This window comes from Pseudomonas sp. NPDC088429 (genome assembly GCF_044753305.1).
In the GTDB taxonomy this organism is placed as follows: Bacteria; Pseudomonadota; Gammaproteobacteria; order Pseudomonadales; family Pseudomonadaceae; genus Aquipseudomonas; species Aquipseudomonas rustica.
In genome coordinates, this window is record NZ_JBIVMX010000002.1 from 115,344 (window position 1) to 229,007 (window position 113,664).

Here is a 113,664-nt window from a genome sequence, read left to right on the forward strand (position 1 = left end):
GCCTCGATTCGAGTACTTACTTTGATAAACAGCGCGCCGCGTCCAACGCTGACTCCTATGCCGTGGCGGCTGCACTGCTCAGTCAACTCGTCACCCATGAAGCGCAGGCCAAAGATAATATTCACCTCATGGTTGAGGTGATTGGCAAATACGAAGGTCGGGCTATTGATACCCCAGTGCTGATAAACCTGAACATCGATTGAATCAACCCAAGCCGCTGCAGTACAGCGGTGGAAGATTGATCTGTCGAATGTCACTCGGCCAATTCAGGGCAATTGCGAAACTGCGCAAGGGCTTCGGGATTGGCCAGAGCGTCAGTATTTTTCACCGGTCGGCCGTGCACGACGTTCCGCACAGCCAACTCGACAATCTTGCCGCTGATGGTGCGCGGAATGTCGGTGACGGCGATGATTTTTGCCGGCACATGCCGAGGCGTAGTGTTGCCACGAATGACTTCGCGGATCTGCCGTTGTAATGCCTCATCAAGGGCAACGCCATCTTGCAACCGGACAAACAACACCACGCGAACATCGTCCTGCCATTGCTGGCCGATGACCACGCTGTCGAGTATTTGCGCGACTTTCTCCACCTGACGGTAGATCTCGGCCGTGCCGATACGCACGCCGCCAGGATTGAGCACGGCGTCGGAGCGGCCGTGAATCAGCATCGCGCCATGGGCCAGTTCTTCGGCGTAATCGCCCTGTGCCCACACGCCGGGAAACAGCTCAAAATACGATTGCCGGAGCTTTTCGCCATTCGCATCATTCCACAGACCAATGGGCATCGCCGGGAAATGGCGGGTACACACCAGCTCACCTTTCTCACCGATGACCGCTTGGCCATCGTCATTCCACACCTCGACCGCCATCCCCAGACTTTTGCCCATCATTTCGCCACGGCGCACCGGTGACATCGGATTGCCGTTGACGAAGCATGAAACGATGTCGGTGCCACCGGACATCGAACTCAGGCACACATCGGCTTTGACGTCGCGGTAGACGAAGTCGTAACTGCGCGGCGCCAACGCCGAGCCGGTACACAGCAGCGTTTTCAGGCTGCTCAAGTCGTGACTTTCGCGGGGTTTGACGCCGCCGCTTTCCAGCGTGGCAAGAAATTTCGGGCTGGTGCCGAACACGCTGATGCGCTCATCGTCGATCAGATCCAGCAAGCGTTCGTTGTCGGGCTGAAACGGTGAGCCGTCGTACAACACCACCGCGCTACCGACGGCCAGTGCAGACACCAGCCAGTTCCACATCATCCAGCCGCAGGTCGTGTAATAGAACAACCGGTCGCCGGAACCTAGATCGACATGCAGGCCATGTTCTTTAACGTGTTGCAGCAAAACGCCGCCGGTACCGTGGATGATGCATTTCGGCACACCGGTGGTGCCGCTGGAATACAACACGTAGAGCGGATGGGCGAAAGGCACCGGTATAAAGAACGGCTCGCCGCCAGTCACGTAAAAGTCATCCCATAGCGTGACGTTTGCCTGGGTGTGGTAATCCTCGGCGCGGGTATGTGGTCGCGCGTACGGTACGACAATCAACTGTTGCAACGTCGGCAACTGTTCGAGAATTTCATTGAGCTTGGTGGTCTGGTCGATTTCTTTACCGGCATATCGGTAGCCCGCGCAGCTGATCAATACTTTCGGTTCAATCTGCCCAAAACGATCAATCACGCCGTGGGTGCCGAAATCGGGCGACGAGCACGACCAGATGGCACCGAGACTGGTGGTGGCCAACATCGCCACCAGCGTCTGCCAGGTGTTGGGCATACACGCGGCAACACGATCGCCGCTGACGACCCCGGCGGCTTGCAGGCTGGCTTGAAATCCGGCGACCTGTTGCGCCAGTTCGGCCCAGGTCAGTTGTTCACGCTGGCCATTTTCAGCCACCGCAACAACGGCGACGGCATCGTCGCGACGGCGCAGCAGGTGCTCGGCGAAATTCAATGTGGCGCCCGGAAACCATTCCGCGGCGGGCATTTTTGTGCCTTCACGCAGCACCGCATCAGGTTGCGTATGGAAGCGGATATCGAAGAAATCAACGATGGCTTGCCAGAATTCTGCGCGCTGCTCGACGCTCCATTGGTGCAGGTCGGCGTAGCTGTCGAGGTGCAAGCCATGACGCTGATTGATCGAGCGGCGGAAGGTGTCCATCCGCGATTGGGCAATACGGGTAGCGTCGGGTTGCCAGAGGATGTCGGACATGGATTGCCTCTTGTTTTGGTGTTCGCAAACGATGTTCAGGTAATAGACCGCTAACTGTAGGAGTGAGCCTGCTCGCGATGGCTCAATCGCAGTCACACATTTGTCGACTGAGACACTGCCATCGCGAGCAGGCTCACTCCTGCAGGGTCACTGCGCTAGCCAGCCACCATCAATATTCCATGCCGCCCCACGTACTTGGCTGCCTGCCTCACTGCACAAAAACAGCACCAACTCACCCAGATGCTGCGGCGTCACAAACTCCAGCGACGGTTGCTTTTCGGCCAGCAAATCGTGCTGTGCTTGCTGCGGTTCAACACCCTTGGCCGCGCGATCATCGATCTGCTTCTGCACCAGCGGCGTCAACACCCAGCCCGGGCAGATCGCGTTGCAGGTGACGTTACTGGTCGCGGTTTCCAGGCCGACCACTTTGGTCAAACCAATCACGCCATGCTTGGCCGCAACATACGCCGCTTTGCCCGTCGAGCCGACCTGGCCGTGCACGGATGCAATGTTGATGATCCGGCCCCAACCCTTGGTGCGCATGCCCGGCAAACTCAGGCGAGTGCTGTGAAATACCGACGACAGATTGATCGCAATAATCGAATCCCAGCGCTCCACCGGAAACTCTTCTACCGGCGCGACATGCTGGATGCCGGCATTGTTGACCAGAATGTCCACGCCACCGAACTCGCGCTCGGCGTAGGCGATCATGTCGGCGATCTGCGTCGGGTCGCTGACATCGGCGGGGTGATGGCCGACCTTGCCGCCGAACTGGCCGACTTCGGCAATCACGGCGGAAGCATCACCGAAGCCGTTGAGAATCAGATTGGCGCCGGCCTTGGCCAGGCTCAGCGCGATGCCCAGCCCGATGCCGCTGGTGGAACCGGTAACCAGTGCGGTTTTGCCCGTAAGAGTGGTCATGAATACCTCACACAATGCCAGTGGCGTAGAAAGTGCCGATCACTACGAAAACCGCCAGGGTCTTGATCAGCGTAATACAGAAAATGTCTTTATAGGCTTCACGGTGGGTCAGGCCGGTGACCGCGAGCAGCGTGATCACCGCGCCGTTGTGCGGCAGCGTGTCCATGCCGCCACTCGCCATCGCGGCCACGCGGTGCAGCACTTCCAGCGGAATATTCGCCGCATGCGCCGCTGCGATAAATTGCTCGGACATGGCCGCCAACGCAATGCTCATGCCGCCGGAAGCAGAGCCGGTGATACCGGCCAGCAGGGTCACGGTAATCGCTTCATTGACCAGCGGATTGGGAATGCCTTTGAGCCAGTCTGCCAGCACCAGAAAACCAGGCAGGGACGCGATCACGGCACCAAAGCCGTATTCCGAAGCAGTGTTCATCGCCGCCAGTAACGCACCGCTGACCGCACTTTTGCTGCCTTCGGCAAGTTTGCTGCGAATCGCTTTAAAGCCGAAGGCGAGCACCATCAGAATGCCAACCAGCAATGCGGCCTGAACCGCCCAGATCGCCGTCAATTTGGCGATTTCGGTGGTGACCGGCGTGGCCATCCCCGGCAACGCGAGGCTGTGGGTTTTGCCGTACCACTGCGGAATCCACTGGGTGAACAGCAGGTTCATGATGCCCACCGCGAGCAGCGGCGACAGCGCGATCCACGGATTAGGCAGCTTCAGATCTTCAGCAGTCTCCGGTTCGTTACGCAGTTCGGTGCCGTAACCTTCGCCAGCCCGTTGCGCCTTGTTGCGCTGACGTTGCAGAAACAGCATGCCGGCGCAGAACACGAAAATCGTACCGATCAGACCCAGCCAGGGCGCGGCCCACGCGGTGGTGTTGAAGAAGGTGCTGGGGATGATGTTCTGAATTTGCGGGGTGCCAGGCAGGGCGTCCATGGTGAAGGAAAACGCGCCGAGGGCGATGGTCGCCGGAATCAGCCGTTTGGGAATATTGCTCTGGCGGAACATCTCCGCCGCAAACGGGTAAACGGCAAACACCACCACGAACAGCGACACGCCGCCGTAAGTGAGCAGGGCGCAGACCAGTACGATGACCAGCATTGCCTGTTTGGTGCCGAGGAGCTTGATCGCGGCGGCGACGATCGAACGTGAGAAACCGGACAGTTCGATCAGCTTGCCGAACACAGCGCCGAGCAGAAATACAGGAAAGTAGAGTTTGATGAACCCGACCATTTTCTCCATGAACACCCCGGTGAACGCAGGGGCGACGGCGGACGGGTCGGTGAGGAGGACGGCGCCGAGCGCGGCGATCGGGGCAAAAAGGATAACGCTGTAGCCACGGTAAGCGGCGAGCATCAGCAGCGCGAGGGCTGCCAAGGCAATGATCACACTCATGGTGTGTCTCTCCGGAGTTGTTATTTTTGTGGGTGGTGCGGTGTGGGAGAGGGTATAGCTAGATGCGTGCCAGATAACTAAGTCTTTGAAATATATGGATTAAATCTAAGTTGTTTTGAATTTTGCAGATTATCAGTCTCGATATTGAGAACTCTAGATCGAAAAAGATCGCAGCCTTCGGCAGCTCCTACAGAGAAAACCCATCTTCTACTGTAGGAGCTGCCGAAGGCTGCGATCTTTTTGATCTTAAAATAACGAATCCAAAAAAAGAGACGGTGTCTCTATTGAGAGACTAAGCAACTCCTAGTGCCACCATTTTCTTATACAACGTTGATCGCCCAAGCCCGAGCCGAGCCGCCGCTTCCGGTACTTTCCCCGCACATTGCGCGAGTGCAGCCTCAATCAGTTGCCGGTCAAACCGCTCCCGCGCTTGAGCGAATGTCTCCTCACTTGGCGCTTCAAGTGTGGGCGCCGACGCACGCTCAACCGGGCTCAGCGGCCCGATCGCCGCACGAATGTCACTCTCCGTCAGCATCAAGTCATCACTGAGCAACGCCGCGCGCTCGAGCACGTTGCGCAACTCGCGAATATTCCCCGGCCAGGCATGCTGCCCAAGCAGATCCAGCGCATCGCGGTGCAGCTCATGCTGACTGCGCAACTCCTCCAGAATCGCCTCACTGAGCGCCGGCAAATCATCAAGACGCTCACGCAACGGCGGCACCTGAATCGGCAGGACATTGAGGCGGTAATACAAATCGGCACGGAACTCGCCGCGTTTGATCGCCGCTTGCAAATCGGTCGAAGTGGCAGCTATCACCCGCACATCACTCTGAATCACCTCGTTCGAGCCTACCGGTTCAAATTCCTTTTCCTGCAAAACCCGCAGCAGTTTGCTTTGCAGCGGCAGCGGCATGTCGCCGATCTCGTCAAGAAACAACGTGCCGCCCTGGGCGATTTGCAATTTGCCGGTGCGGCCCTTGCGGTCGGCGCCGGTGAACGCGCCCGGCGCTGTGCCGAAGAATTCCGCTTCCAGCAGCGCTTCAGGAATCGCCGCGCTGTTGATGCTGACGAACGCCTTGTGCGCACGCGGCGAAGCACTGTGAATGGCCTGCGCCAACAGCTCTTTGCCGGTACCGGTTTCACCGAGCAGCAACACCGGCGACTCGGCACTGGCGCTGCGTCGGGCGCGGCGTTTGACTTCAAGGCTGGCGGCGCTGGTACCGATGAAGTGGGCGAAGTTGTATTTGGTCTGTCGTGCGCGCAGCAGTGAACGGGTCGAGGCCAATTCTTCCTGCATGCTCAGGTAGCGCTTGAGCATCGGCGATAGCGTGCGCAACTCGTCGAACAGGGCGAAACCGATGGCGCCTATGACGGTGCCGGCGTCGTCATGGATCGGCAGGCGCATCACCACCAACGGTTCTTTTGGCGTGTCTTGCATGTCGAGCAGGATCGGCCGCCCGGTGCGCACCACTTCACGCAGCAGGCTGCCGGGGATCACGCTTTCGCAGGGCTTGCCGATGGCGCCTTCAGCGGAGTCGAGGCCAAATCGGCGCGCGTAACGCTCATTCATCCAGACGATATTGGCATCACGATCGACGATCACCGTGCCTTCGCTGGACTGCTCGATGATCTCGAACAACGAGCGGATCGCCAGCGTGCGCACGCGTTGGTAGTCCTTGAGGCTTTCGGTGGTGTTCATGGGGTGGATCCTGGATGTTCTGGTTTTCTGTGCTGGCCTCTTCGCGGGCAAGCCTTGCTCCTACAGAATTCGCGTTGTCTGTAGGAGCAAAGCTTGCTCGCGATGGCCGCGACGCGGTTTTTTAAGCTAAAACGCCTACCCCGGATGCGCCGCCGCCAACAGCTCTTTGGTATACGGATGCTGCGGTGAATCAAACACATCATGACTGGCGCCACGCTCGACCACTTTGCCGTCCTTGATCACGATCATGTCGTGCGCCAAGGCGCGCACCACCGCCAGATCATGGCTGATGAACAGATAGGTCAAGCCGTGCTTTTCCTGTAAATCGCGAAGGAGGGCGACCACTTGTTTCTGCACGGTTCGATCCAGCGCAGAGGTGGGCTCATCCAGCAAAATCAGCGCCGGTTTCAGCACCAGCGCCCGCGCGATGGCAATACGCTGACGCTGACCACCGGAAAACTCATGAGGGTAACGATGACGGCTTTCCGGGTCGAGACCGACTTCCTTTAGCACACGGATCACTTGCGCATCGCATTCATCGGCGGTGGATTCGCAATGCACCTCCAGACCTTCGCTGATGATCTGCGCCACGGACATGCGCGGGCTGAGGCTGCCAAACGGATCCTGAAACACCACCTGCATCTGCCGCCGCCATGGCCGCAGTTGTTTCTGGTTGGGCCCGTCGAGCGCTTCGCCCTGAAAACGGATGCTGCCTTCGGAGTCGAGCAAACGCAGAATCGCCTGACCCAGCGTTGATTTGCCCGAACCGGACTCGCCGACGATGCCCAGGGTTTTGCCGCGCTGAATGGTCAGGCTGATACCGTCCACCGCGCGCAAATACTGCTTGCGCTGAAACAGACCGCCGCCCAAGGCAAAATCGACCCGAAGATCCTCGACTTCCAGCACGTTCTCGCGCTCATCGCGGGGCAGCGCTTCGCCCTCGGGCTCGGCGTTGAGCAAGACGCAGCTGTACGGATGCTTCGGTTCGGTAAACAAAATCTCGCACGGCGCCTGCTCGACAATTTCCCCGGCCTTCATCACGCAAACCCGCTGGGCGATGCTGCGCACCAGATTGAGGTCATGGCTGATCAGCAGCAGCGACATGCCGAGGCGTTGTTGCAGGGATTTGAGCAGCAGCAGGATCTTGCGCTGCACCGTCACGTCCAGCGCTGTCGTCGGTTCGTCGGCGATCAGCAATTCTGGTTCGCACGCCAGCGCCATGGCGATCATCACCCGCTGGCGTTGCCCGCCAGATAATTGATGCGGATAAGCCTTGAGGCGTTCTTCAGGCTTTTTGATGCCAACCAGTTGCAGCAATTCCAGAATGCGCGACTGCGCCGCTTTGCCGCCGAGGCCACGGTGCAGCAACAGGGTTTCGCCGATCTGTTTTTCGATGGTGTGCAGTGGATTGAGCGAAGTCATCGGCTCTTGGAAGATCATCGCAATCCGATTGCCGCGCAGTTCGCGCAAGACCTTGGGATCCGCGCCGACCAGTTCCTGGCCGCGATAGCGAATGCTGCCAGTGGTGCGGGCATCGCATTCGGGGAGCAATTGCAGGATCGAATGCGCGGTCACCGATTTGCCTGAGCCCGACTCACCGACCAACGCCAGACACTCGCCGGGGCGAATGTCCAGACACAGGTTGCGCACCACGGTCTGGTCATTGAAGGCGACGCTGAGGTCGCGGATTTCGATCAGGTTGTCAGTCATCGTCAATCTCTGCTTCAAGAGCGTGGGTCGAAGGCGTCTCGCAACGCTTCGCCGATAAACACCAGCAACGACAGAATCAGTGCCAAGGTGAAAAACGCCGTCAACCCTAACCATGGCGCCTGCAGATTCTGTTTGCCCTGACCGATCAGTTCACCCAGCGAAGCGCTGCCGGCAGGCATGCCAAAACCGAGAAAATCCAGCGCGGTGAGGGTGGAAATTGCACCGGTCAGAATAAACGGCAGATAACTCAACGTGGCGTTCATCGCGTTGGGCAGGATGTGCCGGACAATCACTTTGCGATCAGTCAGCCCCAAGGCCCGCGCGGCTTTGACGTATTCCAGATTGCGCCCACGCAGGAACTCGGCGCGCACTACATCGACCAGCGCCAACCAGGAAAACAGCGCCATGATCCCCAGCAGCCACCAGAAATTCGGCTCGACGAAACCGGAGAGGATGATCAGCAGATACAGCACCGGCAACCCCGACCAGACTTCCAGCAGGCGTTGCCCGATCAAGTCGACCCAGCCGCCGTAATAGCCTTGCAGCGCACCGGCCGCAATGCCGATTAGCGCACTGACAAACGTCAGCATCAACGCAAAAAGAATCGACACGCGGGCGCCGAAAATCACTCGGGCCAGTACGTCCCGCGCCTGATCGTCGGTGCCCAGCCAGTTCACCGTTGTCGGTGGGCTCGGCGCCGGTTTGTTGAGGTCGTAATTGGGCGTGTCATCGCTGAACGGAATCGGCGGGAATAGCAGCCAGCCACCGTCCTTGCGGATCAGATTCTGCACATACTCGCTACGATAATCGGCCTGAAACGGTAGTTGCCCGCCAAATTCCTGCTCGGTGTGACGCTTGAACACCGGGAAGTACCATTCACCCTGATAGCTGACCATCAGCGGTTTGTCGTTGGCGATCAACTCGCCGCCCAACGTCAGCGCAAACAGACCGATAAACAACCACAACGACCACCAGCCGCGACGGTTTTTTTTGAAGCGCTCGAAGCGGCGACGGCCCAACGGCGAAAACTTGAACATCAGGCGTTCCTCGCGGCGAAGTCGATGCGCGGATCCACCAGCGTGTAGCAGAGGTCGCCAATCAGTTTTATCAGGAGGCCAAACAGGGTGAAGATGAACAGCGAACCGAATACCACCGGATAGTCACGAGAGACTGCCGCTTCGTAGCTCATGCGCCCGAGACCGTCGAGGGAGAAGATCACTTCGATCAACAACGAACCGGCAAAGAACACGCTGATGAACGCTTGAGGAATGCCTGACACCACCAGCAGCATCGCGTTACGAAACACATGCCCATAGAGCACGCGTCGCTCGCTCAAGCCTTTGGCCCGGGCAGTCACCACGTACTGGCGAGTGATTTCGTTGAGGAACGAGTTTTTGGTCAGAATCGTCAGCGTGGCGAATCCGCCGATCACCAGCGCCGTCACTGGCAACACAAGATGCCAGAAGTAGTCAGTGATCTTGCCGAGTGTCGACAGCGATTCGAAGTTGTCCGAGACCAGACCGCGCACGGGGAACCAGTTCAGCGAAGTGCCGCCGGCAAACACCACGATCAGGAACATCGCAAAGAGGAACGCCGGCATCGCGTAACCAATGATGATTGCAGTGCTGCTCCAGATATCGAAATGACTGCCGTGGTGCACGGCTTTGCGGATGCCCAGCGGAATCGATACCAGATAGGTGATGAGCGTCGCCCAAAGCCCTAGGGAAATGGTCACCGGCATTTTTTCGAGGATGAGGTCGGTCACCGTGGCGCCGCGAAAGAAGCTCTTGCCGAAGTCCAGTTGCGCGTAATTCTTCAGCATCAGCCACAGCCGTTCATGCGCGGGTTTGTCGAAGCCGTACTGTTTTTCGATGTCCTTGATCAGTTGCGGGTCGAGGCCGCGACTGGCGCGCGATGTACTGCTAATGGCTTCACTGGCACCACCACCGACATTGCCGCCGCCGATGCCTTGCAGGTGAGCGATGGCCTGTTCCACCGGACCACCGGGCGCGGCCTGAATGATCACGAAATTGACCAGCAGAATGATCACCAGTGTCGGAATGATCAGCAGCAGACGCCGCAGTATGTAACCCCACATCAGTGCGGCCCTCCGGGTTTGCCACGTCCGATTTTCTCGGCCGTCATCTGTTGGTTGGTCAGCGGTGTGCTGCTGATTTCCCACCAACTCTCGATCGCTTCGTCATTGCTCGCTTGCACCGCCGGCATGCCGAAGCGGTTCCACCAGACCGTCGAGGTGCCAGGCGGGTAATAGTTGGGAATCCAGTAGTAATTCCATTGCAGCACCCGATCCAGTGCGTGGGCGTAATGCAGCATGTCGGATTGTGTCGAGGCGCGGATCAGGCCGTTGATCAGCGTATCGACGGCCGGGTTTTTCAGCACCATGTAATTGTTGGCGCCGGGGTCGTTGGCCGAGGCCGAGCCGAAATAGTTGAGCAGCTCGCCGCCGGGGGAGGTGCTGACCGGGTAGCCTGTGACGATCATGTCGTAGTCGCGGCTCATCAGGCGATTGACGTATTGCGAGGAATCGATGCGCCGGATGTTGAGGTCGATGCCGATTTGTTTCAGCGTGCGTTTATAAGGCAGCAGCAAGCGATCCATGCCGTTCTGGCTGACCAGAAACGTGAAGCTTAGTGGCTCGCCCTCGGCATTGACCAACTGATCGCCATCCGGTTTCCAGCCAGCCTGTTCTAGCAGTTGCAAGGCTTGCAGCTGTTTATCGCGGATCATCCCGCTGCCGTCGGTTTTCGGCGCCTCGAACACTTGATTGAAGACTTCGTCAGGCACCTGGCCACGCAGCGGCTCCAGGATCTGCAGTTCCTGCGCATCGGGCAGTTTTGACGCCGCGAGCTCAGTGTTGGAAAAGTAGCTTTGCTGGCGGATGTACAGGTTGCGCATCATCTGCCGGTTGCTCCACTCGAAATCCCAGAGCATGGCCAGTGCTTGACGCACACGACGATCCTGGAACATCGGCTTTTGCAGGTTGAACACAAAACCTTGCGCGGATTGCGGCGCCTCAGTGGCCAAATGAGCCTTTTGCAGGCGCCCGTCACTCAATGCCGGGCTGTCGTAACCGATCGAGTAACCGGTGGCCGAGAACTCGCGGTTATAGTCATAAGCGCCACCGCGCAGCACCTGGCGGGCGACGTCGGTGTCGCCGAAATACTCGATGCTGAAGTGATCGAAGTTGTACAAGCCGCGGCTGACCGGCAGATCCTTGCCCCACCAGTTGGCATTGCGTTCAAAAGTGATACTGCGTCCGGAGTCGACCTTGCCGACGCGATACGGGCCGCTGCCCAATGGCGCTTCATAGCCGCCACCGCCAGCGAAGTCACGGGTCTTCCACCAATGCTCGGGAAACACCGGCAGGGTAGCGATATCCAGTGGCAGAGTGCGGTTTTCATTGCTCTTGAAATCGAAGCGTACCGTCAGCGGCGCTTCGATTTCGACACCTTTGACGTCGGCGAATTGCGTGCGATAGCGCAGGCTGCCTTGGGTCATCAACAAATCGTAGGTGTAGCGCACGTCCTCGGCGGTGATCGGCGTACCGTCGGCGAAACGCGCTTTCGGATTGATGAAAAAGCGCAGGGACAACCCATCGTCAGCGCGCTCGATTTTTTGCGCGACGAGGCCGTAGACGGTGTAAGGCTCATCCATCGAGCGCTGCGCCAGCGGCGAATAGAGCATGCCGTCGATCTGGGTGACGCCGATGCCTTTGTCTATATAAGGAAGGACATGGTCGAAGTGGCCGATCTCGATCGCCGAGCGGCGCATCGTTCCGCCCTTGGGCGCCTGCGGATTGGCGTAGTCGAAGTGGCTGAAACCAGCGGGGTATTTCGCCGGTTCGCCATAAACAGTCAATGCATGTTGCGGTGCCGCGCTCACACCAACGGCGCTCAACAGCAGCGTCACGGCAGTGAACATCAATGTGGGGAAAGCCAGTCGCATTGTCAGCCTTAGAGCCGGGTGATCGATAAGCGTAATTTGTACGCGAGCGGCGAGCGGCTCGCCAGCCGTATCGTGTAACTGAAACACAACGGCCCACCAAAAGGCGGGCCGTTATGTTTCATTCAATGCGAAGGATCAGTCCTGACGGCTGGTCACTTCCAGCAGGTGATAACCGAACTGGGTTTTCACCGGGCCTTGCACGGTGTTGACCGGTGCGCTGAATACTACGGTGTCGAATTCCTTGACCATCTGGCCAGGACCGAACGAACCGAGGTCGCCGCCCTGACGGCTGGAAGGGCAGGTGGAGTTGGCCTTGGCCACTTCGGCGAAATCAGCACCGGCTTCGATCTGGGCTTTGAGTTCGTTGCACTTGTCTTCGCTGGCAACAAGGATGTGACGGGCAGTGGCTTTAGCCATGGGGAAAATCTCCAATCAATATCAGTAAAGTGCGGAGCCTACCGGATTCGGTGGGCGATTTCTCGGCAAAGTTCCGTTTGCGTGACGCGGCAACTTCACAGGTTAGCTGCCTGCAGGCGGCGGGCATGCGCCACGTAGAGTTCGATCGGATCCGGTGATACTGCGCGCAAGGCGCTTGCGCTACGCAGAATGGACAGATGGTCAAACGGGTAGTCCGAACGGATCACTTTCCCCAGGTGAGAACTGAAGCGGCCGACAAATCCGTCGTTTTGCCCAGCGTCTTTTTTGAAGTATCTGGCCAGGTTTCGGCAGATGTGCTCCACCGGATCGAGCGTTGGCTGACTGTGATCCGGCAACGTGCCGCTCCAGGAATAGTAACGAACATCATTGACCGACTCTTGCCCTTGGCCGCCCCAACTGTCGGGCAGGCCCTGAGGATATTTTTCGTTGAAGCGGCCAACGCCTTGCGTCGTCAAGGCGCCAAGCGCCGCGATCGCATTCTGCGGCATGGCTATGCGGCCACTGAGCACCGACAAAAAATCGGCAAACAAGGTGACGACGGTCTGCGCGACTTTTTCTGGCAGTTGTCCGGGAATCAGTGCTTCACGCAGCACATCGGCCAATTCTGAACCCTGGTTGGGGCCACTCACCGACGTCACGGAAGCGACGGCGTGTGGGGCAAGCGCCGCAGCGTATCGGCCGGCCAGTGCGCCCTGACTGTGGCCGATCAGATTGACTTTGCTCGAATCGGTACCCCTGAGCACCCGGTCGATTTGCTGCAACAATTGTTCACCGCGCATTTCGTTGTCATGGGTGGCTGAAAGATGCGGCACAAACACTCGGCAGCCGACAGCCTGAAGTGCTTTCTTGACGTCGTGGAAGAGTTCGAAGGAGCCAATACGCTCGAATCCGAACAGGCCGTGTACCAGCAGGATCGGGTACTGAGTTGTAGCATTCCGTTGCATGTTGACTACCTTTTCGCAGAGGTTCTGGGTGAAATCTGCGTGCCACTCTAAAACAGTCATTCCGTTAGCGAAGTACGAATAAGCCTCGGTTGTCATTGGAATCTGGACTAGAAGCTGTACGAAACTTCGGAAAGTGCTGAAATCCAGCTCCTATTCTTTGGACGTCTATCGGACGGCGTGTTGGTTTTTTTTGCGGCTTGCCTACTTTGCGTGATGCCTTTGCCTCCGTGCTTAAAGGCAATCGGCTGATATCCATTGAATGATTGAGCGCGTTAAATAGGGGCAGTCAACGCAGTCATTGACGACAGCGTTTAATCCAAGGAATGGAGGCACCCATGACTACGCATGAAGCACATCTGTCAGTCGCGTCAGCGCAGAACCCCGGCACTTTTCAGCAGCGCTGGGTTGCACTGGATAAACAGGGCGCGCTGAGTTTCAAAGCGGATGAAACGTCGCTGGAGTTCTGCTTTCGAGCGGTCAATACCCTGGATGCCGAGGCAGTGCTTGCATTGCCCGCACCGAATCTTGATTCGATGACACAAGCCGTACTTGACCCTTCGCTGAAGAGGGCCATCGTCCGGATCCCGCCTTACCCGGACATGGCGTGCGGCGATAAAGTGCTGTTGCGGTGGGAAGGGCTCGATATCGATGGGTTCACCTATCAGCATGAATGTGCTCGTTTCGTCAGCGAAGCACAGGTCGGCAAGGAAATCGTATTCGTCATCAAAGGCGTGCATGTCGCGGCGCTGGATGGTGGCTCGCTGGAAATCTACTGGACGCTTTACAGTGCCAAACAAGCGCAACCGGTCACGTCGGCAAGGTTGCAACTGGACGTCGGCGATGTTCGCCCGAGATTGCTTGCGCCCTATGTCGAAGAAGCGGTTGGCGCAATCCTTGATCCTGAGCGACTCAGCGAAGGCACCTGCATCAGCCTTCGACCGTATTCACGGATGGCCGAAGGCGACAGAGTGTTGTTGACCTGGCAAGGCGCTGTTCTGACGGAGGTGTTTAACGATGCATTGACCCTGCAGTCGTTGGCGGTAGGCAATACGCTGTCTTTCTGGATTGGTGCTGATCTTATTGCGGGACATCTTGGCGGCGAAGTGACAGTGCGTTATCGGGTTGAGCCGAAAACTGGCGAGGCGCGAGATTCCGACATCGCAACCTTTGTCATCGCACCTTTGATTCGTGGTTTGCTCGAGGCGCCGGATGTCCTCGAAGCTCAGGACGACGTGCTTGATGTGGTGGACTCAACGGATGGCATCACCGTTGTGATCGGCAATGCCCAAGCTCAGGAGGGTGAGTTGGTCTATCTCAAGTGTGATGGTGATTACTTCAACCATCGTGACGAGCGTGAGATTACCCGCGAGTCAGCGGGGCAGCCGTTGGTGTTTATCGTGCCCCACCGGTTCTGGCGTGAGCATCAGGGCTCGACAGTGCGCATCGCCTATTCAGTGGAGCGTTCGGATGATGACAGCCAGGCCTCTGCGATAACGCTGCTACGGGTTGAGTAACACGATTGCCCTCCGGTGCGAAAAGTCCCGGAGGGCGTTGTCATCAGGTGCGCGGCTGAGCACTCAAGCGCTTTGCAGCATCCAGAAGCAGGTGCTCCGTCGCGTTGAAACCCAGGCAACCATCGGTGATGGATACGCCGTAGCGCATCGTAGGACTCAGCGGCTGGCAACCTTCGAAAAGATGCGACTCAATCATCATGCCGATCAGTGAGTGGTCACCTTGCAGGCGCTGTTCGAGTACGTCATTGAAAACAGCGGGCTGACGCGAAGGATCCTTGCCGCTGTTCGCGTGACTGCAATCGACCATGATCCGGCCGGGGATTTTCAGTCGGGTCAGTTCGGCATTGATGGCGGTTACGCTGTTGCGGTCGTAGTTCGGCCCCTTGTGGCCGCCGCGCAGTACCAAGTGGGTATCTGCATTGCCCGGCGTTTGAATGATTGCCGGATGCCCTTGGCTGTCGACACCGAAATGCCGATGCGGGTGTGCGGCTGAGCGCATGGCGTCAACGGCCACTGCGGCGCCACCGTCGGTGCCGTTTTTGAAGCCGACCGGCATGCCCAGACCGCTGGCCATTTCGCGATGGATCTGCGATTCGGTGGTGCGCGCGCCAATGGCGACCCAGCTCAGCAGGTCATCGAAGTAACCGGCGGCCATGGGTTGCAGCAGTTCGGTAGCGACTGGCAAACCGAGGCGAATCATTTCCAGCATCAGTTCGCGCGACAGGCTCAGGCCTGCCGCCATGTCATCGCTGCCATCGAGGTGCGGATCATAAGCGAGACCTTTCCAGCCCACTGTAGTACGGGGTTTTTCCACGTAAGCGCGCATCACCAGGAGCATTTCGTTGCTGACTTGATCGGCAAGACGGGCGAGTTTGCCGGCGTATTCGAGGGCAGACTGAGGATCATGGATTGAGCAAGGGCCGACGATGACCAGTAAACGTTGGTCTTCACCGTTGAGAATGGCGCGTACCGCCTGGCGGTGCGTGGCGACTTGCTGGCTCAAGGCAGTGCTCAGGGGCAATTGCTGCTTGAGTTGCAACGAGCTGGGCAGACGCAGGGTCAGCGCTTCGTTGGCAGAGTTGAGGCTGGACAGTGGCAGAGCAGAAACGGACGAGTTCATATTCACAATTCCTGGGCTGGCGGCGGGTGCTTCCCGCTCGCTCGGCCCTACTGGGGTGTTCGACAATTGGCCGTATTGGCTACGTGTGTGCGTTTGCCACCGGTGGGTGACCGATCGGAGGCGGCAGGCTGTCCCGAGCGGAGGCTGGTAAATCGCCAGGCGGTAAAAGTGTCGTAACGGTAATAAGTGGCGTAGTTCATGGGTAAATCCTCAAAAGTGTCTGGTGTGTTGCTGAAAAAGCAGGGGCCAGAAAAAACAAAACCCCCGGTCGGGAGGCCGACCGGGGGTTGAGAAATCTCTGGTAGGCGACCCGTTTTACATGGGCGCCGTTTGGGTATCAGGCGCGCTAGTGGCTAAACCAATACCCAAAATAAAAGCTGACCGGAGCACAAACGTCTTTCGCCCACGCAGCCGCCATCGAGCGCAGGGCGCTGACGATACGAAGCTGTGGAAGGGCGTTGAACATGGTCTGTCTCCAATGAATGCGCCGAGCTTACTAGAGGCCGATGCGCCTCAGCAATCATAAAATGCTATGGCGTGAAGAACAATTTGCCTATCGCTTGAGCGTAGCAACAGTTGTGACAAACTCAGCGTTTCGCCTGAACCCAAGGATGAACCATGTCGACGCTGACCATTGCTGCCGCCCAATCCATCTCCATTGCGGGGGATCTTGCGGCGAATATCCAACGCCATTTGTGCTTTATCGAAGTGGCGGCGGAGCAGGGCGTCGAGTTGCTGGTCTTTCCGGAGTTGTCGCTGACCGGTTATGAAGGTGAGACGGCAGCAGCGTTGGCCATTGATCCGCACGATGCGGTCATTGAACCGTTACGCGATCTGGCGCGAACGCTGGGCGTCACCGCTGTCGTCGGAATGCCGATCCGGGCAGATAAAGCGTCTGCGGTATGGATTGGCGCGTTGGTCTTGGGGGCGGATGGTTCGCTAGGTGTTTACAGCAAACAACATTTGCACACGGGAGAGGAGCTGATTTTCGCTCCCGGCATTGGCGGTGCAACACTGCGAATCGGTGACGATAAGGTTGCGCTGGCGGTTTGCGCTGATTTCAATCACGCCAGCCACGCGGCCGCTGCCGCTGACCAGGGTGCCAATCTGTACGCGGCGGGTGTATTGATCAGCGAGAAAGGCTACGAGCCAGATTCTGCGTTGCTGCACGGCTATGCTCGTCACCATTCAATGGCCGTATTGATGGCCAATCACGGAGGTCTCACCGGCGGCTGGCAGTCTGCGGGGCGCAGTGCGATCTGGTCCGAAACTGGCGATCTTGTGGCTTCGGCAGCAGGAGCGGGCGATTGTCTGGTAGTCGCACAGCGTCGTGATGGCGAATGGAGCGGGCGGGTCGTTGCAGTGGATGTGCCACGATGACGTTCCGGTTACGTCGTGCAACGCCTGAGGACTTGGCGTTCGCCCGCGATCTCACCTGCAGGAACATGTTGCCGTACTACATTCAACATGAGCTGCTTTGGCAGGATGAAGCCTTTGACGTCGCCTGGACGGGCCGGGAAAACTGGCTGGTCACCCGCAATGATATAGCGCTGGGGTTTCTCAGCCTGAGCCGCGATGCGCGCGCACTGTATATACGTGAATTGCAGCTGGCTGAAGCGTTTCAGGGGCAGGGCGCGGGATCCTGGGCCATCGATCAGGTTATTGCGATGGCTCTGGGCGAAAAGCGTTCGGCTTTGCGGCTGACGGTATTCGAAAACAATCCGGCAAAAAATTTGTATCAGCGAAAAGGACTACAGCTTCATGGAAAGGACGAGTGTTTCCTGCGCATGCAGCTCGATTTGAGCACGCCTGTGCTCTGAAAGCCACGGCTGGCAAGACCTCAAAGATGAATTGAAACTTTTTAAATGCGGCTTTCCGCTAGGTCTGTCTGGCTCTTTTTGCTAAGGTGTCGGGCATCCCAATAAGACCATATCGCGAGGTGTCTGCTTGATTAGGGTGCTAGTGGTCGATGACCATGATCTCGTTCGTACAGGCATTACACGGATGCTGGCCGATATCGATGGCCTGCAAGTGGTCGGCCAGGCCGAGTCCGGGGAAGAGTCCCTGATCAAGGCGCGTGAGTTGAAGCCCGACGTGGTGCTGATGGACGTCAAGATGCCCGGCATCGGCGGCCTTGAAGCCACCCGCAAGCTGCTGCGCAGTCATCCGGATATCAAGGTGGTTGCCGTCACTGTGTGCGAAGAAGATCCCTTTCCGACTCGGTTGCTGCAAGCAGGTGCCGCCGGTTACCTGACCAAGGGCGCGGGATTGCCGGAGATGGTTCAGGCCATTCGCCTGGTCTTTGCCGGTCAGCGCTACATCAGCCCGCAGATCGCTCAACAGTTGGCGATCAAGTCTTTCCAGCCGACCAACGATTCGCCGTTCGATGCCTTGTCCGAGCGCGAAATCCAGATTGCGTTGATGATTGTCGGTTGTCAGAAAGTGCAGATCATTTCCGACAAGTTGTGCCTGTCGCCAAAAACCGTGAACACCTACCGTTACCGTATTTTCGAGAAGCTCTCGATCAGCAGCGATGTTGAGTTGACCCTTCTGGCAGTCCGACACGGCATGGTCGATGCCAGCGCCTGACCATGACTGAAGTATTCGATTCCGGCGCCTTTCTCTCCACCGTCAGTGGGCGCCCCGGCGTTTATCGCATGTTCGACAGCGATGCGCGCCTGCTCTATGTCGGCAAGGCCAAGAACCTCAAGAAGCGTTTGGCCAGTTATTTCCGCAAGACCGGGCTGGCGCCGAAAACTGCTGCGCTGGTCGGGCGTATCGCTCAGGTCGAAACGACCATCACCGCCAACGAAACCGAGGCGCTGCTACTCGAGCAGACGCTGATCAAGGAATGGCGGCCGCCGTACAACATTCTGTTGCGCGACGATAAATCCTATCCCTACGTGTTTTTGTCGGACGGCCAGTTCCCGCGTCTGAGCATTCATCGCGGCGCGAAAAAGGCCAAAGGTAAATACTTCGGGCCATATCCGAGCGCCGGGGCGATTCGCGAAAGTCTCAGCCTGTTGCAAAAGACCTTTTTCGTCCGTCAGTGCGAAGACAGCTATTACAAGAACCGCACCCGTCCGTGCCTGCAATATCAGATCAAACGCTGCAAAGCGCCGTGCGTCGGCCTGGTCGAGCCTGAGGTCTACGCCGAAGACGTGCGTCACTCGGTGATGTTCCTTGAAGGGCGTAGCCACGCGCTGACCAATGAACTCTCGACGGCGATGGAGGAGGCAGCGATCAACCTCGAATTCGAGCGCGCCGCCGAATTGCGCGATCAGATCGCCTTGCTGCGCCGGGTTCAGGATCAGCAGAGCATGGAAGGCGGTACGGGCGATATCGACGTCATTGCTGCGTTCGTCAATCCGGGCGGTGCCTGCGTGCATCTGATCAGTGTCCGTGGCGGGCGCGTGCTCGGCAGCAAGAATTTCTTCCCGCAAGTCGGGATTGAAGAAGATGTCTCTGAGGTCATGGCGGCGTTTCTCGGACAGTATTTCATCAGCAGCCCGGAACGCGATCTACCGAGCGAGTTGATCGTCAACGTCGTCCACGAAGATTTCCCGACGCTGATCGAAGCCATTCACAAGTTGCGCGGTCGTGAGTTGGCCATCAGCCATCGGGTGCGTGGCACGCGAGCGCGCTGGCAACAGTTGGCGGTCACCAACGCCGAACAGGCACTGAGTGCGCGTCTGGCCAACCGTCAACACACCGCTGCGCGTTTCGAAGCATTGGCCGAAGTGCTCAATCTGGACGAGCCTCCGCAGCGTCTGGAGTGCTACGACATCAGTCACTCCAGTGGTGAAGCGACCGTCGCATCATGTGTAGTGTTCGGCCCGGAAGGCGCAATTAAATCCGATTACCGTCGCTACAACATCGAAGGTGTGACAGCGGGCGACGATTACGCCGCCATGCACCAGGCCTTGACCCGACGCTTCAGCAAGCTGAAGGAAGGCGAGGGCAAGCTGCCGGACATTCTGCTGGTCGACGGTGGCAAAGGTCAGTTGTCGATGGCGCGTGACGTGCTCAACGAATTGGCGGTGCCGGATCTGATCTTGCTTGGCGTTGCAAAAGGCGCAACGCGCAAGGCTGGTTTCGAAACTCTGTATCTGAATGATGCGGCGCACGAGTTCACGCTGCGCGGCGACTCGCCGGCGCTGCATCTGATCCAGCAGATCCGCGACGAAGCGCACCGTTTTGCAATTACCGGGCACCGCGCACGTCGAGGCAAAACCCGGCGTACCTCAACGCTGGAAGGCGTTGCCGGTGTCGGGCCTACCCGGCGTCGAGATTTGCTCAAACATTTTGGTGGATTGCAGGAGCTGACTCGTGCCAGCATCGAAGAGATCGCCAAAGCCCCGGGGATCAGTAAAAAGCTCGCAGAGTCGATTTATGCGAACCTGCATAGCGAGTAGAATGCCCCCTCACCTCGTAGCCAGTTGTGCCGATGAATATCCCTAATCTGATTACCGTTCTACGCGTCCTGCTTATCCCGATCTTCATTTTGCTGTTCTATTTGCCGTACCAGTGGAGCTACATGGCGTCCGCTTCGGTGTTTGCCTTTGCGGCTGCAACGGACTGGCTGGATGGTTATCTGGCCCGTCGCCTGGAGCAAAGCACGCCATTCGGCGCCTTCCTCGACCCGGTTGCCGACAAACTGATGGTCGCCGTCGCATTGGTGTTGTTGGTGCAAGAACACGGCAACCTGTGGTTGACTCTGCCAGCCGCCGTTATCATCGGTCGCGAGATTGTCGTGTCGGCACTGCGTGAGTGGATGGCCGAGCTGGGTGCCCGCGCGCATGTCGCCGTGTCCAATCTCGGCAAATGGAAAACCGCCGCACAAATGCTCGCACTGGTGATCCTGTTGGCCAATCCGAAGGACTTTACCTTTTGGGTCATTCTGGGTTATTCGCTGTTGATGATCTCCGCAGGCCTGACGTTGTGGTCGATGGTTCAATACCTTCGCGCTGCCTGGCCGCATCTGAAGACCGATGTTGAAAAGAAATAAAACTTTTTTGAATCAAGGGGTTGACGGAGCTTCTTAATTCTATAGAATGCGCATCACCAAGCGGGAATAGCTCAGTTGGTAGAGCACGACCTTGCCAAGGTCGGGGTCGCGAGTTCGAGTCTCGTTTCCCGCTCCAAGTTTAAAACGCGTTTGTTGTTGTGCTACTGATAGCAAACGTTTTGAGGCCGAGTAGCAAAATGGTTATGCAGTGGATTGCAAATCCACCTACGCCGGTTCGATTCCGACCTCGGCCTCCACTATAAACAAGCTCCGTAGATCCATGATTTACGGAGCTTTTTTATTTGCATTGCGCTGTAAGATTTAGTCTTTAAAACAGCCAATGCGAACTTGCTTCACCGGGGAGTGATGTATATATTTCCCGCTCGGCTGTTCAAGCCTGCATCCTGTCAGGATCGCGACTGAACAGTCGGAGACAGCAACACCGCGCTACCGCCCGAATGGCGAAACTGGTAGACGCATGGGACTTAAAATCCCCCGCTCGTAAGGGCGTGCCGGTTCGATTCCGGCTTCGGGCACCATGAATATCAAGGGCTTGCATGACATATCTCATGCAAGCCCTTTTTTGTGCCCAGAAAAACCCCGCCCGCATTCAGATCAACAATTCCAGCGTATCGAACAACTCAACATCTTCTCTGCGCGCCGAACGCGCGCGACGCCGGATAACCTGCGTCAGGCACTCAACAAAACACTGAGCCGCCACACCCAGCTGCACATTGCGCGTAGTGACGATGCCTATCGTGTCAGTCGCAAAAGCTTCCTTCAGCGGCAGTCGCGCCACGCGTTCGCCATACATCGGCACGGTTAACATCGGCTCGGGGAAGTAACTGAGCATGTCAGTTTGCTCAATCATCGATAACGTCAGCTGAGGCGAGTGGGCGCGGTGGATGTGTTGCATATCGATCTGCGCACCGTGTTGCCAGAACAGTTCGGTCATCAGGCCTTCGTGACTGGCATCCGGGTAGTTCACCACCCAATCCATATCGAGCAATTCATGAATGGATTGGCTGTGCCGCCGTGGATGCTCGCGGCGGGCAACGACCGCCATCTGATAGGTGAACAATGGGTCGCTGACGAACTCCGGTCGCGGCAGCAGCGAAGAGACCAGGCCGACCGCAAATTCCATCGTGCCGTCGCGCAATCTGGGCAGCGCCACGGCCATCAACCCCTCGAAAATCTCCAGACGCACTTTCGGCATGCGTTGACGAAACAGCATCACCACTTCCGGCAATAACGTCATGCCCATCCAAGGCGAGATCCCCAACCTTAACTGGCCTTGCGCCTCGTGGCTCAGATGCGCGAGTTCCAGTTGCGCGCGCTCCAGTTGACTGAGCATCTGCCGCGCATGTTGCAGCAGAGACTGTCCGTATTGGGTCAACACTACGCCGTTGGCATTGCGCACCAGCAGTGGCAAATGCAGGTGTTCTTCAAGCTCACGCAACGCTTTGGCGACTGAGGTCTGCGAGACACCCAGTTGCCGTGCGGCGGCGCGAATGCTCCCGCAGTCGGCGGTCATCACCAGCGCGCGCAATTGATGCAGCTTCATCACTTCTCCTAGTCAAAGGTGTAAACCAGCGGGTTTCAGCCCCCGCTTTTTGCGACTGCCACGGCCATCGCCAACTGATTAGCATCGCAGCCTATCAGCGGAACACCCGAAAACAAGACTTTAAAAAATGAGGAGTACGTGATGATCGACCTGCCTGCGCTGCCCGGTATCCGCGCGATCGAGGAAGAAATGATTGCGCTGCGGCAACACATTCATGCCCATCCAGAATTGAGCTTTGAGGAGTTCGCCACTGCCGACCTCGTTGCCGGAAAACTTGAAGAATGGGGCTATCAGGTGCATCGCGGTATGGCGGGCACCGGCGTCGTTGGACTGTTGCGCAACGGCAGCGGTGGCAAAATGATCGGCCTGCGTGCCGACATGGACGCCTTGCCGATTGTTGAGCAAACGGGCCTGGCGTATTCCAGCCGACACGATGGCGTGATGCATGCCTGCGGGCACGACGGTCATACTGCGATGCTGCTCGCTGCTGCCAGACATCTGGCCGACAGTCGCGAATTCGATGGCGCGCTGGTAGTGATTTTCCAGCCCGCAGAAGAGGGCGATGGCGGCGCGCAACGCATGTTGGATGACGGTTTGTTCGAGTTGTTTCCCTGCGATGCAGTGTTTGCGATGCACAACATGCCGGGCCTGCCGGTCGGCAAGCTCGGTTTTTTACCGGGGCCGTTCATGGCCTCCACCGATACCGTGACCATTCGAGTCGACGGTATTGGCGGACATGGCGCGATGCCGCACAAAGCCATTGATCCGTTGTTTGTCGGCGCTGCGATTGTCATGGCGCTGCAAAGCATCGTCTCGCGCAACGTTAATCCGCTCGACACTGCCGTGGTCACCGTCGGCTCCTTCCACGCCGGCATCGCCCCGAACGTCATTGCCGATCACGCCGAACTGCAACTGAGCGTGCGCGCACTGAAACCTGAAGTCCGCGACGAATTGATCTTACGAATCACCGACCTGGCCGAAGCGCAGGCAACAAGCTTCGGCGCGAGTGCCACAGTCGTCGTCGATCAGGCCCAGCGTTTTCCGCCGTTGATCAACCATGCCGAAAGCACCGAATTTGCCCGACAAGTTGCCGTGGACTGGCTGGGTGAGGAGGGGCTGATCCGCGATCTGCAACCGCTGACCGGCAGCGAAGATTTCGCGGTCATGTTGCAGCGCTGCCCCGGCTGCTACCTGCTGATCGGCAACGGGGACGGCGAGGGTGGCTGCATGGTGCACAACCCGGGTTACGACTTCAACGATCAATGCCTCGCGACAGGGGCCAGCTATTGGGTGCGCCTGGTTGAAACCTTTCTGCGCTGATTCGTGATCGATCTATGAGGAGTTCACCCAATGTCTGCATCTGTATCCAGCGCAATACCTGCGACTTCTTCAGTTCGAAAACCGCTTGGCGCGCGTGCCATTGCCGCGATCACCATCGGCTCCGGGCTGGAGTTTTACGATTTTTCTGTTTACAGCTTCTTTGCCACGCTCATTGGTCGGCAGTTTTTCCCGGTCGAAAGCACGTTAGGACAATTGCTGCTGTCACTGGCAACCTTTGGTGTCGGCTTCGGCATGCGCCCGATTGGTGGTCTGGTGCTGGGCGCCTACGCCGACCGCGTTGGGCGTAAACCGGCAATGATGGTGACGTTATGGCTGATGGCGCTAGGTTCGTTGATGTTTGCGATTGCGCCGACGTACGCGCAGATCGGCATCGCGGCGCCGGTGATCATCGTGCTGGCGCGGCTGGTTCAGGGCTTTGCGATCGGTGGCGAAGTGGGCGCCTCCACAGCGATGTTGATGGAATACGCTGACGATCGCAGTCGTGGCTTTTATGGCAGTTGGCAGCTGTTCAGTCAGGGGTTGAGCTTCATGCTCGGCGCGCTGGTGGCACTGGCGCTCAGTTCTTCCTTGAGCGCCGAGGCACTGGAAAGCTGGGGCTGGCGTCTGCCGTTTGTGTTGGGGATGTTGGTGATCCCGGTCGGCATCTACATCCGCCGTCACTTGAAGGAAACCGCCGCTGAAACGCCAGAGGGCAGTGAGGCGACGTCCAGTCTGCGAGTCATTTTCCGGGACTATCGGCGCACTGTCGTCAGCGGTGTGTTGCTGGTGATCGGGAGCACGGCATCCAGCTATATCGTGCTCGACTACATGACCAACTACACCGTGACTGTCCTGCATCTGCCGATGACCATGGGCACGACGGCTGCCTGTCTTGGCGCGCTGGTGCAGATCAGCCTGTCGATCTGGGCGGGGCGGTTGAGTGATCGCATCGGTCGGCGGCGCACGATTGCGCTGGGCTGCGTTCCGATGCTGCTGCTGATTTATCCGGCTTTTATGTTGATGAATCTGTATCCGACGCTGATAACACTGTTGGCCGTTTCATTGGTCACCACGTTTCTGTTGGTGCTGATTACCGTGCCGACACTGGTGCTGGTGACCGAGCTGTTTCCACGGGCGATTCGTGCGACCGGGTTGTCGATCATTTATTGCCTGGGCGTCTCTGTTTTCGGCGGCTTCGCGCAGTTCTTCGCCACCGGGCTTATCGGGCTGACGGGCAATAACAACGCGCCAGCCCTGTACATGATGTTCTGCGTCGGTCTGACCTTGATCGGTTTGATGAGGGTCAAGGAGACCGCCGGCAAGCCGCTGGATTAGTGTTCGGCTGTTTGTTTCAGCGTTTCATATGCCTTGGCCGTCGCTCTTTCAATTCAGCATCTATAGTCAAATTCCCAAGTCCAAACAGGTGGAGTTCGTCATGAAACGATTAGGTCTGTTCGTTGTGTCCTTGGTTGTTGCGACACCGCTTTTTGCAGCAGGTGACTTGTGTGCCGTCAACTTGCAGAAGTTAAAAGAATTAAGGGAGACGGCGGTAATGGGACAGCCTGCTTTAGGCAATATCCAGCAAGACCGTAAAGATGCCGAGGCCGCGCAAAAGGCAGGCGACAACCAGAAATGTATTGATTTAACGAACCGGGCTTTGAAGACCGTGAAGGATGTTCAGGGCAACAACTAGTAAGCAATGGGCCGGCACTCGCCGGCCCATTTTTTATTTGCGGACTAAACGAAGATTTGTCCGGCAAAGCCGCGAGGAAGGCGTTGACGCCCCGGCATCGCAGCCAAACGCTCTACCCATGAGGAGCGCCAGTTGACGGCGTGGTGTGTGGTTTTGGCCTGGCGTGTTGCGCGTCGAGCCGCGTTACGCTGATCTTTTCTGGCTTGCTTGTACGCATCGGTATTACGGCAGCTGCGGCACTTCACGCGATTGAGTTCGCGGCTGGCAGTGAGATGTTTGCCTTTATGCCCGCAGGCTAAATGACCATCGACGTTGAAATGGATAACCATGAATCGTCTCCTTTGTGACGTGTACTAAATTGTGACCACTGATAGTCGCGGGTGTTCGCCGAGCCAAATTTCAGGCAAAAAAACACCCGCATGCGGGCGGGCGTTAAGTGTGATCTCCAAAGGAGTGATTTCACTGTAGGCGCGCAGATGTGATGATTTTGTGAAAATAAACAAATCAACGAGGAAAATATAAACTCCGGACAGATAATCCCTCGGTAACACAGCCGTCGCCGCTCTCGAGCCCCGATCGAAAGTCGCAGCGGGGCGTTCGTGCTATTCGCGTTTGTTATCTAAACCGTGGCAGAGGCCGGTCAATGGGTCTGAGCGCCGACAGCGTGTTGCGAATCAACGGCGCGTCTTTCTCGATGTCATTCAGACGATCGCGAATACGCAGGGCGGTGGGGTGACCGCCTTGATGATCAACCCAGTCGGCGATCTCTTTGCAAGCGGCCGCGAGGCGCGCCTGCCGGGCGTCGAGCAAGGTGAGGAGGGTGGTGATGGACTCTTTTTCGGACATGGAACACCTCCGTTCGGTGAAACCGCTGAGCGGCAGCAAAAAGCCCGCGAACTGCGAGCTTTATGCCGTTGGGGCGCTGCTCCTTCAGCTGGTTTCAGTATAGACCCGCAAATGATCAGCATCAGGCTGACGATTCGCGAGCCGGCAATATCGAACTCGCTGCGTTGAGACGCAGGCATTCGCGCCGTGCGTCTTCCTCCCGGTCGTAGCCATCGCCGATGAAACCGCCTGTGCGTGTATCGCAAATGCGAAACCAGCCGATGGCTTCGGCGGGTTCGTGCTGGCTGTCCTCGGCGCGCCGACCATGAATGATGATCTTGTTGCAACGCTTCACAACGAAAATGTCTTCCATGGCGTCACCGCAGCTGATTCGTGTCAGATCAACTATAGAAGCCTGTGGCAATCGTGCAAAAAATAGTCAGCTCAACTCGTCGGTTGCAGCAGCCAACCGCTTGGCTGCCACGTTAGCCGATGGCTTGGATTCAACGCTTGTAGAAACGTCTGGTCGTGGGAAACCGCGACAATGGCGCCGGGAAAACTCTGTAATGACTGTTCGAAAGCTTCCACCGAGGCCAGATCCAGATGATTGGTCGGTTCATCTAGCAAGAGCAATTGCGCCGGAATCTGGCGCCACAACGCCAATGCCAGTGCAGCCTTCAGGCGTTCGCCGCCGCTGAGCAAAGCGCAGGGCTGCGTCGCACGCTGGGCATTTAGTTGAAGGTGCGCCAGATAACTGCGCAGGTTGCCTTCGCTCAACGGTGTTTGCTGAGCCAGCAACTGGTCAACAATGGAGTTTGCGTCATCAAGCAGACGCAGTTGTTGATCAAGAAACGCCAGCGGTACGTGAGTCGTGCAGGTACCGCTGGCCGGTTCCAGTTCATCGGCGAGCATGTTCAGAAGGGTCGATTTACCGCAGCCGTTAGGGCCACTGACGGCGATGCGCATCGGTCCCCGGATCGTGAGACTCAGTCGGCTCGCCGGCGATAACCACGGCAGGCACGCGTCCACGAGCGTGCAGACTTGGCGGCTGTTCGGCACCACGCTGCCCGGGAGATTGATCAGCACACTGTCTTCGGGCAACACCTTTGTAAATGCCTCACGCACGCGGTTATCCAGCTCGAATTTACGCGCCTGATGGCCAACCCGCACATGTCCCATGATGTCTCGCGCCGCGCCTTTCATCCCGGCGCGTTCGATGCTGGAAACGTTCGCGGTTTGCGCATTGCGACGGCTGTTGGCGGCATGGCGCTGGATCGTGTCGTGCTCGCGTTGCAGGCGTGAACGCTCGCGCTGGCGTTCGGTTCTGGCTTGATCGAGTTGCGCCTGAGCGGCTGCGTGTTGCAGGCTTCGTTGTTCGGTAAAGGCTGAGTAAGAGCCGCTGAAAATATTTACGCCCAACGGCGTCAGTTCGACGATCCGCTGCATCCGCTCGAGCAACTGTCGATCGTGACTGATGACGATCAGACCGCCGCGCCAGTGATTGAGTGTATTCAGCAGCCAGTGGCGACCGGCGCTGTCCAGATGATTGGTCGGCTCATCCAGCACCAGCAATTGCGCCTGGCTCAACAGTGCTTTGATCAGGGCGATTCTGACTTGTTGGCCGCCGCTGAGGTTTTCGGTGAGGTCGGTATCAGCGATATCGGTGAGTCCGCACTCATCAAGCATCTGCCGTAAGCGTTCCGGCAAATCCCAGCGATCGCCGATGATGTCGAAATCATCGGCGCTGGCATTGCCCTGGTCGAGGCGCTGCAGTGCTTCAAGTACTTGGGCTGTACCCGTCGCGCCCGCCACCGTTTGGCCGGGTGCACCGACAAATATTTGGGAAACGTACATCACAGGCACTGCGCTTGAAACGCTCCCGGAGGTGGGCTGTAGCTGCCCGGCAATCAGCCGCGCGAGCAGGCTTTTACCGACACCGTTGCGACCGACAATCGCGGTCGGGACATGATCGAACTGCAGATTCAGTGCGTTGAAAATCGTCTCGCCATTGGCGAATTGGAAACTCAGCTGATTGAGCGAGACGAGGGCAGGCGTACGCGAGACGTGAGTCATCGGCACCTCCAAAAAATGTCGTGAAGACTGACAAACGCCAAGCGGCGACTGTCGCGATTACATTTTTAGAAGGTCTGATTGTTCACTTCTGCGGTCATCCTGAAGAGGGGAAGGTGGCTAGCCTAGACGACGATGCGCGGACGATCAAGGTGCGACGGCCATCTCGCTCATCCGTTCGAGAAACATCGCCAAGGCCACTTCTTCACTGCGCAGCCCCTTGCGTACGCGAGGTCGCGGCAATTCGGCGAGGGCACCGAGCATGAATTTTTCTACCACGGCGGGGTGGATGTAGCACTTGCGGCACACCGCTGGCGTGTTGCCCAACTGTTTGGCGACGCCTTTGACCATGTCGACCACATGCCGTTTGGCTTCGGTTTCCGACTCCCATTGCAGTTCGCGCAACACCGCCAAGGCCAAGGCGCTGCCGGCCCAGGTGCGGTAATCCTTGGCGGTGAAATCGGCGCCGGTCAGGGTTTGCAGGTAACTGTTGACGTCGGAAGAACTGACGGTGTGGCGCTCGCCGTGTTCGTCCAGGTACTGAAACAGATTCTGTCCGGGGAGCTCCAGGCAGCGTTTGATAATCCGCGCGAGGCGTCGATCCTTGACGGTGATCTGGTGTTCGATGCCGCTCTTGCCGCGAAACTGAAACAGGATCGCGCTGCCATTCACTTCGACATGGCGACTGCGCAGGGTGGTCAGCCCGTAAGAGCGATTGTCGCGGGCGTATTGCGTGTTGCCGACGCGAATCAGCGTGGCGTCGAGCAGAGTGATCACCGTGGCCATGACCTTGTCGCGGCTAAAGCCGGGCGCGGCCAGTAGTGTTTCCAGTTGTTTGCGCAGTTTTGGCAGCGCCAGACCGAACTCGCGTAGCCGCGAATATTTGTCGGCATCGCGCACTTCGCGCCAGCGAGCGTGATAGCGATATTGCTTGCGACCCCGGGCATCGCGGCCTGTAGCTTGCAGATGACCGCGCGGGTCGGCGCAGATCCACACATCGACATAGGCCGGCGGAACCGCGAGGGCGTTGATGCGTTTGATTTCGTCCGGGTCGGTAATGCGCTGACCGGACGGCTCGAAATAGGCGAACTTGCCGCGCAGTTTTTTGCGGGTGATGCCGGGCTGCGTGTCATCGACGTAGTGCAGGTCGGATGGCAGTGCATCGGTCAGCTCGGTTTCGGACATGGCGACTTCCTTAAGTGGCGCGGCGGTCTGTAAAACGATTGACCGCGCGCTCTCGCCGTGGTGCCGAATGATTTATGCGAGCACTGCAACTGCCTTGATTTGCGCCCAGAGTTGCTGGCCCGGATGGATCGCCAAGTGATCGCGCGAGTAGCGGGTGATGCGCGCGAGCAACGGGGTGCCCCCGGCATCGAGACGAATCAGCACATGGGCAGCATTGTCCGCCGCTTGTTCGCTGACCACCGTGACCGGCAGTCGATTGAGGATGCTGCTGGAAGCGTCATTGTGCAGCGCCAGACTGATGTCCCGCGCGTGCACCTTGCAGCGCAGGGCCTGGCCGACAGTCATCGGTTCGTGAGTGACACGAATGTTCATTTCGGTGGCCGGCAGTTGCAGGCTCAGCAGTTGGTACTGCGCATCGTAAGCGCTGACCTGACCTTCGATGATTACCCCGGCGTCATCACCCATTGCCATCGGCAGATCCAGACGCGCGAGGGTTTCGCCAATCGGGCCACTGGCCAGCGCTTTGCCGTCGCTGAGCAACACCAGATGGTCGGCCAGTCGCGCGACTTCGTCCTGCGCGTGGCTGACGTACAGCACCGGAATATCCAGTTCGTCATGCAACCGTTGCAGATAAGGCAGGATTTCGCTTTTGCGTTGGCTGTCGAGGGCGGCGAGGGGTTCGTCCATCAGCAACAGTTTCGGGCTGGTCAGCAGTGCACGGGCGATGCCGACACGCTGGCGTTCACCGCCGGACAAATGCTGCGGATGGCGTTCGAGCAAGTGGCCGATGCCGAGCAGTTCGGTGGCTTGTGCCAGATCAACCCGGCGCTGCGATTTGGCGATACGTTTGAGGCCGAATTGCAGGTTGGCCAGCACCGACAGATGCGGAAACAGACTGGCTTCCTGAAACACATAACCCAACGCGCGTTTATGCGGCGGGACGAAAATGCCGTTGTCGCTGTCCTGCCAGATTTCGTCGTTGATTTGCACGAAGCCTTGCTCGGCGCGCTCCAGGCCGGCAATGCAGCGCAGGCAGGTGGTTTTACCCGAGCCGGAATGTCCGTACAAAGCGGAAACGCCGCGCCCCGGCAAGTGCAGATCGACATCCAGGCTGAAGCCCGAATAAGCGATTTTCAGACGTGCATCGATCATCGATCAGCTCCAGCCTGCGCGGGTTTTGCGGCTGGAGTAGAGCGCCAGCAACACGAGGAACGAAAACACCAGCATGGCACCGGCGAGCCAATGGGCCTGCGCGTATTCCATGGCTTCGACATGGTCGTAGATTTGCACCGAGACCACACGGGTCTTGTCGGGAATATTGCCGCCGATCATCAGCACGACGCCGAATTCACCGACGGTATGCGCGAAACCGAGGATCGCCGCCGTGATAAAACCGGGACGGGCCAGCGGCAGAATCACGCTGAAAAAAGTGTCCCAAGGATTGGCGCGCAAGGTCGCCGCCACTTCCAATGGGCGGGTGCCGATCGCCGAGAACGCGTTTTGCAACGGTTGCACCACGAACGGCATGGAATAGATCACCGAGCCAATCACCAGCCCGGTGAAACTGAACGTCAACGTGCCAAGCCCAAGCCATTGGGTGAACTGGCCGAGGAAACCGTGCGGCCCCATCATCAGCAACAGATAAAAACCAATGACGGTCGGCGGCAGCACGAGGGGCAGGGCGACGATCGCCCCGATCGGGCCGCGCAACCACGATTGGGTGCGCGACAACCACAGGGCAATCGGAGTGCCGACAACCAGCAGGATCGCGGTGGTCAGGGACGCCAGTTTCAGGGTCAGCCAGATCGCCGCGAAATCGGCACTCGTCAGCGACATTTAGAGCTGGTAGCCGTAAGACTTGATCACCGCAGCGGCTTTCGGGCCTTTGAGGTATTCAACCAGTGCTTTGGCGGCGGCGTTGTCTTTGCCTTTGTTGAGGATTACAGCGTCCTGTTTGATCGGGTCGTGCATGCTGGCTGGAACGATCCACGCCGAACCGCTACTGACTTTGCCGTCCTTGTAGATCTGCGACAGCGCTACAAAGCCTAGCTCAGCGTTGCCGGTGGAAACGAACTGGTAGGCCTGAGTGATGTTCTGGCCTTCAACGATCTTGGCTTTGGTGGCTTCGGTGAGTTTCAGTTTTTCCAGCACCTGGGTGGCGGCCAGGCCGTAAGGCGCAGCTTTCGGGTTGGCGATGGAGAGGTGCTGGTATTCGTTCTTCTTCAGCACGTCGCCTTTGGCATCGACATAGCCTTCTTTTGCCGACCACAGCGCCAGGGTGCCGATGGCGTAGGTGAAGCGCGAGCCTTTAACGGTATCGCCTTCTTTCTCGAGTTTTTCCGGGGTAGTGTCGTCGGCCGAGAGGAACACTTCGAACGGCGCGCCGTTCTTGATCTGGGTATAGAACTGGCCAGTGGCGCCGTAGGCTGCGATCAGTTTGTGCCCGGTGTCTTTTTCGAAATCTGCCGCGATCGCCTGAATCGGTGCGGTGAAGTTGGCGGCAACTGCCACTTGCACTTCATCAGCCTGAGCGGCGCCGATGGCGAAGGTCGCCAGCAAAGCGGCCAGGCAAGTTGGGGCAAAACGTGAGGCACGAGTGGTCATGTAACAGCTCCGTTGTTGGCAAGTGCAGAGGGCAGTTATTGTTGGAGGTAGACTGCGCCGATGCGAGGGGGTGAATTCGCTATATAGCGAAATATATAGCGAAACACTCCCCTGTGGCGAGGGTATTTATCCCCGTTGGCGCGCGCAGCAGGCCCTCTTTCCAATTGCTGCGAAATCCGTCCGCTACCTCACAAGTTTCGCCAACGCCCCCTCAGCCAACTGCCTCGTCAATTCCGCACTACTGACGTCCCGCCCCAGCGTAAACGCCTGACCCGCCCAAAGATTGGCAAACTGCGCATCATCCTTCGCTCGCAGCGGCATCAGCGCGCCACCGGCTAACGGAAAGGCCGGCGCCTTCGCTGACATCGGCCCGAGTTCGCGCATCACACGGTTGAGAATCCCCCGCGCCGGGCGCCCGGTAAAAATGTTGGTGACGGCCGTTTCACTTTCCTTGGCTGTACGCAAAGCCTTGTGATGCGAGGCACTGACTTTCGCTTCCGGGGTGAACAGATACGCCGTGCCGACTTGCACCGCTGACGCACCGAGCATGAACGCCGCCGCCACCCCTCGAGCATCGGCAATCGCACCGGCCGCAATCACCGGAACCTTCACCGCGTCAACCACCTGCGGTACCAAAGCAAAAGTGCCGACCTGACTGCTCAGGTCATCGCTGAGAAACATCCCGCGATGGCCGCCGGCTTCATAGCCCATGGCAATGATCGCGTCGCAGCCATTTTGCTCCAGCCACACGGCTTCATCGACGGTGGTGGCCGAGGAGATGATTTTCGCGCCTGTGGCCTTGACCCGATCCAACAGAGATTTTTCCGGCAGACCGAAGTGGAAACTCACCACCTCAGGGCGGAACTCTTCCAGCACCTCGCAAGCGGCCGCATCAAACGGCGCCCGATTGGACACCGGCGTCGGTGCATCAAAGTCGACGCCCAGTTCGCGGTAATAAGGCTCCAGCAAATTCTTCCAATCACGCGCGCGCTGTTCATCGGCTGCCGGTGGCTGATGGCAGAAGAAATTCACGTTGAAAGGTTTGTCGGTGTGCTCGCGGATCGTTTTCAGTTCTTCACGTAACTGCTCAATGCTCAACATCGCGGCGGGCATCGAACCCAAGCCACCAGCGTTGCACACGGCAATCACCATCGACGAGTTCGTGGCGCCGGCCATCGGGGCCTGGATGATCGGCAACTCGATGCCGAACAGGTCAAGAATGCGGGTGTCTGGCCATTGGCTCATGAAAGCGGTACTCCGAACGTTGAAACGGGCAGGGACGGCTGAGCCGGTTTTTTAACAGCAAAACCGGACTCAGGGCCAGTCCGAAATTCACAAGCCGTTAACGTCGATGGAATCCGCCGCCTCCACCACCACCGAAGGAGTGATTCATGAATTGCGAGGAGTTGTGGAAGTTGTTGGTGCGCTGGTTGCCGAAATTACGCGCAGCGGAATCGCGATTGAGATTTTGCAGCTGTGGGTTGTTGTTCAGCGGCGCCGCGCGTGTGCTGCCACCACCGCCTACCATCGACTGCCAGCCACTGTCGGTTTTTTTGTAGACGTTGCCGTCGCGCCCGGCATAAACGTTGTTGCCGACCTGCGCGGCGCCACCGTTGCGGCCGTGGATAGCGCCATATTGGGTGGTCTTGCCGGTATTAGGGTTGTACACCGCGCCGCGATTGGCAGTGACCTGCGTACCGGTGCGCGTATTACCCTCTGTCAGGCGCGCGCCGGCGATAGCGCCGCCATTCGGCCCGACGACTGCACCGCTGCGGCCGGCCGCGTAATTGCCGTTGTAGACGTTGTGTACCGCGCCGCGTTGACCTGCGGCCGCCACACCGGTGCGCGAGTTGTAAGAAGAGCCGACCTGACCTGCCCAGCGATTGCCGGTCCAGGCGTTGTAACCGGCTCCATAACGGCTGACCGTCGCGCGGTCACCCCACTGGTGATAGATATTGCCGGTGGTGCCGGCCCATCCGCCCGGGCCCCACGCCACTGCGCCGCCACGATAACCATAAGCAGCGCCGCCCCAGGCCAGTGGCGCTGGATACAAGCGCGGGCCCCAGGCGTAACCCCAGCCGTAATTTCCCCACCACGGATAAGCGCCCCAGCCCCAGCCCATCGCCACGGTGCTGCCGCCCCAACTCCAGCCGAAACCGTATCCGAATGTCCATCCAGTCCACGGGGTGTAGCGGATCGCGACGCCAAAACCGTAAGTCACCGGCGGCCCGTACCAGACGCTACCGACCCACGGCGTGTACGGATAACCGGTGCCGTAAACCACGACATTAGTCACCGGATCAATATTGGAGCCCTGATAACCCGGGGTATAACCGACCACCACGGTATCACCGCTGGACTCATAGACTTTCACGTAAGTCAGGTAATGCATCGGCGAACTCGGCGGAATCGAATAGATCACCGCCGGCACCGAGCTGGCCACGACCCACGGGCCGTTCACCGACGTGGCGGTAAACCAGATGCCGTTTTCCACGGAGTACCAACTGTTGTTGTCGACCCGGATGATCGGTGTGGCGCTGTTGACTACATATTGCAACGGCGTGGTGTTGATCGCTTTGAGCTGCGGCTCGCCATCGAACTGCGGTGCGGTCATTTTCACTGCGCTTTTCTTGATCGCCGAGGTCTGCGGAATGGTCGCGGCAATCGCCGCTTCTTTCGCCTGGGGAGTACCGGCGACCGAGGCTTTGACGTTCTCTTTCGGGCTGTCGTCGGGAATGTTGGCGAAGTCTGCCGGCAGTTTGTCCGCCGGGGTAAACGTCCATGGGCCCTTCATGTCGCTGGCACGGAACCAGCGTCCGGAGATCAACACGTAACTGTTCTGATCACCGATTTCCTTGAAGATATGCCCGGTGGTGTTGCTGACGTAGAGCAGGCCGGTGCCCTGAATCGGCAGCCATTGCGGCGCGCCGTCAGTTACCAGTAACTCGGTAGGCGTGGTCGCAATGAAGATCTTTGGCTGCGGCGGTTTGGCCAGGCTGGGGATCTTGTCTTTCGGATCACTTTGCCCGGTCAGCAGATCGACCTGACGGCTTTTGATGGCGGCCTGTTTGGCTTTTTCCAGATCGGCGGGCGGTTTTGCCAGACGTGTGTAATCACCGTTGATCTGGTCTGCGACCATCCAGCCATCAAACACGTGCAGATAATGTTTGCCTTGTTCGTCCTTGAGCAGCAGCGGGCGAGTATTGATCACTCGTTGCAGCGACGTGCCTTCCACCGGCCGATACGCCGCATCACCGTCGATGTACACCAGCATCGCCGGGACGTCGGAACTGATGATGGTCGGCGGGGTGTTCTCCAGCGGGGCGCTGTCCGCCTTCTGTTCTGCCGACAGTACGCCGACAGCGGCTTCGAGCTGATCAAGGGAAATGGTTTTCTTGCGCTTGTCGGCGTCTTTTTGCAGCGCTGCCGCCCAAGTGTCTGCTTGACTGGCATCGGCCGGGAAATCGGCTTTGATGATTTTGTATTGATCGAGCGCGACCCAACGGGTGGCCTTGTCGACCAGGGTGTGGGCGCTGAACTCGACGATGCCGTAAGTGGATTTGCCATCAGCGCCGGTAGCTTCGACAGCCGCGCGAGCGTTGAGCGTGTAACCGTCCCAACTGTCGAGTTGCGGTTGGTACACAGTCAATTTCGATTTGCCGCTGGTAATGACTTGTGGCCACGCCGGCTCACTCGGTGCTGCAGATGTTGCCGCATCAGCAGCCGGGGCAGGCGCCGCCCACGCATTGCCAAATGCCAGCAGACTGAGCATCAGCATCACTACAAGAGAACGCGGGTGAGACATCGTCAACTCCATCGACAAGGTGATTCTAGAGGGCTTGGCCAAGATCAGCAGGGTAGTCGAAAAAGCATAGACGCCGACAATGAAATTACCCGATGAAATTTAAGCCAGACACAAAGTCGAGTGTGGCAACGTGTTGCGATGTGGTATTTCAAGGCACGACATTTCAACATCCAGCCATGCGAGGGCACTCATGTTCAACGCCATTGTGATCAACAAAGACGACAGCGGTTACCGCGCCGACCTGCAGCAACTCAATGAAGATCAACTGCCCGACGGCGATGTCACGGTGCAGGTGGCCTACAGCACGCTGAACTTCAAGGACGGTCTGGCGATTACCGGCAGCAGCCCGGTGGTGCGCAAGTTTCCGATGGTGCCGGGGATTGATCTGGCGGGCACCGTCGAAGCCAGTTCGCATCCCGACTACAAGGTCGGCGACAAGGTGTTGCTCAACGGCTGGGGCGTCGGCGAATCCCATTGGGGTGGTCTGGCGCATAAAGCGCGACTCAATGGCGATTGGCTGATTCCGTTGCCCGAAGCCTTCACCGCTGCACAAGCCATGGCCATTGGCACGGCGGGTTACACGGCGATGCTGTGCATTCTCGCGCTCGAGCATAACGGCGTGACCCCGGAGCAAGGCGAGGTGCTGGTGACTGGCGCCAATGGTGGCGTCGGCAGCTTTGCCATTGCTCTACTCAACACGCTGGGTTATCGCGTGGTGGCGTCTACGGGCCGGGCTTCTGAGCACAAATATTTAAAGCAACTCGGCGCAAGCGAAATCATCGATCGTGCAACCCTGTCCGAGCCGGGTAAGCCATTGGCGAAGGAGCGCTGGGCGGCGGTGATCGATTCGGTCGGCAGCCATACATTGGCCAACGCCTGCGCCAGTACGCGTTCCGAAGGCACCGTTGCCGCGTGTGGATTGGCGCAGGGCATGGACTTCCCGGGCTCGGTTGCACCGTTCATTTTGCGCGGGGTGACCCTCGCGGGCGTCAACAGCGTGACTCAACCCAAGGCCCGGCGTGTGCAGGCCTGGGAGCGTCTGGTCAAGGATCTGGATTTCGCCTTGTTGCCCCTGATCAGCCATGAAATCGCTTTAAGCGAGGCGATTAATACTGCGCCTGAGTTGCTTGCCGGGCGCATTCGTGGCCGGGTTGTGGTCGACGTCAATCGCTGAGAATCAGCCGACGCTAGGCCTGCGTTTCGCGATCCAGTAACAGGCGCTTACGTTCGACGCCCCAACGGTAACCGGAGAGGTTGCCGTCGCTGCGCACCACACGGTGACAGGGGATCGCTACCGCCAACCGGTTCGCACCACAGGCCTGAGCCACCGCGCGCATCGAGGTTGGCGCGCCGATACGTTGAGCAATCTCGGAATAGCTGGCAGTGCTGCCCGCAGGGATTTCCCGCAGCGCTTGCCAGACGCGCTCCTGAAACGCCGTGCCTCTGACGTCCAGCGGCAAGTCGAGGCCAATGGCCGGCGCTTCAATAAACCCCACGACTTTTGCGATCAACTGCTCAAAATCGCTATCGGCACCAATCAGATTGGCGCGGCGAAACTGATCCTGCAAATCACACACCAATTGGTGCGGATCGTCCCCCAGCAGAATCGCGCAAACCCCACGATCACTTTGCGCCACCAGAATCGCCCCGAGCGAGCATTCGCCGACAGCGAAGCGGATATCGTTGTTCTGCCCGGCCGCGCGGTAATCACCGGGCTTCATGCCTAAAACCTGATCGGCTGATTCATAGAAACGACTATTGGAATTAAAGCCCGCGTCATACAGCGCATCGGTCACCGAGCCGCCGTCCGCCAAGCGTTCACGCACCCTGCGCGAGCGATGCGCGGCGGCATAACCTTTCGGGGTGAGTCCGGTAGAAGCTTTGAACACGCGGTGGAAATGAAACGGACTCAAGCCTGCTGTTTCCGCGAGGTCATTCAGCGTCGGTAACGCTTCAGACGACTCAATCTGCCGACAGGCTTGCGCCACCGTCTTCGCGTGTTGAGCGTTGACCTCCGTCTGATCTTTACCGGCGCGCTTACTCGGCCGATAACCCGCCGCTTCAGCCTCGGCAGCGCTGTCGAAAAACTCCACATTCTGTGGTTTTGGAAGGCGCGCCAGGCTACTCGGGCGGCAATAGATGCCGGTGGTTTTCACTGCGTAGACAAACTGTCCGTCCGCCCGTGGGTCGCGGGCAACGACGGCAGCCCAGCGTGGATCGGTTTCGATGTCGAGGTGGGGCGAAAGCGTTTTCATGAAGGTTAATCCGTTGGCCTGTTTGATTCAGGTTATCCAGCGCCGGCGAGGACAACACTCCGGGCCTTGCGGTCAAACTCTTAAGCTTATCCGGCTACGCGAAAGGTCAGGTTGATCCGCTGCTCACCGAGTTGTGGATGTCGACCCTGTTTGATCGGTAACACGCCATGAAAGCGCAGCCGATCGACGCCGCCCCAAATCACCATGTCGCCGTGCAGCAACGGAACACGTTGGGTCTTGTCGCTGCGGGCAAAACCGCCGAACAGAAACATCGCCGGTAAACCCAGTGACAGAGAAACGATCGGCGCGGCGTAGGCATTTTCGTCTTTGTCCTGATGCAAAGACATCTTGGCGCCGGGGATATAGCGATTGATCAGGCAGGAATCTGCCACAAAATCAGGAAAACCGGCTTGGGTGGCGGCTGAATGGGCCAATTCAGCGAAGGCCTCTGGCATTGCTGGCCATGGCGCTCCACTGAGCGGGTCGATGCTGGAGTAACGGTAGCCACTGCGGTCGGTGATCCAGCCCAAAGCGCCACAACTGCTGGTGCCGACGGACATGCTGAATCCGCCCGGCGTCATCATGCTGCGCAATGGCGCGGCTTCAAGTACGTTTTGAAGTGCCGGTAGAAGTTGATCGACAACAGGCAGCGCGAAACCCCTCAGCACCCACGATTGTTCACCGATCTGGTCTGCGCGAGGCTGTTGTTGCGGTTCGTTGTCAGCTAACAGGTCGAAGTTGCTCGGTTGCATGGTGTTCACAATGCGTCGTGAAAGATGATGCCTAGGGTATGCCGATTTCCACTGTGCAGGCGACTGACGCCGTGACGCATGGTCACCCGATAGTCGCCGCGTACGCCTTTGACCGGTCGTTGGTTCACCGCGAAGATCAAGGCGTCGCCTTTTTTCAGATCCATGACGTGAACGCGTGATTGCATGCGTGGGCGCTGTTCGGTCAAAACCAACTCGCCGCCGGTGAAATCTTCGCCAGGTTCTGACAGAAGAATCGCCACTTGCAGCGGAAATAACCGTTCGCCGTACACGTCCTGATGCAGACAATTGTAGTCCTGCGGGCCATAGCGCAGTAACAGCGGAGTAGGGCGCGTCTGTTCGGCGGCGTGACATTGCTGAATAAATTCAGCGTGCGTCGTCGGAAAACGCTCGGGCATATTCATGCGCGCCTGCCAGCGATTCGCTAGCGGCGCGAGATACGGATACAACGCTGTGCGCAGCCGCTCTACGGCCGTGGGCAATGGATAGCGGAAGTATTTATATTCGCCGCGACCGAAGCCGTGGCGGGCCATGATGACCTGCGAACGGAACGGTTCGGTCTGCGGGTACAAGTCACTCAAACGATCACACGTCTGGCCAAGCAGCAGGGAGCGGATGATGACAAAACCATCCTGATCCAGTTGCTGCTCCAGCGCTGACCAGTCGAGCGAATTCAGTCGGGCAGGGGACATTGGCATGCTGATTCCTGGACGCAAAGTCGAGGTGATCAGGCTAGACACATCCCTGCGGCAGAACACTCCGCCGCTTGCGGTCGAATTCGCAGCGGCGCCTTACAACGCTTTGCTGACGCTGATTTCGCTGATCACATCTTCGCTGTCATGCAGGACATCGAGTGCAGCCTTTGCTTCTTCGGCGGTGCCGTTTTCCAACTGCGCGAACTCAAAGCGGCGTTCGCCATTGAGTTTGTACTTGATGACGTATTTGGTCGTTTGGGCCACGTTCATGCTTACCTGTGTGCGTTGGCGGGATCGGCTCAGCTCAGTTTGGTGCTGGAGCGGCGGATGATCTTGATCGAGTGCGTCAGGGTCGGCTTGCGGGTCACGCTGATCGGCCGACGGTTGACGGTGTCGATGGTGATGTTCCAGAAACCGGTGCTCGGTGCGGTGATGCGGGCCGGAAACGTGTCGAAAGCGCCGCCGTGGTAGGTGTGACGGCCGCCGTTCTTGAAGCTGCGGAAGTTGGCGTCGTTCATCAGACGGATGTTGCAGGTTTGCGAGCACTGGATGACGACGATGTCGTCTTCGTTGAGGTGCTCGCGCTGGTGAATAAATTTCATGGGCGCCTCCAGAAGGGCTTTTTCTACAAAATCAAAACGATAGCTTGTCGATTGGGCGCAGTTTATCAGCCCGCACGGGTTATTATCTGGCCGTCGGGCGTTGGTTTGACAATTTTGAACAGATATTCGCGATTGGATGCAGGTTAAATGCAGAAGACCTCGGAGAAAAACGGCATTTGTGCTGTCGGACGGTCTTTAAAGGAGGATTTGTATGAAGTGGGGTGTGGTGTGTCTGCCGTTGGTTTTGGCTTTGGGTGGTTGCGCGAATGTTTCTGAAATCAACGAAACGCTGCCGACCATGAGCGTGATCTCTGGCAAGAAGCCCCATGAGTATGCGCAGTGCCTGGCGGAAAAACTGGCTGACAGCCGTGGTGCGCTGCAGGTGCAGCCGAAGAAGGACGGCGTCCAGGTGATCGTTCCGGGCAAATTGTCGACGGGTGCAGCAGCGGTGTTTGACATCGAAGACCGCTCCGGCGGCAGCAGCATCAAGCTGCACGAGCGCATGTCCAATGTGCCGGTACGCCCTCGCGATGTGCGTAACGCGGCCAACGCCTGCATCTCTGGCTGATAGACTAACCGTCATCAGCATCAATGCCGCCACAGTCATGCTGTGGCGGCATTTTCATTTCTGGAGTCGCGATGAAGCGAGAGCAAGTGCGGGAGCGCCATGCAGAGGGCCTTATCTCTGCCACCCATGTCATCCAGAACCCGGCGAACTCGGGTGAATGGATTGTCTTTTTCAAGAAAAGCGCCGGTCGCAGCTATTTTCTGGTCGACGATAACGACGAAGTCGAATCGTTCAGCAAACTCGATGACTTGATCGAAGTCGTGCGTGGCCTCGGGATCAAGTTCGCCGAAATTCACATGTAACGCTTATTTGCAGACCACCACGACGCTGCGGGTTTTGTAGTTGCCGACGTCAACGCCCAGCGTTTTGTCGCTCTCTTTTGGCTGCGGTGTGCCGTCGGTGCCAACGATGCGGTAGCCGGTGCCGGCGCAGGAGGCGTCAGCCTTCTCATAGCAAGTGGCCCAGGAATTGGCTTCGCCGGAGCAATCGATGGTCAAGCCTTGTTCACCGGTTTTCAGGTACGTCGGCTCAGAGGTGGCGCAGCCGGCCAATGCCAGTAGTGCGATCAATGGCAAAAAATTGTTTATGTTCATAGATGTCGTCTTCAGCGAGTAGGGGGACTAGACGCTCTGACAGCGCGGGCGTGAAAAGGTTATAGCGATTGGCCACTTGTTTGCACGTGGACACAAAAAAGCCCTGCGTATTGGCAGGGCTTACGGCGTAACGCGGTCAATCAATCTTGATTTTTGCCGCGACGCTTAGGCGCGGGAGGGGTGTAGTCGAGCACCGAGGCCACCTCCATCGCCATTGCTTCGGTAGGTAGCGGCCCGGAAACATCCTCGCCATTGGTGGCAGTAATGTGCCATTGGCCATCTTTGCCCTTGCCGACGGTGTACCCGTTGATGATTTTTGGTTCGGCCATCTATCTGTCTCGTTCGCTGTTTCAAAGTCGCCATGATACCGGCAAATGCTGGCGCTGGGTGATGATGCGCGTATGGTGGTAGATTCTTTGAGCTACGCTGATTTCGCTGCTCGATGATGCCAGCGGAACTATCCGCCAGAATATTTCTCTATGATGGCATCGGTTAGCCAGCGCGGGGCATTGTAAGGTGCACGCCGCCTGATTAGACTGCGCCGAAACTCGTACACACAGCCTTTTCAAGGACTTATATGATCAAGAAATGCTTGTTCCCAGCAGCCGGTTACGGTACTCGCTTCCTGCCAGCGACTAAAGCCATGCCTAAAGAAATGCTGCCGGTGGTAAACAAGCCACTGATCCAGTACGGCGTTGAAGAAGCTCTGGACGCTGGTCTGACGGAAATCTCCATCGTCACCGGTCGTGGCAAACGCGCTCTGGAAGACCACTTCGACATCAGCTACGAGCTGGAAAACCAGATCAAAGGCACCGACAAAGAGAAATACCTGGTCGGTATCCGCAAGCTGCTCGACGAGTGCTCGTTCTCCTACACCCGTCAAACCGAAATGAAAGGTCTGGGCCACGCGATCCTGACTGGCCGTCCGCTGATCGGTGACGAACCGTTCGCCGTGGTACTGGCGGACGACCTGTGCGTCAACCTCGATGGCGACGGCGTCCTGACCCAGATGGTCAAGCTGTACAAGCAGTTCCGCTGCTCGATCATCGCGATCCAGGAAGTCGACCCGCAGGAAACCAGCAAATACGGCGTAATCGCTGGCGAGATGATTCGCGACGACATTTACCGCGTTCACAGCATGGTCGAGAAGCCAAAGCCGGAAGACGCTCCGTCGAACCTGGCGATCATCGGTCGTTACATCCTGACCCCGGACATCTTCGACCTGATCGAACAAACCGAGCCAGGCAAAGGCGGCGAGATCCAGATCACCGACGCCCTGATGAAACAAGCCCAGAACGGCTGCGTCATGGCCTACAAGTTCAAAGGCAAGCGTTTCGACTGCGGTGGTGCTGAAGGCTACATCGAAGCGACCAACTTCTGCTTCGAGAACTTCTACAAGACTGGCAAGGCTTACTAAGAGCGCTTGATCCGTTTGTAGCACCTTCGCACGATGTCATTTGTGTGAAGGCCAAAAAACGCCCCGACCGGTTCGGGGCGTTTTTTTTGTGCCGAAAAAAGACACGGTCTCTGACCTTGTTCTTGGGATGCAAACTGAAACAAATGAGCGTTTGTCAGAAGGTGTATTCACTGCTGAACTGACGGGCTCTTGCCAGGGATGAGTGCAGGAGAGGCGTTTCACGGCATTGCCGTGGAATCATTTTTGGCAATAAGGAGAATTGCCCGTGGTGTTGATAGCAAAGCCTGCAAGTAAAACGCGCTGGATGAGTCTTGCCGTTCTGATGCTGCCAGTGTTGCTGGTGACCGTTGACAACACGGTGTTGGGATTCGCACTGCCAAAAATCGCAGAAGCGTTGCACCCAACCGCTAGTCAGCAACTGTGGATGATCGATGCCTACTCGTTGGTGCTGGCAGGTTTGCTGGTGTCGATGGGCAGCTTGGGTGACCGGATCGGGCATCGAAAATTACTGCTCGCGGGATCCTTCGGTTTTGCTGTCGTTTCTGTTTTGACTGCCTATTCCGAAACAGCCATGCAACTGATCATCGGGCGTGCCTGTATGGGTATTTTCGGCGCAATGCTGATGCCCTCGACTTTAGCGTTGATACGCTGGGTGTTTGAAGATCGCGACGAGCGCCGACTGGCCGTGGCGATCTGGGCGACAACGTTGACGGTGGGTTCGGCGTTAGGGCCTTTGGTCGGCGGGGTGCTGCTGGAGTTCTTTGATTGGGGCGCCATTTTTCTATTGGCGGTGCCTGTGCTGATACCGCTATTGGTTTTTGGGCCGCTGTTTCTGCCTGAGTCGGAGCGGGATGCGTCAGGATCGCTGGATCCAGTGAGCATTGTGCAATCGATGGTCGCGTTGGGAGCTATTGTTTACAGCGTCAAGCACGGCGCCAGTGACGGTATCGACGAGGTAGTGTTGATCACGTTTCTGATTGGATTGTTTGCAGGCTGGATATTCGTGCGGCGTCAGTCGCGCCTTGCTGAGCCGTTGATGGACTTGAGCCTGTTTCGCAATGGCGCTTTCAGCAGCTCAATTCTGATCAATCTGATGAGCCTCGCTTTTCTTGTAGGTTTTGTTTTCTTCACCACTCAGTTCTTGCAGATCGTTCTGCAGATGTCGCCGCTGAGTGCGAGTCTGGCGCTCGTGCCCGGGCAAATCATGGCGATCATCGTCGGGATGGCTGTCGTGCCGATTGCGAAACGTATGCCCGTGCATGTCCTGATTCCGATTCTGACTGGATTCGTCGGCTCGGCGTTTCTGCTGGTGGCGAGCATGGGCGGCAGTCTGGCGGTATGGGTGGCAGCGTTCGCCTTGCTAAATATCGGGGTGGGCGCGATTACGACAGTGACCAACGATGTGATTTTGTCTACCGCGCCGCCGGAGAAGGCGGGCGCAGCCTCTGCAATCAGTGAGACGGCGTATGAAGTGGGCGTGGTGCTGGGCACTACTCTGCTTGGTGGTCTGGTCACGGCGTACTATCGAGGCGCTTTGCAACTGCCGGCCTTCTTGAACGACATTCAGTTTATGTTGGCGAGCGAGACGCTCTCCGGCGCACTTTCTGTCGCCGCCGGGTTATCCGCTGAGCAAGCGCAGACGCTGATGTCGCAAGCGGCGTTGGCGTTTGAGGGTGGTGTGGGGCTGGTGTCATGGGCCGCTTTCGGCCTGGCGCTCGTTGCGATGCTGATCACCTGGCGCACCTTGCGGATACCTGAAGCTAAGGCGGTGGAGGAGTCTTGGCGTTGCTAATGCAGGGCAAATCCGTTGGAGACTTGCTCAATGAGCGTCGGCAGGTATGCTGGTCGCCTGCCGAGGAGATAGAAATGGCCTACGATTTTGACCTTTATGTGATTGGTGCCGGTTCCGGCGGTGTGCGCGCTGCGCGTTTTGCAGCCGGTTTCGGCGCGAAAGTGGCGGTGGCCGAGAGCCGTTATCTGGGCGGTACCTGCGTCAACGTCGGCTGTGTGCCGAAAAAGCTGTTGGTGTACGGCGCGCATTTCGCTGAAGACTTTGAGCAAGCATCCGGTTTTGGCTGGAGCCTTGGCGAAGCGAACTTCGATTGGGCGACGCTGATCGCCAACAAGGATCGCGAGATCAATCGCCTCAATGGCATTTATCGTAACTTGCTGGTCAACAGCGGTGTGACCTTGCATGAGGCGCACGCCAAGATCGTTGGGCCTCATGAAGTCGAGGTCAATGGTGAACGCTTTACCGCGAAAAACATTCTGATCGCCACCGGCGGCTGGCCGCAGATTCCGCAAATTCCGGGGCACGAACACGCGATTGGTTCCAACGAGGCGTTCTTTCTCAAAGAGCTGCCTAAGCGTGTACTAGTGGTGGGTGGTGGTTACATCGCGGTCGAGTTCGCCGGGATTTTCCACGGACTCGGCGCGAACACCACGCTGCTGTATCGCGGTGATCTGTTCCTGCGCGGTTTCGATGGTTCGGTGCGCAAACATTTGCAGGAAGAGCTGACCAAGCGCGGTCTGGATCTGCAATTCAATGCCGACATCGCGCGCATCGATAAACAGGGCGATGGCAGCCTCAAAGCCACTCTCAAGGATGGTCGCGAGCTGGAGGCGGATTGCATTTTCTATGCGACCGGTCGCCGTCCGATGCTCGACAATCTCGGACTGGAAAACACCGATGTGCAGCTCACCGACAAAGGCTTCATCAAGGTCGATGATCAGTACCAGACTACTGAGCCGTCAATTCTGGCCCTCGGCGACGTTATTGGTCGAGTGCAACTGACGCCAGTGGCATTGGCGGAAGGCATGGCCGTAGCGCGTCGTCTGTTCAAGCCTGAGCAATATCGTCCGGTGGATTACAAGATGATCCCGACGGCGGTGTTCAGCCTCCCGAACATTGGCACGGTCGGGTTGACCGAAGAGGAAGCGCGCGAGGCTGGCCACGATGTTGTGGTGTTCGAAAGCCGCTTCCGCCCGATGAAGCTGACCTTGACTGAATGTCAGGAGAAAACGCTGATGAAGCTGGTGGTGGACGGCAAGACCGACAAAGTTCTCGGCTGCCACATGGTCGGCCCGGACGCTGGCGAAATCGTCCAAGGCCTGGCGATTGCGCTGAAGGCAGGCGCGACCAAGCGCGACTTCGACGACACGATCGGGGTGCATCCGACGGCCGCCGAAGAGTTTGTCACCATGCGTACACCGGTCGGCGCTTAAGCGTCCTTCGGTTTGGCCGAGTCTGGCGCTGCCGCAACGGTAGCCGCCAGACGCTGGCTTTCTTCCAGGCTCGCCTGCGTTTTGCTTAATTGCTTTTCCAGTGACTGATTGAGGAGCGCCTGCTCTTCGACGTTCTGTTTGAGTGTCTGACTTTCCAGTGTGGCCACGCGTAAACGTTCCTGGAGGAGGGTGCGTTCGCTGTCCATGCGCGTCGCTTGTTCCAGCAACTGATCCTGACGCTGATTGCTCTGCTTGAGCTGATCCTGCGTAAGGTTCAATTCGCGCTGGGTGCCACGGTTTTCCGTGAGCAAGCGCTCGTTATCGCGATGCAGTTGAGTGATCTCGTCCTGACGCACCAGTGCGCTTTGCTGTGCCTGACGCAGTTCCGCCTGAATCTGCTGCACCTGGCTTTCGTGGCGGCTCTGTTCCTGCTCGCGCTGCTCTTTGGTGGCGTTGCGGTAATGCTCAAGTGCGTCGCGAGCATGCAGGTGCTTTTCTTCCAGCGAGCGAATCTGCTCGTCCTTGTCCTGCAGGCGCAATTCAAAGTCGGCCAAGGCCTGATTCAAACCGGCGTTACGGGTTTGTTCGGTTTGCAGCATCGAGCGCGTGTTGTTCAGCGCTTCGGATTCGCGCGCGAGCGCTGCGCCTTGGATATCGTGCTCATGCTCGATTTTTTCCAGCGCCTGACGAACCTGCTTCAGCTCCGACTCCAGTGCCTCACGCTGTTCCTCGAACTGCTCGCGAGCTTGTTCGATGGGTTCTTGCGCCTGTTCTTTCAGGCGCTGAGCGAGGCGGGAGACGAGGGCGGTCAACTCATCGTCGATAGGTTCTGCTGATGCTTCAGTCGGCTGAGCGCCATCATCCAGCTCTTTCAAATAGCGATGGATCGTGGTTTTCGAGCCGGTGTTGCCCATTTCAATGCGTACTGCATCGATGCTCGGGTGTTCTCCGCGAGCCAGAATCGCTGTGCGCGCGATCTGCACCAGTGCTTTGGTAATGCCGCCACGGGCCATGTGAACTCCTACGGTTTCATACTGTGGTACATGCCACCTAAGTACGCAGTGTACCATGCTGAAAATAAAGTTAAATCATCGATATTAAAGACGCGGGATATACTGGTATTACCCAGTGTCAGGCGGCAAAATGAACATCTGCATCCTTGAATCAGTACGCCAGCGAGAAAACAGCCCATGAGCGATCTGGATCGCTATCTGCAAGCCGCCACCCGTGACAACACGCGCCGAAGCTATCGTGCAGCCATTGAACATTTCGAAGTGAAGTGGGGCGGGTTCCTGCCAGCCACGGCTGATAGCGTCGCGCGGTATCTGGTGGCGCATGCCGGGGAGTTATCGATCAACACCCTGAAGCTGCGTCTGTCAGCGTTGGCGCAGTGGCATAACAGTCAGGGCTTTGCTGATCCGACCAAGGCGCCGGTGGTGCGCCAGGTGTTCAAAGGCATTCGCGCCCTGCACCCGGCACAGGAGAAGCAGGCCGAGCCGTTGCAGTTGCAGGATTTGCAGCGCGTCATCGATTGGCTGGAGCACGAAGTGCAAACCGCTAAAGAACAGCAGGATCGCCCGGCGCTGCTCAAGGCTTACCGCGACCGCGCCCTGATTCTTCTGGGATTCTGGCGGGGCTTCCGCAGCGATGAGCTGTGCCGCTTGCAGATTGAACATGTGCAAGCCCATGCCGGCAAAGGCATCACCCTTTATGTGCCACGCAGTAAGGGCGATCGGGAAAACCTCGGGCAGACCTATCAAGCGCCGGCGCTGTTAAAGCTGTGCCCGGTTCAGGCCTACATCGACTGGATCACCGAAGCAGCGCTGGTGCGCGGCCCGGTTTTTCGCAGCATCGATCGCTGGGGCAATCTGAACGAGGAGGGCCTGCATGCCAACAGCATCATCCCTTTACTGCGCCAGGCCTTGCAGCGTGCCGGGATCGCTGCTGAAAACTACACCAGCCATTCCCTGCGGCGCGGCTTCGCCACTTGGGCGCATCAAAGTGGTTGGGATTTGAAATCGTTAATGAGCTACGTCGGTTGGAAGGACATGAAGTCTGCGATGCGTTATGTCGAGGTCAGCCCGTTTCAAGGAATGGCGCGGATTACCGACGTGCCCGCCTAGATATCCATTTCTTCTATTAATACAGTTGCCTAATAGCCAAAACATATCAGCAGCATCAGGTTTGCCAATGAGCCATCCTTCGAGCGAGTGGTTAGGATTCTCCCATCGAATTCACAACCCTGACGGAGAGTCATCAATGCCTATCATCAACAGCCAAGTAAAACCGTTCAAAGCTACCGCGTTCAAAAACGGCGACTTCGTTCAAGTGTCGGACGCTGACCTGAAAGGCAAGTGGTCGGTCGTGTTCTTCTACCCAGCCGACTTCACCTTCGTTTGCCCAACCGAGCTGGAAGACCTGGCGGACAACTACGCTGCCTTCCAGAAACTCGGCGTAGAAATCTACAGCGTTTCCACTGACACCCACTTTGCCCACGCTGCCTGGCACAACACTTCGCCAGCCATCGGCAAAATCGAATACACCATGATCGGCGACCCGACCCACGCCATCTCCCGCAACTTCGACGTGCTGATCGAAGAAGTTGGCCTGGCTGACCGTGGCACCTTCGTGATCAACCCTGAAGGCCAGATCAAAATCGTTGAACTGAACGATGGCGGCGTTGGCCGTGACGCTTCCGAGCTGCTGCGCAAAATCAAGGCTGCTCAGTACGTTGCTGCTCACCCAGGCGAAGTTTGCCCAGCCAAGTGGAAAGAAGGCGAGGCCACTTTGGCTCCGTCCCTGGACCTGGTCGGCAAGATCTAAGTCTGTGACACGCAACTCAGGGCGGTACGCCGCACCTTCTTAAGTACGCTGCACCGCCCCAAAAAATGCCCGGGCGAGATTCGCTCGGGCTTTTTTTCGCCTCAAATAAAGGAAATCGCCCGTATGTTGGACGCCAATCTTAAAGCCCAGTTGAAATCGTACCTGGAACGCGTCACCCAGCCGATCGAGATCGTTGCTTCCCTCGACGACGGTGCGAAATCCCGTGAAATGCTGGAACTGCTGAAAGACGTTGCCAGTCTTTCGAGCCAAATTACTTTGATCGACAGCGGTGACGATGCACGCAAGCCATCGTTCTCGATCAACCGCCCGGGCGCCGACATCAGTCTGCGTTTCGCCGGCATCCCGATGGGCCACGAATTTACTTCGCTGGTGCTGGCCCTGCTGCAAGTCGGCGGCCATCCATCGAAGGCCAGCGTTGAAGTGATCGAGCAGATTCGCTCGCTTAAAGGCGAGTTCAGCTTCGAGACTTACTTCTCGCTGTCCTGCCAGAACTGCCCGGATGTTGTTCAGGCGCTGAACCTGATGGCGGTGCTCAACCCGAACATCCGCCACGTCGCCATCGACGGCGCGTTGTTCCAGGATGAAGTCAACGATCGCAAGATCATGGCCGTGCCGAGCATCTACTTGAACGGCGAAAACTTCGGCCAGGGCCGCATGGGCCTGGAGGAGATTCTCGCCAAACTCGATACTGGCGCCATTGAACGTCAGGCCGAAAAAATCAGCGCCAAAGAAGCTTTTGATGTGTTGGTCGTCGGCGGTGGCCCGGCCGGTGCTTCGGCAGCGATTTATGCCGCTCGTAAAGGCATCCGCACCGGCGTCGCCGCTGAGCGCTTCGGCGGTCAGGTGCTCGATACCATGGCCATCGAGAACTTCATTTCCGTACAGGAAACCGAAGGGCCGAAACTGGCCACGGCGCTGGAAGAACACGTCAAACAATACGACGTCGACATCATGAACCTGCAGCGTGCCGACAAGCTGATCCCTGGCAAAAACGGCGAGTTGCATGAAGTCCACTTCGCCAGCGGCGCGACCCTCAAAGCCAAGAGCGTGATTCTGGCGACCGGTGCGCGGTGGCGTGAAATGAACGTGCCCGGTGAGCAGGATTACCGTAACAAAGGCGTAGCGTACTGCCCGCACTGCGACGGCCCGCTGTTCAAAGGCAAGCGTGTTGCGGTGATTGGCGGCGGTAACTCCGGCGTTGAAGCGGCGATCGACCTGGCCGGTATCGTTGCTCACGTCACGCTGCTGGAATTTGATGTGCAACTGCGCGCCGATGCGGTATTGCAGCGCAAATTGCACAGCCTGAAGAACGTCACCGTGATCACTAGTGCGCAAACCACTGAAGTGACGGGCGACGGGCAGAAGGTCAACGGCTTGCGCTACAAGGATCGCAACAGTGATGAACTGCGCACGGTCGAGCTGGAAGGGATCTTTGTGCAGATCGGATTGTTGCCGAACACTGATTGGCTCAAAGGCACCATCGAGTTGTCGCCTCGTGGCGAGATCATTGTCGATAACCGTGGTGAGACTTCGATTCCGGGAATCTTTGCAGCGGGTGACGTGACGACTGTGCCGTACAAGCAGATTGTGATTGCGGTGGGCGAGGGCGCGAAGGCTTCGCTGAGCGCTTTTGATCACCTGATCCGGACTTCGGCGCCGGCGTAAGCTTTCAGCGCTGATAATAAAAAACCCGTGAGCGATCACGGGTTTTTTGTGCCTGACACAAATTCAATGTGGGAGCTGGCTTGCTCGCGATAGCGGTGGTGCATTCAGTATTCTATTGACTGATACATCGCTATCGCGAGCAGGCTCACTCCTACAGAGGTTTTGTGCTGTCAGTTACATCGGCGCAGGCTGAATGATCTCAACCCAGTAACCGTCCGGATCCTTGATAAACGCCAGGCTCTTCATGCGGCCATCGGTCAAACGTTTCTGGAAATCGCAACCCAGCTCTTCAAACCGTGCACAAGCAGCGACGATATCCGGCACCGAAATGCAGATGTGGCCAAAGCCACGCGGATCGGTGTTGCCGTTGTGGTAAGCGAAGTCGGCATCGTTTTCAGTGCCATGGTTGTGCGTCAGCTCCAGAATGCCCGGAATCGACTTCATCCACTCGGTGCGAGCAGCTGCGTCGGCCGGGATCTGGGCTTTATCGACCAGTGCGAGGAAGTACAGGCTGAACTCGGCTTCCGGGAAATCGCGCTTTTCAACCAGCGAGAAACCCAGCACGCGGGTGTAAAAGTCCAAAGACTTGGTGATGTCTTTCACACGCAGCATGGTGTGGTTGAAAACGAAATTTTGGGTTGCGCTGTCTGGCGCGGCGGTGACGCCGGGGAAAGTGTTCAATTCGTGCAGGCTCATGGGCCCTCCAATAACAATGGGCGAGTGAATGGGCGCAATGATACGCATGCCAAACGGCATCGCCAAACCCAAAGCGCGGGCTTGCCCTGTGTGCGGGCGGGCCTCAGACTTTGTGGTTCAACCTTTGAGTGCCTTTGGTAATGATCCGACCGTGCAAATCCCTGTTGGTTTTCTTCGGCGTAGCCTTGATCAGCGCTGCAGCATTGGCCGATGCGCCGAGCATCACCTGGCCTGCGGGCTGGGAGGTGCAAACGCTGACGGACGCCGCGCCGCAGGTTTCACGTCAGCGCGCAGTCAAAAATGACGCCGACGGCAATCAGGTGATGGTGATGGAGCTGACCATGACGCCAGTCGAGAGCGGTCATCAGGTCAATCTGCAAGGCGTGTTGCTGGAAATGCGCAAGTCGATACAAAAGGACTTTTTTCAGAGCGGCTATCAAAGTGTTTGCAACCGCGTGCATCCAGCGAATCTAGGCTCGTTGAGTGCACTTGAAACGACTTGTACGGTGACTGAAAACGGTCGTCATGTGCTGTCGCAAACTTTGGTCGCTGCGGTCGATGCGGACAAGGCTTATGTTCTTTCTTACGCGGGGCAGGCTGAGGTTTATAAGGCAAGCGCTGAGGAAATAGCGGCGGCTCGAAACAGCCTGAAACTTTAATTCGCCGTTCTGTGCTAGATACCCAAAGGCATTAAGCCGAAAGTTAATTTCGGCAGCGTTCGCAACATTCAGCCAAGAAACAATAGATGCAATTGACTCGTGCGCGTTACACGTCAATCGCAACTTGCTTGGCGACATTCGTTGCATTTGTTAGATATCGTCCAAAAAAAAGCCCTGCTTCTGCAGGGCTTTTGTGTTGGCGTGAGATTAACCGCGCAACCAGGAATCAACGGTGGCTGCACCGTATTGTTCTTTCCAGGCTTTCAGGCCGCGGTGGTTGCCGCCCTTGGTCTCGATCAGTTCGCCGGTGTGCGGGTTCTGATAAACCTTGACCACGCGTGCACGGCGGGTCTTAGGGGCTGCGGATGTTTGCAGGCCGGATTTTGACGGGTTCGGATCGAGAATGGAGATGATGTCCTTCAGGCCTTTGCCGTAGGTTTTCATCAGCCCCTGGAGCTTTTCTTCGAATTCGATTTCTTTCTTGAGCCCGGCATCGTTCTTCAGCGATTCCAGCTGCTTGAGCTGTTCCTGAAGGGCCTTTTCAGCTGCACGAAATTCAGCGAGTCTGGACAATATCTTTACTCCAATAATGTATTTGGCTGATACCAACCGCAAACAAAGCTATAAGCCAAGAGCCTTGTAGCGACTCGGTGATAATGGCTCACCTGCCAATTCTGCACAGGCAACAAAAATTGTAGTTGTTAATGCGTCAAGAGTAAATCCTGTTGTTGTCTTCATGTAACAACAGCGATCTTTTGTATCAATTTGGTGCGCGCGGTCGGCGCACCCGGCTTAAGCCCATTTAGTTAATGATGAGTTAATGCACTAATGAAGTCGGCAGCCGGCATGGGTTTGCCGTACAGATAACCCTGCTGGAAGTTAACGTTATGTGCGGTCAGGTAATCGGCCTGCGCTTGCGTTTCGACGCCTTCGGCAACAATACCCAGATCGAGCTTGGCAGAGAGTTCGATGATGAAATCGAGAATATGCCGCGACAGCGCATCAATACCGATCATGGCGACGAAGCTCTGATCGATCTTCAGGTAGTCGACATTGAATTTGCGCAGGTAACCGAGGCTCGAGTGCCCGGTACCGAAGTCATCGATGGCGATTTTCACCCCCAAAGTGTGCAATTGCTCGAACAGCTGACGAGTGATATCGGTGGGCTCGATCAGTTCGCGCTCGGTCAACTCAAGCACGAGCGTGATGCTGCCCGCAGTGAATGCCGAAAGAAACTCGCGGCAATCCTCGACCAGTTCCAGATCCTGGCAATGATTGGCGGTGATGTTGATGCCAATGTGAAATGGCGCGACAAACGTCGACGATAAAGGGCCGAGGAGGGCGGCAGTCTGCTGCATTAGCGCGCGGGTCATCGGCACGATCAGTCCGGAATGCTCGGCGAACGGAATAAACAGATCAGGCCGCACCAGCCCCTCTTTGGGATGGTTCCAGCGCATCAGCACTTCAGTGCCGGTCCATTTTTTACTGTCGCCATATACCACGGGTTGAAAGTACGGAATGAACTCGCCGGCCTCCAGCGCACGTAACATTTCGTGGCTCGGCGAGGTCGAGCGCTTCTGCACGATGTGGCCAATCGCGCCAGAGACCACGCCGAAAAAGATCAGCAAACTGAACAACGGTGGATATTCATCACTCATGTAACGCCAGGTTTCACCCTCGGGGAATCCTGCACTCACACTGAAAGCATAGTGAGCAGAGTCACGCATGCTTTGCGCGACCGGCAATTCCGGCAGTGCGCCCTGATGGGTTTTGCCGTCGGCGGACAGCCAGTTATCGCCGACTTGCAGCAACAACAACGTGTCCCGACCAATGAGGCGCAGCACATTGCTCAAGTGGTAACCATCGAGGGTGGTCAAGGCGCCGCCGCGTCCTTCACTGAGGCGATAAATCAACAGGGCGGTGTTGGGCGTCACCGGGTTGCCATTCATCAACCACAATTTGCCCTGCGCGTAATCGCCCGCGTTGACGGGTTCACTGAACTCACCGAACAGCGAACTGCAATAAAGATTGTCGTCCCACACCAGATTGGTGGAGCGCACGAAAGGTCGACGGGTGACTTGCTCGCGCAACGCCAGCGTCACCGACTTGCACGGTTGCCCGGCCAATGGCAGCAGCTGTCGCGCCGCTTGCGCAGTGTTATCAAGCATCAGGTCAAACTGACGCAACGCTTCTTCGGCCGTGTGCGCCGTGCTCTGCTGCAATGTGCGTTCGGCCTGCATGTAAAGAATCACGCTGCCCAGAATCACGGGAAGCAAACCGCTGAGCAGCGTCACGATAAGGCGCGTGCTGCGTTTGCGGCGGTGTCTGACGGTTAACGGCATGGGCGCTTCCTGTCGCAAAAAAGTGGAGCTCTTGAATGTAGGCCGGGCAACCGTGCGCCGCCGAAAAAGAGATCAGGCAGAAGGGATGATAGATGGCGGATTGCGCTTGCGCCGCTCATCGGTGATGCATATGTGTTGCCAATTGGGTAAAAACCACGCCAGCGTCGAACAAACGCTTCGGTGAGCATCAAGGGGCAGCAATGATACGGCATCTGCGGCTCTTTTCCGTCGGCCCGACACGGCGAATCAACAGGGCCGGCGCTGTTCGGCCCCGGTGCCGCGCAAGGTTGAGCCCGATCAACCTGTGCAACAAACCCCTTGCGCCGGGCGCAAAAAAGCGGATTTTATAGGGAGGGCAGACAAGCCCATTTACGCTGTGTAGAATCGGGTTACGCATACAATAATAATCGTCTTCTGGCAGCAGAAGCCTCGCCCGCAAGAGCCTTGGGTCGACAATGAAGATATTCGGGTTTCAACTGATCTACGGTGACTTCCTCGCCCGCAGTGTGCGCGGCATCTCCTGTGCGCCACCCACTGACCTCGCATGACTGACAAATAACCCTGGTTAATTGATAAGAAATGATGAGGCGTCACCATGACAGATTTATACGAAAACCCAATGGGCCTGATGGGCTTTGAATTCATCGAGCTCGCATCGCCGGTGCCGGGCACGCTGGAGCCGATCTTCGAGATCATGGGCTTCACCAAAGTCGCCACCCACCGCTCGAAAAACGTGCACCTGTACCGTCAGGGCGCGATCAACCTGATCCTCAACAACGAACCCAACAGCGTCGCTTCGTACTTCGCAGCCGAGCACGGCCCGTCCGTTTGCGGCATGGCGTTCCGCGTTAAAGACTCGCAAAAAGCCTACAACCGCGCACTGGAACTCGGCGCTCAGCCGATCCACATCGAAACCGGCCCGATGGAGCTGAACCTGCCGGCGATCAAAGGCATCGGCGGCGCGCCGCTGTACCTGATCGACCGGTTTGGCGAAGGCAGCTCGATCTACGACATCGACTTCGTGTTTATCGAAGGCGTTGATCGCAACCCGGTGGGCGCAGGCCTGAAGATCATCGACCACCTGACGCACAACGTGTATCGCGGTCGCATGGCTTACTGGGCGAACTTCTACGAGAAGCTGTTCAACTTCCGTGAGATCCGTTACTTCGACATCAAGGGCGAATACACCGGCCTGACCTCGAAAGCGATGACCGCGCCGGACGGTATGATCCGCATTCCGCTGAACGAAGAATCGTCCAAGGGCGCCGGCCAGATCGAAGAGTTCCTGATGCAGTTCAACGGCGAGGGCATTCAGCACGTGGCGTTCCTCAGCGATAACCTCGTGGACACCTGGGATCGCCTGAAGAAAATCGGCATGCGTTTCATGACTGCGCCGCCGGAAACCTATTACGAAATGCTCGAAGGCCGCCTGCCAAATCACGGCGAGCCAGTCGATGAACTGCAATCGCGCGGCATCCTGCTGGACGGTTCGTCCGAGTCGGGCGACAAGCGTCTGTTGCTGCAGATCTTCTCGGAAACCCTGATGGGCCCGGTGTTCTTCGAATTCATCCAGCGTAAAGGCGATGATGGTTTCGGCGAAGGTAACTTCAAGGCGCTGTTCGAATCGATCGAGCGTGACCAGGTGCGTCGTGGCGTGCTTGCGACTGAGTAATCCGCTGACGAAATGAAAAATCCCGGCCTGCAGAGTTGCAGAGCCGGGATTTTTTTAAGATCAAAAGATCGTCCGATCGCGGCCCGAGCCTTCGGCAGCTCCTACAGGGAAAATGCATTCCAAATGTAGGAGCTGCCGAAGGCTGCGATCTTTTGCTTTTAAGGACGGCGTTGACGCATCAGGTGTTTAAAGCCTTCGAACACCAGCACAATCACCGCCAGCCAGATCGGAATGTACGTCAGCCATTCCCCCGACTTGATGCTCTCACCCAGCAACAACGCCACGCCGAGCAACAACACCGGCTCAACGTAACTCAACAATCCAAACAGACTGAACGGCAGCAAACGGCTGGCAATGATGTACACCACCAGCGCCGATGCACTGATCAAACCGAGCAGCGGAATCAGCCACATCAGCCCCGGGTATTGATCGAACACGCCGAAACCTTGCTCGCCGCCCTGCACAAACCAGTAGGCAATTGGCAGCATGAGCGTCATGTCGACCCACAAACCACTGAGGTGATCGGTCTTCAGGTATTTGCGCAGCACGAAGTACAGCGGATAGCCGATCACGACCACCAGCGTCGCCCAGGAAAATCCGCCGACCTGATACAACTCGTTCAACACGCCGAGACTGGCGAAGAACACCGCAATCTTTTGCAGGTACGACAGGCTTTCGCCGTAGGCAATTCGCCCGGTTAGCACCATCGTCAGCGGCAGAAGGAAGTAGCCAAGCGAGACATCAAGGCTGTAGCCGTTGAGCGGCGCCCACATGAACAGCCACAGTTGCACGCCGAGCAGGGCTGCCGAGACGATCAGTCCGGCGATCAACTTTGGCTTCGCGGCCATCAGCCGAACCAGCTCCAGCACCCGCCGCCATTCACCGGACACCAGCATGAACACGGTCATGCACGGCACAGTGAGCAGCATCCGCCAGCCAAAGATTTCCACGCCACTCAACGGGGTGAGCAGCGAGGTGTAGTAATACATGACGGCAAACAGCACCGAGGCCGAAACCGATAAAGCGATACCTTTAGACAAACTGTCCTCGCGGGTGGGTGATCAAACGGGGCGCGAAGGATACGTGGTTTTTGTGCTGAATATTGGCCGGATGGTCATTATTTTCAACACATACAGATGAGCAATTGTAGGAGCTGCCGAAGGCTGCGATCTTTTGATTTTGCTTTTTAAAGATAAAAAGATCGCAGCCTGCGGCAGCTCCTGCACGGGGACGTCAGGCTGTGTGGGGTTTACGGCCAGACACAAAATGGCTCACATCGTTGAAGCCCGGCGTCGACGCATGTCCCGGTGTCACCAGCGAATCGATAAATGCTTCATCCTCGGCCGTAATCTTCACCGCCTGCGCTTTGGTGTACGCATCCCATTGCTCTTCAGTCCGAGGCCCGACAATCGCCGAGGTCACTGCACTGTTGTGCAACACCCAGGCAATCGCAAACTCAACCATGCAGACACCACGCTGTTCTGTGTACTGCTGAATTTGTTGAGCAATACGCAACGACTCCACGCGCCATTCGGTTTCCAGAATGCGCTTGTCTTGACGTCCCGCGCGGCTGTTGGCGTCTGGCGTTACGTCCGGCGCGTACTTGCCGCTGAGCACGCCACGGGCGAGCGGGCTGTAAGGCACCACGCCGAGGCCGTAAGTTTGCGCGGCAGTGATCTGCTCGGTCTCGGCCTGACGGTTGACGATGTTGTACAGCGGTTGGCTGATCACCGGGCGATCAACGCCGAGTTGGTCAGCGATGCGAATCACCTCGGCAATCCGCCAGCCACGGTAGTTCGACAGGCCCCAGTAGCGAATTTTGCCCTGACGAATCAGATCGCCAATCGCTGACACGGTCACTTCCAGCGGCGTGTTGTGGTCTTCGCGGTGCAGGTAATAAATGTCGAGGTAGTCGGTGCCGAGCCGCGTCAGGCTCGCATCAATTCCATTGAAAATATGTTTGCGGCTCAAACCGCTGCGGTTCGGCACGCCGTCCACCGGGCCGAAACCGACCTTGGTCGCCAGCACCCAGTCATGGCGATGACGGGCAATCGCTTCACCGACGATTTCTTCGGAGCGGCCCTGGGTGTAAACGTCGGCGGTGTCGATAAAGTTGATGCCCTGATCCCAGGCCTTGTCGATGATGCGCAACGAATCTTCGGCGCTGGTTTGTTCGCCAAACATCATCGTGCCGAGGGTGAGGGTGGACACCTTTAACCCCGAGTGACCCAGTGTGCGATAGCTCATGCCGACATCCTTTTATCGGTGGGAAAGCGTTAATCAAATACCAGAAGCGTGGTGCGGGGCAAAGTGAATTGTTGTGCTCGTTAAACGCAAAAAGATCGCAGCCTGCGGCAGCTCCTATAGGAAACGTATTCCAAGGCAGGAGCTGCCGCAGGCTGCGATCTTTTGACCTTTGCTGCTATTTAAGCCCGCAACGTCCGCGTCATGCGCAACGCCAGCAAACTCCCGCCGACAATCACACCCGCCAGCAGATACAGCGCAGCATCGGTGGAACCGGTGCTGTCCTTGACCCAACCCACCAGGTACGGGCTGAGGAACCCAGCCATTTGCCCCATCGAGTTGATCAACGCCAGACCACCGGCAGCAGCACCTGCGCTCAGCATCGCTGTCGGCACCGGCCAGAACATCGGCAAACCGGTCAGCGCGCCCATGGTCGCAATGGTCAGACCAAGAATCGCAATCGCCGGGTTAGCCGCGAAATTCACCGCAATCACCAGACCGATCGCACCCATCAGCATTGGCACCACCAAGTGCCAGCGACGTTCTTTGCGCAAGTCTGCCGAGCGACCGACTACCAGCATAAATACCGCTGCCAGCAGATACGGGATCGCGCTCAACCAGCCGATCACCAGGTTATCGCTGAAGCCAAGGTTTTTGATGATCGATGGCAGCCAGAAGTTGATCGCGTACACGCCGCTCTGGATGCAGAAGTAGATCAGGCCGAAGGCCCAGATCGCCGGGTTCTTGAACACTGCGAGCAACGAGTCGGACGTGGTCTTCGGCTTGTTCGCCAGATCTTCAGCCTGATCCGCCTCAAGTACCGCGCGCTCATGTGGGGTCAGCCACTTGGCGTTGGCGAAGCTGTCGCTCAGCAGGAAATAGGCGAGGGCGCCGAGCACCACGGTTGGAATGCCTTGCAGCAGGAACATCCACTGCCAGCCGGCCAAACCACCTTGGCCGGCGGCGAAGTGGTTGAGAATCCAGCCGGAAAAAGGGCTGCCGAGCAAACCGGAAACCGGGATCGCCGACATGAACAGCGCCATGATCCGGCCGCGACGGAACGTCGGGAACCACTGCGAGAGATACAGCACAACGCCCGGGAAGAACCCGGCTTCGGCGGCACCGGTAAACAGGCGCAGGGTATAGAACTCGGTCGGAGTGGTGACGAACAACAGGCAGGTCGACAGCGTGCCCCAGGTGATCATCATCACCGCAATCCAGCGCCGCGGACCGAACTTGGTCAACGCCAGGTTGCTCGGCACGCCGCACAGCACGTAGCCGATGAAGAAAATACCGGCACCGAGGCCGTATACGGTTTCGCTGAATTTCAGTGCGTCGAGCATCTGCAGTTTGGCAAATCCAACGTTGACCCGGTCGAGGTAGTTGAACAAGTAGCAGATGAAGATGAAGGGGATTAAACGCAGGGTGATGCGTTTATAAACGGCATTTTTATCGTCGTCTTTGGTCTGGGTAGCTGCGGCGCTGTGCGACATAGCGGCTCTCTCTTTATTATGATTTTTTGCGATGCACAGGTTAACGTTGATCGCCCCGAGAGTCTCGGTCACCTGTGGCCGGATTGTCTTTGTGCCTGAGCACAGGGTTTGCCGCCAGACCCTGTGCGGCTGAACAACTGTCAGTGCCAGAAAATAAGGATTGCCGCCGTTATGTTCGAACTCGATCACGACCTTGCCCAGGACATCGTCGACCGGGCCATGGCCATTTTGCCCTACAACGTCAATGTCATGGACAGCCAGGGTCTGATTCTGGGCAGTGGCGAACCGGAGCGCATCAACACTCGTCACGAGGGTGCGCAACTGGTGTTGGCCAACGGTCGCGTGGTCGAAATCGATGCGCAGACGGCGGTGCATCTCAAGGGCGTGCAGCCGGGGATCAACCTGCCGCTGCTGCTCGATCAGCGTTTGATCGGCGTGCTCGGCATCACCGGCGAGCCGGAATTGCTGCGCACTTACGCCGAGTTGGTGCGCATGACCGCGGAAATGCTCGTCGGCCAGCGCAATCAGCAGGCTGAGCAGCAATGGCGGCGTCAGCGTTGTGATGATCTGCTGGCGTTGCTGCTGAGTGAGGCGGGGGATTCGCCGCGCCTGGTCGATGAAGCGCAGCAACTTGGCCTCAAACCACAATTGACGCGGATCCCATACCTGTTCGAATTGGGGCTGGAGCACGGGCCGGGGCAAACAGTTGAGGCGCTAAGTGCTTGGCTAACCTCGCGCTATCCGGACAGTTGGTGCGTGAGTTCGGCGAAGACTTCGTTGCTGTGGTGTCGGCCGGCGAGCCAGAACGTCGAGCACGATCGCTTGCTGGAAAAACTCGATGGCCTCGGCTGGAAGGTGTTGCGCATTGCGGTCGGCGGGCAGGCGGACGGCCTTGGCGGATTGCGGCGTTGTTATCGTCGCGTGGGAGATTTACTGGCTTATGGTCGCGAGGTGTTGCCGCACTCGCGTTTGCTGACGCTCAATCGTTATCGATTGCCGGTGATGTTGTGGCGGCACCGCAACGATGATGCGCTGGATGAACTGCTCAAGCCACTGCGCAAAGTCATCGCCAAGGACGCTAACGGTCAGTTATTGGCGACGCTGCGCAGTTGGTGCGAGCACGACGGGCAGAGTCAGGCCTGTGCGGATGCGTTGGGGATTCATCGCAATAGTCTGCGATATCGGATGGAGCGGATTGCCGAGCTCAGTGGCGTTGATCCGCTGCGGCTGGATGGGATGTTGGCGCTTTATCTTGGGGTGCAGTTGCTTCCCCAGACTGACTCAAACCCTCTGTAGGAGCTGCCGAAGGCTGCGATCTTTTAAAAGCAAAATCAAAGGATCGCAGCCTGCGGCAGCTCCTACACGGGCGTATGCAACCTGCTTTTGTGAAAATGAACAATAAACGCCCGCGCCACTTGTGCAGCGGACTGGCGTCAATGCGCATGCCGACTGGCAGCATGAGGGGCATTGGAACTGGAGAATTCGCATGAAAATCGTCATCGCCCCCGATTCGTTCAAGGACAGCCTGAGTGCCCAAGGCGTTGCCGAAGCCATTGCCCTTGGCCTGGCGCAAGTCTGGCCGCAAGCCACTTTGGTCAAATGCCCGATGGCCGACGGTGGCGAAGGCACGGTCGAGTCGATTCTTGCGGCCTGCGAAGGCGAACTGCGCCGCACCCGCGTGCGTGGCCCGCTGGGCGCGCCGGTTGAGGCGGCGTGGGGCTGGTTGCCGCACAACCACACCGCGATTATCGAAATGGCCGAGGCCAGTGGTTTGCAATTGGTGCCGCCGGGGCAGCGCGATGCGTGCATCAGCAGCACGTTCGGCACCGGTGAATTGATTCGTGCCGCGCTGGATGCCGGCGCGCAACGGGTGATTCTGGCGATTGGCGGCAGTGCGACCAATGACGCGGGTGCTGGGGCGATGCAGGCACTCGGCGTGAAATTGCTCAATTCGCAAGGGCAAGCGCTGGTGCCGGGCGGTTTGGCTTTGGCGCAACTGGCGCGACTGGATCTGAGTGACCTCGATCCGCGTCTGGCCGCAGTGCGTTTCGACATTGCCGCCGACGTGAACAATCCGCTGTGCGGCCCGCACGGTGCCTCGGCGATTTTCGGCCCGCAGAAAGGTGCCTCGCCGGCGCAGGTTCAGCAACTCGATCAAGCCCTCGGCCATTTCGCCGAATTGTGCTCGCAGGCATTGGGCAAAGACGTTCGTGATGAGCCAGGCAGCGGCGCAGCGGGTGGGCTGGGTTTCGCCGCCAAGGCATTTCTTGGTGCGCAGTTTCAGGCAGGCGTTGAAGTGGTGGCCGAACTGGTTGGTCTCGCCGAAGCAGTGAAGGGTGCGGATCTGGTGATCACCGGGGAAGGGCGTTTCGATGCGCAGACCTTGCGCGGCAAAACCCCGTTTGGCGTGGCGCGGATTGCCAAGCAGCACAACGTACCGGTGATCGTGATCGCTGGCACCTTGGGCGAGGGCTATCAGGAACTCTACGGTCACGGCATCGATGCCGCATTTGCCGTGACCAGCGGCCCGATGACGCTGGAGCAAGCGTGCGCCGAAGCGCCGCGTTTGCTGCGTGAACGCGCGACCGATATCGCGCGCGTCTGGCAGATGGCTCACCGTAATTTCTAAACCGCAAGAGAACCCCTGTGGCGAGGGGATTTATCCCCGTTCGGCTGCGCAGCAGTCGCAATACCTGTACGCGCGGTTTACCTGACAGATTGCTGGGGGCCGCTTCGCAGCCCAACGGGGATAAATCCCCTCGCCACAGGGGGGCGTTGGTGTTTCATTGCTGAAACAATCGGAAAAATATTTGCGCTTTACCCGCAACCTTCCTCAAGCCTGGCCGATACAGCTATCAGGCGAGCACAAGCATTCTAAAACAGTGACGCCGGACTGAAGCCCACCCCACGGGCCAGTGATCAGGGCATGGACGCTCGTAGTTTCTATCATCCGAGAGTCCAACTATGTCCTTGCGCAATCTGAACATCGCCCCGCGTGCTTTCCTCGGTTTTGCTTTTATCGCTTTGTTGGTGATCGTGCTCGGCGTGTTCGCCGTCAATCGCATGACCACCATCCGCCAGGCTTCCATCGACATGGAGACCAATCAGTTGCCCAGCGTCGGTTATCTCGGCGTCGTGACCGAGAACGTCCTGCGCCTGCGCATTTTGTCGTTTCGGGTGTTAGTCAATCGTGAGCCGGCGAGTTTGCAAGAAGCGCAAACGCGAATCGGCGTGCTCGTCGACAAGGTTCGCAGCGCTCAGGCCAGCTATGCCGCATTGCCGGCCGGCGGCGAAGAACTCGCGCAGTACAAGGCGTTCGCCGCGACGCTCGACAATTACATGCAAGCGCAAAATCAGATGATGGAGCTATCGCGTCAGGACAAGGTCGATGAGATGCGCACCCTGATCAACACGCGGATCAAGGACGGCACCGACCAGATGGGCGAGCAGCTCAACAAACTGATCGCAATCAACGCCACTGACGCGAAAACTGCGTCCAGCCAAGCAGGCAAATATTACGACAGCGCCATCACCGGCATCATTATCGTCGCGGTGGTTGCCTCCCTTGCCACGGTACTACTGGCGCTGTTGCTGACCCGCAGCATCGTCACCCCGTTGAATCGCGCCGTGTTCGCGGCGCAAACCATTGCCGACGGTAACCTCAGCAAAACCATCGAAGTCGACGGCAACGACGAACCGGCACGTTTGCTTCAGGCACTGGCGTCGATGCAAACCAACTTGCGCAAAACCATCGAACAGATCGCCGGATCCGCCACGCAACTGGGCGCGGCCGCCGAAGAACTCAGCGCGGTCACCGAAGAAGCCTCCCGTGGCCTGCAACAGCAAAACAACGAAATCGAACAAGCCGCCACCGCCGTCAACGAGATGACCGCCGCCGTCGAAGAAGTCGCGCGCAACGCCGTCTCGACCTCCGAAGCCTCGAACCAGTCGACGCAAGCCGCCCGCGAAGGTCGCGATCAAGTGGTGAAAACCGTCGACGCGATTCAGACCATGACCCACGACGTGCAGAACACCGCGCACATGATCGAAGGCCTGGCTACGCAAGGTCGCGACATCGGCAAAGTGCTCGACGTGATCCGCGCCATCGCCGAACAGACCAACCTGCTCGCGCTCAACGCCGCCATTGAAGCCGCCCGAGCCGGTGAAGCAGGCCGTGGTTTTGCCGTGGTGGCCGACGAAGTCCGCGCCTTGGCCCATCGCACCGCGCAGTCGACCCAGGAAATTGAAAAAATGGTCGCTGGCATCCAGAACGGCACCGGTGAAGCGGTCTCGTCGATGCAGCAAAGCAACCAGCGTACCCAATCCACCCTGGAAATGGCCCGCGCTGCCGGTGTGGCACTCGAGCAAATCACCCAGTCGATCCACCAGATCAACGAGCGCAATCTGGTCATCGCCAGCGCCTCGGAAGAACAGGCGCAAGTCTCGCGCGAAGTCGATCGCAACCTGGTCAACATCCGCGACCTCGCCACGCAATCGGCAGCCGGGGCCAACCAGACCAGTGCTGCGACGCATGAATTGTCGCGTCTGGCGGTGGATTTGAATGCGATGGTGGCGCGTTTTGTGATTTGAGATAGGGTGAAGGCTGGAATCCGCGCCATCAGGAGACGTACATGCGCTATTCAGCCTTGACCCAACGAATCGCCGGGGAGGGAGCCGCTGCCTGGCAGATTCACGACCGCGCGCTGGAGCTGCGCGCCGAGGGGGTCGATGTTTTGTTGTTGAGTGTGGGGGATCCGGATTTCGATACGCCGTTGCCGATCATTCACGGCGCCATCGACAGTTTGTTGGCCGGCGACACGCATTATTCCGAAGTGCGTGGCCGTATGGAGTTGCGCAAGTTGATTGCCGAGCGGCATCGGCGGCGCAGTGGTCAGGCCGTCGATGCTGACAATGTGATCGTCATGCCCGGTGCGCAATGTGCGGTGTATTCGGTGGCGCAATGTCTGCTGGATCCCGGCGACGAGGTGATTGTCGCTGAGCCGATGTACGTGACTTACGAAGGGGTGTTTGGTGCTTGCGGGGCGAAAGTCGTGCCGGTGCCGGTGCGGCCGGAGAACGGTTTTCGCGTGGATCCTGCCGATGTCGCTGCGCGCATCACGCCGAAAACCCGCGCCATGTTGCTCAACAGTCCGAACAATCCCAGCGGCGCGAGCCTGTCATTGCTGATCTGGCAGGAACTGGCGGCGCTGTGTATTCGTCATGATCTGTGGCTGATCAGCGACGAGGTTTACAGCGATTTGCTCTATGAAGGCGAGCACGTCAGCCCGGCGAGCCTGCCGGGCATGGCCGAGCGCACGGCGACGATCAATAGTCTGTCGAAATCCCATGCGATGACCGGGTGGCGCATCGGCTGGACGATCGGGCCTAAGTCGTTGGCCGAGCATTTGGTCAATCTGTCGTTGAGCATGTTGTTCGGGCTGCCGGACTTTGTGCAGAAAGCGGCAGAAGTGGCGCTGGCGACGGATTTGCCGGAGGTGACGCAGATGCGCGAGGAGTATCGCTTGCGCCGGGATCTGGTTTGCGATCGCTTGCGCGGATGCCCGGGTTTGCACCCGATCCGGCCGGATGGCGGGATGTTTGTGATGGTCGATGTGCGCCAGACCGGGTTGGGTGCGCAGGCGTTTGCTTCGCAGTTGCTAGAAGGTTACGGGGTTTCGGTGTTGGCCGGTGAAGCGTTCGGGCCGAGTGCGGCGGGGCATATTCGCATTGGGTTGGTGGTCGATCGGGTGAAACTGGCGGATGCGTGTGCGCGGATTGCGTTGTGTGCGGCGCAGCTTTTACAGGTGCGCAGTGCCTGATGGATTTGTGTTGCTTTCACCGGCCTCTTCGCGAGCAAGCTTTGCTCCTACAGGTGCAATGCTGATCTGCTTTTGTAGGAGCAGAGCTTGCTCGCGAAGGCGGCTTTTAAAGCGCTACAAAACCTCAGCCCTGCCAGGCAGTTGGATTCACCAGATTCGCCGGTTTCTGCCCAGCCAATGCCGCGAGCAGATTCTCCACCGCACACCGCGCCATCGCTTCGCGCGTTTCATGCGTGGCCGAACCCATGTGCGGCGTCGCCACCACGTTGCTGAGCTGCAACAACGGCGAATCATGATTGAGCGGCTCTCGCTCAAACACATCCAGTCCCGCCGCACGAATACGGTTGTTACGCAGCGCATCAATCATCGCCGTCTCATCAACCACCTTGCCCCGCGAGATGTTGATGAAAATGCTCTCTGGCCGCATCAACGCAAACTGCTCAACACCGATCAAGCCTTCGGTCTGCGCCGTCAGCGGCAAGGTCAGGCAAATGAAATCGGCTTGCTGCAACAAGTCTTCAAGGCTTCGATACTGCGCAGCAAATCGCGCCTCAACCGCCGGTTTACGCGAATTGCTGTGATAGATCACCGGCATGCCAAATCCGAAATGCCCGCGCTGTGCCAACGCTTCACCGATGCGGCCCATGCCGATAATCCCCAGCGTCTTGCCATGCACATCGGTGCCGAAATGCGCCGGGCCGATGTTGCGACTCCATTGACCGCCGCGCACCATGTTCGCCAGTTCCACCACGCGGCGAGCGGCGGCGAGAATCAGGGCGAAACCGGTGTCGGCGGTGGTTTCGGTGAGGACATCCGGGGTGTTGGTCAGCAGGATCTTTCGTTGGCTCAGGTAATCGATGTCGTAGTTGTCGACGCCCACCGAAACACTGGCGATGGCCTGCAGTTGCGGCGCCAGATCAAGCAGCGCCGCATCCAGTTTCAGACTGGCGCCGAGCAAACCCTGGGCGCGGGGCAGGGCATCGCGCAGTTGCATGAGGCCGTCGGCATCGAGGCTGTTGATCAGCGTCACTTCGCACTGCTCTTGCAGGCGCGCCATCAGCGCGGGCGACAGTTTTTTGTACAACACGACGTGTTTTTTCATGGCAGAAATCTCTTCAGGAATGAGCCGGCACGGCGCGCGTGGCCACGGCTTTGGCGACGACGCGATCACTGGCGCCGGGCTTGAGGAAAATCGTCAGCACCACCGACAGCAGCAACGCGCCGCTCATCAACAAATACGAGGCGCCGGGCGAACCGGTTGAGCTGTTCAAATAGCCGACCAGGTACGAGCCGCCGAAAGAGCCGAGCGCACCCATGCTGTTGATCAACGCCATCGCGCCGCCCGCGACATTGGCCGGCAGAATCTCTGGAACGATTGCGAAGAAAGGCCCGTAAGGCGCGTACATGCAGGCGCCGGCGATCACCAGCAATGTGTACGACCACCAGAAATGTTCCGCGCCCAAGGCGTAGGAACCGTAGAACGCAATGGAAGCAATCAGCAGCGGCGGCCAGACGAAGCGTTTGCGCTTTTGCAGTTTGTCCGAACCCCACGACACCACCAGCATGCCGATCACCGCGGCCAGATATGGCAGCGCCGACAGCCAGCCGGCCTCGATCATGTCCATTTCTGCGCCAGCCTTGAGGATCGACGGCAGCCACAACACGAAACCGTAGACGCCAATGCTCCAGCAGAAAAACTGCAGCGCGAGAATGATGACTTTCGGCGAACGGAACGCTTCGGCGTAGTTTTTCACCGCTTTGATGCCGACCTGTTCGGCGGCGAGGGCGCTTTCCAGATCGTGCTTTTCCTCGTCGCTGAGCCACTTGGCCTGGGACGGACGATCATCGGCCAGACGCCACCAGATAAATGCCCAAAGCACCGCCGGCAGACCTTCAATGATGAACATCCAGCGCCAGCTGAAATGCTGCACCAGATAGCCCGACACCACGGACATCCACAGCATGGTCACCGGGTTGCCGAGGATCAGAAAGGTGTTGGCGCGCGAGCGTTCGGCGCGGGTGAACCAGTGGCATAGGTAGACCAGCATCGCCGGCATGACAGCGGCTTCGACCACACCGAGCATGAAGCGGATGACGATCAGCCAGTAAGCGTTGGAGACCACACCGGTCAACGTGGCGAGGCCGCCCCAGAGGATCAGACTGACGAAAATCAGCTTCTTCACGCTGTGTTTTTGCGCGTAAATCGCGCCCGGTACCTGGAAGAAAAAGTAACCGAGGAAGAACAGTGCACCGAGTAGCGAGGACAGGCCCGGGGTGATCATCAGGTCGGCGGCCATGCCCGAAGCAGCGGCAAAACCGTAGTTGGCGCGATCGAGATACGCCAGGCTGTAGGTGATGAACACGATGGGCATGATGTACCACCAGCGACGGGCGGCGAGGGTTGCGGTTTTCATGGCGTTGCTCCTGAGCTTGTTGTTTTTGTCGCAGCAGGTAACGGATCAAAATGTGTGGTGAGTCAACCGACGCCTTCGCGAGCAAGCTCTGCTCCTACAAAGGCGAACGCACGCCTTACCCTTGTAGGAGCAAAGCTTGCTCGCGATTAGCGGTTTCAAATTCAACGGATAATTCAAGGCGAGTCGGCAAACCCTCCATATCCCCGCGACTCTGCACCGCTCGACTGCCAATCCAGTTCGCCCGCTGCACCGCCTCGGCAAAACTCTGATGCTCCAGCAAAGCGCTGATCATCCCGACCGCAAAACCATCTCCAGCGCCGACCGTATCGACCACCTGCGCCACCGGCACACCGTCGACAAAACCCTGAGTCTGCTGCGTACGGTAATAGGCACCCTGCGGGCCGAGTTTGATCGCTACAGCTTCTGCACCCTGATCGAGATAGAACGCGGCAATGTCCGCCGGATCATCAAACCCGGTGAGCAAACGACCTTCACTCAACCCCGGCAGCACCCAGTGGGCGAGGGCGGCGAGGCGGTTGATCTCGCTGATCATCTCGCGCTCGCTGGCCCACAGGCTTGGGCGCAAATTGGGATCGAACGACACGCTGCGCCCGGCATTGCGCATGCGCGTCATCAGTTCGAAGGACATTTCCCGTGCCGTGGCGGACAGCGCTGGCGGAATGCCGGTGGCGTGCAGATGGCGGGCACTGAGCAGCGTTTCGTTGATCGAACGCGGCGATAAGTGACTGGCCGCCGAACCGCGACGGAAGTACTCGACCTGCGGATCGCTGCCATCGTCACTGCGCGACTTGAACTGAAACCCGGTCGGGTGTTGCGGATCGACCGCGACGTGGCTGCAATCCAGACCTTCACTGGCCAGCGTCTGCACCACGAAGCGACCGAGCGAATCATTGCCGACACGGCTCAGCCACGCGACGTTGAAACCCAGCCGCGACAGGCCGATGGCGACGTTACTGTCGGCGCCGGCAATGCGCTTGTGAAACTGTTCGACGGTGGCCAGATCACCGCTCTGCTCAGCGACCAGCATCGCCATGGTTTCGCCGAACGAGAGAATATCGATCTCAGACATGAGCAGGCTCCAGACGGGATTGGCCGAGGCGGGCGAGGGCGGCGACGTGTTCAGTGGTCAGTTGCACCAGGTCTTCGCCTTGCAGCGGGTATTCAGCGGCGCGCATAACGCCTTGGGCCATGTGCCGCAGCAGTTGTTCCCACACGTGCAGGTCGGTGGCGGCGGGCGGCACGGCGACCAGTTTGCCGTCGGCGCGGCGGGCCACGGCTTTGCAATGCACGTAACCGACGTGGCGCCCGAGCAGACGCGCGGCGCTGGCGGCGGACTGGTCTTGCCACTGCCAGTTGCCGATGTCGAAGGTCATCTTGATCGGCAGGTTGTGCTGTTCGACGGCGGTGAAAAAACGTTGAAACGGCTCGATGCGACCGCCGTGCAGGGTTTGATCGTTCTCGACCAGCAGTTGCACCGGACTCTGTTGCAGGCGCTGGGCCAAGGCTTGCAGGTCGTTGGTGTCGGTGAAGTAGCCGAGGGAGACCTTCAGCCATTTCGAACCGAACGCTTCGGCGTGTTGCAGCGCGGTGATCAGCTCCGGGTTGGGCTGCGCGTGGCCGGCGAGCCACAGTTCGGTCGGCGAGGAATAGATGCTTTGCAGGCCTAGAACCTGAGTGGCTTCGGCAAGTTGCGCGGGGATTTCGCGGGTGAGCAACTCCTCGCGCCATTCGATGCGATCGGCACCGGCGGCGGCCAGAACGTCGATGAAAAAGTCTTGTCCGCGCTGGCGCACGAGCTCGGCACCGTAGCTGGACAGGCTGATGGAAACGGCGGGTTTATTCATTGTTATTGACCTCTGAAACCGGTTTCATTTTTGTTCAAAAAAATATCAGGTGGTTTTGTGGTGTTTTATAGGGCCTCTTCGCGAGCAAGCTTTACTCCTATGGGGGATACAGCCCGCTTTTGTAGGAGCCAAGCTTGCTCGCGAAGGCGTCAGATCAAACAACACCGTTCCCATGGGTCGACCCACGCTCAACCAGCACCGGCGCAAAATCCAGCACCCGCGCCGCCGCATCATCCCCACGCAAGCGCTTGAGCAAACAGTCAAACGCCCGCGCGCCAATCTCTTCAGTGGGCTGGGCCAGCGCGGTAATTCCGCTGCCCACCAATGGATACCAATCCAGATCATCCAGCGCGATGAGCCCGACATCCTCAAACAAGCGGCAGCCGATTTCCTTCAACGCGCGGGTGCTGGCCAACGCCGCCACGCCATTGGCGCAGAACAGCGCTTTAGGGCCGGCAGATGAAGTTTTCAAAAAGGTTTGCAGTTCGGCGGCAAGGTCATCGGAGGTTTCCAATACCGCGCCAGTCAGCTTCGAGCGCTGGGCGATCTGTTGCTGAAAACTGCTGACTCGTTCAATCCGCGAACTGGTGCCGTCGTAGGGCTCAGTCACCAGCAGCACCTCTTGATAGCCGCGTTGCTCAAGGTGGGTGAGGGCCATTTCCACGGCGTGCGGGTTGTTCAACCCGACCATGTCGCTGTCGAGCCCGTCGACTTTGCGATCCACCAGTACCATCGGCATTTCACGGTGCAGTTCGTGCAATTCGTCGCGATGATGACCCAGGGTGTTCACGATCAAGCCTTCGATGTTGTAAGAGCGCAGCAGCGCCAGGTGCTGGCGTTCCTGCTCGTCATCGCGGTCGGTGTTGCACACCACCAGGCTGTAGCCGTGCGCACGGCAGGCGGTTTCCACCCCGTGCATCACGGCAATTGAATAAGGGTTGCGGATATCGGCGACGAGCATGCCGATCAGGCGTGTGCGTCCACGTTTCAGGCCGCGTGCCATTTGATTCGGGCGATAGCCGAGTTCGTCGATTGCCTGTTCGATGCGCAGGGCAATGGCATCGGAAAGCAGGGCGCGATCTTCGCCAATGAAGCGCGAGACACTGGCCTTGGAAACACCAGCGCGCTCGGCAACGTCAAGCATGGTCACGCGGCTGCGCTGGGCGGCGGAAAAGTCGTTCACGGTCTGAAACCTTGTTATTGGATTTATAGGTTCAGTCGCTGTGAGAGGCGCTGAAACCGGTTTCAGGAAACACCAGAATCAAATCGTCCGTCAAGTAAATGATCGCCGCGCGGTGTATGAGCACCGACGAGCGGCTTAAATCAACACGCTCAGCCATGCCGAACAGAGCAGCAGAACCGCCATCAAACGGTTGAATCGTTGCAACGCGCGCGGTGAGCGCAACCATCGCGCAGAGCCGGCGCCGAGCAGCGCCCAGATGCCCAAACAAGGAAGCGAGATCAGGAAAAACACCAGTGACAGGATCACCACATGCGCCAATCGGGCTTCACCGTTGTCGGCAAAAACGCTGACCACGGCCAACGCCATCATCCAGGTCTTCGGGTTTATCAATTGCAAACCTGCTGCTCCGGCCAGCCCTAATCGAGCGCCCGTGTGTTGCGCATTCAATTCGGCGACAGGCGCACGGAAAATCTGCCAGGCCAGGTAACTCAGCCAAGCGACGCCAATCCATTGCATGGCTTTCCGTACGCCGGGTAATTCAGTCAACGCCGAGCCGGCGCCACTGCCGACCACCAACACCAGCAACGCCGCCGCCGCACAGGCGCCGAAAATGATTGGCAATGCGGCAACGAGACCGTAACGAGCGCTGTTGCTCAGCACCAGAATATTGGTCGGGCCGGGGGTAATCGAGGCGACAAACGCGAACAGCAAAAACGGCAGTAACGTCGGGAAAGTAGAGAGCATCGCAGGCAAACTCCGTTGAAGATCGATAAGCCGATCTTCAGTGCTTGCCCACTGTCATGTCTGGAAGATTTGAGCAGCGATTGCGATACATCGCCGGGGTCAGGCCGTAAGCGCGGACGAACCAGCGACCGAGATGGCTTTGATCAGAAAAACCAAGCTCCATCGCCACCGCAGCCGGTTGTTCGCCACTGGCCAACAGGCGCCGCGCCTTGGCCAGACGCAATTGCACCAGATAGGCGTGGGGCGCCAGTCCATACGCAGCCTTGAAGGCGCGGGTCAGGCGAAAGCGGTCAACGCCGGTCGCGGCGGCAACTTGCTCCAGGCCAATGTCCTGATGCGCATGGGCATGCAAATAGTCGCGAGCCTTTTGCGCCACCAGCGGCAAGCGCGGGTCAGCGCCGTAACGCGTGCGCCAGTGCAAATGGCGGGTGAGTTGGCCGAGCAGATTGTCCAGCGCAGTCTGGCGGACAATTTTCAGCTCGCCACCGTGCAGCGTCTGGAAGGCCATTTGCGTGGCCTGCATCAGTTGCGGATCGGTGATCAAGGTGTTGGCGAAACTCAGTTGGCTGTTGAGCGGAGCATCTTCGAACAGGGCGCCAAGTTCGCGTTCGATCCACACCGGATCGAGATACAGCATGCGATAGGTGAAGCCGCCCTCGGTAGGCGCGTCGCCGTCATGGATATCGCCCGGCTCCAGCAGAAACACCTTGCCCGGCGTGCTCTGGTGCTTCGTGCGCCGACAGTTGAATTGCTGTACGCCTTGTTCGGTGATGCCGACCAGATAGCTGTCGTGCCAATGCGGATCGTAGGCATGGCCCTTGAAATGCGCGCGGAGGGTCTCGATGCCGGTGTCGGCATCCTGGGCCAGATCGATCCAGTTTTGAGAGTCCATGCCGCACCTGTCAGGCAAAGTTTCGGGCAATTTAGCGCTGCTGTTGGCGAGTCGCCTAGAAGATTTGTGCAGCGCTCAACCGAACAGGCCGGCAGCAATGTTGATCGAGAAACCCAGAATCGCTGTGTTGAACACGAAACCGAGTAACGATTGCAACAGCACGATCTTGCGCAGTTGCCGGGTCGCCACGCCGACGTCCGAGGTTTGTACCGCGACGCCGATGGTGAAGGAAAAGTACAAAAAATCCCAGTAATTGGGCGTGGTCAACCCTTCGGCAAAACGCAGCGCCGGCTCTTTGTCTTTGCAGGTGTAATACAGGCGCGCGTAATGCACACAGAAAATCACCCCGATCAGCAGCCACGAACCGATCACCGTTAGCGCGGTGAAGGCGTAGTGAATCAATTTGCGATTGGTTTCCAGATCCTTGCTGCCTGCCAGTTCAAAGGTGATGGTGGCAAGGCTGGCCATGGCGGCGATGCAGACGACGAACAACACCAGTGCGGCGTTCTCGTCTTCGACTTCGGCGATGCGCTGGACGTCAGGCGCTTTCGCACGGATTGTCAGCCAGAGCATCAGAACCAGATACGTCCAGACGCCGGCGTTCCAGCCAATGAGGATTTTACTGACGATGGAATCGGCGGGGGCCAGAAGTCCGGTAGCGAGACCGACCAGTGCGGCGGCGGACAGGCGAGGGTGGGTGCGGGCAAGAAAGCGCATGAGGACTCACGTTAGCGAACTGTCCCAGCACCATAGCGCACGCCAGAGGGCTTTTGTAGGAGCTGCCGCAGGCTGCGATCTTTTGACCCTGGTTCTAAAGATTAAAAGATCGCAGCCTGCGGCAGCTCCTACAGGGGGTGCATTATTTTTTGGATCGGTGTACGAGCTTCATGACGACGACGAAGAACACCGGCACGAAAATCACCGCCAACGTCGCCGTAATCATCCCGCCAATCACCCCGGTACCAATCGCCTGCTGACTCGCCGAACTGGCGCCGGTCGCAATCGCCAACGGCACAACACCAAGAATGAACGCTAGCGATGTCATGACAATCGGCCGCAGACGCAGGCGGGCAGCCTGCAACGTCGCGTCGATCAGGTCATGGCCATCGTCGTACAGGCTCTTGGCGAACTCGATGATCAGGATCGCGTTCTTCGCCGACAGACCAATAATGGTGATCAGCCCGACCTTGAAGAACACATCGTTGGGCATGCCGCGCAGCGTCACCGCCAGTACCGCGCCGAGTACACCAAGCGGCACTACCAGCAACACCGAAGTCGGAATCGACCAGCTCTCATACAGCGCCGCCAGACACAGGAACACAATCAGCAGCGACAACCCGAGCAGTATCGGCGCCTGACTGCCAGACAAGCGCTCCTGCAACGACAGCCCCGTCCACTCCTGCCCCAAGCCTTTCGGGCCTTGCGCGACCAAGCGCTCAATCTCAGCCATGGCCTCACCGGTGCTGTGCCCCGGTGTCGGCTCACCGGAAATCGCAATCGCCGGATAACCGTTGTAACGCGTCAACTGCGCCGGGCCCTGAATCCATTTGGCCTGGACGAATGCCGACAACGGCACCATTTTTCCGGCGTTGTTGCGCACGTGCATTTTCAGCAAATCATCGACCTGACTGCGTTGATCACCTTCAGCCTGCACCACCACACGCTGCATGCGTCCCTGGTTGGGGAAGTCGTTGATGTACGAGGAACCGACAGCCGTGGACAGCACGTTGCCGATATCCGCAAACGACACACCCAAGGCATTCGCCTGTTTACGGTCGACTTCAAGCTGTACTTGCGGCGCTTCAGCCAATGCGCTTTCGCGTACGTTCATCAACACCTGGCTTTTTTCCGCTGCGGCGAGCAACTCTGTCCGCGCCTGCATCAGCGTGGCGTGGCCGAGACCGCCGCGATCCTGCAGGCGGAATTCGAAACCGCTGGAGGTGCCCAGGCCATCGATTGGCGGCGGCAACACGGCAAACGCCATCGCATCCTTGATCTGGCTAAGGGCGGCGTTGGCACGGTCGGCAATCGAACTGGCCGAGTCATCGCTGCCACGCTCAGACCAGTCCTTGAGTGTGCTGAACGCCAACGCGGCGTTCTGCCCGCTACCCGAGAAGCTGAAACCGAGAATCACCACGCTGTCGCTGATCCCGGGCTCGCCGGCGTTGTGCGCCTCGAACTGTTCGGCCACTTGCACCGTACGGTTCTTGGTAGCACCGGGCGGCAATTGGATGTCAGTAATGGTGTAACCCTGATCCTCAACCGGCAGGAACGAGGAGGGCAGGCGCATAAAGCACAGGCCCAGACCGACCAGCAGCACCACGTAAATCAGCAGATAACGCCCGGTACGTTTGAGCGCATAGCCGACCCAGCCCTGATAACGCTCGGTCAGTTGCTCGAAGCGGCGATTGAACCAGCCGAAAAATCCGCTTTTCTCGTGATGCTCGCCCTTGGCAATCGGCTTGAGCAAGGTCGCGCACAGCGCCGGGGTCAGGGTCAGGGCAAGAAACGCCGAGAACAGAATAGAGGTCGCCATCGACAGCGAGAACTGCTGGTAAATCACCCCGACCGAGCCCTGCATAAAGGCCATCGGAATAAACACAGCGACCAGCACCAGCGTAATGCCGATGATCGCGCCGGTGATCTGCGTCATCGCTTTGCGCGTGGCCTCCTTGGGCGATAAACCCTCGGTGGCCATGATCCGCTCGACGTTCTCCACCACGACAATGGCATCGTCGACCAGAATGCCGATGGCCAGCACCATGCCGAACATGGTCAGTACGTTGATCGAGAAACCCAGCGCCAACATGGTCGCGAAGGTACCCATCAATGCTACCGGCACCACTAGCGTCGGGATCAGCGTGTAGCGGATGTTTTGCAGAAACAGGAACATCACCGCAAACACCAGCAGCATCGCCTCGCCCAAGGTGTAAACCACTTTGGTGATCGAGACTTTCACGAATGGCGACGTGTCGTAGGGGATCTTGTATTCGACGCCGGCCGGGAAGTATCGCGACAGCTCATCCATTTTCGCCCGCACCAGTGTCGCAGTGGCGAGTGCATTGGCGCCCGGCGACAGCTGAACGCCGACGGCGGTGGATGGCTTGCCGTTCAAACGCGTGCCGAACTGGTATTCCTGACTGCCGATCTCGACCCGCGCCACATCGCCGATACGCACGGTGGAACCGTCCGGATTGGCCTTGAGCACGATGTCGGCGAATTCTTCCGGCGTCGACAATTGGCCTTTGACCAGAATCGTCGCGGTGATTTCCTGGCTCGACGGGTTCGGCAAATCACCAATGCTACCGGCAGACACCTGTGCATTCTGAGCAGTGATCGCGGCATTGACGTCGGCCGGGGTCAGGTTGAAGCCGATCAGTTTTTGCGGATCGACCCAAATGCGCATGGCGCGTTCGGCGCCGTACAGCTGCGCCTTGCCGACGCCGTCCAGACGCTTGATCTCGTTCATCACGTTGCGCGCCAGATAATCACTGAGCGCTACGTCATCAAGTTTGCCGTCGCTGGACGTCAGGGTGATCAGCAGCAGGAAGCCTGAGGAAACCTTCTCCACCTGCAAGCCTTGCTGATTCACCGCTTGTGGCAGACGCGACTCGACCACTTTCAAGCGATTCTGCACGTCGACCTGTGCCAGCTCGGGATTCGTCCCCGGCTGGAACGTGGCTTTGATCGTCGCGCTGCCGAGGCTGCTTTGCGATTCAAAGTACAACAGGTGATCGGCACCGTTGAGTTCTTCTTCGATCAGACTGACCACGCTTTCATCGACGGTCTGCGCCGAGGCGCCGGGATACACGGCATAGATTTCGATCTGTGGCGGCGCGACGTCGGGGTACTGCGCCACCGGTAATTGCGGGATGGCCAGCGCGCCGGCCAAGAGGATGAACAACGCGACCACCCAGGCAAACACCGGGCGGTCGATAAAGAACTGCGGCATATAAAAGCGTCCTGCTTACTGACCAGAGGTCTGGGCAAGTGGAAGAGGGGTGTCGTCGATCTGCACTTTCTCGCCGGGACGGGCGTGTTGCAGGCCTTCGATGACAATGCGGTCGCCGGGCTTGAGGCCGCCGGTGACGATCCAGCGATCGTTCTGCACTGCGCCCAGTTGTACCGGTTGCAGGGCGACGCGCATTTGCTCGTCTACCGTCAGCACCTGAGCGATACCGGCGCTGTCACGCTGCACCGCGCGTTGCGGCACGGTCAGGCCATTGGCAATGGTTGCCTGCTCCAGGCGCACGCGGACAAAACTGCCCGGCAGCAAATCGAGATCCGGGTTAGGGAATTCGCTGCGCAGGATGATCTGGCCGGTGCCCGGATCGACGGTGATATCAGCGAACAGCAACTTGCCCGGCAGTGGATAGAGGCTGCCGTCATCCTGAATCAGCGTGGCTTTGACCTGATCCTGACCGACCTGCTGCAACTGCCCGGAGCGGAACGCACGGCGTAGCTCATTGAGTTCACGGGTCGACTGGGTGACGTCGGCGTGAATCGGGTTGAGCTGCTGAATCAGCGCCAATGGCGTGGTTTCGTTCTGCCCGACCAGCGCGCCTTCCGTCACCAGCGCCCGACCAATACGACCGGAGATCGGCGCAGTGACGGTGGCGTAACCCAGACTCAGCTTCGCTCGTTCCACGGCAGCCTTGTTGGCCGCGACGTCCGCGGCGGTTTGGCGAGCGGTGGCGCGGGCGTTGTCGTAATCCTGAGCACTGATGGCCTTGTCGCCGATCAGCTGCGCATAACGCTGTTCCTGCAATCTGGCCTGAAACGCATTGGCCTCGGCCTTGCGCAGCGCGGCTTCGGCGCTGTCGAGGTCAGCCTTGAACGGCGCCGGGTCGATGCGGAACAGCACCTGACCTTTTTTCACGTCGCTGCCTTCGCGGAAGGTGCGCTCCAGCACCACGCCAGCCACCCGTGCACGCACCTCGGCGATACGCGGCGCGGCGATGCGGCCACTGAGTTCGCTGCTCAGCGTTAACGGGCGGGCTTCAAGGGTTTCGATGCGCACCGTGGCCGGCGGCGCCTGTTCTTCGGCGTTCGAAGATGAATCACACGCGCTCAGCGACAGCGCCAATGCGATCAGGCCGAGCCCGGCCAGCAGTTTGTTCGACATGTACTACCCCCAATATTGATGCCCGCATCCTACGGACAGTCGCCGAGAGTAGCGGTGAAGCTTTGTAGGCGCTGTGTGAAATTGTGTAAGGGTTTTACTCAGGGACGGGTGAGGGCGTATATCCTTTAGCCCGTGAAATTTATTGCGACAGATGAACCGCCATCGCGAGCAGGCTCACTCCTACACTGTTCTGTGTTGACCACAAATCACTTGTAGGAGTGAGCCTGCTCGCGATTGGGATTTATCAGTCGCCACAGCACTTTTCTGGAACACCCATGCCCAACATCCTCCTGGTCGAAGACGACACCGCCCTCGCCGAACTGATTTCCAGCTACCTCGAACGCAATGGCTACAGCGTCAGCGTCATCGGCCGTGGCGATCACGTGCGTGAACGGGCGCGGATCAATCCGCCGGATCTGGTGATTCTCGACCTGATGCTGCCGGGGCTTGATGGCTTACAGGTCTGTCGCCTGCTGCGCGCCGACTCGGCGACGCTGCCGATCCTGATGCTCACCGCGCGCGATGACAGCCACGATCAAGTGCTCGGTCTGGAAATGGGCGCCGACGACTACGTCACCAAACCCTGCGAGCCGCGAGTCTTGCTCGCCCGCGTCCGTACGTTGTTACGGCGCAGCAGCCTAGGCGAACCGGTGACCGCCAACGACCGTATCTTGATGGGCAATCTGTGCATCGACCTGTCCGAGCGCACCGTGACTTGGCGCGATCAACCGGTGGAGTTGTCGAGCGGCGAATACAACCTGTTGGTGGTGCTGGCCCGGCATGCCGGTGAAGTGTTGAGTCGTGATCAGATTCTGCAACGCCTGCGCGGCATCGAATTCAACGGCACCGATCGTTCGGTGGACGTGGCGATTTCCAAGTTGCGTCGCAAGTTTGATGACCACGCCGGCGAGGCGCGCAAGATCAAAACCGTGTGGGGCAAGGGTTACCTGTTCAGCCGTTCGGAATGGGAATGTTGAGCTGATGTTTCGCATCCTGTTTCGCCTGTATCTGGTGACGATCATCTCGTACAGCGCGGCGATTTATCTGGTGCCGGATCTGGTGGTGATGGCGTTCCGCGAACGCTTTGTCACCTACAACCTCGATTATTCCCGTGGTCTGCAATCGTTGATCACCAAGCAGTTCCGCGCCGTACCGCAAGATCAGTGGCCGGCGCTGGCGCAGTCCATGGACAAAGACTTTCAGCCGCTGCACATCGTCCTCGCCCGTATTGATAGCGCCGACTTCACCGCCATCGAGCAGGAGCGCCTGCGCCGTGGCGAAAACGTCGTGCGCATCGGTGATTGGGGCTGGCGCACGCTGGCGGTGGCGCCGCTCAATGACGACGTTGCGGTGCAGATGGTGGTGCCGCCGGATCCGATGGACGTCAACTTGTTGTACTGGAGCATCAACGTGCTGATCGGCGCGTCGTTGCTCGCGTGTCTGTTGCTGTGGTTGCGCCCGCACTGGCGCGATCTCGAACGCCTCAAGGGTACTGCCGAACGTTTCGGCAAAGGCCATTTGAGCGAGCGAACGAAGATCGCCCGCAGCTCGAATATCGGCAGTCTGGCCAATGTGTTCGACACCATGGCCGGCGACATAGAGAACCTGCTCAATCAGCAACGTGACCTGCTCAATGCGGTATCCCACGAATTGCGCACACCGTTGACGCGTCTGGATTTCGGCCTTGCGTTGGCCTTGTCCGATGATCTGCCGGCCGCCAGCCGCGAACGTCTGCAAGGGCTGGTCGCGCACATTCGTGAACTCGATGAACTGGTGCTGGAGTTGCTCTCCTACAGCCGCTTGCAGAACCCGGCGCAGTTGCCGGAACAGGTCGAAGTCTCGCTGGATGAGTTTATCGACAGTATTCTGGGCAGTGTCGATGAGGAACTGGAATCGCCGGAAATCGTCATCGATGTGCTGTTGCACGGGCAGCTTGAGCGTTTTTCGCTGGATCCGCGCTTGACCGCTCGGGCGATCCAGAACCTGCTGCGCAACGCCATGCGTTATTGCGAGAAACGTATTCAGATTGGCGTGCAGGTCAAGGATGAAGGTTGTGAAATCTGGGTCGACGATGACGGTATCGGGATTCCGGATGACGAGCGTGAGCGGATTTTCGAGCCGTTCTATCGCCTTGACCGCAGTCGTGATCGCGCTACGGGCGGATTTGGTCTCGGACTGGCAATCAGTCGCCGGGCACTGGAAGCGCAGGGCGGTTCTCTGACGGTAGAGGCTTCGCCGTTAGGTGGCGCTCGCTTTCGACTTTGGTTGCCGTCGCTGACGTGATTTTTTCCGGCGGTTGACCGCTGGGTTTTTAAACACCCCTGTCAGATCTGACAGTTGCGGCCTTTGGTGTTAGGGGATTTGATGAAAGGGACAGGTTACTGCCCTGATCAATCCCGTCTCCTCGCAAAGGACTGAAGCCGATGGCCGCGCCTACTCTCGACAAGCCTAGTGTTCCCGGTATGAAAGAACCGGTAACTGCACCGCAACCGGTCGATGGCGCGGTGCAACTGGCGCTGACTCAGCTCAATCCCGAAGGCGTGAAGGTATTCATTCAACCATCGTTGAGCACGGCGGCGGATGACTCGCTGCTGTTGCGCCTGAACGGCGCGGTGGCTGATAAAAAAATCATTACGGCAGGCGAGGAGAGTCAGCAGGCGACCCTGTTTGTGCCGGCAAAGCTCTGGAAGGACGGGGTCAATACGCTTGAATACGGCTTTGAGCGGGCTGGTGTGGAGCACGAAACTTCGCATCCATTGCTGCTTTGGTTTCACAGCAAGCGTCCAGGCGGTGTGGATTTCGATCCGGGTAACGAGGGGCACTCGGAGCTGACGCTGCAGGTCGCGCAGTCAATCCGCGATGAGGGTGTGAACGCCGACCGAGCGCGCGATGGCGTCAACGTAAGTGTTTTTTATCCGCTGATGAGGCCGTTCGATACGATCCTGCTCGATTGCAACGGGGTGGTTTTGAAACACGCAGTGAATCAGGCGGAGGCCGACAACGGCCTGCCAGTGGCAATGACCATCGATGAAGCAACGTTCATTGCAGCGGGCGATCATCGGGATTTCCCGCTGAGTTACACCGTGTACGACTGTGCCGGGAACGGCCCGGACACCAACAATCCCGATTCAGCGGTGCAACATATCTATGTGAATCTCAAGGGCAATTGGTACGACCCACCGATTGTCAGTGAAGACCCGAACGATGCCGAGGATGATCCGGACACCATTGATTTGAGCAAGCTGGACGGCAATCCGGCCACTGCGCAGGTTTATGTGCCGCGCAGTTGGTTGAAGGACGATGAAATCCATCTGCGCTGCATCTTCCGTACCGCCGGTGGTGGCGAAGAAGCATTGACCCTGATCGAGAAAATCAAAAACACGCCGTTCATGTATTCAATCCCGGTACCTTATGCGCATTTCGCCGCTGCTGCAGGCGGCAAAGCGATTTTTCACTACACACGGATGAGCGGCGGTGTCTCGCTGGATCGTTCAGAAGCGCTGACGGTCAGCATCACCGGCTCAGCGGCCTCCGACCTGAAGCCGCCGACGCTGGTCGGCGCCGGCAGCGAAGTAGAACCGCTGGCATTTCCGGACGGCGTTACTGCGCGCGTGGACTACCCGGATGCACAGGACGGAGATCAGGCGCGCTTGGTGGTCGAGGGAAGGCCGCTGCTGGGTTCTCCGGTATTTGCACCCATCGGCTTCAATAAAAACAAGCGTGCCAACTTTTTGCTCAAGCCCGCAGTACTGGCTGCCAATCACGGTAGAACCGTCAAGCTGTACTGGGAATTGTTGCGCGCTGGAGGTTCACAACCATCAGTCGCCGCTGATGTCATCGTGCAGCCAATCGCGCACGGCCACTGGCAGCTGCCAGTACCTCGCATCGCCCAAGCCTTGGGTGACACGCTGGACATGGGGGCCTTCATCGGCCCCGCTCAGGCGGTCTGTAAGCCGTGGGCAGCGATGGCGGCCGGCCAATTACGCTGGTCTCGCCTGATCGGCATTGATCGCAGCGGTTCGCCGTACGAAATCCTGATTGCCAACGGTGCACCTGTGACGGCGCCGGAAGTGCTTGTAGGTCTGGACAATACGTTGCCCCGCGCAGAGCTTGAGAGATTCAAACCGGGCAGTGCGGTCACGCTGGAGTTGAAGGTGTCTTTCGACGGAAGCAAGGACGAGAGTGCGGCCGTGACGTACAAGACGATCGACTACAAAGTCTTCGACTCTCCCGCCACGCTGCTGGAGGATTTCACCAGCGCCAGCCCGCAAGCGGTGAAAGAGGGAGGCGTCATGGAAACGTCCAATCTCAAATTCACCTTCCAGTCAGGCGACGGCGAATGCGCAATCATGCAGCGTTGCGACATCGGCGAATCATTCCCCGGTCAGCTCGAAGGCCAAGTGCTGAGCATTGGTCGCGATGCGTTTGATCCGAAACCGGTCGTTGTAGAACTGGAATTGAAGAAGGCCTGCTCAAAAATCGGCTTCTATCATATGAGTGTCAACTTCGGTGACAGCTTTGCGGAATATTTCGCCGCTGACGGAGCGTTGCTCGGCAGCCAATTCCTCGGGGATTCATACAGCACTCCGGTAGGGGTTTCGTTAGTCGCAGCGGGAATCAAGTTCATCAAGATTACCTGTCCGACCGGAGACTGGTTCAGCCTCGACAACATTAGAGTCGAGTACTGATCAGTGACTTGGCCATGCCCGCCAGTTCGGAAGACGGGTTGTAACCGATGAGCATCCAGGCATGTTCGCGTTCGGTCCAATAGACGACGTTCATGTTGTGCCGGTGTTCCTGCGCGATTGGCCGACTGCCGCTGTTCGATCGCGTCACACACAGCGCCAGCGGCCCGTATCTGGCGTCGAGATAGACGATCTGCGCGATCGGCACGCCGTCGTATTCGAGGACTTGCGCGCGCCTGAATTCGGCACCTGGCAGTTTCAGTTTGGCCATTGAAAGGTTCAAACCCAATCGCTTGTCCACGGTCTGCAGTTGCGCCCGTTGCGTGGCGTCGTCGGTAGGCAAGTGCGCGAGCGTTTGCGGCACGTACAGCACCATGTAGTCACTGACCAGTTCACGCCAGTTGTGCGATTGTTTCGCTTGCCAACCGAGCACCAGGCGGTCAGCCAGTACGCCTGCGCCGACAAGCGCTGCCGCCGCCGCGCCGATGAACCAGCGTCGACTTATTCCCGGACGTCCTGGCGACGCGATCGCATCAAGCCGCGCTTGCAAACGCTCCATCGGTGCTTGTTGTGCGAGTTCGTCGTAGGCGTTTTTGTAGGGCAGGTTGCTGCGGGCGAGCCATTGCACGCGCAGATTGAGTAGCGGGTCATCAGCGATGGCGTCGTCGAGTTGGCGCCGGTAGTCCGCGTCGAGTTCATCGTCCAGATAGGCGACGAGTTGCTCATCCGAAGGCGTGTTCATGGGCGATCTCCTTCGGTGGCTTTCGGTACGGCTTGCAGCGGCGGGTATTCGGCGAGTTTCAGCCGTGCGGTGGCGAGGCGGCTCATCACCGTGCCAATCGGCACTTGCAGGATCTCGGCGACTTCGCGGTAAGACAATCCTTCGACGTAGGCCAAATACACGGTTTCGCGCTGGGTTTCGGGCAACGCATCAACGCGGCGAATCACTTGCGCAGCCATCACATGCGTCTGCGCCGCGTACTCGCCATCAAACGCCAGTTGCCCATCGGCATCGACCTGACCGGCGCCGTTGCGCACCCGACGCGCGCGCACTTCATTCAGCCAGATCGAATGCAGAATGCTCAGCAGCCAGCGATCCATGCGCGTGCCCGCCGCGTATTGAGCAGAACGCTCCAGTGCCCGCACACACGTCGCCTGCACCAGATCCTCGGCGACATGCCGATTGCGCGACAGCAGCAAACCGTAGCGCCATAATCGCGCCAGATGCTGTCCGAGTTCCGCTCTGAATGCCTGATCGCTGACGATGATGGCCTCCGCTGTGATAGGTCAGGTTTTTGATGAACCGTTGATGGCTTGCGCCAGATCCTGATATTCCTCGCAGGACGTGCCGCAAATCGATTTGATCTGCTGCAACTGTTCTTGCGCCAGGTCGACGCGGCCTTTGATCACATAGGCTTCGCCGAGGTATTCGCGCACTTGCGCGTACTGCGGATCGAGTTTCACCGACTGCAGGTAATAGCCGATGCCTTCGTCGGTGCGCCCCAATTTGCGCGTGGCGTAACCGCGATAATTGAGGGCTTTGGCGGTGTTCGGTTGTTGCAGTGTATCGAGCAGTGCCAGCGCTTCTTCGTAGCGCCCGTCCTTGGCCAGTCGATAGGCGTAGTCGGTGCGATCAGCGTCCGGCAACAGGCTGCTGGTTTGCAGCACGCATTTCTGCGACTTGCTGTCCCAGACCTGGCCTTTCGGGCATTCGGGCTTCTTCACCGGCTCGTCTTCATCACCGTTGGCGAAGGCCAAATGGCTGGACATCGCGGCGACCAGCAGCAACGGGGCGGCGAACATAACGGAACGGATAGTCATGGGCAAGGCTCCACAGGAGGTTATGTTTCACTTTGAACACCACAGCGTGAAATTTTATTCATTGCTTTGTCAGTGACTGTTCAAGTGAGGCACAAATTCCGGCGCTATGCTCGTGAGCGTCTGCCGTTGATCCGAAGCTCTGCCATATAGGGGACTGCCATGAACGATCAGCTCCATCACGCCACTGGCGGCTACAAAACCGCTGCCGATACCTACGTCAAAGGACGCCCGGATTACCCGCCACAAGTCAGCGACTGGCTGAGCGCAACGTTGGGGCTGGATAATCACCAAACCGTGATCGATCTGGGCGCCGGTACCGGCAAGTTCACTGGCCGGTTGGTAGCGACGGGCGCGCAGGTGATTGCCGTTGAACCGGTGGCGCAGATGCTGGAAAAACTCGCCGATGCCTGGCCGCAGGTGCTGGCTGTACACGGCACGGCGACAGATTTGCCCTTGCCGGATGCCTCGGTGGATGTGGTGGTCTGTGCGCAGGCGTTTCATTGGTTTGCCAGTGCAGAGGCGCTGACGGAAATCGCTCGGGTACTTAAGCCCGGCGGCAGGCTCGGGTTGATCTGGAACCTGCGTGATACGCGAGTCAGTTGGGTGCCGAAGCTGGACGCCATTGTCAATGCGCTGGAGGGTGATACGCCGCGTTATTACACCGGCGAATGGCGCAAGGCGTTTCCGCATCCGGCGTTTGGGCCGTTGCAGGTGCAACAGTTTCACAATGGTCATACCGGGGCGGCGGAGGATGTGCTGTTCAACCGGGTGCGCTCGACCAGTTTTATTGCCTCGCTGCCAGAGGCGCAGCGGGCGAGGGTGGATGAGCAGATTCGCGCGTTGATCCAGTCTGAGCCTGAGTTGCGGGGCAGGGATGTGGTGACGGTTCCCTACGAAACCGCAGCCTACATGACACGCAAGTCCCCGTAGGAGCTGCCGCAGGCTGCGATCTTTTGATCCTGTCTTTTTAAAAACAACAGCAAAAGATCGCAGCCTGCGGCAGCTCCTACGGGGTGGAGGGTTGCAGTACATCTCTTCAAGTCAGTCCCGCATTTGGCCGAACCGCCACCGTGATGCCTTGTTATAGTTCGGGCCTCATTTTCTGCCCGGTAAAGGATCACTGCCATGACTCAATACTCCGCCTTCAGCGTCGAACTGGCCGACAACATCGCCCATGTGCAGATCAATCGCCCGGAAAAGATCAATTCGATGAACGCGGCATTCTGGAGCGAGATCGTCGAGATCTTCCAATGGATCGACGACACTGACGAAGTGCGCGTGGTGGTGCTCAGCGGCAACGGTAAACATTTCTCCTCGGGCATCGATTTGATGATGCTCGCCGGCGTCGCCAATGAACTGGGCAAGGACGTCGGCCGCAACGCGCGCCTGCTGCGGCGCAAAATCCTCACCCTGCAAGCCTCGTTCAACGCCGTCGACAACTGCCGCAAACCGGTGCTCGCGGCGATTCAGGGTTACTGCCTGGGCGGTGCGATCGACCTGATCGCTGCCTGCGACATGCGTTACGCCGCCGAAGACGCGCAATTCTCGATCAAGGAAATCGATATCGGCATGGCCGCCGATGTTGGCACTTTGCAACGGTTGCCACGGATCATCGGTGACGGCATGCTGCGTGAGCTGGCCTACACCGGTCGCACCTTCGGCGCTGACGAGGCGCGCAGCATTGGCCTGGTCAATCGCGTTTACAGCGATAAAGACGCGCTGCTCGAAGGCGTGCTCGACATCGCTCGCGAAATCGCCTCGAAGTCGCCGATTGCGGTCACCGGCACCAAGGAAATGATCAGCTACATGCGTGACCATCGCATCGACGACGGCCTCGAATACGTTGCCACCTGGAATGCCGCCATGCTGCAATCCACCGACTTGCGCGTGGCCATGGCCGCCCATATGAGCAAACAGAAACCCGAATTCCTGGACTGAGAAACCATGACAGCTCGCTGGACCACTGCAGTACTCGACACCGATCAACCGGGCGGCTGGGCCGTCGCGCGCAGCCCGGAAGGCTTTCTGTTCGATGACAACGGCGCGCTGTTCCCCCGGGAATGGCTCAAGCGTCAGGACTTGTCAGTCCTCACCGAGCACGGCATTGGCCATCTCGACGGCGAGCCGGTGTATCTGTTGGAGTTGCGCAGCGCCAGCGAGGTGCCGGGGTGCATCTGGAAAGGTCTGCGGGCGTTCATGCTCGAGGGCGATCACACGATCTACAAAGTGCTCGGTTACGCCGCGCAGATTGGCACTTGGGCGCGCGAGCATCGATTCTGCGGAAACTGCGGACAGGCGATGACGCAAGTGCCGCGCGAGCGGGCGATGTATTGCCAGCCATGCGATCTGCGCAGCTATCCGCGCATTTCGCCGAGCATGATCGTGCTGATCACTCGCGGCGACGAGATTCTGCTGGCGCGCTCACCGCGTTTCGTCAGCGGGGTCTACAGCACGCTGGCCGGGTTTGCCGAGCCGGGCGAGTCGGCGGAAGAATGCCTGATTCGGGAAGTGCGCGAAGAAGTGCAGATCGAGGTGAAGAACATCGAGTATCTGGGCAGCCAGTGCTGGCCGTTCCCGCATTCGATGATGCTCGGCTTCCATGCCGAATATGCGGGGGGCGAGATTGTCTGTCAGGAAGACGAGATCGAGGACGCCCAGTGGTTCAACGTGCACGACCTGCCGCCGTTGCCGGCGTCCAAGTCGATTGCCCGTTACCTGATCGACGTCTACGTGGCGCGGCGCTTAGGCCACGCTGAACCAGTGCTGCCAGGCTAGGCGCACGGTCAGACCCAGCACCACGGTGATGAACACTGGGCGAATGAATTTGGCGCCGCCGCTGATCGCGGTGCGCGCGCCAAAGAACGCGCCGACCATCACCGACAGGCCCATGCTCAGGCCGATGATCCAGTCCACCTGCCCGGAAAACACGAACACCGACAGCGCCGCAATGTTGCTGACGAAGTTCATGCTGCGCGCCACGCCGCTGGCCTTGACCAGATCAATCGGGTACAGCAGCAGGCTGCTCACCGTCCAGAACGCGCCGGTACCGGGGCCGGCGACACCGTCGTAGAAACCGAGGCTGAAACCTTGGGTCGATTGCCATTTCTTTTTGATCGGCGCGTCGCTGTCCAGCGGTGCTTTTGGCGTGCCGCCGAACAACAGGTACAGGCCGCAAGCGAAGACGATCACCGGGAGCATCTTGTTCAGCCATTCAGCCGGCAGGTAATGGGCGACGACGGCACCGGTCAATGCGCCGACCAGTGTGCCGACAATGGCGTGAACCCATTGCCGTGGATGGAACAACTTGCGGCGGTAGAAGGTGAAACTGGCGGTGGCCGAGCCGAACGTCGAACTCAGTTTGTTGGTGCCCAGCACCAGATGTGGCGGCAGACCGGCCGTCAACAACGCAGGCGTGGTCAACAGACCGCCACCGCCGGCGATGGCGTCGATGAAACCGGCAACGAAAGCGACAAGGGCGAGAATCGCCAGGGTGGTGAGGTCAACGCTGAGTTCGAAGGGCATGGAATCGGCTTATTCGGCAGGGCGCAGAACGGGAGCTGCGGGGAGGGCGGTTATGTTACCTGTATCCAACTGTTGCGGCGACCCGTAAGGCCCAATCGCGAGCAGGCTCACTCCTACAGGGGAATGCATTTCAAATGTAGGAGTGAGCCTGCTCGCGAAGACGCCAGTCCGGCCCCCCATCACCCCACTGTTGCCCACCCAACATGCAGCCAACAAATCTCTTTCTGCAAAACATCTGCACAACCGACAAACCCAACAGAACCGGGCATTTTCAGGCTGGCACACTTGCTGCTCTACCTCTCCCATCTCCCAAAACATCCCGAGGACACGCCAATGAGCCAGCAACCCGTCAAATTTGCCTACTGGGTGCCAAACGTCAGCGGTGGGCTGGTGGTCAGCAAGATCGAACAGCGCACCGATTGGGGCATCGACTACAACCGCAAACTGGCGCAGATCGCCGAAGCCGCCGGGTTTGAATACGCGCTGACGCAGATCCGCTTCACCGCCGGTTACGGCGCCGAGTTTCAGCATGAATCGGTGGCGTTCAGTCATGCACTGCTGGCCGCGACGACCAAGCTCAAAGTCATCGCCGCGCTCCTGCCCGGCCCGTGGCAACCGGCGCTCGCGGCGAAGCAACTGGCGACCATCGATCAACTCACCAACGGCCGCATCGCGGTGAACATCGTCAGCGGCTGGTTCAAAGGCGAGTTTCAGGCGATTGGCGAGCACTGGCTGGAGCACGACGAGCGTTATCGTCGCTCCGAAGAATTCATTCGCTGCCTGCGCGGTGTGTGGAGTCAGGACAATTTCACCTTTCGCGGCGATTTCTACCGTTTCGACCATTACACCCTCAAGCCAAAACCGCTGGGTCGACCAGAGATTTTTCAGGGCGGCAGCTCGCGGGCAGCACGGGACATGGCCGCGCGGGTGTCGGACTGGTATTTCACCAACGGCAACAGCGTCGAAGGGATCAAGGCGCAGGTTGACGATATTCGTGCCAAGTCGGCGGCGAATAATCATTCGGTGAAGATTGGCGTCAATGCGTTCGTGATTGCCCGCGACACCGAAGAAGAAGCGCGAGCGGTGTTGGCGCAGATCATCGATCAGGCCGATCCGCAAGCGGTGAACGCGTTTGGCGATGCGGCGAAACAGGCGGGCAGGGCGTCGCCGGAGGGCGAGGGCAACTGGGCGAAATCGACGTTCGAGGATCTGGTGCAGTACAACGATGGCTTCAAGACCAATTTGATTGGTACGCCGTTACAGATCGCCGAGCGGATCGTAGCGTTGAAAACAGTGGGCGTGGATCTGGTGCTGGCGGGGTTTCTGCACTTTCAGGAAGAAGTGGAATATTTCGGTGAGCGGGTGTTGCCGCTCGTTCGCGAACTCGAATCCGAAAAAACCGCCGCCGTTGCCTGAACACCACAAATCCCCTGTAGGAGCTGCCGAAGGCTGCGATCTTTTGATGTTGTTTTTAAGATCAAAAGATCGCAGCCTTCGGCAGCTCCTACAGGGGACGGTGTTTACAGGCCCAGGTCGGACAGGCCTGGGTGATCATCCGGGCGGCGGCCCAGTGGCCAGCGGAATTTGCGTTCGCTCTCTTTGATCGGCAGGTCATTGATGCACGCATAGCGCTGGAACATCAGGCCTTGCTCATCAAACTCCCAGTTCTCGTTGCCATAAGAACGGAACCAGTTGCCCGCATCGTCGTGCCATTCATAGGCGTAACGCACCGCGATGCGCGTGTCGGAGTAGGCCCAGAGTTCTTTGATCAAGCGGTAATCCAGCTCTTTCGCCCACTTGCGCGTCAGGAAGGCTTTGGCTGCTTCGCGGTTGTCGGCGAACTCGGCGCGGTTGCGCCATTTGGTGTCGAGGGTGTAGGCCAGCGAAACCTTTTCCGGATCGCGGGAATTCCAGCCATCTTCGGCCAGACGCACTTTCTCGATCGCCGACTCGCGGTTGAAGGGTGGCAATGGCGGACGTACTTGCGCTGCAGTAGACATATCAGACTCCCGATAGGGTTTGCGGTTTAACAACAAGTCCGGCTTATAAAGGCATTACAGATCCAACAACTTTCGCGCCATGTTTTGTGCGTTATCGGCGGCACTGTGATCGCCCATCACCCGCGCGACGGTAATGGCGCCATCAATCAGGATCAGCAGCTGTCTGGCCAGTTGCTGCGGATCCGCGACGCCCTGTTCGGTACATAGCTCAACCACGTAGTCGAGCAGCTTCTGTTTGTGTTCCTTGGCGATCAGACGCACCGGATTCTGTGGATCACCGGTTTCGCCGCTGGTGTTGATGAAGGCGCAACCACGGAAACCTTCCGAGGCGAACCACTCCTTGAGCACGGTAAACAGGTTGAGCAGGCGATCGGCCGGGGTCTCGGCTTGATCAACGGCGTTTCGGTACCAGTGCATCCAGCGAATGTCGCGGCGTTGCAGAGCGGCGGCGACCAGTTGGTCTTTGTCCGCAAAATAACGGTAGATGCTTTTTCTCGAGACGCCGGCGGTTTTCACCAGGAGATCCATGCTGGTGGCAGCGATGCCACTTTTGTAGATCAGTTTTTCGGTGACGTCGAGGATGATGTCGCGGGTTTCGGTATTGATTGGTTCGTTCATGTGGCCAACAGTAGAACGGGCGTTCTCCTTTTGCAATTGTTTTTTAAGATCAAAAGATCGCAGCCTTCGGCAGCTCCTACACGGGCCAATGTAGGAGCTGCCGAAGGCTGCGATCTTTTGATCTGTTTGAGGGCTCTAACAAGACCCGAAGGATGCGATGGTGTAAGCTCTCGGGTTCTTCGGATTCGACCCATTGCGAGCCCTATGCCGTTGCTTTTCAAACGTTCCTTGCTGCCTAAACTGCGCAGCTTCCCGCTGACCGCCGAGGCCGTGACCATTTTGTCCGGCGCCGCCGAGTTCCGTCGTTGCCTGCTGGAAAAAATCGCTGCGGCGACCCAGCGCATCTACATCGTCGCGCTGTATCTGCAGCAAGACGAAGCCGGTCAGGAAATCCTCGATGCCTTGCACGCCGCGAAGCTCAAACGCCCTGAGCTGGAAATCGCCGTGGTCGTCGACTGGCTGCGCGCGCAGCGCGGGCTGATCGGTGCCGGCAAGCAGCCGGGCAATTCCGCGTGGTACCAGGAAATGACCCGTACGCACCAGAGCGAAGTGCCGGTGTACGGCGTGCCGGTGCAGACCCGCGAACTGTTCGGCGTTCTGCATTTGAAGGGCTTCGTGATCGACGATTGCGTGGTCTACAGCGGTGCGAGCCTGAACAACGTTTACCTGCACAAGTTCGACAAGTACCGGTTTGACCGTTATCACGTGCTGCAAAGCCACGAACTGGCGGACTCGATGCATCATCTGGTCAAGCACGGCCTGATCGAATCCAAAGCCGTGCATCGCCTCGACCTGCCGAACCTGCCGACTACGCGCAGCCTGCGCAACGACATCGGTGATCTGCGCAGCCGCCTCAAATATGCAACGTACGACACGGCCACTGGCAGCACCGCCAGAGACGGTCTGTCGGTGACACCGTTGCTCGGCGTCGGCAAGAACAACCCGCTGAACCGGGCGATTCTCGAACTGATCGCCAGCGCGCAGAAACAGCTGACCATCTGCACGCCGTACTTCAACTTGCCGCTGGGCGTGATCCGCGAGATCAACCGCGCATTGGCGCGGGGCGTGAAGATCGACATCGTGGTCGGCGACAAGACCGCCAACGACTTCTACATTCCGCCGAGCGAGCCGTTCAAGGTCATCGCCGCGCTGCCGTATCTGTACGAGATCAGCCTGCGCCGCTTTGCCAAACGGCATCAGCGCAATATCGACAGCGGCCAGTTGAACCTGCACCTGTGGCGTGATGGCGACAACACCTATCACCTCAAGGGCATGTGGGTTGATCAGCGTTATACGTTGTTGACCGGCAACAACCTTAATCCACGGGCGTTCCGTCTGGATCTGGAAAACGCGCTGCTGATTGAAGATCCGAAAGGCGAGTGGCTAGAGCCACGGGCGAAGGAGCTGGAAGAGATTTTCCGCCATACCACGCGGATCGACAGCTTTCAGAATCTTGAGACGTTGCCGGAGTATCCGGGCGCGGTGGCGAAGTTTCTCAAGCGCGTGAGTCGGGTGCGGATTGAGCGGTTGCTGTACCGGATTTTGTAAGGTTTTACATTTGTCGTGGTCATGCAGCCGCTATCGCGAGCAGGCTCACTCCTACAGGGGAACGCATTCCAAATGTAGGAGTGAGCCTGCTCGCGATGGGGCCTTGCTAGACGCTACAAAAAATCAATTCAGACCGAGCTTCCCACGCAACGTGGACAGGTCTTCCGCCAACGTATTCACCGGCCCGACCAGCGCTTTACGATCGTTATCCTTCACCTTGTCATACGTCTCAAATCCACCGTCCTTGGTCTTGTACTTGGCCAGAATCTTGTCGACCGTGGCGAAGTTTTTGTCGACCTTCGCGATGAACGCCTTGTCCTGCTTCTCAATCTGCGGACGGAACAAATCGACGATTTTCTTCGCGCCGTCGATGTTGCCCTGGAAGTCATACAGGTCGGTGTGGCTGTAACGGTCTTCCTCGCCGGAAATCTTGGTTGCAGCGACTTCTTCCAGCAACGCAGCAGCGCCACCCACGACTTTCTCAGGCGGGAAGGTCAGGCCAGCGACGCGGGTTTGCAGGTCTTTGACGTCGCTGTTGAGTTTGTCCGCCAGTTCGTTCAGGCCCTGGGTGCTTTTCTCCGAGAACAGCGTGTACTCGATGCGGTGAAAACCGGTGAAGTCATCAGCCTTCACACCTTTCTCGTGGTCGTCGACGCGGGAGTCGATGGACGCATCGAGGTCACTGAACAGCTCGGCAATCGGCTCGATCGACTCGTAGTAAACCCGGGTCGGCGCGTAGAGCTTTTGCGCGGTGGCCAGGTCGCCTTTTTTCACGGCGTCGGTGAACTGTTGGGTGTGGCTGCCCAGCTCATCGAGTTGCTCGGTGACGTAAATCTTGTAGTCAGACACCGGCCCGACCAGATCCAGCGGCGCTGTCGCGGCGAACGCCGACAGCGGGGTGTTGAGCAAACCAAGGGTCAGCAATAACGCGAGTGGCGTCTTCTTCATGGGGGCGGCTCCAGTGTTGAATGTTGTTTTTAGGCAGCGGTTTTGGGTTGTGTGGCGTTGAGCAGCGAGCGACCGATGAAATCCTTGTCGCCCGTAACACCCGGAAGGGTGAAGAAGTAACCGCCGCCGACCGGTTTTAGGTATTCCTCAAGCGGTTCGCCGTTGAGGCGGGTTTGCACGGTGATGAAGCCTTTTTCCAGATCGGCCTGGTAACAGATGAACAGCAGGCCCATGTCGAGCTGGCCGTTCTTGTTGACGCCGTTGGAATAGTTGAACGGCCGACGCAGGATCAGGTTGGCCTGGCTCGCAGCAGTGCGCGGGTTGGCCAAGCGAATGTGCGCGTCGAGTTTGGTCAGCTTGCCTTCCGGGTCTTTGTGATAGTCCGGGACTTCAGTTTCGTGTTTGCCACCGATAGGCGCGCCGGAGGTTTTCACCCGGCCGAGGATGCTTTCCTGTTCCTGCAACGGCGTGCGATCCCAGCGCTCGACGAAGTTGCGGATGATCCGCACCGCTTGGTAACTGCCGTGCGCAGCCCAGGCCGGTTCGTCGCTGCCCGGTTGCACCCAGACGATGGTGTCCATGGCTTTCGCATCGTTGGAATTCGGGTTGGCCGAGCCGTCGCGAAAACCAAGAAAGTTACGCGCCGACTGTGCCGGCACACCGGGTTTCGCCGGGGCTTGCGGCGGCACGCTGCCTTCCTGTTTCCAGCGCACCAGCAGCAAGTCGGGCAGGTTTTTGACGATGTCGCGCAGGGCGTGAATATTGGTGTCGGTGGTGTTGGAGCAAAACTGCAAACTCAGGTCGCCGTGGCAGCAATCGGCCTCCAGCGCATCGTTGGGGAAACCGACCATGCGTTGCAGGCGCTTGGGTTTGGCGTCGGCCAGACCGAAGCGCTCGTCGAACAGCGATTCGCCGACGGAAACGGTGATGGTCAGGTTGTCCGGCGTCACGTTCGGGCCGAGGATGCCGGAGTCCGGTGGCGGCAACTTCGGATCGATTTGCTCAACCGGGCCGCCCTTCATCAGGAAGGCGATGCGCTCGTTGAGGGTGCGAAACAGTCGCTCAAGGTCTTCGCGATCACTGGCCAACACGTCGAACGAAACGAGCATGCCCGACGCCGGGCGCGGGGTGACGATGCCGGTCTGGTGGACGCCGTGGAAATCGTGGCGGTCTTCGGTTTTGTCGCTGCTCGGCGCTTCGGTGACTTGCGCCGGCGCGGCGGCCATGGCCGGGCAGCTCAGGGCTGATCCGGCGAGGGCGACACCGGCGGCGCCCATGCCCATCAGGACACGGCGACGTTGCAAGTTGAGGGGTTCCAAATCTTTCATCGCGAATTCGTCTTCTGCTTACAGGCCGGAGAGGCCGAGGGCGGGATCAATGCCATCAAGCGCGTCGGCCAGAGCCTGGGCCTTGTCGGCGATCTGCTTGCGTTGTTCGCCGCTGACGGAGTCGTAGCTGGCGTAGCCGTCCTTGATCTTGTAGCTGTTGAGTTGTGTATCAAAGTCCGCCAGTGCCTTGTCGATTTTCGGCAGCAGGTCAGCGGCTGACTTGCTCAGCATTGGCCGCAGCAGATCGACGACTTTGTGCGCGGTTTCAGCATTCGCAGCAAAACCGTTGAGGTCGCTGTGGCTGTAGCGCTCCTCTTCACCGCTGGCAGCACGGACGTCGGCGAGGGTGTTGAGGTTGCGCACGACGATGTTCACCAGTTGCTCCGGTGGCAGCGATTGCGCGAGCAGTTGCTGTTTGAGCGTGGTGACGTCGCTGAGCAGGCGCTGGGCAACAGGCGTCAGCTCATCGAGTTGGCGCTGCTGGAACAGGCCGAATTCGAGGCGGTGGAAGCCGACGAAGGCCGGATCCTGCTCGCGTTTTTCGAAATAATCGGCGCGGGCATTGATGCTGTTGTCCAGTTCGGCCAAACGCTGCGCCGCCGGGGCCAGACGCTGATAAGCGGCACGGGCCGGCAGGTACAACGCCTGAGCCTGACTCAAATCACCGCTTTCAATCGCTTGATTGAGCGCGGTCACGGCTTTGATCAGCGCGCTGCTCTGGCTGGCCAGATAAACGCGGAATTCCGACAACGGCCCGACGAAAGCCACCATCGACGGCTTGGCTTTCGCTGCCGCATCAGAGGCGGCAGTCGGCGTGACGTGTAGGGTGCCGCGCGGGTTGCTCAGCAGGCCGCAGGTAATCGCGTAATCGCCGGGTTGCAGATTGGCGTTGATCACCTGGCTCAGGCCCGGCGCGATGTTCTCGCGCTCTTCGACAACCAGCACGCCGTCGAGGATTTCCCATTCCACCGCGCGGTCGGAGCGGTTGACGATACGGAAGCTGGCGCGGCCGGCCGGTACGGTCAGCGCATTCGGTTCGCAACTGCCCGGATGGATGTTCACCACCACTTCATCGTGGTTGTGCTGACGCTTGGCCGCAGCCATTTTCGAGGCGTACCAGAACAGGCCACCGGCGGCGATCATGATGACCACCGAACCGGCCACCGCCCAACGCAAGGCGCGGGGAGGGGAGGCCTGAGGAGTATTAGGCTTTGACATGAATGCCCTTATTGGCTGGAAACGGAAGACGATTGCGCGGCGGGTTTGGGCGCGGGAGCCGGAACCGGGTAAAAGAACATCACCAGCGCCACCAGCAGATAAAGCAGATAGGCACCGAGGGTGCTGACGGTCGGCGCATCCTGATAACCGAACATGCCGGCCAGCACCGAGCCCAACGGGCCATCCATCGGCAGCGTCGCGCTGAAGTCGAACAGCACGGTTTGCAGGTGATTCCACAGCCCGGCTTCATGCAGCGCCTGCACCGAGTTGGCGAGAATCCCCGCGGCGACCACCAGAATGAACAGGCCGGTCCACTTGAAGAATGCGGAAAGATTGAGGCGCATGCTGCCGCTGTAGATCAGGAACCCGACGATGATTGCCAGGATCAGGCCGAGCAGGGCGCCAATCGGCGCGCCCGGGCCTTCGCTTTGCTGGAATACCGCGAGCAGGAAGAACACCGTTTCCAGACCTTCGCGGGCCACGGCGAAGAAGACCATGGCGATCAGCGCAATGACCTGATGCTTCGAAGAAGTCAGCGCGTGATCGAGTGAGGCTTGCAGCGAATGTTTGATCGAGCGCGCGACTTTGCGCATCCAGAACACCATCGAACTGAGAATCCCCACGGCGACCAGCCCGACGATGCCTTCAAACAGTTCCTGCTGCTTTTGCGGGAATTCGGCGCTGACCAGTTCCAGACCACCACCAACCAGCAGGGCGAGGGCGGCAGCAAGGAAAACGCCGATCCACACGGCAGGCATCCACTGGCCACGGCCGGTTTGCTGGAGGTAACTGGCGATGATGCCAACGATCAGCGCGGCTTCAATGCCTTCGCGCAGCATGATCAGAAAAGGAACGAGCATTAGGTGTCCAACGAATTATTCTGAGGGGTTACAAGTTGTAACATAATGACAACCATTCTCACATGACAATCATTGACACAAACCTGAACAGAAGCTGAACAAAGTAAAGAACAACCATTCTCATGCGGGTGACACCGGAACTTTGTAGGAGCTGCCGAAGGCTGCGATCTTTTGATCTTGGTTTTGAAAATCAAAAGATCGCAGCCTTCGGCAGCTCCTACATAGGGTTTCGTGTGGCCTGAGGTAAGATGCGTGTCATCGAAAAAAAAACAGGAATACGCGCGTTCCATGTCGGAAAAAGACACCATCGCCGTTCAACTGGTGCGTGAAGCGCTGCTGCAAAGTTGCGCCCCGGGCGTGGCCACGGAAGAGGTCTTGAACAAGGTCGGGATTGATCCGGCGCTGCTGCAAACCGACCACGGTCGGGTGCCGGCCTCGCAATACGCCAAACTCTGGCGCCTGCTGGCCCGGCGCGGTGACGACGAATTTTTTGGCATGGATCCGCGCCGGCTCAAGTCCGGCAGTCTGGAATTCCTTTGTCGCAGCGCCATGGCGCAACCCACGCTGGCAGCGGGTTTGAGTACGGGTTTGAGTTTTCTCTCGCTGATGCTGGAGCGCATGCCAGCGCAGTTGGTACACCAGCAGAGCCTCGCCGAAATCGTTCTGCTTGAGGATGACCCCGAACCGCGTCGCGCCTTCACCTATTTCACTTACTGGATGATCGTCCACGGCGTCGCCTGCTGGCTGGCGGGGCGGCGGATTCCGATTCTAGCGATCGAATTGCGTTGCGCTGAGCCAGATTTCACCGATGACTATCGGGTGATGTTTTCCGAGAACCTGCGTTTCGATCGACCGCGCACGCGGATGATCTTCTCGGCGGATTGCCTCGATCTGCCGATCAAGCGGTCTGCCGAAGAGCTGAAACGCTTTCTGGCCCATGCGCCGGCGAACATTCTGGTGAAGTACCGCGATCCCGAGAGTCTGGCGAGTCGGATCAAGCAGGATTTGCGAGAGTTGCCGGCCGAGCAGTGGCCGGAAACCGAGGCCCTGGCGCAGCAATTGTGCATGTCGGCCTCGACCTTGCGCCGAAGACTGGCCGAGGAAGGGCAGACGTATCAGGGGCTCAAGGACAGCGTGCGCAAGGAGTTGGCGATTGTCTGGCTGGCGGAGCCTTCGATCAGTTTTGTCGAGATTGCCAGTCGGTTGGGGTTTGCCGATGCGAGTTCGTTTTATAAGGCGTTTCGTAAATGGTCGGGGTCGAATCCGGGGCACTATCGGACGCTAATCCTCAATGAGGTTGTCTGACCCGGCCTCTTCGCGAGCAGGCTCGCTCCTACATTTGAAAGGCACTCCCCTGTAGGAGCTGCCGAAGGCTGCGATCTTTTGATCCTGTTCTAAAAAAATCAACGTCAAAAGATCGCAGCCTTCGGCAGCTCCTACAGGGAGGGCGATGTTGAGCTGTCTTGGCCAAACCAGTCAGCCACTTTGATGGCTTTGACCATTGCCCCATCCCCCGCACAGCGCGACTATCCCTCTGTTGTTTACGGTTCCCAGCCTAATAAAAACACAGAGGGATTCTGGCAATGCGCGATTACTTGTCTGCCACCGCACAGTTCAACTATCAGCACACCGTGGATGCCGCGCTCAGCGGTACGCTGGAGGCGCTCAACGCCTGCGTCGAATGCTGCGACCGCCACGCCTTGCCCGGGCGCATTGCGCTGTTCTGGGAAGGCCGCGACGGCGCCAGTGCGACATACACCTTCAGCGACCTGCAGGACAAAGCTGCGCGTTTCGCCAATTTCCTTCTCGCTCAGGGCGTGCAGAAAGGTGACAAGGTCGCCGGCCTGCTGCCGCGCAACATCGAATTGCTCATCACCGTGCTCGCCACCTGGCGCATCGGCGCGGTCTATCAACCGCTGTTCACCGCGTTCGGCCCGAAAGCCCTCGAACATCGCCTGAACAGCTCCGGGGCCAAAGTCGTGGTCACCGATGCGGTCAACCGGCCGAAACTCGCTGAAGTCGCCGATTGCCCAACGCTGGTCACTGTCGGCGGCGCCAAAGGCCAGGGCATCGTCCGTGGCGATTTCAGTTTCTGGGCCGAACTGTCCAATTATTCCAACCTCTGCGAGCCAGTGCTGCTGACCGGCGAAGACCCGTTTCTGCTGATGTTCACTTCGGGCACCACTGGCCCGTCGAAAGCGCTGTCGGTGCCAGTCAAAGCCATCGTCGCGTTCCAGAGCTACACCCGCGATGCCGTCGATCTGCGCCCGGAAGATGCATTCTGGAACGTTGCCGATCCGGGCTGGGCCTACGGCATTTATTTCGGCGTCACCGGCCCGTTGTCGATGGGCCACCCGATCACTTTTTACGATGGCCCGTTCACCCTCGAAAGTACCTGCCGGGTCATCAATAAATACGGCATCACCAACCTCACCGGTTCGCCGACGGCTTATCGCTTGCTGATTGCTGGCGGTGACGAGTTCGCCAAATCAATCAAGGGCAAGCTGCGCATTGTCAGCAGCGCCGGCGAGCCGCTGAACCCGGAGGTGATCCGCTGGTTCGCCGACAACCTCGGCGTGGTTATTCACGATCACTACGGCCAGACCGAATTGGGCATGGTGCTGTGCAATCACCACGGCCTCGACCACGCGGTACACATCGGCGCTGCCGGTTTCGCCTCGCCGGGCCATCGCATTGTCGTGCTCGATGATCAGTACCACGAACTCGGTGTCGGCCAGCCCGGCATCCTCGCCATCGACCGCCCGCAATCGCCGATGTGTTGGTTCGGCGGCTACGAAGGCGCGCCGACCAAGGCCTTCGTCGGCGATTACTACTTGAGTGGCGACACCGTGGAATGGAACACGGACGGCAGCATCAGTTTCGTCGGCCGCAGCGATGACGTGATCACCACCTCCGGCTATCGCGTTGGCCCGTTCGACGTCGAAAGCGCACTGATCGAACATCCTGCAGTGGTCGAAGCGGCCGTCGTCGGCAAACCGGATCCGGAGCGCACCGAGCTGGTCAAAGCTTTTGTCGTGTTGAGTGCGCAATACCGCGCCGCGCCGGAGCTGGCCGAGGAACTACGGCAACATGTTCGCAAGCGTCTGGCGGCGCATTCGTACCCGCGTGAAATCGAATTTGTCAGCGAATTGCCCAAGACCCCGAGCGGCAAATTGCAGCGCTTTATCTTGCGCAACCAGGAAATCGCCAAGGCTCAAGAGGCCGCGGCGCATAACGTTTCAGCTTGAATCAGGAAAGACAGTCATGCAGATCGAGAACAAGGTTTTTATCGTCACCGGCGGTGCGTCTGGCCTAGGCGCGGCCACCGCTGAATTGCTGGTGAATGCCGGCGCCAAAGTGATGCTGGTGGACATGAACGCCGAAGCGGTTGCCGCCCAGGCTCAGCGTCTCGGTGCACAAAGTGTTGTTGCCGACATCAGCAACGAAGCCGCTGCCGAAGCCGCCGTGCAAGCGACCGTCGCCGCATTTGGCAGTCTCAATGGTCTGGTCAACTGCGCTGGCATCGTCCGTGGCGAGAAAATCCTCGGCAAGAACGGCCCGCATGCGTTGAGCAGCTTCGCGCAAGTGATCAACGTCAACCTGATCGGTAGCTTCAACATGCTGCGTCTGGCCGCTGCGGCGATTGCCGAATCCGAGGCAAACGCTGACGGCGAACGCGGCGTGATCATCAACACTGCCTCGGTCGCAGCATTCGACGGCCAGATCGGTCAGGCAGCTTACGCCGCATCGAAGGGCGCAATCGCCAGTCTGACTCTGCCCGCCGCCCGTGAACTGGCGCGCTTCGGCATCCGCGTGATGACCATCGCCCCGGGCATTTTCGAAACCCCGATGATGGCCGGCATGACCCCGGAAGTCCGCGACTCGCTGGCCGCCGGCGTACCGTTCCCGCCGCGTCTGGGCAAGCCTGCCGAATACGCTGCACTGGTTCGGCATATCATCGAAAACAGCATGCTCAACGGCGAGGTGATCCGTCTCGACGGTGCCTTGCGCATGGCCGCCAAGTAAGGAGGATTTGTCATGACTATTTCCAACGATCCGATTGTTATCGTCAGCGCTGTGCGCACGCCAATGGGCGGTTTTCAGGGCGAACTGAAAAGCCTCACCGCGCCGCAACTCGGTGCTGCGGCGATCAAGGCTGCGGTTGAGCGTGCCGGTGTCGCCAGTGATTCGGTTGATGAAGTGCTGTTCGGTTGCGTATTGCCGGCCGGCCTCGGTCAGGCGCCGGCGCGTCAAGCTGCGCTGGGCGCCGGGCTGGACAAGTCGACCCGTTGCACCACGGTCAACAAGATGTGCGGTTCGGGCATGGAAACCACGATTATCGCCCACGACATGCTGGTCGCCGGCAGTGCCGATGTGGTGATCGCGGGTGGCATGGAGAGCATGTCCAACTCGCCGTATCTGCTGGATCGCGCGCGCGCCGGCTACCGCATGGGCCATGGTCGCGTGCTCGACTCGATGTTCCTTGATGGCCTCGAAGACGCTTACGACAAGGGCCGCTTGATGGGCACCTTCGCCGAGGATTGCGCCGAGACCAATCACTTCAGCCGTGAGGCGCAGGACGCTTTTGCCATTGCCTCGACCACTCGCGCACAGCAGGCGATTCAGGACGGCAGCTTCAAGGACGAAATCGTCCCGCTGACTGTGACCGTCGGCAAAGAGCAGGTGCTGATCAGCAACGACGAGCAGCCACCGAAAGCCAAACTGGACAAGATCGCCTCGCTGAAACCGGCGTTCCGCGAAGGTGGCACGGTGACGGCAGCGAACTCCAGTTCGATTTCCGATGGCGCGGCGGCGTTGGTGCTGATGCGTCAATCGCAGGCGCAGAAGCTGGGTTTGAAACCGCTGGCGGTGATTCATGGTCATGCTGCATTCGCCGACACCCCCGGCTTGTTCCCGGTGGCGCCGATTGGGGCAATCAAGAAGTTGATCAAGAAGACCGGTTGGTCGTTGGGTGATGTCGACTTGTTCGAAGTGAACGAAGCGTTTGCCGTGGTTGGCATGGCGGCGATGACGCACCTGGAAATCCCGCATGACAAGTTGAATGTGCATGGCGGTGCGTGTGCGCTCGGCCATCCGATCGGTGCTTCCGGTGCGCGGATTCTGGTGACGCTGCTGTCGGCCCTGCGCCAGCGAAACCTCAAACGCGGTATCGCTGCGATCTGCATTGGCGGCGGCGAAGCTACGGCCATGGCCGTGGAATGCCTCTACTAAACACACCACCCCTGTAGGAGCTGCCGCAGGCTGCGATCTTTTGACTTTGATTTTTGGAAAACAAAAGCAAGATCAAAAGATCGCAGCCTGCGGCAGCTCCTACAAGGGATTGTGGAAACCCGGATTTAAGGATTCACCATGATTCCCAACGAAGACCAGACCCAGATCCGCGACATGGCCCGGCAGTTCGCCGAGGAACGCCTCAAGCCGTTCGCCGCCGAGTGGGATCGCGAGCACCGTTTCCCCAAGGAAGCCATCGGCGAAATGGCCGAGCTGGGCTTCTTCGGCATGCTCGTGCCGGAGCAGTGGGGCGGTTGCGACACCGGCTACCTGGCCTACGCCATGGCCCTGGAAGAAATCGCTGCCGGTGACGGTGCCTGCTCGACGATCATGAGTGTGCACAACTCCGTCGGCTGCGTGCCGATCCTCAAGTTCGGCAACGACGATCAGCGCGAACGCTTCCTCAAACCGCTGGCCAGCGGCGCCATGCTCGGTGCCTTCGCGTTGACCGAACCGCAGGCCGGTTCCGACGCCAGCAGCCTGAAAACCCGCGCGCGTCTGGACGGCGATCACTACGTGCTGAACGGTTGCAAACAGTTCATCACGTCCGGGCAGAACGCCGGGATCGTCATCGTCTTTGCCGTGACCGATCCGAGCGCTGGCAAGCGCGGCATCAGCGCGTTTATCGTGCCGACTGATTCGCCGGGCTACAAAGTTGCGCGGGTCGAAGACAAGCTCGGCCAGCACGCCTCCGACACCTGCCAGATTCTTTTCGAAGACGTGCAGGTGCCGGTGGCCAACCGTTTGGGCGAGGAGGGCGAGGGCTACAAAATCGCTCTGGCCAACCTTGAAGGTGGCCGTGTCGGCATCGCTTCACAATCGGTGGGCATGGCCCGTGCCGCATTTGAAGCCGCGCGTGATTACGCCCGCGAACGTGACACCTTCGGCAAGCCGATCATCGAACATCAAGCCGTCGCGTTCCGTCTCGCCGACATGGCCACGCAAATTGCCGTCGCCCGGCAGATGGTGCATTACGCGGCGGCCCTGCGTGACAGCGGCCAGCCGGCGTTAGTCGAGGCGTCGATGGCCAAACTGTTCGCTTCGGAAATGGCTGAGAAGGTCTGCTCGATGGCATTGCAAACCCTCGGCGGTTACGGTTATCTCAACGACTTCCCGCTGGAACGCATCTACCGCGACGTGCGTGTCTGCCAGATCTACGAAGGCACCAGCGACATTCAGCGCATGGTCATTTCGCGCAATCTCTGACAAGGAATTTTACCCATGGCTTACGAAACGATTCTGCTGGAAAACCACGGCCGCGTTGGCCTGATCACCCTCAATCGTCCGCAGGCGCTGAACGCCCTGAACGCGCAACTGGTCAGCGAAGTGAACCAGGCGCTGGATACGCTGGAAGCGGACGCGAACATCGGTTGCATCGTCATCACCGGTTCGAAAAAAGCTTTCGCCGCCGGTGCCGACATCAAGGAAATGGCCGAGCTGACTTACCCGCAGATCTACATGGACGACCTGTTCAGCGACAGCGATCGCGTGGCCAACCGCCGCAAGCCGATCATCGCCGCCGTCAACGGTTTCGCCCTCGGCGGTGGCTGTGAACTGGCGCTGATGTGCGACTTCATTCTGGCCGGCGACAACGCCAAGTTCGGTCAACCGGAAATCAACCTCGGCGTGCTGCCGGGCATGGGCGGCACCCAGCGTTTGACCCGCGCCGTGGGCAAAGCCAAAGCCATGGAAATGTGCCTGAGCGGGCGCTTGATTGATGCGGTGGAAGCGGAGCGTTGCGGGATTGTCGCGCGGATTGTGCCGAGTGATGAGCTGCTGGATGAAGCGCTGAAAGTCGCTGCGGTGATTGCCAGCAAGTCGTTGCCGATTGCGATGATGGTCAAGGAGAGTGTCAACCGTGCGTTTGAAGTGAACCTGACGGAAGGCGTGCGTTTTGAGCGTCGAGTGTTCCATGCGGCGTTTGCGACGCAGGATCAGAAAGAAGGGATGGCGGCGTTTGTGGCCAAGCGTGCGCCGGAGTTCCAGGGCAAGTAACGCTGTATTTGAGTGCAGGATCAAAAGATCGCAGCCTTCGGCAGCTCCTACATGGGAATGCGTTTCCTGTAGGAGCTGCCGAAGGCTGCGATCTTTTGCCGTTAAAGCTGATAGTTCTTCAAATCCCGCGCAATCACCATCCGCTGAATCTCGCTCGACCCTTCATAAATCTGGGTAATCCGCGCATCGCGGTAGTATTTTTCGACCGGATAATCTTCCAGATACCCATACCCGCCATGAATCTGAATCGCCGACGAACAGACCTTCTCGGCCATTTCCGAAGCAAATAACTTGGCCTGCGAAGCCTCCGATAAACACGGTTTCCCCGCCGAACGTAATCTCGCCGCGTGCAAGATCAGCAGCCGTGACGCATTGATCTGCATGTGCATGTCCGCAAGCATATTGGCGATGCTCTGGTGTTCGATGATCGGCTTGTCGAACTGCACACGATCCTTCGAATAGGCCAACGCCGCTTCAAACGCCGCGCGGGCAATGCCCAATGCCTGAGCCGCGATACCGATACGTCCACCTTCAAGATTGGATAGAGCAATCGCCAGACCTTTGCCACGCTCACCGAGCAGATTGGCCTCGGGAATGCTGCAATTGTTCAGCGTCACCGCGCAGGTATCCGACGCACGAATGCCCATCTTGTGTTCAGTGCGATCCACGATAAAACCAGCGGTATCGGTCGGCACCAGAAAGGCCGAGATGCCTTTCTTGCCCAGCTCCGGATCCGTCACCGCAAACACAATCGCCAGTCTCGCCCGTTTGCCGTTGCTGACAAATTGCTTGGCGCCGTTGATCACCCACTGGCCGTCACGCAATTCAGCGCGGGTGCGCAGGTTGTGCGCTTCGGAGCCAGCCTGCGGTTCGGTCAGGCAGAAGCAGCCGATGGTTTTGCCACTGGCCAGATCCGCCAGCCAGGTTTGCTTTTGTGCTTCGCTGCCGTAATTGAGCACCGGGCCGCAGCCTACTGAATTGTGGATGCTCATGAATGCGCCGGTCGCGCCGTCACCAGCGGAAATCTCTTCCACCGCCAAGGCATAAGCGACGTAGTCGACGTAGGTGCCGGCCCATTCTTCGGGAACCACCATGCCGAGCAAACCGAGCTCTCCCATCTTCGCCACGAGCGCGTCGTCGATCCAGCCTGCCTTTTCCCACGCTTGTGCGTGCGGCGCGATTTCGCCACGGGCAAAATCGCGGGCCATGTCGCGGATCATCACTTGTTCTTCAGTCAGTTCGAGATCGTGCATGGCTCAGCTCCCGCTCTCATCAAAACCGTGGAAGAAACTCGCGACGTGCGCAGCGTCCAGCGCGGCGAGGGTCGGCGGGTTCCAGCGTGGTGACTTGTCTTTGTCGATCAGCAGGGCGCGTACGCCTTCGATCAGGTCGCCGCGAGCGAACCATTGGCGATCGAGATGCAGCTCCAGTGCGAAGCAATTTTCCAGGCTCAGGTGGCGACCGCGACGGAGCATTTCCAGGGTGACGGCCATGGCCAGCGGCGAGCGGGTTTCCAGCAGATCAGCCGTGGTGGTTGCCCATTCATGGCTGTCGGCAACGGTCACCGCGCGCAGTTGCTCGACCATGCTTGGCACGTCCGGCAGGGCGAAGAAATGGTCGATGGCTGGGCGCAATTTTTCGAGCGGTGCGTCGGGCAGGGTTTGCACGCCGTGTTTGGCCAGCAGGTTTTGCAGCGATTTGAGCGGCGTGTCCTGCCATTCCATCGCGTCGAGTTTTTCGTCGAGGAGTGCGAGTTTGCTGCTGTCCAGATACCAGTCAGCCAAGCCGCAATACAGCGCATCGGCGGCGCGAATCTGCACGCCGCTGACGCCCAGATAAATCCCCAATTCACCGGGAATCCGAGGCAGGAAATAGCTGCCGCCCACGTCCGGGAAATAACCGATCGCCACTTCCGGCATCGCCAGACGGCTCTTCTCGGTGACCACGCGCAGATCCGCGCCTTGCACCAGGCCCATGCCGCCGCCGAGGACAAAACCGTCCATCAAGGCCAGCACCGGTTTGCGGTAGTGATGAATCGTCAGGTCGAGGGCGTATTCCTCGACGAAGAAATCTTCGTGCAGCGTGTCGCCACTTTTGAAGCTGTCGTACAGGGAGCGAATGTCGCCGCCGGCACAGAAGGCTTTTTCACCGGCACCGCGCAGCACAACGGCATAGACATCGACATCGGTCGCCCAAGCGTCGAGCTGCTGTTGCAGCAGGCGCACCATATCGAGGGTGATGGCGTTGAGGCCGGCGGGGCGGTTAAGGGTCAGGTGCCCGATGTGATTGCGAACCTCGGCCAGCACTTCGTTTTGCGTGGCATCCATGGACTGAGTCCGCGGGGATGAAGCCTGAGCTGTCATCAGTAACTCCCTGCTTTTATTGTCTTTATTCGAGAAGCTCGCGCGCGAGCGTTACCGGATCGTAACAGTGCAAATTTGCCATGTACAACGGGGATATGTGCAGGGGCTGTCTGCGTTTTTGCCTTAACGCACGATCGCATTGTAGGAGCTGCCGAAGGCTGCGATCTTTTGATCTTGAAAAACAAAGTCAAAAGATCGCAGCCTTCGGCAGCTCCTACAGGGGATTATTTGAAGGTCGCGGTGATGCTGCGGCGTTTGGCGTGCAGTTCGCTGGCGTGGATCAGTTGTTCGAGGTCTTCGGGGGTGATGTCGATGAAGGCTTCCATGTCGGCCAGCGCCAGCTTCAAGTCTTCGGCGGTGATTGCCTGGTTGTCCACCGGGGCCACCAATGGCGCCGGTTCCGCCGGGCGTTTCGGATAACGAATCCGCGTCAGATTGTTGTACGCCAACGCACTGAGCAGCATGCACGCGGCGCCGAGCATCACCGGCTCCATGGCTTTCCAGTCCATGGCGATCGTTGCGGGATCGGCCAGCACCAACGTCAATGCCAACGCACCCGCCGGTGGATGCAGGCAACGCAGCCAGCACATCAGAATCAGCGCCATGCCCGCCGCCAGGCACGCACTGCCGAGGGTTCGCCCGAGTACATGAGCCACCAGCAAAGCGACGACACCGGCACACAAGTAACCGCCGAGAATCGACCATGGCTGGGCGAGGGCGCCGGACGAAACGGCAAACAGCAACACCGCCGAAGCACCCAGCGGCCCGATCAAGTGGTACGCGACTTCATGACCAAACACCTGCGCGCACAACCACACACTGAACAGCGTGCCGAGCGCCATGCCGATCGCGGCGCGGCTCCATTCGGTGGGGCGGGTATTGATGGCGGCGGGCAACCAGCGAGCGAGCATGTAAAACCGATCCTTCTACAAATTCCGGACAAAAAAAAGGACTCGTCCGGCAATCCGGAAAGCCCTCGAAGTGTTCCAACATTGGGGGAGGAACGCGCACAGTGTGCCGATCTATTTCTATGCTGACAAATTCATATAAATGCAGTTTCAGTGCATTACTTTTGAACTAAAGGGGCACGACGTCCGCTGATTACGCACAAATAACCACCCACCGCCGCCAATGCGCTCAATGCGTAGAACATGCTCGGCGCGGGCGTGTGCATCAGTAGAAACCCGCACATCACTGGACTCGCCGCGCCACCGAGTGCCGCCAGATTCTGCGCGCCGTAATAGCTGCCGCGCAGTTCTTCCGGGGCGAGGGTATCGACGAAGAGGAAATCCGCCGGGTAAATAATCATCTCGCCCAAAGTGAAGATAAACATCGCCATGCACCAGCCCACCAAGCTGTCGGCGAGGCTGAAACCGATCAACCCGACGATGAACAACGCCGTGCCGCCGGCTATCCAGTGACGCAGGTGTTCGCGCTTGAGGAATCGGCCGATCTGGTACTGCAGCAAAATCACCGTGATCGCATTGCAGGCGAGCAGGGCGGCCATGGTGTCCAGCGTCTGTTGCTGGGTGTGCGTGACCAACAGGTATTGCGACAGGTACAGGGTGAAGCGCCCGTGCACCAATGTGCTGAGCAGGCAACCGAGAGTGAAGAGGATCATCGTCCGGTCGTTTTTCAGGATCATCAGGGTGTTAAGAAAACTTTGCGGCGGCCTGCTCGAAGTCTCCGTGCTTGCCTCCTTCCTGGCGCCCAGCAGCAGAAAAATACTGCCAATGGCAATCGCCCCGGCAACGATAAACGGCGCGGACGGCTGAACCCCGGCAATCACCACGCCAATCATCGGGCCAACCGCGTAGCCGATATTGGTCAGCGTGTAGTTCAGCGAAAACGCCTTGACCCGTTGGCCCACCGGCAAGTTTTCACTGAGGATCGCCTTCGAGCAAATCAGGAACAGAGCTGACGCGGTTTCGCTGATGATCAGCACCAAGGTGACCAGATACAGGTTCTGCGCGAAGGTCAAAAGCATCAGACCGATGCCGCTGGAGAGCATGGTCAGGATCAGCAGCTGACGCTTGTCGAGTCGGTCGATGATGTAGCCGCCGTAAAGCGATAAAAGTGTGGCGCTGAATACGGCGATGCCCAGCAGCAGTCCGACGTCTTGGGGGTTGAGGCTGAGTTTGTTGCTGAGGAAGAGTGTGAGTAACGGACTGATAAGGGCGCGGCTGATGACAACGGTCAGGGAGGCGACCATTAGCCGGCGGATGAGGGGGGAGTAGATGGCCACGGGGAGGTCAACGTCCTTTTTGGGGGCTTGGCGGGAAGTTATCGTGTCCGGGACCCACGATTCAAGGTGGGCTGCGAGCTCGGGCGAATGCAGGAACAAGGGACAAGGGACAAGCCGAATCTCCACCTCGGCGCTTTCTAAAATCGTCAGAAAAAAGCATATGACCGTTTGTCGGGACTGTCAGATCTTACAGGTGTTGAGAGCAAAGAGAGCAGATTAGGGTAATGGCAAGCAATCGAACACGAGTACCCCTCTCTCTTTAGAGTGTGCCCGATATGACGGACGAAACTGATCAATCAATCATTGGCGATAGCAGTGGCGAGAATCCAGGTACGGAATCGTCGCAGGTTCAAGCGGATTACCCCAAACCTGTTCCGGATAGCGACCGGTTCGCGGGCCCGTTTCCTGGCAAAACGACGTTTACCGGATCTGTACCGAACCTGAGTCAGATACCCGCCGGCGACCGTATAGTGGAAATCTGGGAATCGAAGACAAAACTTGTTGCATCTGTTCCCCTTTCAAGCGATGGAAGGTGGACGGCCACACTGGATACCGTCGACAGTAAACCTTTCTATGCTGCCAAGCTGGTTAAAGGGTCTGCCTACTTTGATTTTAGTAGTTTGATGTATACGGCTCCACTGAAGGTACTGACTATTAACCAGCCTGCAAAAGACTGGGTTGGTGCTTTTCCCACTATTTCAGGAACTAATGCTTACCCTTTGGCGCCAGTGAAGCTCTATCGAAATGGGGATGGAAATACCGTTTATGGGAGCACCAATGCTTCAGCATCTGGAACTTGGTCGATACTCGTCACGGGTGTTTCGCCGGCAAGCGTAATGGATTTTACCTGTCGGCAATCCTGGGGTGATGTGCATTCGCAATGGGCCCCAGCCGTCAAGTTCAAACTGTTAGCACCACCAACCGTGGAGATTCCAGCTGGAAGTATCGGCTTGCTTGCATCCATTTCCGGCACTGCGACCGGTGCCTCGAGCGGAACTAAAGTAAATGTTTACCGTGATCTCAGTAACGAAAAACTATGTATTGGATTACCGCATCTGATAGAGCGATGGCAAGGGAATCTCACCAGCGCCATGAAACCCGGCGTAGTGAATGTCAGGGCACAACAAGACGACCGTGGAGTTTTATCAGAGCCCAGTCCCCTTTACACTCTTCGGGTACATCCAGACGCACCTGTTATTAGCGAAATCCGTTGGTCGAATCTGGCCATGATATTCAAGGGCAACGGATACAGCGGCGCTACAGTCGAGATATATCCTGAGAGCGGAGAGCCGATTTCCACGACTGTTGTCAATACACAGGGTGTTTTCGAGCGTAATATTGTCGTGCTGCCTGGCACTTATAAGGGCTGGAAAATCAGGCAAAAGATCCAAGATGGCGCAGGTTGGATTTTTTCTCCCTATTCTTCAAGTGAAATCAAATTTGACGTGCCAACCCCAGACCCGACCGTCAACACGCCGACCTTGATCGGGCAAATTCCCACCGTTACCGGACGGGGCAGTGTCTGGCACGGGCAGGAGGCTGCAACTATCGTGGTCCAGCTCATCGGCACAACGACGGTTACTTTGTCGCCGGCAGCCGTCACAGCCACCGGCGACTGGACGGCGACAACCGCTACAGCGGTTGCACCGGGCAGCTATACCGTGTCGGTACGGCAGTTGATGAATGGCGTTTACTCACTACCGGTTACCGCCCCAGCGCCCTTGATTATCAAACCACTGGCACCCGCAGACATTCTCGTGGTTCCCAATGGTCTGTCCGCAACGGTTACCGGTAGTTGCTGGCCACGCGCTTCACTCATACTCCTTTTCAAAGTCGGAGGCGAAGAGATTCCGATTCCGGCAATAGGCGCTCCAGACGGCAAATGGACGTTATTGCCAATGACATTTGTGCCAGGTGACTACACCTTTACGGTCACACAGACTGTTTCTGAACAAACATCTCCTCCTGCCGGCCCGATTGCATTCAACATTGCTACACCTAAACCCGTGATCACATTCCCGGGCAATCAACAGGAAACAGGCTTCCGACCCGAAATCGAAGGGACAAACGGATACGATGGCGCCACCGTCGCAGTGTTCGACAACAAGGTGGAAGGCCCGGCGCTGGGTCAAACTATCGTGCCTGCATCGGGTGCATGGACGGTAAATCTGAGCAAAAACCTGACCGTGGGCGAACACGATATTTTTGCCCTGCAGACCTTTGAAACGCAGGCGTCCCAGCCCAGTGCCTTTGTACTGTTTAACGTGATGGTGCCAGTCCCATCGATCGTTGTTCCCGTCAATAACCGTTATTACGCACGACGCAGCGAGTTTTCAGGTACAGCCCTGCCCGGTGCCAAGGTCACGTTGTATCTCGTCGAGAATCCAGGCCTGCCCAATGAGACGGAGATCGAGTATCTACCGCCCGGCGGCGTTGTTGTCGACGTCAATGGCAACTGGAAGGCTAACGTGTTTTTTGAGCAGGTAGGCTCGAAAAACCTGCGGATCAAGCAGGCATATGCCGGCGGAACACGATCCAGTGTTACACGCACGTTTCTCACGGTTCCCAACGCACCAATGATCGAAAGCCCAAACGCGGGGGAATCAGTCAATCCTGCGGCGGTGGTGCTCTCCGGTCACGGCTTTCCCGGTGACAACGTTAAAGTTCGCCGCAAAGGCTATACCGAAGTCATTGGCAATTATGTTGTGAATGCCGTCGGCCAGTGGTCAGGCACGTTGACCAGTACGCTCAATGGGGCCAGTCCCTACAGCCTTGAAACATGGAGCACCAGAGATGGTCTCGGCGGTGATATCAGTGACGCAGCCGTCGTCAATCTGCAGGATCTCGATACCCCTTTTATTGAACACCCATCACCCGGTGACGTGCTCGTCTCACGATTGGTATTCAGCGGCCAAGGGCTGCCCGGTGCGAAGATCCAGGTGGCGGATCTATTCAACCCGGAAATTCCACTCGCTCCGGTGACAACAGTTGATGAGTTTGGTGAATGGTCAGTAAAAGGCAATACCAATTTTGTCGCCGGTCCCCACTGGGTGATCGTGCAACAGGCGTTGGGCGAGAAGAAATCGCCTTGGGTGCGCAGTGGACGATTCATTATTGAGACTCCGCCCACAGGGTTTATGGCGCCTACGCTCGATAGGCCTTTGCCGGGTGCTCAGGTTGGGCTTGAGCCTATGCTGGCCGGGCGCGGTGTGGCTGGCGCGGAACTCTTTCTCCTCCACAATGGCAACACAGAATCACTGACGCATGTCAATGCGCAGGGATGCTGGTCTGCACGTCTTCCTGAGCTTGCGGTGGGTAAGTTCACGTTTGCGATCATTCAGGCTCGCCTCAATTTCTGGTCTGCACCATTGACGCCAGATGTCACCGTGGATGTCATTCAAGTCAACGACAACTTCGCCGCACCCACGGTTGAGTTCCCGACGCCTGGTTCTACCGTTGACGCTCGTTTCTGGCTCAGTGGCAAAGGCATGCCAGGGGCAATAATCAATGTGCACAAATCACTACACGGTGCGACGGTGTACGCCAGCGTCTTGGTTGATGCTTTCGGAAACTGGCGTGCGTGCGTAAATCAGGCGATACCTGTCGGAATATTCAGCCTGACCGTCCGGCAACTTCTAGACGGAAAAAGTTCTGCGTTTTGCGATGACGTCGTGGTCACTGTCAACGACGCACTTCCAGTTCCGTTTTTCGACAACACCCCCGTCGGTTCGCAGATTGCACCCGTAACCCGAATCTATGGGACCGGGTTCCCAGGTGCAAAAGTCGTCCTGCACAAATCCGGTGATGCTTCTACCGTTTGGGGCGAGGGTGAAGTTAATGCCAAGGGCTACTGGGCGATCTGGACAAAATCCTTGCCACTGGGGCCTTTCACGATGACAGCGAAACAGGTGAAAGGAACGCTTAACAGTGGATGGATGCCCCAGCGTGCGTTGACCGTAGTGAACGCGGGGTAAGGGGTTCACGGGAAAAGCCGAAGGCTGCGAAACAACGGCCGCCTTCGGCATCGCCTACGCGGATCAAAACGCAGCAGCCACACGCCCAGCATCAAACCGCGCAACCACCTGAACACCCTGCCGTGAATCACCTGAAACGGATACGCGGCAATGATCGCCGCCATCGGCAGCATTGGCAGCAGATACCGCGCTTTCTTCGCCTGTGGAATTGACACAATCACCGCCCCGGCAATCGCACTCGGCGCCCAGGCAGTGAAAGCGTTGACCGTGCCAAACGGTAACGACAACAGCCAGATAAACAACGTCGACAGCACCGAATAATCGGCATACGGCTGACCATACGTGGTCGGAAACACCGTCGGCCCATGGCGCAGCATTTCCTGCGCAAACAACACAAACCGCGAGTCAAAACCAATCGGCGCCTGCCCATAGACCCCGGCCATCAGCAATAAAAACGCCAGCAGTCCTGCGATCAGGGCCTGCCGGCGAATCTCAGGCGAAAACGTGATCAAGCGACGTCGGATGCGTGCGGCCATTGTTGCAGCGGGATCGGCAATTTGCGCGATTCGCCACGGCCCATCGGGAAGTACTGGATACCGTTGCGCTCCAAGCGCTCGGCGTCGTACAGGTTGCGACCGTCGAAGATCACCGGATTGTTCAGACGCTGTTTGATCAGCTCAAAATCCGGTGCCTTGAACTGCTGCCATTCGGTGCAGATGATCAGTGCATCGGCGCCCGGCAATACCGATTCCGGGGTGCCCATCAGCATCAGTTTCGATTCGTCCGGATAAAGGTTCTGGGTTTCCTGCATGGCTTCCGGATCGAACGCGCGCACGCTGGCACCGGCGGCCCACAATTCCTCCAGCAACACACGGCTCGGCGCATCGCGCATGTCGTCGGTGTTCGGTTTGAACGCCAGGCCCCACAGGGCGAAAGTCTTGCCGCGCAGTTCGCCTTGATAGAACGCATTGATGCGTTCGAACAACTTGTGTTTCTGCCGCTGATTGATCGCCTCGACCGCTTGCAGCAAATCGCTGGAGCAATGCGCTTCTTCGGCGCTGTGGATCAGCGCGCGCATGTCTTTCGGGAAGCACGAACCGCCATAACCGCAACCCGGATAGATGAAGTGATAACCGATGCGCGTGTCGGCGCCGATGCCTTGGCGCACCGACTCAATGTCGGCGCCCAAGTGTTCGGCGAGTTCAGCGATCTGGTTGATAAAGCTGATCTTGGTCGCCAGCATGCAGTTGGCGGCATATTTGGTCAGTTCAGCGCTGCGCAGATCCATGAACATGATGCGGTCATGGTTGCGGTTGAACGGCGCGTACAGATCGCGCATCACGTCGCGCACGTCATCACCGTCACAGCCGATGACGATGCGATCGGGGCGGCGGCAGTCAGCGACCGCCGAGCCTTCTTTCAAAAACTCAGGGTTGGAAACGATATCGAACTGCAGCAGCCGACCGACCTT

General features: G+C 58.4%; 101 protein-coding genes, 3 tRNA genes and 2 pseudogenes (2 of these 106 running past the window's edge). 44 read left to right on the top strand and 62 right to left on the bottom strand.

The window, feature by feature from the left end; genetic code table 11:
* Positions 1-203, top strand: partial view of a hypothetical protein gene (locus ACIP66_RS02030; protein ID WP_400644872.1) — the final stretch only. It extends 3,499 nt beyond the left edge of the window; only the last 203 of its 3,702 coding nucleotides appear in the window; its start codon lies off the left edge, out of view; the stop codon is at positions 201-203.
* 50 nt (positions 204-253) lie between these two features.
* On the opposite strand, the gene ACIP66_RS02035 is transcribed toward ACIP66_RS02030, so the two are convergent.
* The 10 genes from ACIP66_RS02035 to ACIP66_RS02080 all read right to left on the bottom strand — a co-directional run bounded on the left by ACIP66_RS02035 (position 254) and on the right by ACIP66_RS02080 (position 13,286).
* Complete coding sequence (locus tag ACIP66_RS02035; RefSeq protein WP_400644875.1) at positions 254-2,209, bottom strand: acetoacetate--CoA ligase; 1,956 nt, start codon at positions 2,207-2,209, stop codon at positions 254-256.
* A gap of 147 nt (positions 2,210-2,356) precedes the next feature.
* Positions 2,357-3,130: a 3-hydroxybutyrate dehydrogenase gene (gene hbdH, locus ACIP66_RS02040; protein ID WP_400644877.1), complete on the bottom strand. Its 774-nt coding sequence runs from the start codon at positions 3,128-3,130 to the stop codon at positions 2,357-2,359.
* Between the two features lie 7 nt (positions 3,131-3,137).
* Positions 3,138-4,529 carry a GntP family permease gene (locus ACIP66_RS02045; RefSeq protein ID WP_053120493.1) on the bottom strand — a complete coding sequence of 464 codons (1,392 nt, stop codon included), beginning with the start codon at positions 4,527-4,529 and terminating at the stop codon, positions 3,138-3,140.
* 292 nt (positions 4,530-4,821) lie between these two features.
* The gene (locus ACIP66_RS02050) at positions 4,822-6,228 is read right to left on the bottom strand and encodes a sigma-54 interaction domain-containing protein (protein ID WP_400644881.1); all 1,407 of its coding nucleotides are present in this window, start codon (positions 6,226-6,228) and stop codon (positions 4,822-4,824) included.
* Between the two features lie 135 nt (positions 6,229-6,363).
* Positions 6,364-7,938: an ABC transporter ATP-binding protein gene (locus ACIP66_RS02055; protein ID WP_400644883.1), complete on the bottom strand. Its 1,575-nt coding sequence runs from the start codon at positions 7,936-7,938 to the stop codon at positions 6,364-6,366.
* Positions 7,939-7,952: 14 nt separating this feature from the next.
* The gene (locus ACIP66_RS02060; RefSeq protein WP_212550751.1) at positions 7,953-8,975 is read right to left on the bottom strand and encodes an ABC transporter permease; all 1,023 of its coding nucleotides are present in this window, start codon (positions 8,973-8,975) and stop codon (positions 7,953-7,955) included.
* Positions 8,975-10,036, bottom strand: coding sequence for a microcin C ABC transporter permease YejB (locus ACIP66_RS02065; RefSeq protein ID WP_053120425.1), 1,062 nt, complete (start codon positions 10,034-10,036; stop codon positions 8,975-8,977). Before ACIP66_RS02065 ends, ACIP66_RS02060 begins: the two co-directional genes overlap by 1 nt.
* Positions 10,036-11,904, bottom strand: a complete 1,869-nt coding sequence (locus tag ACIP66_RS02070; RefSeq protein WP_053120423.1) for an extracellular solute-binding protein — start codon at positions 11,902-11,904, stop codon at positions 10,036-10,038. The genes ACIP66_RS02065 and ACIP66_RS02070 overlap by 1 nt, the downstream gene beginning before the upstream one ends.
* 135 nt (positions 11,905-12,039) lie before the next feature.
* Positions 12,040-12,321, bottom strand: a complete 282-nt coding sequence (locus tag ACIP66_RS02075) for a peptidylprolyl isomerase (RefSeq protein ID WP_053120421.1) — start codon at positions 12,319-12,321, stop codon at positions 12,040-12,042.
* 95 nt (positions 12,322-12,416) lie between these two features.
* Complete coding sequence (locus ACIP66_RS02080) at positions 12,417-13,286, bottom strand: lipase family alpha/beta hydrolase (RefSeq protein ID WP_400645153.1); 870 nt, start codon at positions 13,284-13,286, stop codon at positions 12,417-12,419.
* Between the two features lie 335 nt (positions 13,287-13,621).
* Here ACIP66_RS02080 and ACIP66_RS02085 point away from each other — a divergent pair, with 335 nt between their 5' ends.
* Entirely contained in the window at positions 13,622-14,800 is a 1,179-nt protein-coding gene (locus ACIP66_RS02085) for a hypothetical protein (protein WP_400644888.1), read from the top strand.
* Positions 14,801-14,843: 43 nt separating this feature from the next.
* Here the strand turns inward: ACIP66_RS02085 and ACIP66_RS02090 are convergent, their stop codons facing one another.
* A complete protein-coding gene (locus tag ACIP66_RS02090; RefSeq protein WP_400644890.1) occupies positions 14,844-15,920 on the bottom strand; it encodes a 3-deoxy-7-phosphoheptulonate synthase in 1,077 nt (358 codons plus the stop codon).
* A 618-nt stretch (positions 15,921-16,538) separates the two neighbouring features.
* Here ACIP66_RS02090 and ACIP66_RS02095 point away from each other — a divergent pair.
* From ACIP66_RS02095 to ACIP66_RS02130, 8 genes are all read left to right on the top strand, one after another.
* Positions 16,539-17,300: a carbon-nitrogen hydrolase family protein gene (locus tag ACIP66_RS02095; protein WP_400644893.1), complete on the top strand. Its 762-nt coding sequence runs from the start codon at positions 16,539-16,541 to the stop codon at positions 17,298-17,300.
* Positions 17,297-17,740, top strand: coding sequence for a GNAT family N-acetyltransferase (locus tag ACIP66_RS02100; protein ID WP_400644895.1), 444 nt, complete (start codon positions 17,297-17,299; stop codon positions 17,738-17,740). The genes ACIP66_RS02095 and ACIP66_RS02100 overlap by 4 nt, the downstream gene beginning before the upstream one ends.
* A gap of 127 nt (positions 17,741-17,867) precedes the next feature.
* Complete coding sequence (uvrY, locus tag ACIP66_RS02105) at positions 17,868-18,509, top strand: UvrY/SirA/GacA family response regulator transcription factor (protein WP_024012761.1); 642 nt, start codon at positions 17,868-17,870, stop codon at positions 18,507-18,509.
* A 2-nt stretch (positions 18,510-18,511) separates the two neighbouring features.
* Positions 18,512-20,335, top strand: coding sequence for an excinuclease ABC subunit UvrC (gene uvrC, locus ACIP66_RS02110; protein WP_053120410.1), 1,824 nt, complete (start codon positions 18,512-18,514; stop codon positions 20,333-20,335).
* Positions 20,336-20,367: 32 nt separating this feature from the next.
* Positions 20,368-20,928: a CDP-diacylglycerol--glycerol-3-phosphate 3-phosphatidyltransferase gene (gene pgsA, locus ACIP66_RS02115; RefSeq protein WP_053120408.1), complete on the top strand. Its 561-nt coding sequence runs from the start codon at positions 20,368-20,370 to the stop codon at positions 20,926-20,928.
* Positions 20,929-20,988: 60 nt separating this feature from the next.
* Positions 20,989-21,064 (top strand) — tRNA-Gly (locus ACIP66_RS02120).
* A 47-nt stretch (positions 21,065-21,111) separates the two neighbouring features.
* Positions 21,112-21,185, top strand: a tRNA-Cys gene (locus ACIP66_RS02125).
* A 195-nt stretch (positions 21,186-21,380) separates the two neighbouring features.
* A tRNA-Leu gene (locus ACIP66_RS02130) sits at positions 21,381-21,467 on the top strand.
* 71 nt (positions 21,468-21,538) lie between these two features.
* On the opposite strand, the gene ACIP66_RS02135 is transcribed toward ACIP66_RS02130, so the two are convergent.
* Positions 21,539-22,492 carry a LysR substrate-binding domain-containing protein gene (locus ACIP66_RS02135; protein WP_400644904.1) on the bottom strand — a complete coding sequence of 318 codons (954 nt, stop codon included), beginning with the start codon at positions 22,490-22,492 and terminating at the stop codon, positions 21,539-21,541.
* Between the two features lie 141 nt (positions 22,493-22,633).
* Between ACIP66_RS02135 and ACIP66_RS02140 the strand changes: the two genes are divergently transcribed.
* From ACIP66_RS02140 to ACIP66_RS02150, 3 genes are all read left to right on the top strand, one after another.
* Positions 22,634-23,812 (top strand): M20 aminoacylase family protein, encoded by a 1,179-nt coding sequence (locus ACIP66_RS02140; RefSeq protein ID WP_400644906.1) that lies wholly within the window; start codon positions 22,634-22,636, stop codon positions 23,810-23,812.
* A gap of 30 nt (positions 23,813-23,842) precedes the next feature.
* Positions 23,843-25,147: an MFS transporter gene (locus ACIP66_RS02145; protein ID WP_400644909.1), complete on the top strand. Its 1,305-nt coding sequence runs from the start codon at positions 23,843-23,845 to the stop codon at positions 25,145-25,147.
* Between the two features lie 100 nt (positions 25,148-25,247).
* Positions 25,248-25,505 (top strand): hypothetical protein, encoded by a 258-nt coding sequence (locus ACIP66_RS02150; protein WP_159812367.1) that lies wholly within the window; start codon positions 25,248-25,250, stop codon positions 25,503-25,505.
* A gap of 44 nt (positions 25,506-25,549) precedes the next feature.
* Here ACIP66_RS02150 and ACIP66_RS02155 read toward each other — a convergent pair whose 3' ends face one another.
* The 10 genes from ACIP66_RS02155 to ACIP66_RS02200 all read right to left on the bottom strand — a co-directional run bounded on the left by ACIP66_RS02155 (position 25,550) and on the right by ACIP66_RS02200 (position 35,994).
* Positions 25,550-25,834 carry a hypothetical protein gene (locus ACIP66_RS02155; RefSeq protein WP_400644910.1) on the bottom strand — a complete coding sequence of 95 codons (285 nt, stop codon included), beginning with the start codon at positions 25,832-25,834 and terminating at the stop codon, positions 25,550-25,552.
* Positions 25,835-26,120: 286 nt separating this feature from the next.
* Entirely contained in the window at positions 26,121-26,351 is a 231-nt protein-coding gene (locus ACIP66_RS02160) for a hypothetical protein (protein ID WP_053120399.1), read from the bottom strand.
* A gap of 121 nt (positions 26,352-26,472) precedes the next feature.
* Positions 26,473-26,703: a hypothetical protein gene (locus ACIP66_RS02165; RefSeq protein WP_053120397.1), complete on the bottom strand. Its 231-nt coding sequence runs from the start codon at positions 26,701-26,703 to the stop codon at positions 26,473-26,475.
* Positions 26,704-26,774: 71 nt separating this feature from the next.
* The gene (locus ACIP66_RS02170; RefSeq protein ID WP_400644913.1) at positions 26,775-28,403 is read right to left on the bottom strand and encodes an ABC-F family ATP-binding cassette domain-containing protein; all 1,629 of its coding nucleotides are present in this window, start codon (positions 28,401-28,403) and stop codon (positions 26,775-26,777) included.
* Between the two features lie 144 nt (positions 28,404-28,547).
* On the bottom strand, positions 28,548-29,585 hold the full coding sequence (locus ACIP66_RS02175) for a DNA topoisomerase IB (protein WP_053120393.1): 1,038 nt from the start codon (positions 29,583-29,585) through the stop codon (positions 28,548-28,550).
* 72 nt (positions 29,586-29,657) lie between these two features.
* Entirely contained in the window at positions 29,658-30,737 is a 1,080-nt protein-coding gene (gene modC / locus ACIP66_RS02180) for a molybdenum ABC transporter ATP-binding protein (protein ID WP_282353974.1), read from the bottom strand.
* 3 nt (positions 30,738-30,740) lie between these two features.
* Positions 30,741-31,421, bottom strand: coding sequence for a molybdate ABC transporter permease subunit (modB, locus tag ACIP66_RS02185; RefSeq protein WP_212550761.1), 681 nt, complete (start codon positions 31,419-31,421; stop codon positions 30,741-30,743).
* Positions 31,422-32,189 carry a molybdate ABC transporter substrate-binding protein gene (gene modA / locus ACIP66_RS02190; RefSeq protein ID WP_400644915.1) on the bottom strand — a complete coding sequence of 256 codons (768 nt, stop codon included), beginning with the start codon at positions 32,187-32,189 and terminating at the stop codon, positions 31,422-31,424. It abuts the gene before it with no gap.
* A gap of 183 nt (positions 32,190-32,372) precedes the next feature.
* A complete protein-coding gene (locus tag ACIP66_RS02195; protein WP_400644916.1) occupies positions 32,373-33,434 on the bottom strand; it encodes an NAD(P)H-dependent flavin oxidoreductase in 1,062 nt (353 codons plus the stop codon).
* A 97-nt stretch (positions 33,435-33,531) separates the two neighbouring features.
* Positions 33,532-35,994 carry an autotransporter gene (locus ACIP66_RS02200; RefSeq protein WP_400644918.1) on the bottom strand — a complete coding sequence of 821 codons (2,463 nt, stop codon included), beginning with the start codon at positions 35,992-35,994 and terminating at the stop codon, positions 33,532-33,534.
* A 190-nt stretch (positions 35,995-36,184) separates the two neighbouring features.
* On the opposite strand from ACIP66_RS02200, the gene ACIP66_RS02205 reads away from it, so the two are divergent.
* Positions 36,185-37,168, top strand: coding sequence for an MDR family oxidoreductase (locus tag ACIP66_RS02205; RefSeq protein ID WP_400644920.1), 984 nt, complete (start codon positions 36,185-36,187; stop codon positions 37,166-37,168).
* Between the two features lie 13 nt (positions 37,169-37,181).
* Here ACIP66_RS02205 and ada read toward each other — a convergent pair whose 3' ends face one another.
* From ada to ACIP66_RS02230, 5 genes are all read right to left on the bottom strand, one after another.
* Positions 37,182-38,249, bottom strand: a complete 1,068-nt coding sequence (gene ada, locus ACIP66_RS02210; RefSeq protein WP_400644922.1) for a bifunctional DNA-binding transcriptional regulator/O6-methylguanine-DNA methyltransferase Ada — start codon at positions 38,247-38,249, stop codon at positions 37,182-37,184.
* 86 nt (positions 38,250-38,335) lie between these two features.
* A complete protein-coding gene (gene alkB, locus ACIP66_RS02215; RefSeq protein WP_400645155.1) occupies positions 38,336-39,001 on the bottom strand; it encodes a DNA oxidative demethylase AlkB in 666 nt (221 codons plus the stop codon).
* Between the two features lie 5 nt (positions 39,002-39,006).
* On the bottom strand, positions 39,007-39,717 hold the full coding sequence (locus tag ACIP66_RS02220) for a 2OG-Fe(II) oxygenase (RefSeq protein ID WP_400644923.1): 711 nt from the start codon (positions 39,715-39,717) through the stop codon (positions 39,007-39,009).
* 93 nt (positions 39,718-39,810) lie between these two features.
* The gene (locus ACIP66_RS02225) at positions 39,811-39,984 is read right to left on the bottom strand and encodes a hypothetical protein (RefSeq protein ID WP_400644925.1); all 174 of its coding nucleotides are present in this window, start codon (positions 39,982-39,984) and stop codon (positions 39,811-39,813) included.
* Positions 39,985-40,013: 29 nt separating this feature from the next.
* A complete protein-coding gene (locus tag ACIP66_RS02230) occupies positions 40,014-40,316 on the bottom strand; it encodes a DUF1883 domain-containing protein (RefSeq protein WP_007946189.1) in 303 nt (100 codons plus the stop codon).
* A 211-nt stretch (positions 40,317-40,527) separates the two neighbouring features.
* Between ACIP66_RS02230 and ACIP66_RS02235 the strand changes: the two genes are divergently transcribed.
* A complete protein-coding gene (locus tag ACIP66_RS02235) occupies positions 40,528-40,884 on the top strand; it encodes a hypothetical protein (protein ID WP_053120376.1) in 357 nt (118 codons plus the stop codon).
* A gap of 71 nt (positions 40,885-40,955) precedes the next feature.
* Positions 40,956-41,186, top strand: a complete 231-nt coding sequence (locus tag ACIP66_RS02240; protein ID WP_053120375.1) for a hypothetical protein — start codon at positions 40,956-40,958, stop codon at positions 41,184-41,186.
* 3 nt (positions 41,187-41,189) lie between these two features.
* Here ACIP66_RS02240 and ACIP66_RS02245 read toward each other — a convergent pair whose 3' ends face one another.
* Positions 41,190-41,477, bottom strand: a complete 288-nt coding sequence (locus tag ACIP66_RS02245) for a hypothetical protein (RefSeq protein ID WP_400644927.1) — start codon at positions 41,475-41,477, stop codon at positions 41,190-41,192.
* Positions 41,478-41,617: 140 nt separating this feature from the next.
* The gene (locus ACIP66_RS02250; RefSeq protein WP_400644929.1) at positions 41,618-41,806 is read right to left on the bottom strand and encodes a hypothetical protein; all 189 of its coding nucleotides are present in this window, start codon (positions 41,804-41,806) and stop codon (positions 41,618-41,620) included.
* A gap of 248 nt (positions 41,807-42,054) precedes the next feature.
* Here ACIP66_RS02250 and galU point away from each other — a divergent pair, with 248 nt between their 5' ends.
* The 3 genes from galU (at position 42,055) to gorA (ending at position 46,119) form a co-directional block, all read left to right on the top strand.
* Positions 42,055-42,894, top strand: a complete 840-nt coding sequence (galU, locus tag ACIP66_RS02255) for a UTP--glucose-1-phosphate uridylyltransferase GalU (RefSeq protein WP_053120371.1) — start codon at positions 42,055-42,057, stop codon at positions 42,892-42,894.
* 265 nt (positions 42,895-43,159) lie between these two features.
* A complete protein-coding gene (locus ACIP66_RS02260; protein WP_400644930.1) occupies positions 43,160-44,686 on the top strand; it encodes an MFS transporter in 1,527 nt (508 codons plus the stop codon).
* Positions 44,687-44,760: 74 nt separating this feature from the next.
* The gene (gorA, locus tag ACIP66_RS02265) at positions 44,761-46,119 is read left to right on the top strand and encodes a glutathione-disulfide reductase (RefSeq protein WP_400644932.1); all 1,359 of its coding nucleotides are present in this window, start codon (positions 44,761-44,763) and stop codon (positions 46,117-46,119) included.
* Here the strand turns inward: gorA and ACIP66_RS02270 are convergent.
* Positions 46,116-47,132 carry a DNA-binding protein gene (locus ACIP66_RS02270; RefSeq protein WP_400644933.1) on the bottom strand — a complete coding sequence of 339 codons (1,017 nt, stop codon included), beginning with the start codon at positions 47,130-47,132 and terminating at the stop codon, positions 46,116-46,118. The two genes, gorA and ACIP66_RS02270, sit on opposite strands and share 4 nt — an antisense overlap.
* Before the next feature lie 177 nt (positions 47,133-47,309).
* Between ACIP66_RS02270 and ACIP66_RS02275 the strand changes: the two genes are divergently transcribed.
* The 3 genes from ACIP66_RS02275 to ahpF all read left to right on the top strand — a co-directional run bounded on the left by ACIP66_RS02275 (position 47,310) and on the right by ahpF (position 50,628).
* A complete protein-coding gene (locus ACIP66_RS02275; protein ID WP_400644935.1) occupies positions 47,310-48,242 on the top strand; it encodes a site-specific integrase in 933 nt (310 codons plus the stop codon).
* A 136-nt stretch (positions 48,243-48,378) separates the two neighbouring features.
* Positions 48,379-48,942 (top strand): alkyl hydroperoxide reductase subunit C, encoded by a 564-nt coding sequence (gene ahpC / locus ACIP66_RS02280; protein WP_007912224.1) that lies wholly within the window; start codon positions 48,379-48,381, stop codon positions 48,940-48,942.
* Positions 48,943-49,065: 123 nt separating this feature from the next.
* A complete protein-coding gene (gene ahpF / locus ACIP66_RS02285; protein WP_400644936.1) occupies positions 49,066-50,628 on the top strand; it encodes an alkyl hydroperoxide reductase subunit F in 1,563 nt (520 codons plus the stop codon).
* A 174-nt stretch (positions 50,629-50,802) separates the two neighbouring features.
* On the opposite strand, the gene gloA is transcribed toward ahpF, so the two are convergent.
* A complete protein-coding gene (gene gloA / locus ACIP66_RS02290) occupies positions 50,803-51,324 on the bottom strand; it encodes a lactoylglutathione lyase (protein ID WP_400644938.1) in 522 nt (173 codons plus the stop codon).
* A gap of 140 nt (positions 51,325-51,464) precedes the next feature.
* Between gloA and ACIP66_RS02295 the strand changes: the two genes are divergently transcribed.
* On the top strand, positions 51,465-51,983 hold the full coding sequence (locus ACIP66_RS02295; RefSeq protein WP_400644941.1) for a DUF4946 domain-containing protein: 519 nt from the start codon (positions 51,465-51,467) through the stop codon (positions 51,981-51,983).
* Between the two features lie 207 nt (positions 51,984-52,190).
* Here ACIP66_RS02295 and ACIP66_RS02300 read toward each other — a convergent pair whose 3' ends face one another.
* Together ACIP66_RS02300 and ACIP66_RS02305 are read right to left on the bottom strand one after the other, a co-directional pair.
* Positions 52,191-52,556, bottom strand: coding sequence for a histone-like nucleoid-structuring protein, MvaT/MvaU family (locus ACIP66_RS02300; RefSeq protein WP_053120358.1), 366 nt, complete (start codon positions 52,554-52,556; stop codon positions 52,191-52,193).
* Between the two features lie 233 nt (positions 52,557-52,789).
* Positions 52,790-54,325 (bottom strand): EAL domain-containing protein, encoded by a 1,536-nt coding sequence (locus tag ACIP66_RS02305; protein WP_159812349.1) that lies wholly within the window; start codon positions 54,323-54,325, stop codon positions 52,790-52,792.
* 595 nt (positions 54,326-54,920) lie between these two features.
* On the opposite strand from ACIP66_RS02305, the gene hppD reads away from it, so the two are divergent.
* Positions 54,921-55,997, top strand: a complete 1,077-nt coding sequence (hppD, locus tag ACIP66_RS02310; protein ID WP_053120348.1) for a 4-hydroxyphenylpyruvate dioxygenase — start codon at positions 54,921-54,923, stop codon at positions 55,995-55,997.
* Between the two features lie 158 nt (positions 55,998-56,155).
* On the opposite strand, the gene rarD is transcribed toward hppD, so the two are convergent.
* The 3 genes from rarD to ACIP66_RS02325 form a co-directional block, all read right to left on the bottom strand.
* The gene (gene rarD, locus ACIP66_RS02315) at positions 56,156-57,037 is read right to left on the bottom strand and encodes an EamA family transporter RarD (RefSeq protein WP_400644946.1); all 882 of its coding nucleotides are present in this window, start codon (positions 57,035-57,037) and stop codon (positions 56,156-56,158) included.
* Positions 57,038-57,230: 193 nt separating this feature from the next.
* The gene (locus ACIP66_RS02320; protein ID WP_400644948.1) at positions 57,231-58,244 is read right to left on the bottom strand and encodes an aldo/keto reductase; all 1,014 of its coding nucleotides are present in this window, start codon (positions 58,242-58,244) and stop codon (positions 57,231-57,233) included.
* Positions 58,245-58,423: 179 nt separating this feature from the next.
* Positions 58,424-59,734, bottom strand: a complete 1,311-nt coding sequence (locus ACIP66_RS02325; protein WP_053120336.1) for an MFS transporter — start codon at positions 59,732-59,734, stop codon at positions 58,424-58,426.
* Between the two features lie 171 nt (positions 59,735-59,905).
* Between ACIP66_RS02325 and ACIP66_RS02330 the strand changes: the two genes are divergently transcribed.
* The 5 genes and pseudogenes from ACIP66_RS02330 (at position 59,906) to ACIP66_RS02350 (ending at position 65,553) form a co-directional block, all read left to right on the top strand.
* Positions 59,906-61,030, top strand: a complete 1,125-nt coding sequence (locus ACIP66_RS02330) for a sugar diacid recognition domain-containing protein (protein WP_159812346.1) — start codon at positions 59,906-59,908, stop codon at positions 61,028-61,030.
* A gap of 190 nt (positions 61,031-61,220) precedes the next feature.
* A complete protein-coding gene (locus tag ACIP66_RS02335) occupies positions 61,221-62,363 on the top strand; it encodes a glycerate kinase (protein WP_400644951.1) in 1,143 nt (380 codons plus the stop codon).
* 335 nt (positions 62,364-62,698) lie between these two features.
* Positions 62,699-63,466 (top strand): annotated as a pseudogene (locus ACIP66_RS02340) (MCP four helix bundle domain-containing protein); the annotation flags it as partial.
* Positions 63,461-64,324: a methyl-accepting chemotaxis protein gene (locus ACIP66_RS02345; RefSeq protein ID WP_400645157.1), complete on the top strand. Its 864-nt coding sequence runs from the start codon at positions 63,461-63,463 to the stop codon at positions 64,322-64,324. The pseudogene ACIP66_RS02340 and the gene ACIP66_RS02345, both read left to right, overlap by 6 nt.
* Before the next feature lie 41 nt (positions 64,325-64,365).
* Positions 64,366-65,553: a pyridoxal phosphate-dependent aminotransferase gene (locus ACIP66_RS02350; protein WP_400644954.1), complete on the top strand. Its 1,188-nt coding sequence runs from the start codon at positions 64,366-64,368 to the stop codon at positions 65,551-65,553.
* A gap of 124 nt (positions 65,554-65,677) precedes the next feature.
* On the opposite strand, the gene ACIP66_RS02355 is transcribed toward ACIP66_RS02350, so the two are convergent.
* The 10 genes from ACIP66_RS02355 to ACIP66_RS02400 all read right to left on the bottom strand — a co-directional run bounded on the left by ACIP66_RS02355 (position 65,678) and on the right by ACIP66_RS02400 (position 77,776).
* Entirely contained in the window at positions 65,678-66,655 is a 978-nt protein-coding gene (locus tag ACIP66_RS02355; protein ID WP_400644957.1) for a 2-hydroxyacid dehydrogenase, read from the bottom strand.
* 13 nt (positions 66,656-66,668) lie between these two features.
* A complete protein-coding gene (locus ACIP66_RS02360) occupies positions 66,669-67,967 on the bottom strand; it encodes an MFS transporter (RefSeq protein WP_053120322.1) in 1,299 nt (432 codons plus the stop codon).
* A 115-nt stretch (positions 67,968-68,082) separates the two neighbouring features.
* A complete protein-coding gene (locus ACIP66_RS02365; protein ID WP_400644961.1) occupies positions 68,083-69,057 on the bottom strand; it encodes a sugar kinase in 975 nt (324 codons plus the stop codon).
* Positions 69,050-69,832: a sugar phosphate isomerase/epimerase family protein gene (locus ACIP66_RS02370; protein ID WP_400644964.1), complete on the bottom strand. Its 783-nt coding sequence runs from the start codon at positions 69,830-69,832 to the stop codon at positions 69,050-69,052. The genes ACIP66_RS02365 and ACIP66_RS02370 overlap by 8 nt, the downstream gene beginning before the upstream one ends.
* Positions 69,833-69,986: 154 nt before the next feature.
* On the bottom strand, positions 69,987-71,015 hold the full coding sequence (locus tag ACIP66_RS02375; RefSeq protein ID WP_400644967.1) for a LacI family DNA-binding transcriptional regulator: 1,029 nt from the start codon (positions 71,013-71,015) through the stop codon (positions 69,987-69,989).
* A gap of 135 nt (positions 71,016-71,150) precedes the next feature.
* Positions 71,151-71,759 (bottom strand): LysE family translocator, encoded by a 609-nt coding sequence (locus ACIP66_RS02380; protein ID WP_400644969.1) that lies wholly within the window; start codon positions 71,757-71,759, stop codon positions 71,151-71,153.
* A 37-nt stretch (positions 71,760-71,796) separates the two neighbouring features.
* Complete coding sequence (locus tag ACIP66_RS02385; protein WP_400644972.1) at positions 71,797-72,651, bottom strand: AraC family ligand binding domain-containing protein; 855 nt, start codon at positions 72,649-72,651, stop codon at positions 71,797-71,799.
* A gap of 75 nt (positions 72,652-72,726) precedes the next feature.
* Positions 72,727-73,368 carry a DUF1345 domain-containing protein gene (locus ACIP66_RS02390; protein WP_053120314.1) on the bottom strand — a complete coding sequence of 214 codons (642 nt, stop codon included), beginning with the start codon at positions 73,366-73,368 and terminating at the stop codon, positions 72,727-72,729.
* A 142-nt stretch (positions 73,369-73,510) separates the two neighbouring features.
* The gene (locus ACIP66_RS02395) at positions 73,511-76,603 is read right to left on the bottom strand and encodes a multidrug efflux RND transporter permease subunit (RefSeq protein ID WP_400644975.1); all 3,093 of its coding nucleotides are present in this window, start codon (positions 76,601-76,603) and stop codon (positions 73,511-73,513) included.
* Between the two features lie 15 nt (positions 76,604-76,618).
* Positions 76,619-77,776 (bottom strand): efflux RND transporter periplasmic adaptor subunit, encoded by a 1,158-nt coding sequence (locus tag ACIP66_RS02400; RefSeq protein ID WP_400644977.1) that lies wholly within the window; start codon positions 77,774-77,776, stop codon positions 76,619-76,621.
* A 275-nt stretch (positions 77,777-78,051) separates the two neighbouring features.
* On the opposite strand from ACIP66_RS02400, the gene ACIP66_RS02405 reads away from it, so the two are divergent.
* From ACIP66_RS02405 to ACIP66_RS02415, 3 genes are all read left to right on the top strand, one after another.
* Complete coding sequence (locus tag ACIP66_RS02405; RefSeq protein WP_053120306.1) at positions 78,052-78,753, top strand: response regulator transcription factor; 702 nt, start codon at positions 78,052-78,054, stop codon at positions 78,751-78,753.
* A gap of 4 nt (positions 78,754-78,757) precedes the next feature.
* Positions 78,758-80,059 carry an ATP-binding protein gene (locus ACIP66_RS02410; RefSeq protein ID WP_400644980.1) on the top strand — a complete coding sequence of 434 codons (1,302 nt, stop codon included), beginning with the start codon at positions 78,758-78,760 and terminating at the stop codon, positions 80,057-80,059.
* 140 nt (positions 80,060-80,199) lie between these two features.
* On the top strand, positions 80,200-82,464 hold the full coding sequence (locus tag ACIP66_RS02415; RefSeq protein WP_400644982.1) for a hypothetical protein: 2,265 nt from the start codon (positions 80,200-80,202) through the stop codon (positions 82,462-82,464).
* On the opposite strand, the gene ACIP66_RS02420 is transcribed toward ACIP66_RS02415, so the two are convergent.
* The 3 genes from ACIP66_RS02420 to ACIP66_RS02430 all read right to left on the bottom strand — a co-directional run bounded on the left by ACIP66_RS02420 (position 82,448) and on the right by ACIP66_RS02430 (position 84,282).
* Positions 82,448-83,203: an anti-sigma factor family protein gene (locus tag ACIP66_RS02420; RefSeq protein WP_400644984.1), complete on the bottom strand. Its 756-nt coding sequence runs from the start codon at positions 83,201-83,203 to the stop codon at positions 82,448-82,450. The genes ACIP66_RS02415 and ACIP66_RS02420 overlap by 17 nt on opposite strands.
* Positions 83,200-83,685 (bottom strand): sigma-70 family RNA polymerase sigma factor, encoded by a 486-nt coding sequence (locus ACIP66_RS02425; protein ID WP_371262375.1) that lies wholly within the window; start codon positions 83,683-83,685, stop codon positions 83,200-83,202. The genes ACIP66_RS02420 and ACIP66_RS02425 overlap by 4 nt, the downstream gene beginning before the upstream one ends.
* A 63-nt stretch (positions 83,686-83,748) precedes the next feature.
* Positions 83,749-84,282 (bottom strand): tetratricopeptide repeat protein, encoded by a 534-nt coding sequence (locus tag ACIP66_RS02430; protein ID WP_400644987.1) that lies wholly within the window; start codon positions 84,280-84,282, stop codon positions 83,749-83,751.
* A gap of 159 nt (positions 84,283-84,441) precedes the next feature.
* On the opposite strand from ACIP66_RS02430, the gene ACIP66_RS02435 reads away from it, so the two are divergent.
* The 3 genes from ACIP66_RS02435 (at position 84,442) to nudC (ending at position 87,057) form a co-directional block, all read left to right on the top strand.
* Positions 84,442-85,212, top strand: coding sequence for a class I SAM-dependent methyltransferase (locus ACIP66_RS02435; RefSeq protein ID WP_400644989.1), 771 nt, complete (start codon positions 84,442-84,444; stop codon positions 85,210-85,212).
* 195 nt (positions 85,213-85,407) lie between these two features.
* Positions 85,408-86,220 (top strand): crotonase/enoyl-CoA hydratase family protein, encoded by an 813-nt coding sequence (locus ACIP66_RS02440; RefSeq protein ID WP_077572777.1) that lies wholly within the window; start codon positions 85,408-85,410, stop codon positions 86,218-86,220.
* Between the two features lie 6 nt (positions 86,221-86,226).
* On the top strand, positions 86,227-87,057 hold the full coding sequence (nudC, locus tag ACIP66_RS02445) for an NAD(+) diphosphatase (RefSeq protein ID WP_400644992.1): 831 nt from the start codon (positions 86,227-86,229) through the stop codon (positions 87,055-87,057).
* Here nudC and ACIP66_RS02450 read toward each other — a convergent pair.
* On the bottom strand, positions 87,025-87,804 hold the full coding sequence (locus ACIP66_RS02450) for a TSUP family transporter (RefSeq protein WP_053120291.1): 780 nt from the start codon (positions 87,802-87,804) through the stop codon (positions 87,025-87,027). The genes nudC and ACIP66_RS02450 overlap by 33 nt on opposite strands.
* A gap of 333 nt (positions 87,805-88,137) precedes the next feature.
* On the opposite strand from ACIP66_RS02450, the gene sfnG reads away from it, so the two are divergent.
* Positions 88,138-89,220 carry a dimethylsulfone monooxygenase SfnG gene (gene sfnG, locus ACIP66_RS02455; RefSeq protein WP_400644994.1) on the top strand — a complete coding sequence of 361 codons (1,083 nt, stop codon included), beginning with the start codon at positions 88,138-88,140 and terminating at the stop codon, positions 89,218-89,220.
* Between the two features lie 104 nt (positions 89,221-89,324).
* On the opposite strand, the gene ACIP66_RS02460 is transcribed toward sfnG, so the two are convergent.
* Together ACIP66_RS02460 and ACIP66_RS02465 are read right to left on the bottom strand one after the other, a co-directional pair.
* Positions 89,325-89,804, bottom strand: coding sequence for a DUF1348 family protein (locus ACIP66_RS02460; RefSeq protein WP_400644996.1), 480 nt, complete (start codon positions 89,802-89,804; stop codon positions 89,325-89,327).
* A gap of 54 nt (positions 89,805-89,858) precedes the next feature.
* Positions 89,859-90,422 carry a TetR/AcrR family transcriptional regulator gene (locus ACIP66_RS02465; protein ID WP_053120283.1) on the bottom strand — a complete coding sequence of 188 codons (564 nt, stop codon included), beginning with the start codon at positions 90,420-90,422 and terminating at the stop codon, positions 89,859-89,861.
* A 204-nt stretch (positions 90,423-90,626) separates the two neighbouring features.
* On the opposite strand from ACIP66_RS02465, the gene pssA reads away from it, so the two are divergent.
* Complete coding sequence (gene pssA / locus ACIP66_RS02470; RefSeq protein ID WP_400644998.1) at positions 90,627-91,970, top strand: CDP-diacylglycerol--serine O-phosphatidyltransferase; 1,344 nt, start codon at positions 90,627-90,629, stop codon at positions 91,968-91,970.
* 123 nt (positions 91,971-92,093) lie between these two features.
* Here the strand turns inward: pssA and efeO (ACIP66_RS02475) are convergent, their stop codons facing one another.
* The 4 genes from efeO (ACIP66_RS02475) to efeU are packed head-to-tail and all read right to left on the bottom strand — an operon-like array spanning position 92,094 to position 96,324.
* Positions 92,094-92,918, bottom strand: a complete 825-nt coding sequence (efeO, locus tag ACIP66_RS02475; protein WP_053120279.1) for an iron uptake system protein EfeO — start codon at positions 92,916-92,918, stop codon at positions 92,094-92,096.
* 29 nt (positions 92,919-92,947) lie between these two features.
* On the bottom strand, positions 92,948-94,246 hold the full coding sequence (gene efeB / locus ACIP66_RS02480; protein ID WP_400645001.1) for an iron uptake transporter deferrochelatase/peroxidase subunit: 1,299 nt from the start codon (positions 94,244-94,246) through the stop codon (positions 92,948-92,950).
* Positions 94,247-94,264: 18 nt separating this feature from the next.
* Entirely contained in the window at positions 94,265-95,464 is a 1,200-nt protein-coding gene (gene efeO / locus ACIP66_RS02485) for an iron uptake system protein EfeO (RefSeq protein WP_400645003.1), read from the bottom strand.
* An 8-nt stretch (positions 95,465-95,472) separates the two neighbouring features.
* Entirely contained in the window at positions 95,473-96,324 is an 852-nt protein-coding gene (gene efeU / locus ACIP66_RS02490) for an iron uptake transporter permease EfeU (protein ID WP_282358851.1), read from the bottom strand.
* Between the two features lie 288 nt (positions 96,325-96,612).
* Here efeU and ACIP66_RS02495 point away from each other — a divergent pair, with 288 nt between their 5' ends.
* From ACIP66_RS02495 to ACIP66_RS02520, 6 genes are all read left to right on the top strand, one after another.
* The gene (locus ACIP66_RS02495) at positions 96,613-97,629 is read left to right on the top strand and encodes an AraC family transcriptional regulator (protein WP_400645160.1); all 1,017 of its coding nucleotides are present in this window, start codon (positions 96,613-96,615) and stop codon (positions 97,627-97,629) included.
* Between the two features lie 278 nt (positions 97,630-97,907).
* Positions 97,908-99,572, top strand: coding sequence for an AMP-binding protein (locus tag ACIP66_RS02500; RefSeq protein ID WP_400645006.1), 1,665 nt, complete (start codon positions 97,908-97,910; stop codon positions 99,570-99,572).
* A 16-nt stretch (positions 99,573-99,588) separates the two neighbouring features.
* On the top strand, positions 99,589-100,350 hold the full coding sequence (locus ACIP66_RS02505) for an SDR family NAD(P)-dependent oxidoreductase (protein ID WP_053120266.1): 762 nt from the start codon (positions 99,589-99,591) through the stop codon (positions 100,348-100,350).
* Between the two features lie 12 nt (positions 100,351-100,362).
* Positions 100,363-101,556: an acetyl-CoA C-acyltransferase gene (locus tag ACIP66_RS02510; protein ID WP_400645008.1), complete on the top strand. Its 1,194-nt coding sequence runs from the start codon at positions 100,363-100,365 to the stop codon at positions 101,554-101,556.
* A 138-nt stretch (positions 101,557-101,694) separates the two neighbouring features.
* A complete protein-coding gene (locus ACIP66_RS02515) occupies positions 101,695-102,822 on the top strand; it encodes an acyl-CoA dehydrogenase (protein ID WP_400645011.1) in 1,128 nt (375 codons plus the stop codon).
* A 15-nt stretch (positions 102,823-102,837) separates the two neighbouring features.
* Positions 102,838-103,611: an enoyl-CoA hydratase gene (locus tag ACIP66_RS02520; protein WP_053120263.1), complete on the top strand. Its 774-nt coding sequence runs from the start codon at positions 102,838-102,840 to the stop codon at positions 103,609-103,611.
* 101 nt (positions 103,612-103,712) lie between these two features.
* Here ACIP66_RS02520 and ACIP66_RS02525 read toward each other — a convergent pair whose 3' ends face one another.
* The 4 genes from ACIP66_RS02525 to ACIP66_RS02540 all read right to left on the bottom strand — a co-directional run bounded on the left by ACIP66_RS02525 (position 103,713) and on the right by ACIP66_RS02540 (position 108,219).
* Positions 103,713-104,864, bottom strand: coding sequence for an acyl-CoA dehydrogenase family protein (locus ACIP66_RS02525; RefSeq protein WP_400645014.1), 1,152 nt, complete (start codon positions 104,862-104,864; stop codon positions 103,713-103,715).
* 3 nt (positions 104,865-104,867) lie between these two features.
* Positions 104,868-105,974: an enoyl-CoA hydratase/isomerase family protein gene (locus tag ACIP66_RS02530; protein ID WP_400645016.1), complete on the bottom strand. Its 1,107-nt coding sequence runs from the start codon at positions 105,972-105,974 to the stop codon at positions 104,868-104,870.
* Positions 105,975-106,198: 224 nt separating this feature from the next.
* Positions 106,199-106,885 carry an HPP family protein gene (locus ACIP66_RS02535; RefSeq protein ID WP_400645018.1) on the bottom strand — a complete coding sequence of 229 codons (687 nt, stop codon included), beginning with the start codon at positions 106,883-106,885 and terminating at the stop codon, positions 106,199-106,201.
* A 155-nt stretch (positions 106,886-107,040) separates the two neighbouring features.
* Positions 107,041-108,219: an MFS transporter gene (locus ACIP66_RS02540; protein ID WP_400645020.1), complete on the bottom strand. Its 1,179-nt coding sequence runs from the start codon at positions 108,217-108,219 to the stop codon at positions 107,041-107,043.
* 275 nt (positions 108,220-108,494) lie between these two features.
* Here ACIP66_RS02540 and ACIP66_RS02545 point away from each other — a divergent pair, with 275 nt between their 5' ends.
* Positions 108,495-112,193, top strand: coding sequence for a hypothetical protein (locus tag ACIP66_RS02545; protein WP_400645023.1), 3,699 nt, complete (start codon positions 108,495-108,497; stop codon positions 112,191-112,193).
* A 206-nt stretch (positions 112,194-112,399) separates the two neighbouring features.
* Here ACIP66_RS02545 and ACIP66_RS02550 read toward each other — a convergent pair.
* Positions 112,400-112,729: pseudogene (locus ACIP66_RS02550) on the bottom strand (glycosyltransferase); the annotation flags it as partial.
* Positions 112,702-113,664: the 3' portion of a UDP-glucose dehydrogenase family protein gene (locus tag ACIP66_RS02555; protein ID WP_400645024.1), read on the bottom strand. 417 nt of this gene lie beyond the right edge of the window; the window shows 963 of its 1,380 coding nt (coding positions 418-1,380); its start codon lies off the right edge, out of view; the stop codon is at positions 112,702-112,704. The pseudogene ACIP66_RS02550 and the gene ACIP66_RS02555, both read right to left, overlap by 28 nt.

Excerpts from the sequence above, each read along its gene's own strand:
- ACIP66_RS02400 (WP_400644977.1), bottom strand. The coding sequence starts at position 77,776 with ATGTCGAACAAACTGCTGGCCGGGCTCGGCCTGATCGCATTGGCGCTG.
- ACIP66_RS02155 (WP_400644910.1), bottom strand. The coding sequence starts at position 25,834 with ATGGTTATCCATTTCAACGTCGATGGTCATTTAGCCTGCGGGCATAAA.
- sfnG (WP_400644994.1), top strand. The coding sequence starts at position 88,138 with ATGAGCCAGCAACCCGTCAAATTTGCCTACTGGGTGCCAAACGTCAGC.
- nudC (WP_400644992.1), top strand. The coding sequence starts at position 86,227 with ATGACAGCTCGCTGGACCACTGCAGTACTCGACACCGATCAACCGGGC.
- ACIP66_RS02360 (WP_053120322.1), bottom strand. The coding sequence starts at position 67,967 with ATGAAAACCGCAACCCTCGCCGCCCGTCGCTGGTGGTACATCATGCCC.
- ACIP66_RS02090 (WP_400644890.1), bottom strand. The coding sequence starts at position 15,920 with ATGAACTCGTCCGTTTCTGCTCTGCCACTGTCCAGCCTCAACTCTGCC.
- ACIP66_RS02245 (WP_400644927.1), bottom strand. The coding sequence starts at position 41,477 with ATGAACATAAACAATTTTTTGCCATTGATCGCACTACTGGCATTGGCC.
- ACIP66_RS02050 (WP_400644881.1), bottom strand. The coding sequence starts at position 6,228 with ATGAACACCACCGAAAGCCTCAAGGACTACCAACGCGTGCGCACGCTG.
- ACIP66_RS02275 (WP_400644935.1), top strand. The coding sequence starts at position 47,310 with ATGAGCGATCTGGATCGCTATCTGCAAGCCGCCACCCGTGACAACACG.
- galU (WP_053120371.1), top strand. The coding sequence starts at position 42,055 with ATGATCAAGAAATGCTTGTTCCCAGCAGCCGGTTACGGTACTCGCTTC.
- ACIP66_RS02380 (WP_400644969.1), bottom strand. The coding sequence starts at position 71,759 with ATGCTCTCTACTTTCCCGACGTTACTGCCGTTTTTGCTGTTCGCGTTT.
- ACIP66_RS02370 (WP_400644964.1), bottom strand. The coding sequence starts at position 69,832 with ATGAATAAACCCGCCGTTTCCATCAGCCTGTCCAGCTACGGTGCCGAG.
- ACIP66_RS02225 (WP_400644925.1), bottom strand. The coding sequence starts at position 39,984 with ATGAACGTGGCCCAAACGACCAAATACGTCATCAAGTACAAACTCAAT.
- ACIP66_RS02235 (WP_053120376.1), top strand. The coding sequence starts at position 40,528 with ATGAAGTGGGGTGTGGTGTGTCTGCCGTTGGTTTTGGCTTTGGGTGGT.
- ACIP66_RS02465 (WP_053120283.1), bottom strand. The coding sequence starts at position 90,422 with ATGAACGAACCAATCAATACCGAAACCCGCGACATCATCCTCGACGTC.
- ACIP66_RS02515 (WP_400645011.1), top strand. The coding sequence starts at position 101,695 with ATGATTCCCAACGAAGACCAGACCCAGATCCGCGACATGGCCCGGCAG.
- ACIP66_RS02145 (WP_400644909.1), top strand. The coding sequence starts at position 23,843 with ATGTCTGCATCTGTATCCAGCGCAATACCTGCGACTTCTTCAGTTCGA.
- ACIP66_RS02435 (WP_400644989.1), top strand. The coding sequence starts at position 84,442 with ATGAACGATCAGCTCCATCACGCCACTGGCGGCTACAAAACCGCTGCC.
- ACIP66_RS02230 (WP_007946189.1), bottom strand. The coding sequence starts at position 40,316 with ATGAAATTTATTCACCAGCGCGAGCACCTCAACGAAGACGACATCGTC.
- ACIP66_RS02080 (WP_400645153.1), bottom strand. The coding sequence starts at position 13,286 with ATGCAACGGAATGCTACAACTCAGTACCCGATCCTGCTGGTACACGGC.
- ACIP66_RS02530 (WP_400645016.1), bottom strand. The coding sequence starts at position 105,974 with ATGACAGCTCAGGCTTCATCCCCGCGGACTCAGTCCATGGATGCCACG.
- gorA (WP_400644932.1), top strand. The coding sequence starts at position 44,761 with ATGGCCTACGATTTTGACCTTTATGTGATTGGTGCCGGTTCCGGCGGT.
- hbdH (WP_400644877.1), bottom strand. The coding sequence starts at position 3,130 with ATGACCACTCTTACGGGCAAAACCGCACTGGTTACCGGTTCCACCAGC.
- modC (WP_282353974.1), bottom strand. The coding sequence starts at position 30,737 with ATGATCGATGCACGTCTGAAAATCGCTTATTCGGGCTTCAGCCTGGAT.
- ACIP66_RS02395 (WP_400644975.1), bottom strand. The coding sequence starts at position 76,603 with ATGCCGCAGTTCTTTATCGACCGCCCGGTGTTTGCCTGGGTGGTCGCG.
- ACIP66_RS02545 (WP_400645023.1), top strand. The coding sequence starts at position 108,495 with ATGACGGACGAAACTGATCAATCAATCATTGGCGATAGCAGTGGCGAG.
- ACIP66_RS02270 (WP_400644933.1), bottom strand. The coding sequence starts at position 47,132 with ATGGCCCGTGGCGGCATTACCAAAGCACTGGTGCAGATCGCGCGCACA.
- ACIP66_RS02460 (WP_400644996.1), bottom strand. The coding sequence starts at position 89,804 with ATGTCTACTGCAGCGCAAGTACGTCCGCCATTGCCACCCTTCAACCGC.
- ACIP66_RS02505 (WP_053120266.1), top strand. The coding sequence starts at position 99,589 with ATGCAGATCGAGAACAAGGTTTTTATCGTCACCGGCGGTGCGTCTGGC.
- ACIP66_RS02420 (WP_400644984.1), bottom strand. The coding sequence starts at position 83,203 with ATGAACACGCCTTCGGATGAGCAACTCGTCGCCTATCTGGACGATGAA.
- ACIP66_RS02195 (WP_400644916.1), bottom strand. The coding sequence starts at position 33,434 with ATGAGCCAATGGCCAGACACCCGCATTCTTGACCTGTTCGGCATCGAG.
- ACIP66_RS02510 (WP_400645008.1), top strand. The coding sequence starts at position 100,363 with ATGACTATTTCCAACGATCCGATTGTTATCGTCAGCGCTGTGCGCACG.
- pgsA (WP_053120408.1), top strand. The coding sequence starts at position 20,368 with ATGAATATCCCTAATCTGATTACCGTTCTACGCGTCCTGCTTATCCCG.
- efeB (WP_400645001.1), bottom strand. The coding sequence starts at position 94,246 with ATGAAAGATTTGGAACCCCTCAACTTGCAACGTCGCCGTGTCCTGATG.
- alkB (WP_400645155.1), bottom strand. The coding sequence starts at position 39,001 with ATGCAACCGAGCAACTTCGACCTGTTAGCTGACAACGAACCGCAACAA.
- ACIP66_RS02355 (WP_400644957.1), bottom strand. The coding sequence starts at position 66,655 with ATGAAAAAACACGTCGTGTTGTACAAAAAACTGTCGCCCGCGCTGATG.
- ACIP66_RS02045 (WP_053120493.1), bottom strand. The coding sequence starts at position 4,529 with ATGAGTGTGATCATTGCCTTGGCAGCCCTCGCGCTGCTGATGCTCGCC.
- ACIP66_RS02500 (WP_400645006.1), top strand. The coding sequence starts at position 97,908 with ATGCGCGATTACTTGTCTGCCACCGCACAGTTCAACTATCAGCACACC.
- ACIP66_RS02035 (WP_400644875.1), bottom strand. The coding sequence starts at position 2,209 with ATGTCCGACATCCTCTGGCAACCCGACGCTACCCGTATTGCCCAATCG.
- ACIP66_RS02335 (WP_400644951.1), top strand. The coding sequence starts at position 61,221 with ATGAAAATCGTCATCGCCCCCGATTCGTTCAAGGACAGCCTGAGTGCC.
- ACIP66_RS02085 (WP_400644888.1), top strand. The coding sequence starts at position 13,622 with ATGACTACGCATGAAGCACATCTGTCAGTCGCGTCAGCGCAGAACCCC.
- ACIP66_RS02250 (WP_400644929.1), bottom strand. The coding sequence starts at position 41,806 with ATGGCCGAACCAAAAATCATCAACGGGTACACCGTCGGCAAGGGCAAA.
- uvrC (WP_053120410.1), top strand. The coding sequence starts at position 18,512 with ATGACTGAAGTATTCGATTCCGGCGCCTTTCTCTCCACCGTCAGTGGG.
- ACIP66_RS02075 (WP_053120421.1), bottom strand. The coding sequence starts at position 12,321 with ATGGCTAAAGCCACTGCCCGTCACATCCTTGTTGCCAGCGAAGACAAG.
- ACIP66_RS02365 (WP_400644961.1), bottom strand. The coding sequence starts at position 69,057 with ATGTCTGAGATCGATATTCTCTCGTTCGGCGAAACCATGGCGATGCTG.
- ACIP66_RS02345 (WP_400645157.1), top strand. The coding sequence starts at position 63,461 with ATGCAAACCAACTTGCGCAAAACCATCGAACAGATCGCCGGATCCGCC.
- ACIP66_RS02220 (WP_400644923.1), bottom strand. The coding sequence starts at position 39,717 with ATGCCAATGTCCCCTGCCCGACTGAATTCGCTCGACTGGTCAGCGCTG.
- ACIP66_RS02095 (WP_400644893.1), top strand. The coding sequence starts at position 16,539 with ATGTCGACGCTGACCATTGCTGCCGCCCAATCCATCTCCATTGCGGGG.
- ACIP66_RS02495 (WP_400645160.1), top strand. The coding sequence starts at position 96,613 with ATGTCGGAAAAAGACACCATCGCCGTTCAACTGGTGCGTGAAGCGCTG.
- ACIP66_RS02295 (WP_400644941.1), top strand. The coding sequence starts at position 51,465 with ATGATCCGACCGTGCAAATCCCTGTTGGTTTTCTTCGGCGTAGCCTTG.
- ACIP66_RS02330 (WP_159812346.1), top strand. The coding sequence starts at position 59,906 with ATGTTCGAACTCGATCACGACCTTGCCCAGGACATCGTCGACCGGGCC.
- ACIP66_RS02160 (WP_053120399.1), bottom strand. The coding sequence starts at position 26,351 with ATGTCCGAAAAAGAGTCCATCACCACCCTCCTCACCTTGCTCGACGCC.
- efeO (WP_400645003.1), bottom strand. The coding sequence starts at position 95,464 with ATGTCAAAGCCTAATACTCCTCAGGCCTCCCCTCCCCGCGCCTTGCGT.
- ada (WP_400644922.1), bottom strand. The coding sequence starts at position 38,249 with ATGAAAACGCTTTCGCCCCACCTCGACATCGAAACCGATCCACGCTGG.
- ahpF (WP_400644936.1), top strand. The coding sequence starts at position 49,066 with ATGTTGGACGCCAATCTTAAAGCCCAGTTGAAATCGTACCTGGAACGC.
- pssA (WP_400644998.1), top strand. The coding sequence starts at position 90,627 with ATGCCGTTGCTTTTCAAACGTTCCTTGCTGCCTAAACTGCGCAGCTTC.
- modA (WP_400644915.1), bottom strand. The coding sequence starts at position 32,189 with ATGACCACTCGTGCCTCACGTTTTGCCCCAACTTGCCTGGCCGCTTTG.
- ACIP66_RS02520 (WP_053120263.1), top strand. The coding sequence starts at position 102,838 with ATGGCTTACGAAACGATTCTGCTGGAAAACCACGGCCGCGTTGGCCTG.
- ACIP66_RS02070 (WP_053120423.1), bottom strand. The coding sequence starts at position 11,904 with ATGCGACTGGCTTTCCCCACATTGATGTTCACTGCCGTGACGCTGCTG.
- ahpC (WP_007912224.1), top strand. The coding sequence starts at position 48,379 with ATGCCTATCATCAACAGCCAAGTAAAACCGTTCAAAGCTACCGCGTTC.
- modB (WP_212550761.1), bottom strand. The coding sequence starts at position 31,421 with ATGTCGCTGACGAGTGCCGATTTCGCGGCGATCTGGCTGACCCTGAAA.
- ACIP66_RS02405 (WP_053120306.1), top strand. The coding sequence starts at position 78,052 with ATGCCCAACATCCTCCTGGTCGAAGACGACACCGCCCTCGCCGAACTG.
- ACIP66_RS02135 (WP_400644904.1), bottom strand. The coding sequence starts at position 22,492 with ATGAAGCTGCATCAATTGCGCGCGCTGGTGATGACCGCCGACTGCGGG.
- ACIP66_RS02415 (WP_400644982.1), top strand. The coding sequence starts at position 80,200 with ATGGCCGCGCCTACTCTCGACAAGCCTAGTGTTCCCGGTATGAAAGAA.
- ACIP66_RS02140 (WP_400644906.1), top strand. The coding sequence starts at position 22,634 with ATGATCGACCTGCCTGCGCTGCCCGGTATCCGCGCGATCGAGGAAGAA.
- ACIP66_RS02535 (WP_400645018.1), bottom strand. The coding sequence starts at position 106,885 with ATGCTCGCTCGCTGGTTGCCCGCCGCCATCAATACCCGCCCCACCGAA.
- ACIP66_RS02065 (WP_053120425.1), bottom strand. The coding sequence starts at position 10,036 with ATGTGGGGTTACATACTGCGGCGTCTGCTGCTGATCATTCCGACACTG.
- ACIP66_RS02320 (WP_400644948.1), bottom strand. The coding sequence starts at position 58,244 with ATGAGCTATCGCACACTGGGTCACTCGGGGTTAAAGGTGTCCACCCTC.
- ACIP66_RS02430 (WP_400644987.1), bottom strand. The coding sequence starts at position 84,282 with ATGACTATCCGTTCCGTTATGTTCGCCGCCCCGTTGCTGCTGGTCGCC.
- hppD (WP_053120348.1), top strand. The coding sequence starts at position 54,921 with ATGACAGATTTATACGAAAACCCAATGGGCCTGATGGGCTTTGAATTC.
- ACIP66_RS02175 (WP_053120393.1), bottom strand. The coding sequence starts at position 29,585 with ATGTCCGAAACCGAGCTGACCGATGCACTGCCATCCGACCTGCACTAC.
- ACIP66_RS02525 (WP_400645014.1), bottom strand. The coding sequence starts at position 104,864 with ATGCACGATCTCGAACTGACTGAAGAACAAGTGATGATCCGCGACATG.
- ACIP66_RS02450 (WP_053120291.1), bottom strand. The coding sequence starts at position 87,804 with ATGCCCTTCGAACTCAGCGTTGACCTCACCACCCTGGCGATTCTCGCC.
- ACIP66_RS02325 (WP_053120336.1), bottom strand. The coding sequence starts at position 59,734 with ATGTCGCACAGCGCCGCAGCTACCCAGACCAAAGACGACGATAAAAAT.
- ACIP66_RS02410 (WP_400644980.1), top strand. The coding sequence starts at position 78,758 with ATGTTTCGCATCCTGTTTCGCCTGTATCTGGTGACGATCATCTCGTAC.
- ACIP66_RS02200 (WP_400644918.1), bottom strand. The coding sequence starts at position 35,994 with ATGTCTCACCCGCGTTCTCTTGTAGTGATGCTGATGCTCAGTCTGCTG.
- ACIP66_RS02240 (WP_053120375.1), top strand. The coding sequence starts at position 40,956 with ATGAAGCGAGAGCAAGTGCGGGAGCGCCATGCAGAGGGCCTTATCTCT.
- efeO (WP_053120279.1), bottom strand. The coding sequence starts at position 92,918 with ATGAAGAAGACGCCACTCGCGTTATTGCTGACCCTTGGTTTGCTCAAC.
- gloA (WP_400644938.1), bottom strand. The coding sequence starts at position 51,324 with ATGAGCCTGCACGAATTGAACACTTTCCCCGGCGTCACCGCCGCGCCA.
- ACIP66_RS02305 (WP_159812349.1), bottom strand. The coding sequence starts at position 54,325 with ATGCCGTTAACCGTCAGACACCGCCGCAAACGCAGCACGCGCCTTATC.
- ACIP66_RS02440 (WP_077572777.1), top strand. The coding sequence starts at position 85,408 with ATGACTCAATACTCCGCCTTCAGCGTCGAACTGGCCGACAACATCGCC.
- ACIP66_RS02350 (WP_400644954.1), top strand. The coding sequence starts at position 64,366 with ATGCGCTATTCAGCCTTGACCCAACGAATCGCCGGGGAGGGAGCCGCT.
- ACIP66_RS02390 (WP_053120314.1), bottom strand. The coding sequence starts at position 73,368 with ATGCGCTTTCTTGCCCGCACCCACCCTCGCCTGTCCGCCGCCGCACTG.
- ACIP66_RS02100 (WP_400644895.1), top strand. The coding sequence starts at position 17,297 with ATGACGTTCCGGTTACGTCGTGCAACGCCTGAGGACTTGGCGTTCGCC.
- ACIP66_RS02205 (WP_400644920.1), top strand. The coding sequence starts at position 36,185 with ATGTTCAACGCCATTGTGATCAACAAAGACGACAGCGGTTACCGCGCC.
- ACIP66_RS02385 (WP_400644972.1), bottom strand. The coding sequence starts at position 72,651 with ATGGACTCTCAAAACTGGATCGATCTGGCCCAGGATGCCGACACCGGC.
- ACIP66_RS02170 (WP_400644913.1), bottom strand. The coding sequence starts at position 28,403 with ATGACTCACGTCTCGCGTACGCCTGCCCTCGTCTCGCTCAATCAGCTG.
- efeU (WP_282358851.1), bottom strand. The coding sequence starts at position 96,324 with ATGCTCGTTCCTTTTCTGATCATGCTGCGCGAAGGCATTGAAGCCGCG.
- ACIP66_RS02055 (WP_400644883.1), bottom strand. The coding sequence starts at position 7,938 with ATGACTGACAACCTGATCGAAATCCGCGACCTCAGCGTCGCCTTCAAT.
- ACIP66_RS02150 (WP_159812367.1), top strand. The coding sequence starts at position 25,248 with ATGAAACGATTAGGTCTGTTCGTTGTGTCCTTGGTTGTTGCGACACCG.
- ACIP66_RS02060 (WP_212550751.1), bottom strand. The coding sequence starts at position 8,975 with ATGTTCAAGTTTTCGCCGTTGGGCCGTCGCCGCTTCGAGCGCTTCAAA.
- ACIP66_RS02165 (WP_053120397.1), bottom strand. The coding sequence starts at position 26,703 with ATGGAAGACATTTTCGTTGTGAAGCGTTGCAACAAGATCATCATTCAT.